The 98,718-nt window shown below is 65.9% G+C and carries 91 protein-coding genes, 2 tRNA genes and 1 pseudogene (1 of these 94 only partly in view); 39 read left to right on the top strand and 55 right to left on the bottom strand.

The window, feature by feature from the left end:
• Positions 1-389: 389 nt before the first annotated feature.
• The 4 genes from ASF09_RS15905 to ASF09_RS15890 all read right to left on the bottom strand — a co-directional run bounded on the left by ASF09_RS15905 (position 390) and on the right by ASF09_RS15890 (position 5,242).
• Positions 390-779 carry a reverse transcriptase-like protein gene (locus ASF09_RS15905; RefSeq protein WP_060527077.1) on the bottom strand — a complete coding sequence of 130 codons (390 nt, stop codon included), beginning with the start codon at positions 777-779 and terminating at the stop codon, positions 390-392.
• On the bottom strand, positions 779-1,924 hold the full coding sequence (locus ASF09_RS15900) for a YihY/virulence factor BrkB family protein (RefSeq protein ID WP_082444334.1): 1,146 nt from the start codon (positions 1,922-1,924) through the stop codon (positions 779-781). The genes ASF09_RS15905 and ASF09_RS15900 overlap by 1 nt, the downstream gene beginning before the upstream one ends.
• Positions 1,925-2,072: 148 nt before the next feature.
• Positions 2,073-4,571 (bottom strand): ABC transporter permease, encoded by a 2,499-nt coding sequence (locus tag ASF09_RS15895; protein ID WP_060527076.1) that lies wholly within the window; start codon positions 4,569-4,571, stop codon positions 2,073-2,075.
• On the bottom strand, positions 4,568-5,242 hold the full coding sequence (locus ASF09_RS15890) for an ABC transporter ATP-binding protein (RefSeq protein ID WP_060527115.1): 675 nt from the start codon (positions 5,240-5,242) through the stop codon (positions 4,568-4,570). The genes ASF09_RS15895 and ASF09_RS15890 overlap by 4 nt, the downstream gene beginning before the upstream one ends.
• Positions 5,243-5,497: 255 nt before the next feature.
• On the opposite strand from ASF09_RS15890, the gene ASF09_RS15885 reads away from it, so the two are divergent.
• Complete coding sequence (locus tag ASF09_RS15885) at positions 5,498-6,055, top strand: arylesterase (RefSeq protein WP_235529852.1); 558 nt, start codon at positions 5,498-5,500, stop codon at positions 6,053-6,055.
• On the opposite strand, the gene ASF09_RS15880 is transcribed toward ASF09_RS15885, so the two are convergent.
• From ASF09_RS15880 to ASF09_RS15860, 5 genes are all read right to left on the bottom strand, one after another.
• Positions 6,052-6,501 carry a MaoC family dehydratase gene (locus ASF09_RS15880; RefSeq protein WP_060527074.1) on the bottom strand — a complete coding sequence of 150 codons (450 nt, stop codon included), beginning with the start codon at positions 6,499-6,501 and terminating at the stop codon, positions 6,052-6,054. The genes ASF09_RS15885 and ASF09_RS15880 overlap by 4 nt on opposite strands.
• Positions 6,501-8,339, bottom strand: coding sequence for an acetyl/propionyl/methylcrotonyl-CoA carboxylase subunit alpha (locus ASF09_RS15875; RefSeq protein ID WP_060527073.1), 1,839 nt, complete (start codon positions 8,337-8,339; stop codon positions 6,501-6,503). Before ASF09_RS15875 ends, ASF09_RS15880 begins: the two co-directional genes overlap by 1 nt.
• 159 nt (positions 8,340-8,498) lie before the next feature.
• Complete coding sequence (locus tag ASF09_RS15870) at positions 8,499-8,981, bottom strand: DUF4440 domain-containing protein (RefSeq protein WP_060527072.1); 483 nt, start codon at positions 8,979-8,981, stop codon at positions 8,499-8,501.
• Positions 8,982-8,985: 4 nt separating this feature from the next.
• The gene (locus ASF09_RS15865; RefSeq protein ID WP_060527071.1) at positions 8,986-10,587 is read right to left on the bottom strand and encodes a carboxyl transferase domain-containing protein; all 1,602 of its coding nucleotides are present in this window, start codon (positions 10,585-10,587) and stop codon (positions 8,986-8,988) included.
• A 148-nt stretch (positions 10,588-10,735) separates the two neighbouring features.
• Positions 10,736-11,902 carry an isovaleryl-CoA dehydrogenase gene (locus ASF09_RS15860; RefSeq protein WP_060527070.1) on the bottom strand — a complete coding sequence of 389 codons (1,167 nt, stop codon included), beginning with the start codon at positions 11,900-11,902 and terminating at the stop codon, positions 10,736-10,738.
• 165 nt (positions 11,903-12,067) lie between these two features.
• Here ASF09_RS15860 and ASF09_RS15855 point away from each other — a divergent pair, with 165 nt between their 5' ends.
• Positions 12,068-12,796 carry a Crp/Fnr family transcriptional regulator gene (locus ASF09_RS15855; protein ID WP_162237258.1) on the top strand — a complete coding sequence of 243 codons (729 nt, stop codon included), beginning with the start codon at positions 12,068-12,070 and terminating at the stop codon, positions 12,794-12,796.
• A gap of 3 nt (positions 12,797-12,799) precedes the next feature.
• Here the strand turns inward: ASF09_RS15855 and ASF09_RS15850 are convergent, their stop codons facing one another.
• The 3 genes from ASF09_RS15850 to ASF09_RS15840 form a co-directional block, all read right to left on the bottom strand.
• Positions 12,800-13,135: a hypothetical protein gene (locus ASF09_RS15850; RefSeq protein ID WP_056052732.1), complete on the bottom strand. Its 336-nt coding sequence runs from the start codon at positions 13,133-13,135 to the stop codon at positions 12,800-12,802.
• 90 nt (positions 13,136-13,225) lie between these two features.
• Positions 13,226-14,041: a transglutaminase-like domain-containing protein gene (locus ASF09_RS15845; RefSeq protein ID WP_060527069.1), complete on the bottom strand. Its 816-nt coding sequence runs from the start codon at positions 14,039-14,041 to the stop codon at positions 13,226-13,228.
• 26 nt (positions 14,042-14,067) lie between these two features.
• Entirely contained in the window at positions 14,068-14,985 is a 918-nt protein-coding gene (locus tag ASF09_RS15840; protein ID WP_060527068.1) for a transglutaminase family protein, read from the bottom strand.
• 16 nt (positions 14,986-15,001) lie between these two features.
• On the opposite strand from ASF09_RS15840, the gene ASF09_RS15835 reads away from it, so the two are divergent.
• Together ASF09_RS15835 and ASF09_RS15830 are read left to right on the top strand one after the other, a co-directional pair.
• Positions 15,002-15,829: an N-formylglutamate amidohydrolase gene (locus ASF09_RS15835; RefSeq protein ID WP_060527067.1), complete on the top strand. Its 828-nt coding sequence runs from the start codon at positions 15,002-15,004 to the stop codon at positions 15,827-15,829.
• Between the two features lie 272 nt (positions 15,830-16,101).
• On the top strand, positions 16,102-18,252 hold the full coding sequence (locus tag ASF09_RS15830; RefSeq protein WP_060527066.1) for a TonB-dependent receptor: 2,151 nt from the start codon (positions 16,102-16,104) through the stop codon (positions 18,250-18,252).
• Between the two features lie 58 nt (positions 18,253-18,310).
• On the opposite strand, the gene treY is transcribed toward ASF09_RS15830, so the two are convergent.
• From treY to glgX, 4 genes are read right to left on the bottom strand one after another with little or no spacing between them, the layout of a single operon-like run.
• Complete coding sequence (gene treY / locus ASF09_RS15825) at positions 18,311-20,752, bottom strand: malto-oligosyltrehalose synthase (protein ID WP_060527065.1); 2,442 nt, start codon at positions 20,750-20,752, stop codon at positions 18,311-18,313.
• A complete protein-coding gene (malQ, locus tag ASF09_RS15820; RefSeq protein ID WP_060527064.1) occupies positions 20,749-22,725 on the bottom strand; it encodes a 4-alpha-glucanotransferase in 1,977 nt (658 codons plus the stop codon). Before malQ ends, treY begins: the two co-directional genes overlap by 4 nt.
• Entirely contained in the window at positions 22,722-24,428 is a 1,707-nt protein-coding gene (gene treZ, locus ASF09_RS15815; RefSeq protein ID WP_060527063.1) for a malto-oligosyltrehalose trehalohydrolase, read from the bottom strand. The genes malQ and treZ overlap by 4 nt, the downstream gene beginning before the upstream one ends.
• Positions 24,425-26,527: a glycogen debranching protein GlgX gene (gene glgX / locus ASF09_RS15810; RefSeq protein WP_156359399.1), complete on the bottom strand. Its 2,103-nt coding sequence runs from the start codon at positions 26,525-26,527 to the stop codon at positions 24,425-24,427. Before glgX ends, treZ begins: the two co-directional genes overlap by 4 nt.
• A gap of 184 nt (positions 26,528-26,711) precedes the next feature.
• Between glgX and ASF09_RS15805 the strand changes: the two genes are divergently transcribed.
• Positions 26,712-27,815 (top strand): NADH:flavin oxidoreductase/NADH oxidase, encoded by a 1,104-nt coding sequence (locus tag ASF09_RS15805; protein WP_060527061.1) that lies wholly within the window; start codon positions 26,712-26,714, stop codon positions 27,813-27,815.
• Between the two features lie 96 nt (positions 27,816-27,911).
• Here the strand turns inward: ASF09_RS15805 and ASF09_RS15800 are convergent, their stop codons facing one another.
• Positions 27,912-29,816, bottom strand: coding sequence for a glycoside hydrolase family 15 protein (locus ASF09_RS15800; protein WP_156359398.1), 1,905 nt, complete (start codon positions 29,814-29,816; stop codon positions 27,912-27,914).
• Positions 29,809-30,600 (bottom strand): SDR family oxidoreductase, encoded by a 792-nt coding sequence (locus ASF09_RS15795; RefSeq protein WP_060527060.1) that lies wholly within the window; start codon positions 30,598-30,600, stop codon positions 29,809-29,811. The genes ASF09_RS15800 and ASF09_RS15795 overlap by 8 nt, the downstream gene beginning before the upstream one ends.
• Positions 30,601-30,863: 263 nt before the next feature.
• On the opposite strand from ASF09_RS15795, the pseudogene ASF09_RS20990 reads away from it, so the two are divergent.
• Positions 30,864-31,295 (top strand): annotated as a pseudogene (locus tag ASF09_RS20990) (glycosyltransferase); the annotation flags it as partial.
• A 498-nt stretch (positions 31,296-31,793) separates the two neighbouring features.
• Here ASF09_RS20990 and ASF09_RS19855 read toward each other — a convergent pair.
• Genes ASF09_RS19855 through ASF09_RS15775 form a run of 3 tightly spaced genes read right to left on the bottom strand, consistent with a single transcriptional unit; the run spans position 31,794 to position 34,055 of the window.
• On the bottom strand, positions 31,794-32,384 hold the full coding sequence (locus tag ASF09_RS19855) for an SAM-dependent methyltransferase (RefSeq protein WP_082444332.1): 591 nt from the start codon (positions 32,382-32,384) through the stop codon (positions 31,794-31,796).
• Positions 32,374-33,090, bottom strand: coding sequence for a PIG-L deacetylase family protein (locus tag ASF09_RS15780; RefSeq protein ID WP_235529851.1), 717 nt, complete (start codon positions 33,088-33,090; stop codon positions 32,374-32,376). The genes ASF09_RS19855 and ASF09_RS15780 overlap by 11 nt, the downstream gene beginning before the upstream one ends.
• 26 nt (positions 33,091-33,116) lie before the next feature.
• Entirely contained in the window at positions 33,117-34,055 is a 939-nt protein-coding gene (locus tag ASF09_RS15775; RefSeq protein ID WP_060527056.1) for a hypothetical protein, read from the bottom strand.
• Positions 34,056-34,386: 331 nt separating this feature from the next.
• Here ASF09_RS15775 and ASF09_RS20440 point away from each other — a divergent pair, with 331 nt between their 5' ends.
• Entirely contained in the window at positions 34,387-34,542 is a 156-nt protein-coding gene (locus ASF09_RS20440) for a hypothetical protein (protein WP_156359396.1), read from the top strand.
• Between the two features lie 7 nt (positions 34,543-34,549).
• Here the strand turns inward: ASF09_RS20440 and ASF09_RS15770 are convergent, their stop codons facing one another.
• Positions 34,550-34,813: a hypothetical protein gene (locus ASF09_RS15770; protein WP_060527055.1), complete on the bottom strand. Its 264-nt coding sequence runs from the start codon at positions 34,811-34,813 to the stop codon at positions 34,550-34,552.
• 120 nt (positions 34,814-34,933) lie between these two features.
• Between ASF09_RS15770 and ASF09_RS15765 the strand changes: the two genes are divergently transcribed.
• Positions 34,934-35,023: transfer RNA gene (locus ASF09_RS15765), tRNA-Ser, on the top strand.
• 22 nt (positions 35,024-35,045) lie between these two features.
• On the opposite strand, the gene ASF09_RS15760 is transcribed toward ASF09_RS15765, so the two are convergent.
• From ASF09_RS15760 to ASF09_RS15745, 4 genes are all read right to left on the bottom strand, one after another.
• Entirely contained in the window at positions 35,046-35,477 is a 432-nt protein-coding gene (locus ASF09_RS15760; protein WP_060527054.1) for a DUF1178 family protein, read from the bottom strand.
• Positions 35,474-36,301: a carbon-nitrogen hydrolase family protein gene (locus ASF09_RS15755; protein WP_060527053.1), complete on the bottom strand. Its 828-nt coding sequence runs from the start codon at positions 36,299-36,301 to the stop codon at positions 35,474-35,476. The genes ASF09_RS15760 and ASF09_RS15755 overlap by 4 nt, the downstream gene beginning before the upstream one ends.
• Complete coding sequence (gene grxC, locus ASF09_RS15750) at positions 36,301-36,555, bottom strand: glutaredoxin 3 (protein ID WP_060527052.1); 255 nt, start codon at positions 36,553-36,555, stop codon at positions 36,301-36,303. Before grxC ends, ASF09_RS15755 begins: the two co-directional genes overlap by 1 nt.
• Positions 36,556-36,628: 73 nt before the next feature.
• On the bottom strand, positions 36,629-37,348 hold the full coding sequence (locus ASF09_RS15745; RefSeq protein WP_060527051.1) for a ComF family protein: 720 nt from the start codon (positions 37,346-37,348) through the stop codon (positions 36,629-36,631).
• Positions 37,349-37,437: 89 nt separating this feature from the next.
• On the opposite strand from ASF09_RS15745, the gene ASF09_RS15740 reads away from it, so the two are divergent.
• The gene (locus ASF09_RS15740) at positions 37,438-38,274 is read left to right on the top strand and encodes a class I SAM-dependent methyltransferase (protein ID WP_082444346.1); all 837 of its coding nucleotides are present in this window, start codon (positions 37,438-37,440) and stop codon (positions 38,272-38,274) included.
• Here ASF09_RS15740 and ASF09_RS15735 read toward each other — a convergent pair.
• The 9 genes from ASF09_RS15735 to ASF09_RS15695 form a co-directional block, all read right to left on the bottom strand.
• Complete coding sequence (locus ASF09_RS15735; protein WP_056050637.1) at positions 38,271-38,663, bottom strand: response regulator; 393 nt, start codon at positions 38,661-38,663, stop codon at positions 38,271-38,273. The two genes, ASF09_RS15740 and ASF09_RS15735, sit on opposite strands and share 4 nt — an antisense overlap.
• 64 nt (positions 38,664-38,727) lie before the next feature.
• Positions 38,728-41,172, bottom strand: a complete 2,445-nt coding sequence (locus ASF09_RS15730; protein ID WP_156359395.1) for a tetratricopeptide repeat-containing sensor histidine kinase — start codon at positions 41,170-41,172, stop codon at positions 38,728-38,730.
• Between the two features lie 32 nt (positions 41,173-41,204).
• A complete protein-coding gene (locus ASF09_RS15725) occupies positions 41,205-42,557 on the bottom strand; it encodes an EAL domain-containing protein (RefSeq protein ID WP_082444330.1) in 1,353 nt (450 codons plus the stop codon).
• Between the two features lie 457 nt (positions 42,558-43,014).
• Positions 43,015-44,490: a flavin-containing monooxygenase gene (locus ASF09_RS15720; protein WP_060527048.1), complete on the bottom strand. Its 1,476-nt coding sequence runs from the start codon at positions 44,488-44,490 to the stop codon at positions 43,015-43,017.
• A gap of 69 nt (positions 44,491-44,559) precedes the next feature.
• Entirely contained in the window at positions 44,560-48,828 is a 4,269-nt protein-coding gene (locus tag ASF09_RS15715) for a translocation/assembly module TamB domain-containing protein (RefSeq protein ID WP_060527047.1), read from the bottom strand.
• Positions 48,828-51,062 (bottom strand): autotransporter assembly complex protein TamA, encoded by a 2,235-nt coding sequence (locus ASF09_RS15710; RefSeq protein ID WP_060527046.1) that lies wholly within the window; start codon positions 51,060-51,062, stop codon positions 48,828-48,830. Before ASF09_RS15710 ends, ASF09_RS15715 begins: the two co-directional genes overlap by 1 nt.
• Positions 51,063-51,156: 94 nt before the next feature.
• Positions 51,157-51,603 (bottom strand): hypothetical protein, encoded by a 447-nt coding sequence (locus ASF09_RS15705; protein WP_060527045.1) that lies wholly within the window; start codon positions 51,601-51,603, stop codon positions 51,157-51,159.
• Positions 51,600-52,355 (bottom strand): prepilin peptidase, encoded by a 756-nt coding sequence (locus ASF09_RS15700; RefSeq protein ID WP_060527044.1) that lies wholly within the window; start codon positions 52,353-52,355, stop codon positions 51,600-51,602. The genes ASF09_RS15705 and ASF09_RS15700 overlap by 4 nt, the downstream gene beginning before the upstream one ends.
• Positions 52,348-52,599 (bottom strand): hypothetical protein, encoded by a 252-nt coding sequence (locus ASF09_RS15695; protein WP_165886453.1) that lies wholly within the window; start codon positions 52,597-52,599, stop codon positions 52,348-52,350. Before ASF09_RS15695 ends, ASF09_RS15700 begins: the two co-directional genes overlap by 8 nt.
• An 88-nt stretch (positions 52,600-52,687) precedes the next feature.
• Here ASF09_RS15695 and ASF09_RS15690 point away from each other — a divergent pair, with 88 nt between their 5' ends.
• Together ASF09_RS15690 and ASF09_RS15685 are read left to right on the top strand one after the other, a co-directional pair.
• Positions 52,688-53,881 carry an acetyl-CoA C-acyltransferase gene (locus tag ASF09_RS15690; protein ID WP_443025029.1) on the top strand — a complete coding sequence of 398 codons (1,194 nt, stop codon included), beginning with the start codon at positions 52,688-52,690 and terminating at the stop codon, positions 53,879-53,881.
• Between the two features lie 80 nt (positions 53,882-53,961).
• On the top strand, positions 53,962-54,345 hold the full coding sequence (locus tag ASF09_RS15685; protein ID WP_060527042.1) for an endonuclease domain-containing protein: 384 nt from the start codon (positions 53,962-53,964) through the stop codon (positions 54,343-54,345).
• 105 nt (positions 54,346-54,450) lie between these two features.
• On the opposite strand, the gene ASF09_RS15680 is transcribed toward ASF09_RS15685, so the two are convergent.
• Entirely contained in the window at positions 54,451-54,945 is a 495-nt protein-coding gene (locus ASF09_RS15680) for an SH3 domain-containing protein (RefSeq protein WP_060527112.1), read from the bottom strand.
• Between the two features lie 124 nt (positions 54,946-55,069).
• Between ASF09_RS15680 and ASF09_RS15675 the strand changes: the two genes are divergently transcribed.
• A complete protein-coding gene (locus ASF09_RS15675; protein ID WP_060527041.1) occupies positions 55,070-56,068 on the top strand; it encodes a 2-hydroxyacid dehydrogenase in 999 nt (332 codons plus the stop codon).
• A 143-nt stretch (positions 56,069-56,211) separates the two neighbouring features.
• Here ASF09_RS15675 and ASF09_RS15670 read toward each other — a convergent pair whose 3' ends face one another.
• The 4 genes from ASF09_RS15670 to ASF09_RS15655 all read right to left on the bottom strand — a co-directional run bounded on the left by ASF09_RS15670 (position 56,212) and on the right by ASF09_RS15655 (position 60,126).
• Positions 56,212-56,457, bottom strand: coding sequence for a hypothetical protein (locus ASF09_RS15670; protein ID WP_235529850.1), 246 nt, complete (start codon positions 56,455-56,457; stop codon positions 56,212-56,214).
• Between the two features lie 167 nt (positions 56,458-56,624).
• Complete coding sequence (locus tag ASF09_RS15665; protein WP_060527040.1) at positions 56,625-57,263, bottom strand: LysE family translocator; 639 nt, start codon at positions 57,261-57,263, stop codon at positions 56,625-56,627.
• A gap of 241 nt (positions 57,264-57,504) precedes the next feature.
• Complete coding sequence (locus ASF09_RS15660; protein ID WP_060527039.1) at positions 57,505-58,908, bottom strand: NAD(P)H-dependent flavin oxidoreductase; 1,404 nt, start codon at positions 58,906-58,908, stop codon at positions 57,505-57,507.
• Positions 58,909-58,977: 69 nt separating this feature from the next.
• The gene (locus tag ASF09_RS15655) at positions 58,978-60,126 is read right to left on the bottom strand and encodes a glycosyltransferase (RefSeq protein WP_060527038.1); all 1,149 of its coding nucleotides are present in this window, start codon (positions 60,124-60,126) and stop codon (positions 58,978-58,980) included.
• Positions 60,127-60,463: 337 nt separating this feature from the next.
• Between ASF09_RS15655 and mqo the strand changes: the two genes are divergently transcribed.
• A complete protein-coding gene (mqo, locus tag ASF09_RS15650; RefSeq protein ID WP_060527111.1) occupies positions 60,464-62,173 on the top strand; it encodes a malate dehydrogenase (quinone) in 1,710 nt (569 codons plus the stop codon).
• Positions 62,174-62,299: 126 nt separating this feature from the next.
• Here the strand turns inward: mqo and ASF09_RS15645 are convergent, their stop codons facing one another.
• The 3 genes from ASF09_RS15645 to ASF09_RS15635 form a co-directional block, all read right to left on the bottom strand.
• Positions 62,300-63,409 carry a glycosidase gene (locus tag ASF09_RS15645; RefSeq protein ID WP_060527037.1) on the bottom strand — a complete coding sequence of 370 codons (1,110 nt, stop codon included), beginning with the start codon at positions 63,407-63,409 and terminating at the stop codon, positions 62,300-62,302.
• Positions 63,410-63,577: 168 nt separating this feature from the next.
• On the bottom strand, positions 63,578-64,336 hold the full coding sequence (locus ASF09_RS15640; RefSeq protein WP_056050664.1) for an SDR family oxidoreductase: 759 nt from the start codon (positions 64,334-64,336) through the stop codon (positions 63,578-63,580).
• 67 nt (positions 64,337-64,403) lie between these two features.
• Positions 64,404-65,285, bottom strand: a complete 882-nt coding sequence (locus tag ASF09_RS15635) for an alpha/beta fold hydrolase (RefSeq protein ID WP_060527110.1) — start codon at positions 65,283-65,285, stop codon at positions 64,404-64,406.
• 37 nt (positions 65,286-65,322) lie between these two features.
• On the opposite strand from ASF09_RS15635, the gene ASF09_RS15630 reads away from it, so the two are divergent.
• The 7 genes from ASF09_RS15630 to ASF09_RS15600 all read left to right on the top strand — a co-directional run bounded on the left by ASF09_RS15630 (position 65,323) and on the right by ASF09_RS15600 (position 72,520).
• Positions 65,323-66,681 carry a protein adenylyltransferase SelO family protein gene (locus ASF09_RS15630; protein WP_060527036.1) on the top strand — a complete coding sequence of 453 codons (1,359 nt, stop codon included), beginning with the start codon at positions 65,323-65,325 and terminating at the stop codon, positions 66,679-66,681.
• A 195-nt stretch (positions 66,682-66,876) separates the two neighbouring features.
• On the top strand, positions 66,877-68,289 hold the full coding sequence (astD, locus tag ASF09_RS15625; protein ID WP_060527035.1) for a succinylglutamate-semialdehyde dehydrogenase: 1,413 nt from the start codon (positions 66,877-66,879) through the stop codon (positions 68,287-68,289).
• 90 nt (positions 68,290-68,379) lie between these two features.
• Complete coding sequence (gene cobA, locus ASF09_RS15620; protein WP_060527034.1) at positions 68,380-69,171, top strand: uroporphyrinogen-III C-methyltransferase; 792 nt, start codon at positions 68,380-68,382, stop codon at positions 69,169-69,171.
• Complete coding sequence (locus ASF09_RS15615; RefSeq protein WP_060527033.1) at positions 69,168-69,464, top strand: DUF2849 domain-containing protein; 297 nt, start codon at positions 69,168-69,170, stop codon at positions 69,462-69,464. The genes cobA and ASF09_RS15615 overlap by 4 nt, the downstream gene beginning before the upstream one ends.
• Positions 69,465-69,710: 246 nt before the next feature.
• Complete coding sequence (locus ASF09_RS15610; protein WP_060527032.1) at positions 69,711-71,342, top strand: nitrite/sulfite reductase; 1,632 nt, start codon at positions 69,711-69,713, stop codon at positions 71,340-71,342.
• Positions 71,335-71,775, top strand: a complete 441-nt coding sequence (locus ASF09_RS15605) for a DUF934 domain-containing protein (RefSeq protein ID WP_056050673.1) — start codon at positions 71,335-71,337, stop codon at positions 71,773-71,775. Before ASF09_RS15610 ends, ASF09_RS15605 begins: the two co-directional genes overlap by 8 nt.
• Positions 71,768-72,520 (top strand): phosphoadenylyl-sulfate reductase, encoded by a 753-nt coding sequence (locus tag ASF09_RS15600; protein WP_060527031.1) that lies wholly within the window; start codon positions 71,768-71,770, stop codon positions 72,518-72,520. The genes ASF09_RS15605 and ASF09_RS15600 overlap by 8 nt, the downstream gene beginning before the upstream one ends.
• A 166-nt stretch (positions 72,521-72,686) precedes the next feature.
• Here ASF09_RS15600 and ASF09_RS15595 read toward each other — a convergent pair whose 3' ends face one another.
• A complete protein-coding gene (locus tag ASF09_RS15595; protein WP_056050676.1) occupies positions 72,687-74,177 on the bottom strand; it encodes a replicative DNA helicase in 1,491 nt (496 codons plus the stop codon).
• 259 nt (positions 74,178-74,436) lie between these two features.
• Between ASF09_RS15595 and ASF09_RS15590 the strand changes: the two genes are divergently transcribed.
• From ASF09_RS15590 to cdd, 3 genes are read left to right on the top strand one after another with little or no spacing between them, the layout of a single operon-like run.
• Positions 74,437-74,919, top strand: coding sequence for a UPF0262 family protein (locus ASF09_RS15590; RefSeq protein WP_056050677.1), 483 nt, complete (start codon positions 74,437-74,439; stop codon positions 74,917-74,919).
• A gap of 7 nt (positions 74,920-74,926) precedes the next feature.
• Positions 74,927-75,604 (top strand): glycoside hydrolase family 25 protein, encoded by a 678-nt coding sequence (locus ASF09_RS15585; RefSeq protein WP_060527030.1) that lies wholly within the window; start codon positions 74,927-74,929, stop codon positions 75,602-75,604.
• Positions 75,601-76,050, top strand: a complete 450-nt coding sequence (gene cdd / locus ASF09_RS15580; RefSeq protein ID WP_060527029.1) for a cytidine deaminase — start codon at positions 75,601-75,603, stop codon at positions 76,048-76,050. Before ASF09_RS15585 ends, cdd begins: the two co-directional genes overlap by 4 nt.
• Before the next feature lie 4 nt (positions 76,051-76,054).
• Here the strand turns inward: cdd and ASF09_RS15575 are convergent, their stop codons facing one another.
• Positions 76,055-76,753 (bottom strand): HPP family protein, encoded by a 699-nt coding sequence (locus ASF09_RS15575; protein WP_060527028.1) that lies wholly within the window; start codon positions 76,751-76,753, stop codon positions 76,055-76,057.
• A 161-nt stretch (positions 76,754-76,914) separates the two neighbouring features.
• On the opposite strand from ASF09_RS15575, the gene dcd reads away from it, so the two are divergent.
• Positions 76,915-77,469: a dCTP deaminase gene (gene dcd / locus ASF09_RS15570; RefSeq protein WP_060527027.1), complete on the top strand. Its 555-nt coding sequence runs from the start codon at positions 76,915-76,917 to the stop codon at positions 77,467-77,469.
• A 507-nt stretch (positions 77,470-77,976) separates the two neighbouring features.
• Here the strand turns inward: dcd and ASF09_RS15565 are convergent.
• The 5 genes from ASF09_RS15565 to ASF09_RS15545 form a co-directional block, all read right to left on the bottom strand.
• Positions 77,977-78,339 carry a tetratricopeptide repeat protein gene (locus ASF09_RS15565; RefSeq protein ID WP_235529849.1) on the bottom strand — a complete coding sequence of 121 codons (363 nt, stop codon included), beginning with the start codon at positions 78,337-78,339 and terminating at the stop codon, positions 77,977-77,979.
• A gap of 192 nt (positions 78,340-78,531) precedes the next feature.
• Complete coding sequence (locus ASF09_RS15560) at positions 78,532-78,960, bottom strand: ExbD/TolR family protein (protein ID WP_056050684.1); 429 nt, start codon at positions 78,958-78,960, stop codon at positions 78,532-78,534.
• 59 nt (positions 78,961-79,019) lie between these two features.
• On the bottom strand, positions 79,020-79,496 hold the full coding sequence (locus tag ASF09_RS15555; RefSeq protein ID WP_056050686.1) for an ExbD/TolR family protein: 477 nt from the start codon (positions 79,494-79,496) through the stop codon (positions 79,020-79,022).
• 97 nt (positions 79,497-79,593) lie between these two features.
• On the bottom strand, positions 79,594-80,379 hold the full coding sequence (locus tag ASF09_RS15550; RefSeq protein WP_056050688.1) for a MotA/TolQ/ExbB proton channel family protein: 786 nt from the start codon (positions 80,377-80,379) through the stop codon (positions 79,594-79,596).
• A gap of 107 nt (positions 80,380-80,486) precedes the next feature.
• Entirely contained in the window at positions 80,487-81,143 is a 657-nt protein-coding gene (locus ASF09_RS15545; RefSeq protein ID WP_443025028.1) for an energy transducer TonB, read from the bottom strand.
• 245 nt (positions 81,144-81,388) lie between these two features.
• Here ASF09_RS15545 and ASF09_RS15540 point away from each other — a divergent pair, with 245 nt between their 5' ends.
• The gene (locus ASF09_RS15540) at positions 81,389-82,273 is read left to right on the top strand and encodes a hypothetical protein (RefSeq protein WP_060527025.1); all 885 of its coding nucleotides are present in this window, start codon (positions 81,389-81,391) and stop codon (positions 82,271-82,273) included.
• Here ASF09_RS15540 and ASF09_RS15535 read toward each other — a convergent pair.
• Positions 82,270-82,563, bottom strand: a complete 294-nt coding sequence (locus tag ASF09_RS15535) for a Rossmann fold domain-containing protein (protein WP_060527024.1) — start codon at positions 82,561-82,563, stop codon at positions 82,270-82,272. The genes ASF09_RS15540 and ASF09_RS15535 overlap by 4 nt on opposite strands.
• 13 nt (positions 82,564-82,576) lie before the next feature.
• Positions 82,577-82,948, bottom strand: coding sequence for a dihydroneopterin aldolase (locus ASF09_RS15530; protein ID WP_060527023.1), 372 nt, complete (start codon positions 82,946-82,948; stop codon positions 82,577-82,579).
• 176 nt (positions 82,949-83,124) lie between these two features.
• Here ASF09_RS15530 and ASF09_RS15525 point away from each other — a divergent pair, with 176 nt between their 5' ends.
• Genes ASF09_RS15525 through ASF09_RS15510 form a run of 4 tightly spaced genes read left to right on the top strand, consistent with a single transcriptional unit; the run spans position 83,125 to position 86,012 of the window.
• Complete coding sequence (locus ASF09_RS15525) at positions 83,125-83,640, top strand: GNAT family N-acetyltransferase (protein WP_060527108.1); 516 nt, start codon at positions 83,125-83,127, stop codon at positions 83,638-83,640.
• 43 nt (positions 83,641-83,683) lie between these two features.
• On the top strand, positions 83,684-84,250 hold the full coding sequence (locus tag ASF09_RS15520) for a DUF1285 domain-containing protein (protein WP_060527022.1): 567 nt from the start codon (positions 83,684-83,686) through the stop codon (positions 84,248-84,250).
• Complete coding sequence (locus ASF09_RS15515; RefSeq protein ID WP_060527021.1) at positions 84,247-84,843, top strand: CoA pyrophosphatase; 597 nt, start codon at positions 84,247-84,249, stop codon at positions 84,841-84,843. The genes ASF09_RS15520 and ASF09_RS15515 overlap by 4 nt, the downstream gene beginning before the upstream one ends.
• On the top strand, positions 84,834-86,012 hold the full coding sequence (locus tag ASF09_RS15510) for a CCA tRNA nucleotidyltransferase (RefSeq protein WP_060527020.1): 1,179 nt from the start codon (positions 84,834-84,836) through the stop codon (positions 86,010-86,012). Before ASF09_RS15515 ends, ASF09_RS15510 begins: the two co-directional genes overlap by 10 nt.
• Before the next feature lie 73 nt (positions 86,013-86,085).
• On the opposite strand, the gene ASF09_RS15505 is transcribed toward ASF09_RS15510, so the two are convergent.
• Together ASF09_RS15505 and parC are read right to left on the bottom strand one after the other, a co-directional pair.
• Positions 86,086-87,756: a putative bifunctional diguanylate cyclase/phosphodiesterase gene (locus tag ASF09_RS15505; RefSeq protein WP_060527107.1), complete on the bottom strand. Its 1,671-nt coding sequence runs from the start codon at positions 87,754-87,756 to the stop codon at positions 86,086-86,088.
• A gap of 93 nt (positions 87,757-87,849) precedes the next feature.
• A complete protein-coding gene (gene parC / locus ASF09_RS15500) occupies positions 87,850-90,099 on the bottom strand; it encodes a DNA topoisomerase IV subunit A (protein WP_060527019.1) in 2,250 nt (749 codons plus the stop codon).
• 40 nt (positions 90,100-90,139) lie between these two features.
• Between parC and ASF09_RS15495 the strand changes: the two genes are divergently transcribed.
• The 6 genes from ASF09_RS15495 (at position 90,140) to purQ (ending at position 95,100) form a co-directional block, all read left to right on the top strand.
• The gene (locus ASF09_RS15495; RefSeq protein ID WP_327196592.1) at positions 90,140-91,138 is read left to right on the top strand and encodes an alpha/beta hydrolase family protein; all 999 of its coding nucleotides are present in this window, start codon (positions 90,140-90,142) and stop codon (positions 91,136-91,138) included.
• Positions 91,135-92,349 carry a kynureninase gene (kynU, locus tag ASF09_RS15490; protein ID WP_060527018.1) on the top strand — a complete coding sequence of 405 codons (1,215 nt, stop codon included), beginning with the start codon at positions 91,135-91,137 and terminating at the stop codon, positions 92,347-92,349. Before ASF09_RS15495 ends, kynU begins: the two co-directional genes overlap by 4 nt.
• A gap of 288 nt (positions 92,350-92,637) precedes the next feature.
• Positions 92,638-93,270, top strand: a complete 633-nt coding sequence (locus ASF09_RS15485; RefSeq protein WP_060527017.1) for a hypothetical protein — start codon at positions 92,638-92,640, stop codon at positions 93,268-93,270.
• A gap of 154 nt (positions 93,271-93,424) precedes the next feature.
• Positions 93,425-94,204, top strand: a complete 780-nt coding sequence (purC, locus tag ASF09_RS15480; RefSeq protein ID WP_056050712.1) for a phosphoribosylaminoimidazolesuccinocarboxamide synthase — start codon at positions 93,425-93,427, stop codon at positions 94,202-94,204.
• Positions 94,205-94,435, top strand: coding sequence for a phosphoribosylformylglycinamidine synthase subunit PurS (gene purS, locus ASF09_RS15475; protein ID WP_060527016.1), 231 nt, complete (start codon positions 94,205-94,207; stop codon positions 94,433-94,435). It begins immediately after the preceding gene.
• Positions 94,432-95,100 carry a phosphoribosylformylglycinamidine synthase subunit PurQ gene (purQ, locus tag ASF09_RS15470; RefSeq protein ID WP_060527015.1) on the top strand — a complete coding sequence of 223 codons (669 nt, stop codon included), beginning with the start codon at positions 94,432-94,434 and terminating at the stop codon, positions 95,098-95,100. The genes purS and purQ overlap by 4 nt, the downstream gene beginning before the upstream one ends.
• A gap of 96 nt (positions 95,101-95,196) precedes the next feature.
• Here purQ and ASF09_RS15465 read toward each other — a convergent pair whose 3' ends face one another.
• Positions 95,197-95,958 (bottom strand): queuosine precursor transporter, encoded by a 762-nt coding sequence (locus ASF09_RS15465; protein WP_060527014.1) that lies wholly within the window; start codon positions 95,956-95,958, stop codon positions 95,197-95,199.
• A gap of 60 nt (positions 95,959-96,018) precedes the next feature.
• On the opposite strand from ASF09_RS15465, the gene ASF09_RS15460 reads away from it, so the two are divergent.
• The 4 genes from ASF09_RS15460 to ASF09_RS15445 all read left to right on the top strand — a co-directional run.
• Positions 96,019-96,095 (top strand) — tRNA-Arg (locus ASF09_RS15460).
• Between the two features lie 313 nt (positions 96,096-96,408).
• Positions 96,409-97,575: a fumarylacetoacetate hydrolase family protein gene (locus tag ASF09_RS15455; RefSeq protein WP_235529848.1), complete on the top strand. Its 1,167-nt coding sequence runs from the start codon at positions 96,409-96,411 to the stop codon at positions 97,573-97,575.
• Positions 97,576-97,579: 4 nt separating this feature from the next.
• Positions 97,580-98,365 (top strand): SDR family NAD(P)-dependent oxidoreductase, encoded by a 786-nt coding sequence (locus tag ASF09_RS15450; RefSeq protein WP_060527012.1) that lies wholly within the window; start codon positions 97,580-97,582, stop codon positions 98,363-98,365.
• Positions 98,349-98,718, top strand: the 5' end (the start) of a protein-coding gene (locus ASF09_RS15445) for an SMP-30/gluconolactonase/LRE family protein (RefSeq protein WP_060527011.1). The gene runs 530 nt beyond the window's last position; only the first 370 of its 900 coding nucleotides appear in the window; the start codon lies at positions 98,349-98,351; its stop codon lies beyond the right edge, outside the window. The genes ASF09_RS15450 and ASF09_RS15445 overlap by 17 nt, the downstream gene beginning before the upstream one ends.

Below are 98,718 nucleotides of genomic sequence, written 5' to 3'. Positions count from 1 at the left end.
CTTGAGGAGCCCGGAAACCGCAAGCCGCCGCCCACATGTCCCTTCATCTTAACCTACAATGTCAAAGAGCCGACAAAAATACCGACACTCGCATAACCTCTTCCTTAGAAGAAGCTTGGAGCATCTGGTTTTTTGCGACCGCTTCAGAAGCCGGTGAGGCACTCCGCTGCGGTGACACCCCTCTAGGCCCACCTCCCCACCCCGTCAAACACTATTTTACAGTTTTTGGTCGGTNCGACCGCTTCAGAAGCCGGTGAGGCACTCCGCTGCGGTGACACCCCTCTAGGCCCACCTCCCCACCCCGTCAAACACTATTTTACAGTTTTTGGTCGGTTTCCGGGAAAATGAAGCCTGCGGCCCCTGTGACGCTGGGCGGGACGGTATCAGCCTCACCGGGGGTGCAGCTTGGCCAACGCTATGCCTGCAAGGTTCTGGGCTCGACCGATATGCCGGATGCGTAGGCGCTCGAACCCAACGGCTAGCTTCATGAACATGGCCTGGTGTGCTTCGAGTTCGGTCGAGCGACATCGCGCCGTTCGATTGGCTTGGGTCACGACCAGCATGGAGTCGCCGAGCAGCGTGATATCGCGGTCGCCGTTTCGTGCCGCGATCTCCAATGCCTGGATCGCAGCCAGCCATTCGGCGTCGCTGTTACTCCCGTTACCGAGATCGTGCTGGTAGTGTGCGACCCCCTTCCGGACTACGGCGCATTCGATTGGGCCGGGGTTTGGCCGACAGCCGCCATCGAAGAACAGCTTGATCGACCGCCCATATGTCATCAGTCCGTGGCTCGCGTTTTCGCTGCCACCTCGTCAGACACGCACCGCTTCCGGTGTGCCAGTGCTGCGCCGGCGGCGATCAGACAAAGACCCGCAACCGGTGAGCCGCGACGGATCGACCTCAGACCGCCGAGCGCCAGAAGCGATGCTGGTAACCCTGCCTGCATGCCGCTGAAATGGACTGCGGCCAAGACCCCTACCCTGTCCCGCTCCTCGGGCTGAACAACTGGCTTCGGGTCAATGTCTGTCGCAACCGTATCTGCGACGGTCGCACCGCGCGTTCCCATCGGTGTGGCCGCGCCGGTCGTCGTGTCACTTTTCGTCTGATGCTCCAGTTCCGAATTCAGCTCTGCGCCGAGCAGGAAAACGTAAGCCGAGAGCCACAGCCACGTGAGGAGCACGACGACCGCGCTCAGCGAGCCATAGGTCGCGCCGTAATTTCCAAAGCGCGATACATAGACGCCGAACCCGATCGTCGCGCCCAGCCAGATAACCGTTGCAGCCAGAGATCCGGGCGTCAGCCACGCCCATTTGGCTTTGTGACGATTGGGGCCAAACCGATACAGGCACGCCGCTGCCGTAACGCCCAGCGAGGCCAGCACGCCGTAACTGACGAGGCGGATCGCCAGAAGCATGATTTCCGGCGCGCCAGGTATCAGGCTGTCGAGTAGCGCAAACGCCGCGGTCGACAGGGCGGCAACCAATGCCAGCATCACCGCCCCACCAGTGATCGCGAAGGCCAGCAGGTTCAACACGATGAACCCCCGCGTCTCCTTCTCTTCATAGGCGATGTTGAGCGCGGTGACGATCGACGAGGCACCCTTGGTGCCGCCGTACAAGGCGATCCCCAGCGCGATGACGAGGCCGAACCCCTTCTTGCCTTCCGATGTGCCGACGACGGTCGCCAACTGATCGCCGATCACGCGGGCCGCATCATCGGGGAGGACGTTGAAAAGAGCACGGATGTTGGCGACGACGGTCGCGGTATCGGCAACCAGACCATAGATCAGGACGACCGACGCCAGCAACGGGACGATCGCCGCGAACCCGTAGAACGCGGTCCCCGCGGCGATAAGCCCGATATTATCGTCCGCTGCCTCGGTCCAAGTCCGTTTCAGGACCTTCCACCATTCGCCTGCAGACATGGACCAAGGGCTAGTGGCAGTGTTCGGCAAAGCGGTCGTATCGGCCAGAATCTTGGTCCTCGGAAACGGTGGTGACGCGAGGATCGCCCCGCATCAGCCCAACGCCGCGGGTCGGGAAACGTGCCGCATGTTCGTACGCATTCCTAGTCTAAAGCTCACGAAGCGCGCGTGCGGGGCGCGCGCCGAGAATTGGCCACGCGCCAATCAGTCCGATCGCCATCGTCAGCCCGGCGCCTCCGACCAGCGTCGCGAAGACCGCTGCGTAATCCGGCAGCCATTCGAACGTGAAGAGCTGGGTCACCACATACCACGCGCCGCCGAGCCCCAGCAGCAAGGCAAGCAGCGACAGCACGATGCTCAAAAACGCGTATTCGAGCGCCTGGACCGCGAGCACCTGCCGCCGCGTGGCGCCAAGCGTTCGCAGGATCACGCCGTCATAGGTGCGCGCCTCGCGTGCGGCGGCGATCGCACCGATCAGCACGGCGATACCGGCCAGGATCGCGACCGATGCCGCCGCGGTGATCGCCGTCGCCATCTGCGAGACGATCGCGCGAACCTGCCCCAGCACACCGCGCACCTCGATCACCGAGACCGACGGGAAGCGGGGCAGCAGCGCACGCATCACCCTCGCCTCCTGCCCGGGCGCGAGATCGATCGTCGCCGCGAGATTGTGCGGAGCGTCTTCGATCGCGTTTGGCGAGAAGACCATCACGAAGTTGAAGCCAAGCGTATCCCAGCTGATCCGCCGGAACGATGCGATCGTCGCGGTTCGCTCCACCCCGAGCAACGTGTAGCTGAGCGGATCGCCAATCTTCAGATCGAGCACCTTCGCCAGCCGCTCGTCGATCGAGACGAGCGGCGGCCCATGATAGCTTTGCGGCCACCACCGACCCGCGGTCAGTACGCTCCCTTCGGGAAGCGTCTCGGAATAGGTCAGACCGCGCTCGCCACGCAGTGCCCAGGCGCCCTCGGGCAACGTCTTGAGATCGGCAACCCGCGTCGTGCCATAGCCGGTGATCGTGCCGCGCATTGCCGGCACCGTTCGGATCACCGGGTGGATGGCGACGGCTTCGACGACCCGGCGAAACTCGGCCTCGCGATCGGGTGGGACGTCGAGCGCGAACAACGCAGGCGCACGCTGCGGCACGGTCCGCTCGATGTTCGCGTCGATGCTGGTGCGGATGCCGGCCAGCAGGACGAACAGCGTCAAGCCCAGACCGAGCGCGACGACCAACGTCCCGGTCCTCGCACCGGGGCGGTGCAGACCGGCGACCGCCAAGCGGAGTAACGGGCGCCGCGATCGAGGCAGCAGCGCCGCCCCGCGACGGATGCTCCATCCGAACAGCGCCAGGATCGCGAGCACGCTCGCCACCGCGGCGAGGAAGCCGGCACTCAGACCGGGCTGTTCGGCGGTCAGCAGCGCAAGCGCGACGATCGCCGCACCGGCACCGATCACCCAGGGAAGCGTCCGGCGGAGCGGTACACGGCGCTCGCCGGGCAGCCCGCGCAGCAACCCGGCGGCAGGGATACGCCCTGCCTCGATCAAGGGCGGTGCGGTAAAGGCCAGCGCGATCAGCATGCCGTACCCGGCGGCAAGCGCGAGCGGTGCGACCTGAACGGCGAACCGCGGCGCGACGGGCAGGACGTCGCCGGCAAGCCAGACTATCAGCGGCACGGTCACGATACCCGCGACCAGCCCCGCGGCGATCCCCATCGCCGCGACCACCGCGACCTGCAGGATATAGATCCGCGCGATGATCCCCGAGGTGGCGCCCAGCACTTTCAGCGCGGCGATGCTGCTGCGGCGCGCGGTCAGGTAGGACGACACGCCGTTGCCGACGCCGATCCCGGCGATGACCAGCGCGGAGAGACCGACGAGCAGGAGGAACTGGCCCATCCGGTCGACGAAGCGCTCGGCACCGGGTGCGGCGCGATCTCGCGTCTTGGTTTCCCAGCCGGCGGTCGCGAACGCGGTCTTGAAGCGGTCGGTGGCGGTTTGCGGCGACGCGCCTTCGGGCAACCGGACGCGGTACTTGTTTTCGTACAGACTGCCGGGCTGGACGAGGCCGGTCCGTGTGATCCCCGCGAGCGAGACGATCGCGACCGGGCCGAGCGTAAAGCCCTCACCCAGCCGGTCCGGCTCGCTCGTTACGATCCCGCCGACGGTGAACGCTGCGGTGCCGAGCCTGACCTTGGCGCCGGGCGCTATCCCGAGGCGCTCCGCCAGCGCGGGCACCACGAGTACGGTCGTCGCGTCGAGCGGTTTTGCCGATCGGCCACCGCGCAAAGCCAGCGTACCATAGAGCGGATAGGCGGCATCGACACCTTTCAGCTCGATCGGCACGCTGTTGGTGCCGCGCACGGCCATCGCCTGCATCCGCACCGTCTCCGACACGGTCCCGAGCCGCGCCATCGCCGCACGTTCGGCCGGCGTGGCGGCGCGCTGCGAGGCCGCGAATTCCACGTCGCCGCCGAGGATCGCGCTTCCGCGGGAGGCGAGTTCGGTGTCGATCGCCTGGGTCAGGCTGCCGATTGCGGCGAGCGCCCCGACGCCGAGGAACAGGCACGCGAGCAACAGCCGCAGCCCGCGAAACCGCAGGTCGAGTTCGCGCCGCGCAAGCCGCCACGCCAGCGTCCAGTCGTTCACCGCAAGCGGTCCGCGACGATACGCCCGTCGCCGAGTTCGACGATCCGGTCGCAGCGCGCCGCGAGCGCGGGATCGTGCGTGATGACGATCAGCGTCGCGCCGGTCGCGGCGCGACGATCGAACAACAGGTCCATGATCGACGCCCCGGTCGCCGTGTCGAGATTGCCGGTCGGTTCGTCGGCGAACACGATATCGGGCCTTGGCCCCAGTGCGCGGGCGATCGCGACGCGCTGCTGCTCGCCGCCCGACAATTGGGTCGGGTAATGGCCGATACGGTGCGACAGTCCGACCGCGGCCAGTTCGGCCTCCGCGCGCGCGAACGCGTCGGGCATCCCGGCTAGCTCCATGGGCACCGCGACGTTCTCCAGTGCGGTCATCGTCGGCAACAGATGGAAGGCCTGGAGGACGATGCCGATCCGCCCACGCCTTGCCCGCGACAAAGCGTCCTCGTCGAGCGCGCTAAAATCGAGCCCCGCGACCCGCACGCTGCCGCCGCTCGCCTGTTCGAGTCCGGACAGGATCGCCATCAGCGACGACTTACCCGATCCCGACGGCCCGAGCAGAGCGATGCTGGTGCCGCGCGCGATATCGAGGTCGATGCCTTTCAAGATCGTCGTTGCCGCGCTTGCTGCGCCGAGCGTCAGGGTGACATCGCGAATGGTGATCACCATGTCGTCTGCGGCGTCGTCCGCGGCATGATCGGGCACGGCGTCGTGCGCACTGTGAGTCATGGGTGGTTGGAGATCTTCAAATTGGAGCGAAATCGAAAAAGCAGGCGTCGGACACTGTATGGGGTCGGCGCGGTCCTTCTCCAAGCCGGGCCGCTCATCGGATGCGATCGAAGCACCACGACACCCGCCCCCTCACCTCCCACCAATGCCGTCGCGCCGGCAGTTGCAACGCCAGCGCCGAAAGGTCCGCAGAAGTTGATCCTCGCATTCGGGGACAGCCTGTACGCGGGGTACGGGCTCGATCGCGGGCAGAGCCTGCCGGATGCGCTGCAGGCACGGCTGCGGCGTGACGGGGTCAATGCGACGATCGTCAACGCGGGCGTATCGGGGGATACGAGCGCGGCGGGGCGCCAGCGGTTCGCGTTCGCGCTCGACAACATGACGCGCAAACCCGATCTCGTGTTGATCGGGCTTGGCGGGAACGACGTGCTGCGCCAGATTTCGCCTGCCGAGACGCGGGCGAACATGACGGCGATGCTCGACGAGGCCAAGCGTCGCGGTATCCCGGTTATGCTCACCGGAATGATGGCGCCGCCCAATTTGGGGCCGGACTTCGCCAATCAGTTCAACGCGATCTGGCCGGACTTGGCCAAGCGGTACGACGTTGCACTCTATCCGTTCATTCTGGACGGGGTGATCGGCAATGCGCAGTTGATGCAGGCCGATCATGTTCATCCCAATCCCGGTGGGGTCGCCAAGATCGCGGCAAAGGTAACGCCGGTGATCGAGACTGCGCTTGGAAAAACCGATTAACCCCTTCGCTTGAGCAGCGCGGTTCGCAGGCATTGGCAGACGACCTCGTCGCGCTGGTTGATCAGGCGGTGGGTGAAGGTGACGATGCCGGCCTCGGGACGCGACTTGCTCGGCTTAAGCTCTGTAACCTCCGTCTCGGCACGCATCGTGTCGCCGATGAAGACGGGTTTCGGATGTATTAGCTTGTCGTAGCCGAGGTTCGCGACGAGCGTGCCGAGCGTCGTCTCACCGACCGACAGCCCGACCATCAGCGCGAAAGTGAAGGTGCCGTTGACGAGGATTTGGCCGAACTCGCTCGCCTTGGCTGCCTCGATATCGAGGTGGAGCGGCTGCGGGTTGTGCGTCATCGTCGAGAACAGGAGGTTGTCCGTCTCGGTCACCGTGCGGCGGATCTCGTGCTCGATCCGGTCGCCGATGCTCCAGTCGTCAAAATAGCGGCCGGCCATTAGCTATCCTTCTCGATGCGAACGAGCATGGTGCCTTCGGTCACCTGCCCGCCCTCGATTGCGTTGAGGTCCGCGACGATGCCGTCGAACGGCGCCGTCAGCGAATGCTCCATCTTCATCGCCTCGAGCGTGACGAGCTTTTGGCCCTTGGTGACGGTATCGCCAGTCGAAACATCGACTGCGATGATGCGGCCCGGCATCGGCGACAGGATCGCGCCGTCTGCTGCTCCGCCGGCAGCGACACCCGACGCACGCCACGGTTTGAGCTGCCAGGTCTGGCCGGCTTCGGAGATCAGGACGTCTTCGAACACCGACGCCGCTCCGGCGTGTCCGTCGAGTTCGACCTCGACCGGTTCGCCGTCCAGCAGGAACGTCGCGCTACGACGCGGCGCGGCGTTGAGACGGAAGCCAGCGATCGGATCGGCGGATACGAGCGCGCCGGCGGCGTCGGCCAACGCCTCTTCGGTCGGGTGCGTCGGCGGCATGAGCGCGTCGCCTTCGCGGGCGATCAGCCCGGTGTCGAGCGTGCCCGCCACGAAGTCGGAATGGTCGAGCGCCTCGACGAGGAACCCCGCGTTCGAGCGGACCGGCCAGACGACCGCGCCGTCGAGCGCATACGCCAAGGCTTCGCGCGCAGTCTCGCGGTCTTCGCCCCAGGCGATGACCTTGGCGATCATCGGATCGTAGAAGGGCGAGATTTCAGCGCCCTGCTCTACCCCGGTATCGACGCGGGCGGTGGTGCCGAGGTCGAAGCGTTCGAGCGTTCCGATCGACGGCAGGAACCCCTTGGCGGGATCTTCCGCATATAAACGCGCTTCCATCGCCCAGCCGTCGATCACCAGTTCATCCTGACGCATGGGCAAAGGCTCGCCCGACGCGACGCGGAGTTGCCATTCGACGAGGTCCTGGCCGGTGATCTCTTCGGTGACCGGATGCTCGACCTGCAGCCGCGTGTTCATTTCCATGAACCAGATGCGGTCGGCGCGGAGGCCTTCGCTGGCGTCGGCGATGAACTCGATCGTGCCGGCGCCGACGTAATCAACCGCCTTGGCGGCCTTTACGGCGGCGGCGCAGATCGCTTCGCGGGTTGCGGCGTCCATGCCGGGTGCGGGGGCTTCCTCGATCACCTTCTGGTGGCGGCGCTGGAGCGAGCAGTCGCGTTCGAAGAGATGGACGACGTTGCCGTGGCTGTCGCCGAAGACCTGCACCTCGATATGACGCGGCGAGAGGATGTATTTCTCGATCAGGACGTCGGTATTGCCGAACGACGAGGCCGCCTCGCGCTGGCACGAGACAAGCGCGTCGGCGAACTCGGCGGCCGTATCGACGCGGCGCATGCCCTTGCCGCCGCCGCCAGCGACCGCCTTGATGAGGACGGGGTAGCCGATCGCGTCGGCTTCCGTCTTCAGACGTTCGAGGGACTGGTCCTCGCCGAGATAGCCGGGCGTGACGGGGACGCCAGCAGCGATCATGCGCTGTTTGGCGGCGTCCTTCAGACCCATCGCGCGGATGCTGTCGGGGTTGGGACCGACCCAGACCAGCCCGGCGTCGAGCACGGCTTGGGCGAAGTCCGCGTTCTCCGAGAGAAAACCGTAGCCGGGATGGATCGCCTGCGCGCCTGTATCCTTCGCAGCGGCAATGATGCGGTCGCCGACGAGGTAGCTTTCGCGCGCCGGGGAGGCGCCGATGTGGACGGCTTCGTCGGCCTGGCGGACGTGGAGTGCGTTCGCGTCGGCGTCCGAATAGACCGCGATCGTGCGGATGCCGAGCGCCCTTGCGGTGCGGATGATGCGGCAGGCGATCTCGCCGCGATTGGCGATCAGGAGGGACTCGATCATCGATTCGCGCCGCGGAAGTGCACAAAGTGCAGACGCTCCAGCGATGTGCACATCGGGCTCGAAAGCCCCTCGACGGCAGGAAGATCGGCGGAAAGGATCGACTGTTTCGTCATGGTCATCCCGGCATAAGCCGATGCGGGCGGTGTAGGACAGGCCATGTCAGTTCGCGCAGCCGGTGGTGCGTTTGGACCAAGTGAGGTTGGCGATCTTCCAGCGGCCGGCTTCGCGGACCATGTCGAAATGGTCGATGCCGCAATGCGAGACCTTGCCGTCGATCGTGAAGACGTAGGGCGACCAGACCATCGCGATGTCGCCATCGATGTCGACCGCGGGATCGGTGAGGCGTTCGGCGTAGCGCTCGGGGCCGGGCTTCAGCGCGGCGGCGAAGTCGGTCCAGCTCGTACGGCGGATGCTCCGCGCGCCGTCCGGCTTTTCCTCGGCGACGGTGGCGCCGCCGTCGGCGCGAACCTGCGCGAGGATCGCCTGTCCGTCGCGCGCGGCGAGCGCGGCGAAGAGCGCGTCGATCGGGACCATGACGCCGGCCTCTTCGGTCATTGCCGCGGGTGGCAGGCCGGTGCCCTTGACGATCGGCTGGACCGGTGTGACCTGCCCCGTGGCGAGCAGAAGTGACAAGAGGATCATCGGGTTACATCCGGAACACGCCGAACGCGGGGCGTTCGGGGATGGGAGCGTTGAGCGTTGCAGCGAAGGCCAAGCCTAGCACATCGCGGGTCTGCGCGGGGTCGATGATGCCGTCGTCCCAGAGGCGCGCGGTGGCGTACCAGGGGTTGCCCTCGTCCTCGTATTTCTGACGAACGGGGGCCTTGAAGGCCTCGGCCTGTTCGAGCGTCCAGCTTTCCGCATCGCGGTGAACGGTCGCCAGCACCGAGGCCGCCTGCTCGCCGCCCATCACGCTGATCCGGCTGTTGGGCCAGGTGAACAGGAAGCGGGGCGAATAGGCGCGGCCGCACATGCCGTAATTCCCAGCGCCAAAGCTGCCGCCGATCAGCACGGTGATCTTCGGGACGGTCGCGGTGGCGACGGCCGTGACGAGCTTTGCGCCGTGTTTCGCAATGCCTTCCGCCTCGTACTTGCCACCGACCATGAAGCCGGAGATGTTCTGGAGGAACAGCAGCGGGATGCGGCGCTGGCAGGCGAGTTCGATGAAGTGCGCGCCTTTCTGTGCGCTTTCGCTGAACAGCACGCCGTTGTTGGCGAGGATTGCGACGGGGATGCCCCAGATGTGCGCGAACCCGCAGACGAGCGAGGTGCCGTAGAGCGCCTTGAACTCGTGAAACTCGCTGCCGTCGACGAGGCGCGCGATGACTTCGTGGACGTCGTAGGGCGCGCGTACGTCGCTCGGGACGATGCCGTACAGTTCTTCGGGGGCGAACTTGGGCGGCCTGGGCTGCTGGAGGTTCACCGCGGTCTGCGCCTGCGGTTGCAGCGTCGAGACGATGTCGCGGACGATCGTCAGCGCGTGCTCGTCGTTCTCGGCGACGTGATCGACGACGCCCGAGCGGCGGCCATGCGTGTCGGCGCCGCCCAGTTCCTCGGCGGAGATGACTTCGCCGGTCGCGGCCTTTACGAGGGGTGGGCCGGCGAGGAAGATCGTCCCCTGCCCGCGGACGATGATCGTCTCGTCGGACATCGCGGGAACGTACGCGCCGCCCGCGGTGCAGCTGCCCATGACGCAGGCGATCTGCGGGATGCCGAGCGCGGACATGGTCGCCTGGTTGAAGAAGATGCGGCCGAAGTGATCGCGGTCGGGGAAAACCTCGGCCTGATGCGGCAGGTTGGCGCCGCCGCTGTCGACGAGGTAGATGCAGGGGAGCCGGTTTTCCTGCGCGATCTCCTGCGCGCGGAGGTGCTTCTTGACGGTGAGCTGGTAGTAGGTGCCGCCCTTCACGGTCGCGTCGTTGCAGACGATCATGCACTGGCGGCCGGAGACGCGGCCGATGCCGATGATCAGGCCGGCGCCGGGGACTTCATCGTCGTACAGGCCGTTCGCGACGAGCTGGCCGATTTCGAGGAAGGGCGAGCCGGGGTCGAGGAGGCGTTCGACACGGTCCCTCGGGAGGAGCTTGCCGCGCGAGGTGTGGCGCTCGCGGGACTTGGCGTTGCCGCCCAGCGCGGTGCGAGCGACGTCCTCCCGGAGGGTTTCGGCGAGCGCGCGGTTGTGGGTCGCGTTGGCGCGGAAGGTTTCGCTGTCTGGGGACAGCGCGGAGGTCAGGACGGGGGCGGTCATGCAAATCCTCCCCGGCACGGGGAGGGGGACCGTTCGTCCGCTTGGGCGAAGGGTGGAGGGGGGCTTCCGCCGGCGTTACGTGCGGGGTGAGCCCCCTCCACCGCTACGCGGTCCCCCTCCCCGTTTCGGGGAGGATTTGCGGTGGCCATTACTGTACCACCTTCGGGGCGGCACCGATGAGCTCGCGGCCGATCAGCATGCGGCGAATCTCGTTCGTGCCGGCGCCGATGTCGAGCAGCTTCGCATCCCGCATGAACCGCTCGACCGGCCAGTCCTTGGTGTACCCTGCCCCGCCCAGCGCCTGGATCGACTCCAGCGACACCTTCACCGCGCTCTCGCTCGCGAGGAGGATTGCGCCCGCCGCGTCGAACCGCGTCGTCTTGCCCGCATCGCACGACTTGGCGACCGCATAAACGTACGCGCGCGCCGAACTTAGCGCGACGTACATGTCGGCGACCTTCGCCTGGATCAGCTGGAACTGGCCGATCGGCGTGCCGAACTGCTTCCGCTCACGGACGTAGGGGATCACCACGTCGAGGCACGCCTGCATGATGCCGAGCTGGATCCCCGCCAGTACGGCGCGCTCGTAGTCGAGGCCCGACATCAAGACGCCGACGCCGCCATTCTCGGGGCCCATGACGTTCTCGGCCGGAACCAAACAATCGTTGAACACGAGTTCGGCGGTCGGCGACCCGCGCATCCCCATCTTGTCGATCTTCTGGCCGATCGAGAAGCCCGGCATATCCTTCTCGATCAGGAACGCGGTGATTCCGCGCGAGCCTTCGCCGGTCTTCCCATAGACTACGAGGGTATCGGCGTAAGTCGCGTTGGTGATCCAGAATTTCGTGCCGTTGAGGATGTACCCCGCGTCGGTCTTCACCGCCTTGAGCTTCATCGAGACGACATCCGAGCCGGCGCCCGCCTCGGACATGGCAAGACTGCCGACATGCTCGCCCGACACGAGCTTCGGCAGGTACTTCGCCTTTTGCTCGGGATTTCCCCAGCGGCGGATCTGGTTGACGCACAGGTTCGAATGCGCGCCGTAGCTGAGCCCGATCGAGGCGGACGCGCGCGAGACTTCCTCGACCGCGACGACATGCTCGAGATAGCCGAGGCCGAGACCGCCATATTCCTCCTCGACGGTGATCCCGTGCAGGCCGAGTTCGCCCATCGCCGGCCAGAGTTCGCGCGGGAACCAGTCGTCGGCATCGATCTTCGCCGCCAGCGGCGCGATCTTGTCCGCGGCGAACCGCTGCGTGGACTCGCGGATCATGTCCGCAGATTCGCCCAGCGCGAAATCGAAATCGTTCAGCATGCCATCTCCGTGTCGCCTCGCTTGCCGAGGCTGTTGCGCGGCGACTAGCACAGCGCTTCCTCGTGCGAAACCAGCGGTGAAACCGTCATCCCCCCTTCCCGCTGGGCGACGTTCGTGCGAACGATATTTGCTCATGGGGCGTGGACGTAAGGCACGAAGATGCAATTGAGCGGTTTGATCGCGCGGCTGGGTCGACATCTCGACCTGACCGAGGCGGAGCGGGACGCGATCCTGCAGGCGGAAAAGGGCGAGCGACGCCTGAAAGCGGGCGACGTGCTGATGGCGGAGGGTGGTGAAAGCCATGCGCTGTACGTCGTACGTCAGGGCTGGCTGCATTCGTCGACCAAGCTGATCACCGGCGGGCGGCAGATCCTGCGATTTCATTATGCGGGCGACCTGATCGGTACGTCGAGCATGGCGTGGTCGCAGGCGGCGGCGACGCTGACCGCGATCTCCGATTGTATCGTCATCGAAATGCCAAAGAATGCCCTGGGGCAGCTGTTCCGTGCGCAACCGCGGATCGCCGGGCTGCTCTATGCGATCGCTGCCGCCGAGAACGTCGCGATGAGCGACCGACTGACGACGATCGGCCGGATGGGGGCGAGCGAGCGCCTGTCGACGCTGCTGTTGGACATCATGGCGCGGCTGCGGGTGACCGCGGGTGGGATCGTCGACTCGTTCGACCTGCCGCTGACGCAGACCGATATCGGCGATGCGCTCGGGCTGACCAAGGTTCACGTCAACCGCACGATCCGCGCGCTGGAGAAGTCCGGCGTGATCGAGCGGACCGGGCGGCGGGTCAAGATCGTCGACGAGAAGGCGCTCGTCGCGGCGACTGGATTCGTCGATCGCTACGGCGAGATCGAGACGGCGTGGCTGCCCGCCGCGGCGTAAAATTCAGGTGCGATCGACCACGAACAGCGTGACTCGGTCGTACTTGATATCGCCGGGATTGAAGATCGCATCGGGGACGAACGGGCGATCGATGACCTCGATATCCTTCAACCCGGCGAGCTTGAACGTGCCGAGCTTGATCTCTTTCGGCGGCTGACCGTCACGCTCGAGCGTGATCGCATCGACGAACACGTCGTCATGCTTGGTGTAGAGGATGTGCGGGGCGAGCGTGCAGACCATCCGGTTATACGTCGCGGTGATGCACTGGCGCAGCGCGATCGCCTGCAACAGCAGGGCGTTCGCGTTGGCGGGCGAGGATAAGTCTGGCGTCGAGGTCATGTTGTGCATCGCAGCATAAGTTTGGGGGATCGGAGCCGTTAGGCCGAACGCGGCGCTCGCGACAAGACCTAACTTGCCGCAAGCGCCCGTTTAGCCCGCGGCGTCGACCTCGTCGGTGTGGACATCGAAGCCGACCAGACGCGCCGGACCGAAGCTGGTGGTGAGCGCGGTATCGGTCGCGTCCCTCCCCCGCGCCATCAGGATCCGGCCGATCCGCGGACGATTGTGGCGCGCGTCGAGCGTGTGCCAGGTGCCGCCGAGATACACGTCGAACCACGCCGAGAAATCCATCGGCGCATCGACCGGCGGGATACCGATATCGCCAAGGTAGCCAGTGCAATAGCGCGCGGGGATGTTCATGCAGCGGCACAGCGTGATCGCGAGGTGGGCGAAGTCGCGGCACACGCCCTGGCGCTCCTGATAGACGTCCCACGCGGTCTTGGTCGAGCGCGCGAAATGATAGCCGAACTCGACATGGTCGTGCACGAAGTCGACGATCGCCTGGACGCGCTGCCAGCCCGCAGGGACGTGGCCGAACAGCGACCACGCGGTCTCGGAGAGCCGGTCGGTCTCGCAGTATCGGCTGCCGAGCAGGTAGATGAGGACCTCGTCGGGCAGATCCTCGACCGCATGCTGGACCGCGTCGGGGGAGACGGGGTCCGGCAAGCCGCTGTCCTCGATCGAGAAGTCGCACGATAGCGTCAGCCCCCCCTTGGGGACGGTGAAGCGTGAGCAGACGTTGCCGAACGCATCGAGATAATCATAGGTCGGCACGTCGGGATCGGCGGCCAGCCGGTGCGGCGTCACCAGATCCTTGTTGCGCGACGGATGCAGGCTCAGCATCGCCATCATCGGCGTCGCCACGTCGGTTTCGAAACGAATGTCGTAGCCGGCCCTGATCAGCATCGATGTCCCCCTTGGATGCCCTGGTGTCATGCGGATTGCGATGATGGATGCTGGTGACGCGCGACCTCCGCGTCCTCGTCGACGGTGATGTCGACCGACACGCTCATGTCGAGAAAGCTGCCGGGGAAGCCGCTCCAGGTCCCCGAGACCGGAACCGCCTGATAGATGTCGCGCGCGATCGCGACGCGGACGAGCCCGCGATTGCCGACGATGCCGTTGGTCGGATCGAACTCGACCCAGCCCGAGCCCGGCAGGTACACGCGGACCCAGGCATGCGTGTTGCCGCCGCCGGTGCGATGCTCCCGACGTGTCGGGTTGTAGACATAGCCTGACACGAACCGGGCGGCGAAACCGAGCGCGCGGACCGCCTCGATCATCAGCATCGCATAATCGCGACACGTGCCCTTGCGCGTCGTCAGCGTCTCGATCGGCGACTGCGTGCCCTTCTCCGGGCGCTGGACATAGGTGAACTCGCGTTTGATCGCGGCGGTCATCTCCGACAGCATCGCCAGCGTATCGGTCTTCCCGCCGGTGCCGACGAAACGCCGCGCCCAGCTGTCGATCTGGCGTTGCGGGTCATGATGCTGGCGCTCGATCGAGCGCAGCAGGTCGGGCATTTCCTCGGACGAATAGGTGAACGGATACTGCCGCGCATAGCGTTCGATATCCACGCGTTGCAGCTCCGCCGGGCTGTGGTCGAGGCGAACGGTGCTGTCGATCACGAGATCCTTCGCACGCTTCGCAAAGGTGGCGATCGCGACCGAATTGCCGAACACGTCGTGCAGCCAGCGGATGTCGGACGGCTCTGGGCTGATCGTCAGCGTCGCGTCGATCAGGTGCTGGTCGTAGCTTTCGCGCGGTCGGACCATGATCCGGTGCTCGCCGAACGCAACCGGTTGGCGATACGAGTATTTGGTTACATGAGAGAGCGTTAGAGATGGCATCGAGGATCCACGTCGCATGAACAGCACTGCCAGCCAAACGCTGCTTGGGACCGAAGATGCCGCACCGGTCATGGTGGTCAACCCCAAAGGTGCGTCATCGTTCCTGTTGATCGGCGATCACGCCGGAAATGCAGTGCCGAAGCGATTGAACGCGCTGGGCCTGAACGATGTTGATCTGGCGCGGCATATCGGCTGGGATATCGGCATCGGTGAACTCGGCGCGATGTTGGCGGAAAAGCTCGACGCGGTGTTCGTCCGCCAGACCTATTCGCGGCTGGTGATCGACTGCAACCGCAGCGAAACCCAGCCGGATCTGATCGCGGACATCAGCGATGCGACGATCGTTCCGGGCAATGCCGGCTTGCGTGCCGCGGACCGTGCGGCACGTCTGGCGGAGATCCATGCGCCCTATCAGGCGGCAATCGCGGCCGAGCTGGCGCGGCGCGATGCGGCGGGGATTCGGACGATACTGGTCGCGCTCCACAGCTTCACGCCCGCGATGCGCGGTGTGTTGCGGGACCAGGAACGACCCTGGCAGATCGGTATACTCCATGACGGTGGCGACACGGATTTTGCACACGCGCTGCTCAATGTGTTGCGGGCCGAGCCCGACCTGACAGTCGGCGACAACGAGCCGTACCGGATGGACCTGATCGACTACACCATCCCGCGCCATGCTTATCCGGCACGACGGCCTTATGCGGAGATCGAGATCCGGCAGGACCTGCTCGGCTCGACCGAAGGCTGCGCGGCATGGGCGGATCGGCTGGCGCGGTTGCTCCCGGTCGCCGCCGACGCGCGTGTGGGGACTCGACATCCCGCTGGCGTGACTGGCGTTCGCTGAGCGAACGAGTGGCGAAGCAGAAACGCCCCCCACCCCGTCATCCTGACGAAAGTCAGGACCCAGGGTCACGCGAGATCCGCTGCTTGATACTGGATCCTGACGTTCATCAGCATGACATCGAGGCGAGCGCTCCCCCGCTTCTAAGGCCGATCCGTGTTGCATTGCGGTAACAGCCAGTCACCGATGTACCAGCCTTTCCAAATTCAAACTTGATATGATGTATCATATAGTTTTAATCGTCGGTTCATTCAGGGACGACACGGGGAAATTTAATGAAGACGATGCTGTTCGGCGCCACCGCCGTGGCCGCCCTCCTAGCCGCACAGGCGCATGCGCAGACGACTGCCCCGGATCCGGCCGCTCGACCCGCGGCCCCGACCAACCAGCGCGACATCATCGTCACCGCGCCGATCCAGACCAGCGAGCGCGACGTATTGCAGGGCACCACCGTCCTGACAGGCCAGGAACTCACCCGCCAGCTGCGCCCGTCGATCGGCGAGACTCTCGCGCGCCAGCCCGGCGTGTCGGCCTCTTCGTTCGGCCCGAGCGCCTCACGGCCGATCCTGCGTGGCTTCCAGGGTGACCGGATCCGCGTGCTGACCGACGGGATCGGCTCGATCGACGTCTCGAACACCTCGGTCGATCACGCGGTCATCATCGACCCGCTGCTCGCCGAGCGCATCGAGATTCTCCGCGGCCCCAGCGCGCTGCTGTACGGCACGTCGGCGGTCGGCGGCGTCGTCAATGTCATCGACACGCGCATCCCGCGGTCGGTGCCCGAGAACGGCTACCGCGTGAACGGCATCGCCAATTATGGTTCGGCGGCCAACGAGCGCTCCGGCGGGATGGCGGGCGACGTCGCGGTCGGCCAGCATCTCGTGCTGCACGCGGACGGCTCGTACCTGAAGTCGGGCGACCTGCGGACCGGCGGCTACATCCTGTCGCGCGACGCCCGCGCACAAGCCTTGGCGACGGCGGCCACCACACCCGTTGATCCCAACGACGCTGAGTCGATCGACTATGCCGCATCGGCACGGTTGAAGGGCAAGCTGCCCAACACGCAGGCCGAGACGTGGACGGCGGGCGCCGGCGCGTCGATCATCACCGACAACGGCAATCTCGGCATTTCGTACAGCCACTATGACAGCCTGTACGGCGTGCCGGTCCGCTACGCCACGCAACCCGGCCAGGAACAGGAGGCGCCCCGCCTCGACGTCGTCCAGAACCGCGTCGACCTGCGCGGCGAGATCGATACAGGCGGCGACGTGATCAGCAAGATCCGCATCCGCGCCGGGCAGGCGAGCTATCGCCATTTCGAGCTCGAGGAGGACAACTCCGTCGGCACAGCCTTCTACAACAAGGGCCTCGAAGGACGCCTGGAGGTCATTCAGGCGAACCGTGGCGGCTGGCAGGGCGCATCTGGCGTGCAGTTCTACAACCGCATCTTCAACGTGGTCGGCGACGAAGCCTTCCTGCCGAAGAACGAGACCAACCAGACCGGCCTCTTCACGCTGCAACAATATGAGGCCGGCAAGTTCCGCGCCGAGGGCGGCGTACGCTATGAGATCACTGATCTCGCTGCGCGCACGCCCGAGGACGATCTGCGCTTCTTCCGTGGCAGCCAGAGCTATCATTCGGTCTCGGGTTCGCTCGGTGCCTCCTATGCGCTGACCGACACCATCCGCGTCGGCCTGAACGGCTCGCGGACCGAGCGTGCGCCATCTGCCGAAGAGCTGTTCGCGAACGGTGCGCATGCCGGGACGCAGGCGTACGAACTGGGCAATCCGAACTTCCGGCTTGAGAAGTCATGGGGCCTCGAAGGCACGCTGCACGCGCATGGCGACGGCTTCAGCTTCGACGCGTCGGCCTATTACAACTGGTTCTCGAACTACATCTCGGAGAACCAGGTCGCGTCGACGGTCTGCCAGGCTGCGGCCGATCCCTCGGGCCGCACCGTCGACCTGCCCTGCTTCCAGTATCAGCAGGCCGACGCGCGCTATTACGGGTTCGAGGCGGATGCATCGGTGAAGGTCGCACAGATCGGTGGCTATGCCGTCAACGCCGACCTGCTCGGCGATTACGTCCACGCCAACATCGTTGACCAGGGTCCGGTCCCACGCATCCCGCCGATGCGTGTGCTGGGCGGAATCGAGGCGCAGGGCGACCGGATCAACGGCCGCTTCGAGGTCGAGCATGTGTTCGACCAGAACCGCATCGCCGCGTTCGAGACGAAGACCAACGCGTACACGATGGTCAACGCCTCGATCGGCCTCAGCCCGTTCAGCAAGGAGTCGAAGACGACGTTGCTGCTCAGTGCGAACAATCTGTTCGACGTGAACGCCCGCCGCGCGACGAGCTTCCTCAAGGACTTCGCACCGCTCGCAGGCCGCGATTTCCGGGCTACGCTGCGCTTCGGGCTCTAAGCGCGGTCAAGGGAGGTTGGCGTCGCTCGATCCCAACCTCCCAGTCTCGCGATCGGCGCTAACGCTGCTGCAAAGACAGCATCTCGACCGATAGCGCGTGTTCGCCGAGCAGATCGGCGAGCAGTTCGCCGGATGCGAGCGCGGTGTCGCCCCACCAATCGCGCCCGTCGATCCCTTCCAGATGACGCTCGGCGCAACGCAACGGGACGACGCAGCGCAGGCTTGCCTCCTTACCTACCCGCCGGAACGCGATGGCTCGATCCGCGCGAACGCCGGTCAAGCCTACAGACTCGTAGGCGCCTTCCGAGAACACATCTGGATGCTCTCGGCGCAGCGCGAGAAGCCGCTTGATCAGCGCCATCTTCGCCGGAGTCTTCGCGGCCGACCGATCGCGAAGGCGCGCATAGTCGACCGGACGGCGATTGTCGGGATCGACCAGGCTCAGATCGGCCATTTCGGTACCCTGATACAGGTCGGGGACGCCGGGCATGGCGTAGCGCAGCGCAACCTGCGCAAGGCTGTTGGCAGCCGCGGCGGACGCGATCCGGACTACGAACGCAACGATATTGTCGAGAAACGCGCGAGACCGTGCGGGATCAAGCAACGCCCGCGCTAGGTCATGGCACCGAGTTTCGTACGCCTCGTCCGGTGCTTCCCAAGAGGATCGGAGCTTGGCCTCGCGCAACGCCTTTTCCTGCCACGCTACGATCCGCGCGGCATAGTCGGACAGGCCGTCGGTATCCGATGCGGCAAGGCCTTCCGGCCATGCGCCGAACAGCGTCTGGAGCAGCATATAGGTGTCGGCGGGATCAACGCCGCCCGCATACGGTGCAGCCAGTTCGAACCAATGCTCTACACGCGAACGCCAGAGATCGGGTATCTCGCTGAGCACCGCGAGCCGGGCGCGGACGTCCTCGCCGCGCTTGTGATCGTGCGTCGCGGTTGCGAGCATGGCGGACGGCCAGTCTCGCGCCCGCTCGATCATCGCGGCGTGGAACGCATCGATATCGAGCGACATCCGCGCTGCGTCGAAACCGACGTCGTTGCGCGAAAGCAGGCGGCCGTAGCGATAGAATGCGGTGTCCTCGACCGCCTTCGCCGCGATCGGCGCAGAGAGTTGCTGGAATTTGCGCACCGCCGCGGCGGCGAGTGCAGCGTCGCCAGAGCCTTCGCCTGCCAGCCAGGACAGGATTTGGTCGACTACGGAGCCTTCACCGGGGGGGACGAACGCGGCGACGCGCTCGCGGACGGTGTCGCGAATCTCGATGTCTGCTGCCGGTGCGGCAGCGCCCGTGCCGTAGGTGCGGTAGACCGGGAAGACCCAGAGCAACCGCTCGATCGCGCGGTGCAGCATGCCCGTTGTCAGACCATCACACTCGACGGCGGTGCGGGCGAGCGCGGCGAACGCCTCGACGCACCTTCGGTGCTGCGCATCGAACTGCCAGGCTAGCAATTCCTGACGCGCGCGCAGTTCCTCGGGTGCGAAGTCGGCGGAGCGACCGCTTATGTCTGCCCAGAGTTTGCCGAGCGGGTCAGCGCTGGCGGGGGCATGGAGCAATGCCGTGACCTGCTCCATGAAGTCGTACCCGCTGGTGCCGTCGACGCCCCAGTCGGTGCTGAGCGGTTCGCCGTCGGCGAGGATCTTCTCAATGACGATATACGCCGGACCGCTTGGTGCACCGGCGGGGCGATCGATCGCATCCAGTCGCGCCCGGAGCTGGCGGCAATAGCCGGCGGGGTCGGTCAGGCCATCGACGTGATCGACGCGGACGCCGTCGATCAGGCCCTCGGCGTAGAGGCGGAAATAGAGCGCGTGCGTGGCCTCGAACACGATGGGGTCCTCGGCGCGAAGACCGGCGAGGTCGTTGATCGTGAAGAACCGCCGCCAGTTGAGTTCGTCGTTCGCGACGCGCCACGAGGCCAAGCGGTAATGCTGGCGGTCGATCAGCACGGCGATGTCATCGGTCGCTGCGGTCGCCTGGTCCTCGTCGCGGATAGGCAGGCGATGTTCGCCGTACGCCTCGAGGACGTAGCGGCCGTCGTTCTGCCGGACCTTCAGCGCGCCGCTCGCGAGCGTTTCGGCGAGCGGATCGCCGAGGATCGGGAGGACGAGCTTCTCGTGCCAGTCGATGTCGAAGTAGCGCGCAAATTCGCTGCCTTCACCGTGTTTTAGGACGTCGTTCCACCACACGTTCTCACCACCGGCGACGCCCATGTGGTTGGGAACGATATCGATGATGACGCCCATCTCGCGCCCACGCAGCGCTCCGACGAGGCTGCGGAAAGCGTCCTCGCCGCCGAGTTCGGGATTGATCCGGGTCGGATCGACCACGTCGTAGCCGTGCATGGACCCGCTTCGCGCGGTGGTGATCGGCGAGGCGTAGAGGTGGCTGATCCCGAGGTCGTCGAGATACGGGACCAGCGTTTCGGCGTCGGCGAACGTGAAGCCCTTGTGGAACTGGAAGCGGTAGTTTGCGCGCGGCGTTGTAGGCGGGATCATGCGGGTCTCGTGGCGTTGAGCGTGTCGATGCGGGCGGCGACTTCGGGGCGGGCGAGCAGCGCCTCGATCGTGTCGGGCATGCGGCGGCGCCAGTTGGGGTGTTCGTCGATCGTGCCGGGGAGGTTGGGTTGCTCGACCAGTCCGGCGAGATCCTCGATCGGGATGATGGCGAGCGCGCAGGGCGTGCTGGCGACATGGGCAACGGCGGCGTCGACGACCGGATCGGTGTCTTCGGGGGTTGGCTGTTCGGTGCCGGTGTGGAATGCAGACCAGAGCGCGACGCGGTCCTCGGCGCGGGCGGCGAGGTCCGTGGGTTTGTCGGCAGCGTCGGACTTGCGTCCGAGGTTCCACGTCCAGTCGATATCGCGGCCGCTCCACCAGCCAGCGACGGTGGCAAGGTCGTGCGTACCGGTCATCGCTACCGCGTCGGTCGACCATCTGGCGGGGGGGACGAAGCCGTCCGCGTCGCGCTCGAACCAGAGGACGCGCATGCCGAGCATGGCACGGGCGTCCATCGCCTCGCGGAACCCGTCGGGTACGGTACCGAGGTCTTCGCCGATCACGATCGCCTCGGCACGCTGCGATTCCATCGCGACGATCCGCATCAAGTCTTCGAACGGCATGTCGAGGTATGCGCCCTCCGCGGCAGACGCACCTTCGGGGACGACCCAGAGGCGGCGGAGGCCGAACGCGTGGTCGATGCGGATGCCACCGGCGTGTGCGAGCGCCGAACGGATCGTCGCGATGAAGGGGGCAAAGCCGGTGTCGCGCAGGGCTTGTGGGTCGAACCCGGTGATGCCCCAGCTTTGTCCGTCGGGGCCGAGCGGATCGGGCGGCGCGCCGATCGAGAGGCCGGTGAGCAAGTCGCTGCGTCGGCTCCAGCCGTGGCTGCCGCCGGGGTCCATGCCGACGGCGAGATCTGCGATGAGGCCGATCGCCATGCCGGCGTCCTTGGCGGCCGTCTGCGCGGCGTCGAGGTCGCGGCGCGCTAACCACTGGAGGAAGATGTAGAACGTGACGTCGTCCGCATGCTCCGTGACGAAGCGGCGGACGGTAGGGCTGGCAGGATCGTGATACTCGGTCGGCCATTGCTGCCAGCCGCGTGCACCGGTGGTCGCGAAGAAGTGCGCGTGGAGGGCGTCGAACTCGGCATGGCGTTCGAGGTCGTCGCCACCTTGTCGCCTGAACGTTGTCAGGGTTTCTTCAATCTGTGAAAGCGTTTGGTCGAAGCTCTTGCGTAGTTGCGCGAGCTTTTCCGGGATCGCGGCGTGCCAATCGATCAGTTCGGGAAAGTCGCGGATGTCGGACTGTGTACCGAATGCGACCGGGTCACCGTACAGGCCGTTGAGGAATTGTCGGCTCGAGGGTGCGTAGGGGCTATACCGGCTGGCGTCGGCGGGGAACAGCGCGTGGGTGGGGCTGATCGCGAGGGCATCGGCGCCGCAATGGCCGAAGGCTCGGGCGGCATCGGCTAGCGAAACGAAGTCACCTAACGCCTTCGGTGCGTCGGTGCGGAGGCTCGGGATCTGGACGGCGGGCGCCCAGAGTTTGCGGCCCGATAGGGCGTCGGCGATCGTGTAACAGCGGCGCGGCGCGACGAGAATGTCGATGACTTCGCCATTGATTTCAAGCGTGTGGTAGCCGCTCTTGCTTATCGGACTCAACTCGCCGTTATCGACCGTGACCGCGTGCGTCGTACCGTCCTCGAACGTAAGTTCGGCTTTGCCTGATACATTTGATACCAGCCGGATCGGGGCTCCCACATCGACGGACAGGAAACGGACACCCTGCTCGTTTCGAGCTTCGATCGCGGCGAGGCTTTCGGCGATCTGCTTTTTACTTCCGGACGGATGGACGAGACGATCCAGGATTGCCTGTAACGCGTGGTCGGCGACGGTCTGGCGACGACCGGCTGCGTCCTGCCATTCGGGTTGCAGGCCGGCCGCGACCGCGAGTGTTCGGAGGCTGCTCATCGATCCAGCCAGACTGCCACGCTGGCAGCCTCCCCCGGTTCGCCCTCGGCGAAGATTGGCGAAGCCTCTATTGCAGGAAAATCAACGACATCGTCGCCGAGGTTGAGCGCAATTGTCAGGATTGCGCCGTCACCCATTTTCCAGCGCGCAACAACGGCCCCCTCCCCGATCGCTTCGGCGCCGATCGCGGTCGTGTCGCGCAGGCGGGGAATGATTTGCTCGTGTCGGATCTTGAGCAGGGTGCGGTACAGGTCCTGCCACTCGGCCGCGTCGGCACCGGGCCGTGCTCGCGATTGGAGGAAGGTTTCATGCGCGTTTGGGTCGGGGATTGCCTCGCGCGCTTCGGGATCGGCGAAGGCGGCGAACTTGGCGAATTCCTTGCGCCGACCTTCGCGCACCGCGTCCGCTAACTCGTCGTGGAAGTCGGTGAAGAACAGGAACGGGCTTTCGCTCCCGTGCTCGTCGCCGATGAAGAGCAAGGGTATCTGCGGGCCGAGCAGCAGCAATGCGGTGGCGGCGCGGAGCTTCTGGTGGTCGGCGAGCAGCGTCAGGCGTTCGCCCAGCGCGCGGTTGCCGATCTGGTCGTGGTTCTGGAGGAACGCGACGAACGCGGTCGGTGACAGGTGCGCACTGGGTTTACCGCGCGGCTTGCCATCATGGTTCGGGGAGCCTTCGCCCTGGTAGATGAAGCCTTCGCCGAGGCAGCGCGCGAGGCGTTCGGCGGGGCGGTCGGCGAAGTCGGCGTAATAGGCGCTGGTCTCGCCGGTAAGCAGGACGTGGAGGACGTTGTGGAAGTCGTCGTTCCACTGCGCGTCGAACGCGGCGGGGTGAAGCCGGTCGGCGTCGTTGCCTTCGTTTTCGAGAACGAGGTGGACGTAGCGGCCGGCGGTCTTCTCGCGGAGTTCGGCGGCCATTGCGTCGAGGAAGGCGTCGTTCTCGATCGCGTGGACCGCGTCGAAACGGAGGCCGTCGAACTTGTACTCGTTCAGCCACATCAGCGCGTTGTCGACGAAATAGCGGTGGACCGGCGCCTGGTCGACCGCGACCGCACCACCCCAGGGGGTGTCGACCTCGGGGTGGAAGAAGCCCTTTGCATAGGCGCCGAGGTAGTTTCCGTCGGGGCCGAAGTGGTTGTAGACCACGTCGAGAAACACGGCAAAACCGAGTTCGTGCGCGCGGTCGACCAGCGCCTTCAATTCATCGGGCGTCCCGTAGCTTTCGGCGGGGGCGTAGGGGAGCACGCCGTCATAGCCCCAGTTGCGGGTGCCGCCGAACGCATTGACGGGCATGAGTTCGACTCCCGTGATGCCGAGTTCGGCGATCGCCGGGAGGTGGTCCACGACGCCGGCGAAGCCGCCGAGCGTGCCGACATGGACCTCCTGGATGACCATCTCTTCCCACGGTCGGCCGCGCCAGTCCGGGGTGCGCCACGCGTAGGCGTCACGGTCGACGACCACGCTCCAGCCGTGGACGCCACCGTCTTGTGCCCGTGCGGCGGGGTCTGGGACGGTCAGGTCGTCCGCGAGCCGGAACCGATACCGAGCACCGGCGCCGACCGGAGCTCTAGCGCTGAACCAACCCTCCGGTGCGGGGGTCATCGGGACCGCGTCGCCGTCGGCGATCTCGAGCGTCACCGCATCGCGGTCAGGTGCCCAGAGACGGAAGACCGTCCCGTCATCGGCGAGCGTCGGTCCCCAGGTCATGCCGCTGCGATCGTCCAGGAGAGTAGCGCCGCGCCCTGTTGCGGCAGTTCGTAGCTGTCCTTGATTAAAGTCGCACCCTGCTCCGGCTTGCTGCTGTCGATCAGCACGGTGCGCTCGACCTCTGCAGGCGGCGGCATATGGAAAGTGAGCGGGCCTTCCGACGCGTTGAGCAGCAATGAGATAACCTGCACCTCACCCGACTCCTGCTCGCACGCGCGGCGCATCACCAGTGCGCGGCCGTTGGTGTTTTCCCAGTCCTCCGGCGTCAGTTGCAGACCGCGCTCGTCCCACCATTCTATGTCCTTGAGGCCTTCCGCGGGCGTATCCTCACCGTAGAGGAAGTTGCCGGCGCGGAGCATCGGGTAGTCGCGGCGGAGGGCGATCAGGCGCGCGGTGAAGTCGATCAGCCCGTCGCCCTCCGGCGACTTCGCCTTGTTCCAGTCGAGCCAGCTGATCTCGTTGTCCTGGCAATACGCGTTATTGTTGCCGTTCTGCGTACGGCCGAACTCGTCGCCCGCCACCAGCATCGGCGTGCCGAGCGAGGCGAACAAGGTGGTCAGCATCGACCGCATCACGCGCGACCGGGTCTCGAGGATCGCGGGGTCTTCGGTCGGGCCTTCGACGCCCCAGTTGCGCGAGCAGTTGTTCGAGTGGCCGTCGTTATTGTCTTCGCCGTTCGCCTCGTTGTGGCGCTCCTCGTAGGCGACGGTGTCGGCGAGCGTGTAGCCATCGTGCGCACCGAGCAGGTTGACGCTCGCCCAAGGGCGGCGCGCCCGGCGGTCGAACAGGTCGGCCGAGCCGGTCAGGCGGGCGGCAAGATCGGCGCGCTGCGCGTGGTCACCGCGCCAGAACTTCCGCACGGTATCGCGGTACTTGTCGTTCCACTCGGCAAAACCGGGGGGGAAGTTGCCGAGCTGGTAGCCGCCGGGGCCGATGTCCCAGGGCTCGGTGATGAGCTTCAGCCTGCCGAGCACGGGATCCTGGCGGAGCACGTCGAAAAAGCCTGCGCCGGGATCGAAGCCGGTGTCCGTCCGGCCCAGCGTCAGGCCGAGATCGAAGCGGAAGCCGTCGATGCCGAAGCTGGTCGCCCAGTAGCGGAGCGAGTCCGCGACCATCTGGATGACGCGCGCCTTGGTGAGGTTCAGCGTGTTGCCGGTGCCGGTGTCGTTGATGGAATAGCGGGGGTCGTCCTTGACGAGGCGGTAGTAGCTCGCGTTGTCGAGACCGCGCCAGGAGAGCGTCGGGCCCTGTTCGGAGCCTTCGCAGGTGTGGTTGTAGACGACGTCGAGGATCACCTCGATCCCGGCGGCGTGCAGGCGGCGGATCGAACGGCGGAGTTCGTCGTGGCTGTCGGTCGCGAAGAACGAGCGCTCGGGCGTGAAGAAATTGAGGGTGTTGTAGCCCCAATAGTTGCGCAGGCCCTTTTCCTGGAGGAAGCGGTCCTGAATGTAGGTGTGGATCGGCAGCAGCTCGAGCGCGGTGACGCCGAGGCGCTTGAGGTGATCGATGACCTTGGGGTTGCCAAGCGCAGCGAAGGTGCCGCGTTCGGAGGGCTGGACCTCCTCGAACAGCTTGGTCAGGCCCTTGGTATGCGCCTCGTAGATCACCGTCTCGGACCAGGGCGTATTGGGCCGTACGTCGCGCGACCAATCGAAATGGCTGTCGGTCACGACGCCCTTGGGCATCGTCAGCGCGCTGTCGCGCTTGTCGAAGCTCAGGTCCGCGCGGGGCGACTTGACCTGGTATCCGTACATCGCGTCGGTCCAGCGGAGTTCGCCGATCATCTGCTTGGCGTAGGGATCGAGCAGCAGCTTGTTCGGGTTGAAGCGGTGGCCTTCCTCGGGCGCGTACCGGCCATGCGCGCGATAGCCGTAGACGAGGCCGGGCTGCGCGTCGGGGAGGTAGCCGTGCCAGACTTCGTCCGTCCATTCTGGCAGCGGATAGCGCTTCAGCTCGCGGCGGCCGGTCTCGTCATAGACGCAGAGTTCGATCTTCTCGGCATTAGCGGAATAGACCGCGAAGTTGACGCCGAGGCCGTCGAAGGTCGCGCCGAGGGGATAGGCCGAGCCGGCGTCGAGCGTGTCGGGCAGTAGATGCAATGCGAGGACCCTTTTCGTGTCGTAATCGTCGTGCTGCGGGACCAACTTTATCGCGGTGCAGCATTCCTTGCCGTGAAACCCGCCCGCCCGTTCCTATGTTCCGCAGGCAGCAGCGAGTTTTCGCCGCACCTTCTCACAGATCAAGGGACATGCGCATGCCTTCCACCATCCGATCGATCGCCGCATGAGCGGGCCCAAACTGTTCGAGCCGCTCCAGGTCGGCAATCTCACGCTCGCGAACCGAATCGTGATCGCGCCGATGTGCCAGTATTCGGCGACCAACGGCTGCATGAACGACTGGCACCAGATCCATCTGGGGCAGCTCGCGCTGTCGGGCGCGGCGCTGCTGACGATCGAGGCGAGCGCGGTGCTGCCCGAGGGTCGGATCACGCATGGCGACGTCGGGCTGTACGACGATGCGACCGAGGCGGCGATGGCGGGGGTGATCGAGAGCGTGCGGCGCTGGTCGGACATGCCGATCGCGATCCAGTTGTCGCATGCGGGGCGCAAGGCGTCGTGCGAGGTGCCCTGGAAGGGCGGACTCCAGATCGCACCGGGCGAGCCGAACGGGTGGCAGACCGAGGGACCTTCGACGGTGCCGTTCCTGCCGGAGGAGAATGCGCCGGTCGCGCTCGACGCTGAGGGGCTGGCGCAAATCCGCGATGCGTTCGTGGCGGCGACGGTGCGTGCGGCGCGGCTCGGGATCGACGCGGTGCAGTTGCATGCAGCGCATGGGTATCTGTTGCACGAGTTCCTGTCGCCGTTGTCGAACCGGCGCGAGGACGAGTATGGCGGCAGTCTGGAGAACCGGATGCGGTTCCCGCTTGAGGTGTTCGATGCTGTTCGGGCTGCGTTTCCGGCGGAGCGCGCGGTGACGATGCGCGTGTCGGGGACCGACTGGGCCGAGGGCGGTTGGGGTTTGGAGCAGACGGTGGCGTTCGCGAAGGCTCTGGAGGCGCGCGGTTGCAGTGCGATCCACGTATCGAGCGGTGGGATCACGCCCGCGCAGCAGATCCCGGTCGGACCGAGCTATCAGGTGCCGCTCGCGCGGGCGGTGAAGCAGGCGGTGTCGATCCCGGTCGTCGCAGTCGGGCTGATCACCGATTTCGAACAGGCCGAGGCGATCGTCGGGACGGGCGATGCAGACATGATCGCGCTGGCTAGGACGATCCTGTACGATCCGCGCTGGCCTTGGCATGCGGCGGCGCATCTTGGGGGTAAAGTGAAGGCGCCGAAGCAGTATCTGCGGTCGCAGCCTCGGCAGTATAAGGATCTGTTCGAGGGGTAGGCGGACCCACCGTCCAGCGGCGCCGTTCCCTTACCGACTGAGGGAACGGCGCCAACGCGCTGCATCAGCACGATTACTGTCGGCCAAGCTCAGCGCTCAACCCCAGGCGCGGGGGCCGCCATCGTCGAGCGCACGATCGAGATAGAAGGCGGCGCTGATCAGCGCGAGGTGGCTGAACCCTTGCGGGAAATTGCCGAGGAACGTGCCGTCCTGCGCGATCTCCTCGGCGAACAGGCCGAGGTGATTGCCGTGAGCGAGCAGCTTTTCGAAGTTGAACCGCGCCTCGTCGAGACGACCGGCACGCGCAAGGCATTCGACATACCAGAACGAGCAGGCGACGAAGGTCCCCTCCTGCCCCGGCAGCCCGTCGTCGATCTTGTAGCGATAGACTTGCCCATCGTCGGACAGATCCGCGCCGATCGCGTCGAGCGTCGCGAGCCATTTCGGGTCGGTGGGGCCGACGAAGCGGACCAGCGGCATCATCAACAGCGCGCCGTCGACCGCCTTGTCCGCGGGCGTATTCCCCGTCGCGCGGACGAATCGCCCCAGCGTCTCGTCCCAGAAATTGGCCCAGATATCGTCGTGGATCGCGGTCCGCGTTTCCGCCCAGCGTACCAGCGGCGCGGGGAGCGAACGCTTCTGCGCCAGCCGCACCGCGCGATCGACCGCGACCCAGCTCATCAGTCGCGAGTGGAGATAATGCTTGGTTGGCCCGCGCACCTCCCAGATCCCGGAATCGGGGGTCTGCCACGTCTCGCAGACCTGATCGACGACCCGGATGATGTTTTGCCAGCTGTCATGCGAGGGCGGCTCTCCGTATTTGCTGCCGAGATAGACGGCGTCAAGCAGCGCGCCGTAGATGTCGTGCTGGACCTGAATATTGGCATCGTTGCCAACTACGATCGGGCCGGCGCCTTCGAAGCCGCCGAGCTCGAGCTTGCGTTCGGATGCCACCGGGCCGCCGTCGAGCGCGAACATGACGCCGATGCTGCCGTCCGTGCACTCAGACGTGCGGTCCATCGCCCAGTGGAGGAAGTCGACCGCCTCGCCCTGATAGCCGAGCCGGAGCAGCGCGTAGACGGTGAACGAAGAGTCGCGGATCCACGTCGCGCGATAATCCCAGTTGCGGACGCCGCCCGGTGCCTCGGGCAGGCCGAACGTCGCCGCCGCCGCGATCGATCCGTGCTTGCGCGAGGTCAGCAGCTTCAACAGCATCGCCGACCGCTCGACCGTCTCGCGCCAGCGGCCGCGGTACATCGATTGCCGGCTCCAGTTCCGCCAATAGCCGATATCCTTCTCGACGACCGCATCGAGCGCGGACGCGCCCAGCGACACGTCGTCGGGGTTGCTGAGGACCAGCGACACGGTCTCGTCTTCGGCAAGCTCGATCTCGGCGACGAGGTCTTGCCCGTCGGCGACGAGCGTTCCCTTGCCGTGCAACGCCAGCGCGAGCCCGGTTTCATGATCGAACCGGCCGCGTGAAACGCCGGGTGCGCTCCCGTTCTCGTCGGCGGTGAACGACGCGGTGACGGAGGCGGCGCGGCCTATCGCGCCGTAATCGAACCGCGGTGCGCAGCGGATACGGACCGTCGCGCGGCCCCGCGTGCACGTGATCCGACGAACCAGTCGCGGCGGGACCTCGTTCCGATTGTCACCGACCGGCATCAGGTCGACGAGATCGACGCTTGCCTGCGTCCCCATCCAGCGGGTCATCAGGATGTTGGTTTCCGGCACGTACATCTGGACGACCCGGGCGCCATCGAGATCGGGCTCGATCGAGAAATGGCCCCCCTTTTCGGCATCGAGCAGGCGCGCGAACACCGACGGACTATCGAGGCACGGCCAGCACAGATAGTCGATCGTGCCCGCGGTATCGACAAGCGCGATCGTCTCCAGATTGCCGATCGCGCCGTGGTCGGCGATCTGCGAGGACTCTGGTGAGCCCGACACGTTTCGATCCGACGCACGGCCGCCCGTGACCGGCTTGGCGGCATCAGCCATTATCGCGGAAGCCTGGGTACAGCGACATCGCGCCGTCGATCGTGAGCGTCGATCCGACGATATAGTCGGCAGCGTCAGACACCAGGAACAGCGCGGCGCGCGCGACATCGTCGGGATCTCCGACCCGACCATAGGGGATCAGTTCGAGCAGCTTGTCCTGATCGGCCGTCGCATCCGCGTTGATCGCGGTGGCGATCGCGCCGGGGGCGATGCCGTTCACGCGGATGCTATCGCCCGCCACTTCCTGCGCGAGCGTCCGCATCAGCATGCCGCTGCCCCCCTTCGACGCGGCATAGTTGGCATGACCCGCCCACGGAATGACCTCGTGCACCGAACTCATGAAGAGGATCTTGCCGATCGCCCGGCTGACGCCGCGGTCGCCCTGTTGGCGAAACCGGCGTACGGCCTCGCGAGTCACCAGGAACTGCCCGGTCAGGTTGACGTCGATGACCTGCTTCCAGTCCGCGATCGTCATCTCGGCATAGGCCGCGTCCTTCTGCATGCCCGCATTGGCGAAGACGATGTCGACGCCGCCGAACCGCTTGGCGGTCTCGTCGAACATCCGGATCACCGCCCCCTCGTCCGACGTGTCCGCCGCGCACGCGAAGGCCTTGCCGCCGGCCTGGACGATCGTGTCGACGACCTCGCGCGCCTTGTCCTCGCTGCTGTTGTAGTTGACCGCGACGGCTGCACCGGCGGCGGCGAAGGCGATCGCGGCCGCGCGCCCCAGTCCCGAGCTCGCGCCGGTGATGATCGCGGCCTGGCCGGTCAGGTCGATGTGCATGATGGGTCTTTCGTAGGAAACAGTCCTCGCCCAACGCACCGGGTGGCAACTCTTTCCAATCGCAGACAATCTACCTGATCCTGATCAATCGCGCTGAAACGGACGCAACTCAAACGTATCGCCATGCTTTATGACATCGACACAATGGTGGGGCAGCGTGTGACCAAGACTTTAGGTTCAGGGATGCGCGACTGCCGCAGTATCGGTTTAACGGCTGACCAACGAGGTCAAGGCTGGCCGCTTGCGATAACGGCCGCATCATTTTGAAAACTGTCTCTTTACCGTTATTTACGGGGTCAGTTGCGCGACAGCGTCGTATCGCGATCGCTATCCCGATTAAAAACGAAGAGGAGCATCTGCCCGCCTGCCTCGCTGCAATCGATCGCGCAGCCGAGGGGTTCGGCGGCCGGGTCACGATCGTCGCGCTGTTGAACGACTGTACGGACGGTACGCTGCAACTCCTCACGCAGTGGCGACCACGATTTGCCGAGGTTTCCTGGCATGCCGTGTCGCTACTTGCCGGCTTTCGTCACGCGGGTTGGGCGCGACGGCTGGCCTGGGATGCCGCGGCCGGTCTGCTGGACACCGACGACGACCTGTTGCTGTCGACGGACGCCGATACCAACGTCGCGCCGGACTGGATCGTTCGCACGGTGGCGCATATCGACGGTGGCTATGATGCGGTCGCCGGGCGTGCGCTGACGCTGCGTGGCGACCGTGAGCATCTCGGCACCACGGCGCGGCGACGGCTGGACATGATCGGCCGCTATTATACCGCGCTCGATTACCTGCGCGCCGACGCGGAAGCCTCGCCGCACGATCCCTGGCCTCGGCACTTCTACGAAGGCGGCGCGAGCATCGCCCTGTCACGGCGGCTGTATCGAAGGATCGGCGGGGCCCCCACCCCGCCGGTCGCCGAAGATCGCGCGCTGTTCGAGCGTATCAGGCAGTACGGCGGTCGCATTCGCCACGCACTCGACGTGAGGGTGTTCACCTCATGCCGCACCGCAGGCCGCGCGCCCGGTGGCATGGCGGACGCGGTCGCCCGCTGGATCGATCAGCCGGAACACGCGCCGCTCCACGAAACCTACGCGGTGGCCGCCGCGCTCGCCCCTGATCGTGCGACCCGCCGCGACCAACTCAGCTTTGCGACCCTGCCTGCCGCGATCGCCGAAGCGCAGCGCCTGATCCGGCTAGCCCGCCGCGCCAAACCGCCAAAGGTCGAGCCGATACGCGTCGTACCGATCGCTGCGGACGACGGTGACCGCTTCGCCGAGCGCGACCTGGAGTTCGGCGACCGCGTCGTCCCCGCTTTTGGGATAATCGGTTTCGCCGATCCAGTGCACCAGCAGAACGTGCCCGCCAGCTAAGACGGCAGTCCGCAGATAGCCCGCCAACCGGCTGATATCGGCGCTGTCCCAGTAATAGACGACCTCCGAGAGCAGCACGAGATCGAAGGCGCCGTCGGGGGCTTCGGCGGGCAGGCGAAGACGTTCGACGCGGACGTTCGACTGGTCCCCACACCGTGCGCGCGCGGCGGTGAGGGCAGTGTCGGACACGTCGACCGCCAGGAGAGAGTCGCAGCGCTGCGCCAGGCGCGTCGTCAGGACGCCGTTCGCACACCCGACTTCCAGCGCGCTGGCGAACCGATCGCTGGGCAACGCGGCGAGAGTCGCGTCATATTTCGCGGCTTCGTAGGCGCTGGTCTCGAAGTGCCAGGGATCGCCCCGGTCCTTGTAGAGCGCCTCGAAATAAGCGGGTTCAATCGAGTGTTCACGACGCAAGGCGGGTCTCCAGGAGCACGGTATTGGGGCGATCGATCAAGCGCAGCATCGCTCGAGGGAGGCGGAAATTCTCCCGCGCGCCGACGATGCGGCCGCCGCGCTGGCTCCGGTGGCACGCCATCGCGCGGCGTTGATTGGGCCGGCCAGCCTTGCTGTCGATCGCCAAGACACGAACCCCGCGCAGGCGCTGGGTCAGCGCATCCACCGTCCAGCCCCAGACCAGATAGTCGTAGAGCCGGCAGCGAAGCCGCGCTGCGACCGCCAACGCCAGCGCCGCCGCGGCCTGGTGATCGCAGTGCGGGTCGCCCGACCACGTCACCGCGATCTGCCGGATGCCGCGTCGCCTGCACCACACCACCAGTCGGTCGACGCTGCGGGCGAACACCGGGTCGCCCGGTTTGGCGGGCGTCGCATCGGGCCAGTCGAGATGCAGCAGGTCGGCCACGCCGCCGAGGATGCGTACCGCGGCCTGCGCTTCGCGGCGGCGCAACCCGGCGATCCGCTGCGCGCTCCAGCCGGGTGCATCGGGGTGCGATCCCGACCCGTCGGTCAGAAACGCGGTGTGCACTCGGCCCCCGGCGGCGCTGACCGCGGCGATCAGCGCGCCACAGCCCAGCGTCTCGTCGTCGGGATGCGGTGCGAGCACGAGCCAGGGCCCCTGTCGCGCCGCGTCCTTCGCCGAGATCCGCCGGGCACGCCGCTTCAACGCACGCCATGCGTCCCCGCCGGGCGCTACCACCACCGATCGTCGCCCCAGCAATCCTCCTCGAGCCACGCCGCCGCCGCCCGGTCGCGCGCCTGATCGGGCACTGGCTGACGCAGGTATAGCCCGAGATCGCGCGTGATCCGGTCGATCCGGCTTTTGGCGAAGAACGACGCGGTGCCGACCGACCGTGCCGCCGCCTCCATCGTCCGCAGCCCCGCCTCCTCGACGATTCCGCGAGTCATGAGCACGAACGGGATCGCTTCCGCCGCCTGCGTTTCGGCGAGATGCGCGGCGCGCCGAACCCAGAGCCCTGCGCTGCGCGTCTCGGTGAGACAGGTAGCGAACCGCGCACGCTGGATCGAATCGGTGGCCTTGCCGGTCGCGACGAGGTGATCGCGCAGATGCCGCACCAAAGCCTCGACCGCACCGAGCTGCACCGCGGTGAAGCGCCAAGCGCCGGCACTGAACCTCGGCTCGCGCTCGTACTCGTTCGCCGCACCGATCACGCCCTCGCGACCGATCGTCATATTGGAGAAGTCGAACGCTCCGCTGCACGTCCCCCGCATCCCGCGAACCTGCCAACCGGCGTTGTCGGCGCGGGCGGTTTGGCCGGCGATCGGCACGAGGACCAATTGCTTGCCGCCCGTCTCGTCGCGCGCGGTGACGAGGATACGATCGAGATGCCCTGCCCCGGTCGCAAAGCTCTTCGCGCCATCGAGAGACCACCGATCGTCGCCAACCTTGCGGATCGCCAGACCGGGCGCTGGTTCGGTGTTCCAGACGCCGAACGTCCGTCCCGCCTCGAGATCGGTGTCCAGCGTCGCGCGTTGCTCCGCATCGCCATAGGTCGCGATCAACTGGACCGCGTTGACATGCCCCTCGTACACCCGTCCGAGACTGAGGTCCGCGCCGCCGATCGCGCGCAGCACATCGAGCAGCGCATCGGTCGAGCCCCCCGGCGTCACAGCTTTAAACGCTTCCAGCGCTCCCGCCTCGAACAGCGCATGGAGCCGTTCTGCGGGGAAATCTTCGTGCGTATTCTGCTGATCCCACGACGCCGCGAGGTGGCGGACGGCTTCGAGGACGGACCAGCCTGATGGATATTGCGTCAGTGGATTGATCCCGGATCATCCGGCTGCAGAAGCGCACCGGTCACGAACAGAGAACGTCGCACACGCGCGAGTGTTGCGCGCCGCCGTCCGCCGCAGTTCAAACAGTTACGCAATCGTAAAACGCATCCCAACCATCGGTTAACGCTTGGCCGGTATGATCGCATGATCGGATAGGACGAGATCGATGGCAAGCAAACAGGACGTCTTCACGCTGGTCGGCAAGCGCATGCGCGGCACTCTCGGTGAGCAAGGTCATCGGAGTCGTCCCGTCGACATGCCCCCAATCGCCGAACTCATCTGCCGGATCGATCGCGCATTGCAGGATCGCCGCGCCGCCTGACCCGGATCTAGTCGTATCGGTCCGCGACGGCGATCGCGGACGCGTACATCGCGGCCGCGCGTCGCTCGCGCAGATCCTCGAACGCATCGCGCGGGTCCGGCGCATCGCCGGTCGAACGCAACACCGCCCACAAGGCGAAGCGCCTGCCGGGTTCGCGCTCGGTTCCGAACGCGATGGCGACCTTCTCCCGCCCCTGGTCGATCGCAGCCGGGTCCAGCGTGTCGATATCGGCCGTACCGAAGAAATGTCGTAAAACCGCGTCGAGATCCATGATCGGCTCCTGTAGCCTGAACGGCCGAAACGCAATCCGGCACCGATGCCCTGCCTCGACTCGAAATGGTTGCGAACCGGCGCCCCACCGCTTAGACGCCCGCCGATACACGCGTATCCCGGACGGGTGGCCGAGTGGTTTAAGGCAACGGTCTTGAAAACCGTCGTAGGGGCAACTCTACCGTGGGTTCGAATCCCACCCCGTCCGCCAGTCCAGGGTCACCGACGAACGATCAGTTGGTGCGGTCCGGCGGAACGATCGGCAACGGCAGCGCGGCGATCAGAACACCCTCCTCGGCAAGAGCCTTGGCTTCGGCAATGCTGGCTTGGCCGTGGATAGTGACGTGTTTCTCCTCGCCCAGATGCATTGCGCGGGCACGATCGGCAAAGGCGGTACCGACCCATTGCGACGATTCCAGCGCCTTGGCTTGATGTTTCGCCAGCATAGCCAAGGCGGACTTGATCGCGGCGGGGCCGGGTGCATCGGCCTTGCTGTTGCCCTTTGCAGAAATTGCAGGCGCCATCAGCGCCTTGGTCACCGTGCCATCGTCGCAGATCGGACAGCGGACCTGCCCAGCCTCGCGTTGCGCTTCATACGTACCGCTCGAGCCGAACCACGCCTCGAACACATGCCCGCCGCCGCACTTCAGATCGAAGACGATCACCGCACGACCATGACGGGCGGGATGGCACGACGGTGCGCGATCGCCGGGATGCGCGATCGGACGTCGCGCAGTCGGTCGACATCGATCTCGGCAAAACCCAATCCAGCCGCGTCACCCATGTCGAGCAGGACATCGCCCCAAGGATCGATGACCAGCGATTGGCCGTAGGTCGTGCGTCCGTCGGCATGCTCGCCGGTCTGCGCCGCAGCAACGACGAACGCCCCCGCCTCGATCGCGCGGGCGCACAGCAGGATGTGCCAGTGCGCCGCGCCAGTCGGCCGCGTGAAGGCGGCGGGGACGGACAATATAGTAGCACCGGCGTCGCTCAAAGCGCGGTACAGATCGGCGAACCGAAGATCGTAGCAGATCGATGGACCGACCATCCCGACGGGCGTGTCGATCACGGTCGCGGTGTCGCCCGCGACATAGGCGGCGGATTCGCGCCAGCTCTCACCTGTCGGCAGATCGACGTCGAACATATGCAGCTTGTCGTAACGCACTCGGATCGCGCCGGTATGGTCGATCACGAACCCGCGATTGGCGAGCCTGCCATCGGAGCGGCGAACCGCCAACGAGCCCAGATGCACCCAGATACCCGCATCGGCAGCAGCGGCGCAAACCGCTGCGAGCACAGGGTCCTCGGCCTCGCTCACGATCGAAGCGCCCGCCCGGACCCGATCGCGGTCGATCAGGCCGGACATTTCGGGCGTGAACAGCATCGCGGCGCCCTCGGCCGCCGCCCTATCGATCGCATCGACCAGCGTCGCCGCATTGACGACCGGATCGATACCGCTCGTCATCTGCAGAACGCCGATCCTGGCCATCAGGCCAGCAGAGCGTCGAGACCGCCCTTTGCGTCGAGCGCCGCGAGATCGTCCGATCCGCCGATATGCTTGCCGTCGATAAAGACCTGCGGCATCGTGTTGCGACCGCCCGAGCGCTCGACCATCTCGGCTTTCTTCGGGCCGCCCATCGTCACGTCGAACTGCTCGGGTTCGACGTCCTTCGAGGCGAGAAGTTTCAGCGCGCGCGTGCAGTACGGGCAGAACGCCTTGGTATAGATTTCTACTTTTGCCATGCGCCCGAGATGTGGTTTCCGCCGGGCGCTGTCAACTCGGCGCCGGTAAATTGGACGGTCAATTCGGCGTGGATCAATCGCTTGCCGTCGGAGACAGCACGCGCGCCCAGCACAATATCGTGACGGATCGCGCGCCCGCCTTGAGCAAGACGCGCGTGCAGCCGTCCGTGGTCGCGCCGCTGGTATACACGTCGTCGACGAGCACGACCGACCGTCCCCGAACCCGCTCGGGCGTACAAACAGCGAATGCACCCGCGACCGCCTTCACGCGCGCTTTCCCTCCCAGTCCCCGCAGTACGAGCGTCCGCCGCGCCCGAACGAGTACGTCGAGATCGTGGGTGACGCCGGATAATGCCGCCACCGATCGGGCGATCAGCGCCGCCTGATTGAACCCGCGCGACCAGATCCGCCATCGATGCAGCGGCACCGGCACCAGCAGGTCGGCATCATCGGGCATCAGGCGATGCATATGCCGCGCCATCGTCTCGGCAAAGGCGATCCGGCCGCCATATTTGAGCCGCAGCACGAGGCTGCTCGCGATGGGTCCGTAGGCGACCGCGGCGCGGACACCGGCATGCCGAGGCGGCTCGGCGAGGCATGGCGCGCAGACGACGTCCTCGCCGCGATCGAAGGCAAACGGGCGGTTGCACGCCACGCACCAGGGCGGCCCGAGAAACCGCAGGCTGCTCCAGCAGGTCGCGCAGAACCGGTGATCCTCGGCGACGGGCGTCCCGCAGCCGCCACAGCGCGGCGGTAACGCGAGGCCGATGATCCGGCGAAACGGTCCGGTCATGCCGTATCTTCCCCGCCTTGAAGCCCGCTCCTGTCTGGCTCCCCTGGCAGACCTTGTCGTGGAAGCCCGACCACGGCACAAGCGCGGTCGTGTCAGACAGCCCTCCCGAAATCTTCGACCGCGCCGCGCGTCGCCTGCGTCGCGACCGCGCCGCACCCGATTATGCCGATCATGCATTTCTTCGCGAGACGATGCTCGACGGAATCGCCGAGCGGCTTGACGCGGTCACCCGCCCGTTTACCGACATCCTCGACCTAGGGTGTTTCGATGGCGCATTCTCGCCGCCGCCGGGCGCCCGCGTGGTGCGGTGCGACGCGGGCTTCGCGTTTGCCGCACGGACCGGCGGGGTACAGGCCGACGAGGATCGCCTGCCGTTCGCCGACGCGTCGTTCGATCTGGTGGTCAGCGCCGGCGTGCTCGACCAGGTCAACGACCTGCCCGGCGCGCTTGCTCTCATCCGACGCGTGCTGCGTCCCGACGGGCTGTTTCTCGGCGCGTTCGTCGGCGCGGGCAGCCTGCACGCCTTGCGCGCGGCACTGCGGACCGGCGAGAGCGAACGCCCCGCCGCGCGCCTCCATCCGCAGATCGACGTGCGGTCGGCAGGGGACCTGCTGATGCGCGCCGGCTTCGCGTTGCCGGTCGCCGACGTCGAGACGCTCGATGTTCGCTATGCCGATCTGAGCCGCGTGTTCGCCGACCTGCGTGGCATGGCGGCGAACAATATGCTCGCGCAACGCCAGCCCCTGACACGCGACGTGCTCGCCCGGACGTTCGCAGCATTTGCAAATGCTGCCGACGATACGGGAAGAACGCGGGAGACGTTCCAGATCGTCTTCCTGACCGGCTGGTCGCCCGATCCCTCGCAACCCAAGCCCGCGAAACGCGGCAGCGCGACGGCATCGCTGGGCGACGCGCTCAAACGCTAGGCGATCAGCCCGTCGCCCTCCGCGGCGCGCGCTAGGATGCGTCCCATCGCCTCGAACAGCGCATCCATCGCGACCGGCTTGAAGATCACGTCGTCCGCTCCCGCGGCAAGGCATCGCTGGCGCAGGTCGGGCGCGATATCCGCGGTGACGACGATGATCGGCACGACCGCCTTCGCATCACCTCGGGCGCGGATATGCCGAATCGCGGTTATCCCATCCATGCCGGGCATTCGCAGATCGACCAGCACGATCGCGAACTCGTCGTCATCGAGGATCTTCAAGCCGATTTCGGCGCTTTCCGCTTCGACCATCGTCGCCCCGGCGACGTCGAGCATGTCTTTGACAACACGCCGGTTCATCCGGTCGTCTTCGATGAAAAGGACGTTCACGAGGTAGGTCGCGAGGGGCGTTTGAAAGGAGGCGAAAGGACCGTCATGCCGCTACGTCTACGCGTCATGCAGCGTGAGATACAAGGTCAGGAATTGAGTGGTTTTTCAAAACTGATCCATGTAAAACTGCCGCGATAAGATCGGCCCCGCTGACCGGCTTTGCCACGACGCGCGTGATCCCTGTCGCGAGCAATTCCTCGCGTTCCCGATCAGCCGAAACGGGCCAGAGCAGCGTCGTTTCGACACATGCCGATGCGGCTGCGTAGGCGATCCGGGTCAGTGCTGAAATATGATCGCCCTGCCCTCGTAGCGTCGCGTCATCGATGAGCACGCGCGCGACATTGCCCAGATCAAGTCGTGCGATGGCTTCGTCGACCGACGTCGCGCACCCGACCAGACCACAACGCGGCGCGAGCAACGTCGTGAACATGCTGCGGGTGATCGGGTTGCGATCGAGTACCAGCGTTACCGTTCCCTCCACAGCGCCGCGTTCGGTGATCGCGATAGGTTCGGCGCGGATCAACGGGAGCGTCAACGTGAACGTCGCGCCACGACCGATCGCGCTGCCGACCGACACATCGCCGCCCATCGCACGCGCCAGGCTGCGGCAGATCGAGAGACCAAGCCCGGTCCCGCCGAATTGCCGCGTCGTGCCCGCATCGGCCTGTTTGAACGACTCGAATATCTCCTCGAACTTGCCCGGCGAGATGCCGATACCCGAATCCGTGACGGCAATGCGGAGACGGTCATCCGTAGCGACGTCGATCGTCAGCACCACTGCGCCCGACGTCGTGAACTTGAGCGCGTTCGACAACAGGTTGAACACGATCTGTCGGACGCGCGCGGCATCGCCCACGATCATGTCCGGGCAGTCGTCCAGGTCGACCACGAACGACAATCCCTTGGCACGGGCCTGCTCGTCCCACATCCGGGTCGCGTCGATCACCGTGGCTCGAAGATCGAACGGCGCGGACTCGATCGTCAAATTGCCCGTCTCCATCTTGGCCACGTCGAGAATGTCGTCGACTAAGGCGCGCATCCTGACACCCGCGCCGTGGACGATGTCGAGGCGGTCTCGGATCCCGGACCCGAGCGCCCGATCCGCGAGCATCACCTGCGTCATGCCGAGGATACCGTTGAGCGGCGTCCGTATCTCGTGGCTCGTGGTCGCCAGGAACTCGGTCTTGGCGGCAAGCGCTTTGCCGAGCGCATCATTGGTCACGGCGAGGTCGTCGTTCGCCGCCCGCACGCGGTCGCGGCTGCGGCGGATCGTGACCAGCCCGACCGCCAGCATCGCGATCAGCACCGCCACCGCGGCCGATGTCCCCAGAAACACGTAGCGCTGAGTCTGCGCGCGCGCGCGCTCGAACGCGATGCTGCGTTTAAGCTCTCTGGCCTTGAGTTGACTGATCTTCAGTTCCTGATTCGCGAAGTCGAACCGTGCCGCCATCAAAGCGGTCTTGGTGCTGGTTGCCAGTTTGGTGGCATCATCATCCAGTCGCTTGATCGCCTGAAGCTGAACCAAGGCGCTCGACGCGTCGCCGCTTTTTCTGCTGACGTCATAGGCCGTCTGATGGACATCCCTGTATGACATATCGGTGGTCTTCGAATCGATCCCGGACAATGCCGCAGCGATCAACTCATGTGCCGAAGCGATATCGCCGTGCTGCAATGCAGCCTGTGCTTCGGTAGCGAACAGCCGGCTGCGTAGCCCCGCGTCGAGCGAATCAGCGGCCTTGCGCGCCATTCTTAGCGCTTGGTCCGCCCGCGCGAAATTTCCAATCTCCAGTTGGATGCGCGCGGTATTGATATAGATCTCTTCGATGAGATTGCGGCTTCCAAGCTTTTTGGCCATCGCCAGTGCCTGCGCCAGCTCGTCGCGTGCTTGCGGATAACGGCGCATCTGAGCCAGGGAGAGCGCCCGGTTATTATGAATGGCGAGTGAAAGACTGATATCGATCCCGTAGATATCCAATGCCTGCTGATAATATTTGAGCGCCGTCTGCTGCTCTTGGGCTTGGTCGTAGAGCGATGCGATAAACACCAGAGCGCGCGACTGCCCCCGCAGATCGTCGAGATACCGATATAGTTCGAACGCCCGCTGATAGTCCCGCAACGCGTTGCCCGCCTGACCTCGATTGCTGTCTACCCACCCAAGCGAGAGAAGAAGGTCAGCATGCAACTTCGACCTCGGTTCGCGCCGCACTACCTCGGCGATAGCACTCCTTACGGCGGCCTCCGCCAAATCTGTTTTGTTTGTCCGTAAATATGCTTCCCCCTGCAGCCACAGCGCAGTTGCCAGCGCGATGTCGCGGCGATCGGCTTGCGGGATGCGTGCGCCGAGACGTTCGGCGTCGATTGCCTTGGTCAGCGCCTCCGTCGGATCGGTCAGCATCGCCTCCTTCGCTGCCGCGACCGCCGTTTCGTAATTTTTGCTGCTCGTCGTCACGCGCGCAAGCGGTGACGCCGTCGCGGATGCGGCGTTCATCAGCAACACCAGCGGCGCCACGAACGTAGCGAAAAATCGGACTAGAGCGTGGGTCAGGCGCGCTTCCACACGGTTGCCAGTCGATTGAATGGCGCCCGGACGTCGGTCGCCAGCGCCAGCGCCTTACCATCGTCGAGAAAGTGGATCAGCGCATCGATATTGATCGGACGACTGATCAGGAATCCCTGGATCATGTCGCACCCCATCACTGACAGGAGCGCCATCGCCGCAGGCGTCTCGACGCCTTCCGCGACGACTTCCATTTCCAGCGCATGCGCGAGATCGATGGTCGAGCGAACGATCAGCGGGTCGCGGTTCGAACTTGTCAATTGCGTCACGAAAAGCTTGTCGATCTTCAGTTCTCGGGCCGGCAACTGCTTGAGATACGCCAGTGAAGACAACCCCGCCCCGTAATCGTCGATCGCGATGACGATGCCGATCTCGGCAAAGACCTTGAGGTTCGCGATCGCGCTTTCGGGATCGCGAATGACCGACGTTTCGGTGATCTCGAACCCGAGTTCAGCACCGCTCTGCTCGACCAACGCGCACGCCTGCCTGACGAACCACGCGTCTGCCAGAAGCACACCGGAGATATTGATGAACACCCGCAGATCGTGCCCGGCCCGCGACAATATCTTCTGATCCTCGATCGATCGACGGATCGTCCACAGGGTCAGCGCGACGATATCGTGGGTTTCTTCAGCCAATGGAATGAAGTCGCTCGGCAACACCAGTCCGCGGGTCGGATGGTTCCAACGGACAAGGGCTTCCACGCTCGTAATCTGCTGCCGCCGGAGGTGCACCTTCGGTTGATACTGGAGAAAAAGCTCTTCGTTTTCGATCGCGACGGGCAAGTCCCGGACGAGTTGAGCCCGATCGATCGCCTCCGTGCTTCCGGCCACGTCGAGCGCGACCGGGGTGCGCTCGATACGCGCCTCCGCCAAAGCCTGTTCCGCTGCCTCGATCAGGTGAACCTCGTCGCGATGCGGCGCGGCCGCGGCACCACCGAGGCGTGCCTGGATATCGTGGGTCTCGCCATCGATATCGAATGGACGTTCGAACGCGCCTTCCAGCGCGGCGATCGCGACATCGAGCGCAAGCCGCGCCCCGCTCTCGAACGCGATTTCCAGGATTTCGCGACCGACCGCAACGATGCGGGCGTCCGGAAGAGCTTCGCGCACCCGCGCGCCGAAATCGACGATCAATGTCTCCGAACGGGCTTTGCCGAGGTGGCGCCGCAGCGTCGCAAAGTTCGCGATTTCTGCCAGGATCAGGAAACGCCAACCGTTCAGCGCCCGATCGCAGATCCCGTCCTGCCGAAGTTCGCCGAGCAAAACCGAATCGACCAGCCGCGCATCTGTTTGCGTCGGGCTGCACTCGATCTGCGAGTACGGATGTTCGCTCATCCCGTCGTGCTATCGGCGAGCCCTAAACATACCCTTAACCGCAAACGACACACACGCATAATGTATGGTTAACAGACTATAAAGATGATTGTTTAACGTCGCATTAGTGATATGTTGTGCGAGCACCGGTAACGGTGCCCATAAGGGAGCATAAACATGCTGAATTTCATTGTCTTTCTACTCGGTAACACCATCAAGCCTTGGTGAATAACGTTCGTCGGTCCGGATACAGATTCGCTACCAGTTGGCGCGTTAGGTTTCCGGACCGACATTTAACCGTTATTAGTCAATGACTAACGAGTTTTGATCAGGGGTGTCCAAACGCGCTTTTGATCAAAGCTTCTAACGTTACTTCAAATAAAACCTCATTGGCTGCAAGTTGCACCAATTCCGGTTTCTAATCCCTACATTGCAGAACGGCGCTCGTTCACCAGCCGAATCGACGGTTAGGCCGGAGTCACGTAACATGTAGCGGATGAAGCGTCGCCGGGTTCGAGAACCTCATCGAATCGTCGACCGAGCCGAACTTCAACGCCAGCAGATCCAGCGCGTAATTCTGGTTCAGCTTCCACGGCTTGCGTGCGCCTTGAACCGGCAGAGCCGCAGCAGCGCGCTGCACATAGCCCGAGGTGAAATCCAGGAACGCCTCCTGCTTCATGCTGGGATCGTCGTTGCTCGGCGTCGCTTGCCGCAACCCACGTTTCTTCATCGTGTTGAGCAAGCGGCAGACGTACACCGCGGTCAGATCGGCCTTCAGCGTCCACGACGCGTTGGTGTAGCCGAAGGTCGAGGACAGGTTCGGTACGCCATCGAACATCATCCCCTTATATTGCAGCCGTCCGGCGAGTTCGATCGGCTTGCCGTCGAGGCTGAACGCGACCCCGCTCATCAATTGAAGTTCGAGGCCCGTCGCAGTTACGATCACGTCGGCGGGCAGGTCCTTCCCCGAATCGAGGTGGATACCCTCGGGCGTGATCCGCGCGATCGTGTCGGTGACGATCGAGGCTGTGCCGGCGTTGATCGCGGTGAACAGGTCGCCGTCGGGCACCAGGCAGACGCGCTGGTCCCACGGGTTGTAGCGCGGGGTGAAATGTGTCGCGACGTCGTAGTCGGGGCCGAGCTGATCGCGGACCATGCCGATCATCCGCTCCTTCACCTTGTCCGGCTTCTTCCGCGCGAGGCGATAGAAGACCATCCCCATCAGCACGTTCTTCCACCGCGTGATGCCGTACGCAGCCTTGGACGGCAGTTTCCCGCGCAGCCAGTTCGCCACGCCATCCTCGCCCGGCCGCGCGACGATGTAGGTCGGCGAGCGCTGGAGCATCGTCACGTGCGCCGTAGTCTTCGCCATCGTCGGCACCAAGGTCACAGCAGTCGCGCCGCTGCCGATCACGACGACTCGCTTGCCGCTATAGTCGAGGTCCTCGGGCCAGAATTGCGGGTGGACGATCTGCCCGGCAAAGCTGTCCGCGCCCTCGAACTCTGGCGAATAGGCCTTGTCGTAATTGTAATAGCCCGCGCACATCGAGAGGAAGTTGCAGGTCAGATGCACACGCGCACCGTCGGGGCCGGTCGCCTCGACGGTCCAGCGGGCGTCCTCGGTCGACCACGCCGCCGACTTGACGTGATGGCCGTAACGGATCTTGCGGTCGATGCCGTATTCCCGCGCCGTGTCCTCGACATAGGCGCGGATCGACGGGCCGTCGGCGATCGACTTGGCCGCGGTCCAGGGGTGGAAGGCGAACCCCAGCGTGTGCATGTCCGAGTCGGAGCGGATGCCGGGATAGCGGAACAGGTCCCACGTCCCGCCCATCGACTGCCGGCCCTCGAGGATAACGTAGCTGCGATCGGGACAACGCGTCTGCAGGTGGTAGCCGGTGCCGATCCCCGAAATGCCGGCGCCCACCACGATCACGTCGACATGTTCGGTCATACTGCATCCTCCCGCCCCGGCGTTACGCCGTAGGTTTCAGAACCGAACCTATCCTGTTGTGATCTTTACTCAATAGTCCTTCGTATATTTGACGCTCGCACTCTGCCCGCCGCTCGATCCCGCGGCCGACAAGAGGCTCAGCGCCTTGGTCAGCGCAATCTCGAGCTGCGTCGATGTGAAGCCCTTCGCGTCGGTCACGATCTCCACATAAATGTTCTTCGTGATGTACTTGCCCGCCGCGAGGCTGGTGCCACGCCCGGTCGCCTGATCGGCGCCGAGCACGCGCAACCGGTCGAACCCGGTCGCCGAGCGGAGCTTGCCGAGCGGGTTCAGGCCACCGCCGCCCGACCCGCGCAGCGAGTTCAGTGCGGACGCCAGCTGGATCGCCTCGGTCGCCGACAGATTGGCCGGGCTCGACCCGAACAGCAGGCGGCTGAGCACTTCGTCCTGCGGCAGGACCGGGGTCGACGTGAACGCGATCTGCGGCTTCTGGCCGGTCCCGGTGACGTTGATGACGACGGTGATGTCGCTGGTCGTAGTGGTCGCCTGGATGTTGATATCCGGGTCGGTCAGCGCACCGCCGCGGAAGCGGATCTGGCCCTTGTTCACCTCGAACCGCTTGCCCGAGAACGAATACGTGCCGCGGACCACGTCCATGCCGCCGGTGACGATCGGCGCGGCGGACGTGCCGCCGATGTGCATGTCCATCTCCCATTCGGATTCGAGGCCCATGCCCGAGACGAACAGCTGGTTCGGCGCACGGACGCGAAGGTCGAGCTTGAACTTGCCGATCGCAGGCACGTCCGAGCGATCGGTCGAGACCGCCGTACGGATGTCGCTCTTGCGACGCACACCGGTCAGTTCCGGAACTTCGGCCTGACCCTGGCGGATGATCTGGTAGCGCGCCTCGGGGATCTGGAGATCGCCCTGGATCAGGCCGCCATCGCGTCCGTTGGTGAGGTGAACCGTACCCGTAGTCGTAGCGCTGATCGCATCGCTCTTGGCGAGCTGCGCATTGTTCAGCGTCGCGCGGATGTCGATCGGGAAACCGCTATCCGCAGCGAACCCGATTTTGCCCTGCGCCTGCACGGTACCGTCGCCGGCCTTTGCGGTCAGCTGCGTCAGTTGCAGGTCGGTGTTCGAGAACCGCCCGGCGATCCGCATCTGCGACAGACGCGTGCCATAGGTCTCGTTGTCGTAGGTCAGGTTGTCGGCCCGGACGACGCCGTTGAGCTGCGGTGCGGACAGGCGCCCGGAGAAGTCGGCAGCGACCGCGATCGGCCCCGACAATTGCTGGTTCGGGATCGCCGCAAAGCTGAACAGCACCGCGGACGGGCCATTATAACGGATCCCGCCCGACAGCGGCGCGGCCATCAGGCGCGTGCTCCAGGAGCCATTGCCCGCCGGAAGCGGCCGAAGGTTGGCGACCATGCGGCCGATCACCGACGTCCCGCGACGGACCAGCGCGCGGCCAGTCGCACCCTCGCCGCCGAGTGTCCCGGCAAACACGATGTCGACGGGTTCGGAGACGGCGGCGAGACCCGAGCGGGTGAAGTTGGTGACCGTCACGCGCGCGTCCGTGGTTGGCAGTGCGGCCGAGTTTGTTTGAGCGAAGTCGAGGCTGCCGGTCGCCTTGCCGCCGATGCCGAGGTTCGGGACCAGAGCGGAGAGCGTCGACAGGTCGAGGCGATCGAGCCGGACCTGCGCGTTCGTGCCGCGGCCATAGCTGCCGGCGAGACGCGCCGAGCCACCGCCTGCGCCACCGAAGTCGATCCGGGTCGGCGACAGGCGATACTCGCCCTTCACCGCCTGGATGCGCGCCGGATTGACGGTGCGGAAGTCGATGCCGTTCGCCTGGCCTTGGGCGGCTACGAGGTAGGTGTTCGGGGTGAGTTTGGCGTTGACCGCTAGGCGGAAGGGGACGCCGTTGGAGCCGGTCAGCAGCGCTTGCGCGGTGCCGTTGCCGCCGACGTAGTTCACCTTCGCGCGTGCCGCCGAGAGCACGATTGCGCCGTAGCGCATGTCGGCGATCTGCGCGTCGGCGACGATCTGAGGGGTCGGCGTCATGACCGCGGTCGCGTTGACGATCGCGCGGCCGATGGTGAAGTCGACCATGCCGGGGATCTTCGCGCCGTTGGCACGGGCCGCGACGTCGGCGCGCTGATAGCCGCCCTGGTTGGCGAGGCGGACATTGCCCGACAGGCCTTGCCCAGCGAACTGGAGCGCGCCCGCGAACGGGCCTGCGGCGGTCTGGACGATCCGACCGCTGCCGACGATCCCGGCGAACACCACGCGGCGCACGTCGACCGCGAGTTGCGCGCCCGGCTTGACCAGCACGTCGGCGGTGAACGGCCCGTAATTGGTACCGCCGCTCGCGGTGACGGCATAGGCGCCGCCACGCCCGACGATCCGCGCGTTGAGGTTGACGAGGCCGACGCCGACGCCCGGACGCGGTGCGCGCAGGACGACGACAGGAGCCGTCGCGCTGCCCGTGACGCGAGCAGACAAGGGGCCGTAGGCGGTCGAATACGCATCGGCGTTCACCAGCACGGCGCCGGTGGCCGGATCGAACCGGCCTTCGCCACGCGTGACGCGGAACTGTGGCGCGTTCATCCGGAGATTGCGGAAGGTGACGATGCCTTCTGGGCTGTAGCCGATGTCCGAGCGGACGATCGCATTGCCGCCGAGGAAACTGCGCGCGCCTTCGTTGAAGATCTGCGAGGTCTGCGCGACGACGCGGCCGGTGATCCCGAAGCCGCCCTTGGGTCCCGGCACCAGCTTCGCATCGGTCGTCAGGTTGACGATGCCGATCCCGTCGACGCGGTAATTGTTGATCCGCCCCTTCAGCGCGCCGGTGTAGCGCCCGGTCGCCATGTTCGCGACGACCACCGCCGTCGCATCGATCTTGTCCGAGCGGATCTTGAGGTTGTCGGACAGGACGTTCACGCCCGAGATCGCGAAGTCGCCGTCGATCGCGACGTTGGTCGCGAGCCCGCCGACCGCGGCATTGAGCCCCGTCACGCGACGTGCACGCGCCTTGACCGGCACCAGGATACGGTCGGAGTTCACGCGTGCGAGCCCCTCGGCGTAGAGGTTCTCGACGCCCATGTCTCCGAACGCGATCGTGGCCGCGCGGACCTTGTAGTCGACCGTTGGCGTCGCGAACGCACCGTCGAGCACGACGCGTGCCGTGACGTCACGACCACGCAGGTTCGGAAGGATCGCACCGGGCGTCAGCAGCTTCGCGTTGACCGCGAAATTGCCGAAACGGCTGTTGGCGAGATCGATCAGGCCACCGGCGTCGACCGCCAGCGCGTCCGACTTCAGCGTCATCCGCGTGTCGGCCTTGCGGTCGTTGAGCGTGGTATCGATCGCCACGTCGAGCTGTGGGGACGTCAGGCGCTCGACCGGACCTTCGAGATACAGGCCGGGACGCGTCGAACCGCGCACTTCGATATGACCGTTCTTGGCGCTCAGCCCGAGGTTCGCCAACTGTCCGCCGCCCAAAGTCGCGACCGCGCGACCCTGCCACGAGGCCCAGCTACCGCGGCCGTCGACGCTTGCCGTCAACGGCGCCTTGAACGACCCCATCGTCGAGACGACACCGCCGACCGGCGCGGTCAGCTTCACGTTGACGTCGAGCTTGTTCTGCTCGGGCACCGCGTCGAGCTTGAGCACGAGGCGATCGCCACCGGCGATGCCGGGGCCGGTCAAGGCAGCCGCGTTGGTGGTCAGCTGCGCGCGCTTGTCGGCAATGTGCACGGCGCCGTCGATCTTGACGATATGCGTCTGGCCGGTGACCGGCTTGGCGATCAGGAAGCGATCGATCACCAGGCGGTTCACGTCGATGTCGAGATCGGGCAGCAGCGGCGCGTTGGGATCGGTCGGCGTCGCGTTGAGTATCGGGCGGCGCTGCAGCGTGACCAGCGGCGTGGTCAGCGAACGCACATCGACATGGTTCTTGGCGAACGCGAACGGACGCCAGTCGACGGCGAGCTTCGGGCTGGTCAGGAAGACGCCCTTGGGGTCGGACACGCGCACGTCGCTGAGCGTCATCGCGCCGTAGATCGAGCCATCGATCCGGCCGACCTTGATGTTGAGGCCGGACGCGGTGGTGTAGCCGCCGATCTGGTCCGCGACGAGACGCCGGCCAGGATCGGTGTTGATCCCGAACAGCACGATCAGGACGAGCGCGACGAGGCCGACAGCCAGGATCGCGAGCCATTTCAAGATGCGCTGCCATAGCGGGCGACGTTCGACGATGACCGTCTCGGTCTGCTCGAACTGGTCCCGCTCAGCAGGGCCCTGTTCAACAGGTGGGGTGCCGTTTTCGGCCATCAGAATGCCTGCCCGATCGAGATGTAGAGGGCGACCTTGCCGTCACCCTTGCGGGGGTTCAGCGGGGTCGCGACGTCGAACCGCATCGGGCCGAAGCTGGTGTAGAAGCGCCCGCCGATACCCGCGCCGTAGCGCAGGGACGACAGGTTCGGCGTGCTGCTCTCATAGCTGTTGCCCGCGTCGATGAACGGCACGATGCCGTAATCGCCGAACCGGTAGCGAGCCTCCAACGCGAATTCGTTGAGCGAGCGGCCGCCGACCGGGTTGCCGTTGGGATCGAACGGCCCGAGCCGCTGATACCCGTAGCCGCGCACCGAACCGCCGCCGCCGCCGTAATAGCGCCGCGAGGGGGCGAGATCGTCGCGATCGACGCCTTGGATCGAGCCCGCCTTGGCACGGCCCGCGATGACGATGCTGCTGGAGACGGGATAGTAGAACGTCCCCTCAATCATCGTGCGGACGTACGGCTTGACCGACCCCTGCACCGAGGTCTCGGGGCTGAGGTTGAGCGTGAGGCGATAGCCCTTGGTCGGGTTGAGCAGACTGTCCGAGCGATCGAACTTCACCTGACCGGGCAGCGCGACGATGCCGTAGGTGCGGCGGACGTCCTTGCCTTGCGTAAAGTCGTAGACGCTCTCGTTCGTGCCGACGAGTTCGCCACCGTAATAATATGTCAGCGGCTTCTGCCAGATCGGCGTGGAATCGTAGCTCCAGCGAACGCCGACGCTGGTCGTGAACGCGTCATAGGCGTCGTAATTCGAATGGTTCGCGCCCGCGGTCAGGCTGAACGTCTTGTCGCGCTTGCCCGCGTTGGCGCGGCGGAACGTGCCCGCCAGACCCTGCTCCTGCGTACCGGCAATCACCGACGCGATCAGCGCGCCTTCATACGGGAACAGGTTGCGGTGCTGCCACGTGCCTTCCGCGCGGAAGCCCTGCCCCGTCGAGAACCCGACATTGCCGCCGAGCGACCGCGGCTTGCCCTCGCTCTGGCGCACCAGCAGGTCGACCTGCTCGGTGCCGTCGGGGTTGATCGTGCCGGTGCGGACCGGCTCGACCGACACCGTCGAGAACAGCGACGTCGCGACCAGCGCATCGCGCAGGTCGTCGGTCATCCGGTTGTCGTAGAGTTCCCCCGACTTGAACCGCGGGAACAGGTTCAGATGCTCGAGGTTGAAGACCGGATCGCCTTCGGTGCGAAGCTGCCCGAACGACGAACGCGGGCCGGTATCGACGGGCAGCGTGTACGCGCCGGTCGGGGTCTGGTCGTCGAGCAGGATGTCGCGCTCGCCGATCTTGACGAACGGATAGCCCTGCTGCGGCAGCGTCAGGCTGACATTCGCCTCCGCGCCCTGAATCCGTGCCGCCTCGATCGGATCGCCGACCTTCAGCGGCAATTGCGTACGGACGAGATCGGGCGGGGTCGTCGCGTCCGCCTTCACGGTGATCGACGACAGCGAATAGAGCCGGCCGGGTTGCGCGCTGACCGTCGCCTTCAGCCGCGCGGGCTTGGTCTTGTCGGCGTCGGGGATCGTTTCGATCGTCGAGATCGCGGTCGCATCATAATAGCCGAGCGACTTCAGCAGCCGCACGGCCAGCGCCTCGTCCTCACGCGCGCGCGCTGCGACCTGCGTGGCGTTCGCCGCCTTGCCCTTGCCCTCGGCGAGCGCGGACAGTGCCTTGTATTCGCCTTCGAGCCCGTCGCCCGCCTTGTCGAGCCCCTTGGTCGCGGTCTCGTAGCGGATCTCGGGCGCGTCCTTGTCCTTTATATCCGCCGCGGTCTGGAGCGGGGTCGTGTCAAAGCTCGACAGCGGCGTCAGCGGTTGCGCGAGTTGCGGATCGCTGGGGCCGGTCGGGGGCAGCACGTCGCCGGCCAGCGTGGTCGCGGGGGTCGTTGCGGTGGCGGGCGTCGCAGGTGCCTGGGCGCGTGTCTGGGCGGGGGCCTGGGTTGTCGGAGCGGGCAGCGGCGCCATCGCTTCCAACGGCGCGTTCAGGTCACCGCTCAACGGCGGCAGCGCGCTGTCGAACTCGGCGTCGGGCACAATCGGCGCGTCGGAACGCGGGTCGTTCGATTGCGGCTGATCGCTCGGCTTGGGCGCGTCGGGGCCCTTGGCCGGAGCGGTGCCCGGCTTGGCAAGCTGTGCGGAAGCGAGACCCGCAAATCCCCCGGTAAAACCTGTAGTCGACGCTACCAACGCCAGAGCGAGCCAATGATGCCGGCGATTAGAAGCTGTCACACGATCCCCTTTGCAGGCAGCGATCGTGCTCGATTCACCCCCATCTTCGTCCACGTAACGCACATAGGACGGCTTGGTTTCACAAAAATTAACCTCAGACACAGCCGATTAGGCCACCGACCGGCATGACGATCGTATCGCGTCCGGGGCGGTCGATCCGTAGCGTCGCTGACGTCACGGTCGCCCCCGCCGAGATGTCGGCGCGGACGGCGACCGCCATGTCGAGCGTCGCGGTCACATCGCCGCCGCGATACTGAGTCACGCCGCCAAAGCCGAAGCCGATCGCGGGCGACTGCGTCGTCATCGCGTAGTCAGTGGTCTTGCCGTCGATCGCCAGGCGGATCTGCGCGGGGTCGGCGGTCGCCATCGCGACGAGCTGCCGGCCGGTGTCCATGCTCCAGAGATACGCGGCGCATCCTTTGGCGGGGAGCTTCTGCGTGCCGATCGCACCGAGGGGACCCGGACCAGGATTCGCCCCCGGATTGGCCGCAGCAGACGGGGCCGCGGCCTGCAGCGCGAGCATGAGAGCGAGCGAGATCATGACGTCAGGCCTATCATGAACAGCCACGCGGGATAAGCCGCGATCGCCAGCAACGCGCCGAACGGGAGCGCGGTGTCCGCCGCCATGCTACGCCCCTTGAGGTGTGCGGCGAGGACGACGCCGAGCCCGATCATGCTCGCGATAAGCAGGACGGCGGGCAACATCTGCCACCCGAGCCAAAGCCCGATCGCGCCGAACAGCTTGGGGTCGCCGCCGCCCATGCCGTCGCGGCCACGTATGCGTCGATAGCCGAACGCGACCAACCACAGCGTGCCGAACCCGGTGAGACCGCCGATCAGCCTCTCAATGAGCGGCGGGTCGATACCGAGCGCGGCGCCGACGAGCCCGGTCGCAGCCAGCAGGATCGTCAGCCGATCAGGCAGCCAGAACGCGACGAGGTCGAGGCTTGCCAGCGCGAGCAACAGCCATCCGAACACCGCGCTGGCGATGCCGACCGTCCCCGGCGCAACGATCCCCGCAGCTAGGCCTATCGCCAACCCTGCCAGCTCGATCCGCCAATGCACCGGACTGATCGCGACGCCGCACCCTTTGCACCGGCCGCGCAGGACGAGCGCGCTCAGCAGCGGTACCAGTTCGATCGCGCGAAGAGTCCGCTCGCAGCCATCGCACACCGATCGCCCCTGCATCACCGATCGCCCGTCGGGCCAGCGCGTCACCAGTGCCGCGACGAAGCTGCCGATGATCGCGCCGAGCACCCCCAGCAACACCGCCCAGAACGCAGCCTCAGACACCCGTTTTCCGCACGAGGTAGCGATACACGCCGAGGAGGTTGATCCCGAACAACACGATGTTCTGCGTGCCCAGCGCCCAGTCCCCGGTCAAGGCCGCACCGCTCAGCCACGCGATCGAAGAGCCGACGAACAGCACGAAACCCCACCCCGTCACGCGCCGCCCGAAGTCGAGCGATACCATGAAGGCGGCGATCACCCCCGACCCTGCTGCACACCATTTGAGCGTCGCGATGAGTGTTTCCATGACGGGAGGTCTAGGCGCATCCCGCGGTGCTTTGTATTGCCGCACATCAACCCCAGATACGGGGGCAGAAGAATATATGGAGAGTGCAGTGGCCGCCGATCGAGATCCCATCGTCATCCTGTCCTACGCGCGCACGCCGATGGGATCGTTCCAGGGCGCGCTCGCCGGCGCGACCGCGACGCAGCTTGGCGCCGACGCGGTGCGCGGTGCGGTCGAGCGCTCGGGCGTGTCGGCCGCGGAGATCGAGCGGATCTACATGGGCTGCGTGCTTCCCGCCGGGCTTGGCCAGGCGCCGGCACGACAGGCGGCGATCAACGCCGGGCTTGGCGATCACGTCGAGGCGACGACGGTCAACAAGATGTGCGGATCGGGGATGCAGGCGGCGATCCTTGCCGCGGATGCACTGGCGGCGGGCTCGGTCGACCTCCTCGTCGCGGGCGGCATGGAGAGCATGACCAACGCGCCGTATCTCTCGAAAAGCCACCGCGGCGGCGCGCGGATCGGCCATGACCGGATGTACGACCACATGTATCTCGACGGGCTCGAGGACGCGTACGAACCTGGCAAGCTGATGGGCAATTTCGCCGAGGACACCGCGCACGAATACCAGTTCACGCGCAAGCAGATGGACGACTACGCGATCGAGTCGCTGCACCGGGCGCAAGCCGCGCAGAAGTCCGGCGCGTTCGACCGCGAGATCGTTTCGGTTGATATTGCCGGTCGCAAAGGCACCACGACGGTCTCGCTCGACGAACAGCCGGCCAAGGGCGACGTCGCCAAGATTCCGACGCTGAAGCCCGCCTTCTCGAAGGACGGCACGATCACCGCCGCCAACGCCTCGTCGATCTCCGACGGCGCTGCGGCCTTGGTGATGACCCGCGCAAGCGTTGCGGAGCGGCTCGGCATCACGCCGATCGCGCGCGTCGTGGCGCACGCCGCACATGCCCATGCTCCGGCCCTGTTCACGACCGCGCCGGTGTTCGCGATGCGCAAGGCGATGGAGAAGGCCGGCTGGTCGGCGTCGGACATCGACCTGTTCGAGGTCAACGAAGCCTTCGCCGTCGTCGCGATGATCGCGATGCGCGACCTTGGCCTGCCGCACGACAAGGTGAACATCCACGGCGGCGCGTGTGCGCTCGGTCACCCGATCGGGGCGAGCGGTGCGCGGATCGTGGCGACGTTGCTGTCGGCGCTGGAGACGACCGGGCAGAAGCGCGGGCTAGCGTCGCTCTGCATCGGCGGCGGCGAGGCTACCGCGATGGCGGTGGAATTGATGAACTGATCCGCTGACTTCCCCCCTCCCTGAAAGGGAGGGGCCGGGGGTGGGTTGCCCTCCGCATCTCTCTAGCGCAGTCTGGAAAGATGGCCCGCATCCCTCCCGAGATGACGCGGCGTGCTCGAGAGCTTCGCAACCATCCTACCGACGCAGAGATCGCGATCTGGCATAGGGTCGCGTATTTCCGCCCGCGGTTTACACGGCAGTTGGTGGTGGAGCGGTTTATCATCGATCTGGCGTGCCGGGAGGTGCGGCTTGCGGTGGAGTTCGACGGGAGCCAGCACATCGGCTCGGTTCGTGATTCGGCGAGAACGCGGCGGTTGGAAGTGCTGGGGTGGACGGTGATCCGGTTCTGGAACTCCGATGTCGCCCGCAATCCAGACGGCGTAGCCGAGACGATCCTGGCAAGCGTTATGCAACTTCAGCGGCTAACCCACCCCCAACCCCTCCCTTCCAGGGAGGGGAGCTAGAAGGTTGGTCGGCTAAAGGGGACGCTACCCTTCTTAACCCCCCTCCCTGGAAGGGGGGGCTAGGGGTGGGTCGGCCTCCGCATCAAGAAACGCCCTCCCAAAGCCTCAAGGCAAAACCTCACCAGCCTCGACACCCCAAAGCCCGCCAACGGCAACAAACCCCGCCTGCCCCTTCACATCCAACCGGCACCAGCCATTGCCGCACCGGCTCAGCCGCCCGACCACGCCCGGCGCCGCGCGCCACAGCAATCGGCTCCCCGCATCGGGCTTCTCGCGCAGGTCCACCGGGCCCGCGCCATGCACGATCGCGGTGCGCGTGCCGCTCAGCAGGTTCGCCTGCATCCACCCTTCGGTCCCGTCGGGATCGGCGATCTTGCGCCATTCCTTGAAGATCGCGACAACCTTGATGGGGAGATCCTGGCGTTGATACAGCCAGCTCGCCGGATACGTCCGTGCCGGCCCGGTCCGCATCCGTGCGCGCGACGCCGAGATCGAGGCGTAATAGGGCACGCTCTTCTTCGTCGCGTCGGCCGCGGTCACCGGGTCGGGCACCAGCGCGGTGGCAACAAGAGCGGAAAGCGCGGCGGCGAGAATGCGCATGATCATGTCCTAACTGGCGAACCGAACTCCTATCGCGACGAACCGCTTTCCTCAACCGGAGTTGCGGCCCCGAAGTTGCGGGCTCGACGTTGACGGGCACGAGCACCTTCGCCAAGCCGGTCGCATGATCGACACACGCCGCTGTTCGAACCCCAAGGTCGTCGTCACCCGCGAGCTGGCCGATACGCTGATGGACCGGATGGAGGCGCTGTTCGACACGCAGAACAACCGCGCCGACACCAAGCTCGACCGCGAGCAGCTCGCTGCGGCGATGGCCGATTGCGACGTGTTCGTGCCGACCGTGACCGACGACATCGACGCCGACCTGATCGCGGGCGCGGGCGACCGCCTGAAGCTGATCGCGAACTACGGCGCGGGCGTGAACCATATCGACCTGAAGGCGGCGCGCGCACGCGGCATCATCGTCACCAACACGCCAGGGGTGCTCACCGAAGACACCGCCGACATGACGATGGCGCTGATCCTGTCGGTCCCGCGCCGCCTGGCCGAGGGCGAGAAGCTGGTGCGCTCGGGGCAGTGGAAGGGCTGGAGCCCGGGCGGGATGCTCGGCCACCGGATCGGCGGCAAGGCACTCGGGATCGTCGGGATGGGGCGGATCGGCCAGGCGGTCGCGCTCAGAGCGCGCGCGTTCGGGCTGACGATCCATTATCACAATCGCACCCGTCTGCCCGCGGTCCGCGAGGCGCAGCTGGCGGCTACCTTCCACGCGTCACTCGACGACATGCTCGCTGCCGTCGACATCGTCACGATCCACACGCCCCTGAACGCCGACAGCCGCGACCTGATCGACGCCCGCCGGATCGGCCTGATGCAGCCGCATGTGTATTTGATCAATGCGGCGCGCGGCGGGATCGTCGACGAGGGTGCACTGGTCGAGGCGCTAGAGGCGGGCAAGCTCGCCGGCGCGGGGCTCGACGTCTGGGCACATGAGCCGGCGATCGATCCGCGGCTGCTCGCGTTGCCCAACGTTGTGATGCTGCCGCACATGGGCTCGGCGACGCTCGAAGGGCGTATGGCGTCAGGCGAGCGCGTCATCCAGAATATCCGGATGTGGGCCGATGGCCATCGCCCGCCGGATCAGGTGCTCGACGGCTGGGTCTGAGCTTCAGCGATCGATCCTCCCCCGCGAGGGTGAGGTGGCGCTGAAGGTGACGGAGGGGAAACGGAACCCACGTCTCGCTTTCCTCCCCCTCCGTCTGGCAAGTGCCAGCCACCTCCCCCTGACGGGGGAGGATTACAATACCCTCAGACCGCGCGCATCCAGTGGGTTCGAGCTACCGTCCCGGTCAGGACCTTGGAGCCGAACGCCTTGATGATCTTCGCGGCGTCCGCACTGTTCATCAGCACGACGCGCGTGCCGCCCGATGGCAGCGTCTCGATCGCGCTGATGGTCGCGTCGTGCTTCTTGCACATCGCGACGACCTGAGGCTGTTCGACGCTGACGTTGACCGCGCGCGAGATCGGCACGACCGTGTCGGTGCCCGTCGTCACGATGCGATCCCTGTAGATGCGATGGCTGAAGTGATCGTCATGCGGCATTCCCGGCTCGGAGCGGGAGCGCAAAGCATCTCTCAGTCGCAGCCTGCCCGTACGAAGCGCCGCGATGGCTCGGCTATGCGCGCTATCGCCCCGAACGGCAATGGCGCGGCCCGCTTTCGCTATGCTCGCACCCGCAGCAAAGCGAGACCGAACCCGACGAAGATCGCCCCCGTCACGCGGTCGAACGCGCGCCGCAATGCCGGGCGTGTCAGATAGCGTGCGAGCGTCCGCCCACCGGCAGCGTACACGCCGTACCAGAAGCTCTCGACCACCGCGAAGGTCGCCACGAGGATCGCGAACTGCGGTGCCTGCGGTAAGGCGCGGTCGACGAACTGCGGCAGGAACGCGGCGGCGAACAGCAGTAGCTTGGGATTGCTGATCCCGATCACGAACCCGCCGCGAAACAGGCGCCACGCCGACACGGTCGGGGGGAGCGCCACCGGCGTCGTATCGTCGCCGACGTCGATCGGAGACCCCGCCCCGCGCCATGCCTTGATCCCGAGGAATATGAGGTATGCTACGCCGGCATAGCGTAGTGCGTCGAACACCCTCGGCCACGCCGCGAGCAAGGCGGATACGCCCGCCGCGGACGCCGCCAGCACGAGCACCAGCGCGGTCAGGCACCCCGCCATCGCCGCGACGCTGCGCCGCGCGCCGAAGGCGATGCTGCGCGTCATGACGTGTAGCATGTTGGGTCCGGGCGTTCCGCATAGGAGGAACACCGCGACTACGAACAACCACCAGGCGTGTAGCGTCATGTTTACCCCCCTGCCCTTCATGCCGCGGCAGAAGAACTGGCTGCCTACTGGCGCCCGCAGCCTGCTCGAAGCCCTGCCAAAACATTCCGTCACCCCGGACCTGTTCCGGGGTCCACGGTGCGGCAAACTCACACCCGAGAGAGTGCGGCACCGTGGATGCCGGAACAAGCCCGGCATGACGGAGAAAGTGGCGTGTTGGAATGCAGTACCGCCGCTAAACTGCGGTTCACTTCCTCCAGCCTCAATCCCCCGTCAAAATCCGGTCGACCAGTTGCCCAACGCTCGGCACGAAACCGTTCGAGTAGAATGGATCCTTCTTGAAATTATACGCCGCATGCCCTGCGAACATCAGGTTCTGGTCGATGTCGCCGCCGTGCGCGATGTCCTGCAGCGTCTTCTGGATGCAGAAGCTGCGCGGGTCAGCGAGGCGACCGGTCGAGTTGGTCTCCGTATCCGCCCAGCTCGAGAACGAGCATTGCGACAGGCAGCCCATGCAATCCGACTGGTCCTTGCGGATCATGCCCTTCTCGGTCGGGCTGACGAACACCAGCGTGTTGTCCGGCGTCTTGAGCGCGTCGGTATAGCCCTCGCCGAACCACTGACGCGCGCGCAGCAGGTCGTTGCGCGTGACCCAGAAGTTCTTGCCCTTCACGCCGACGTCAAGCTGGAAGATGTGGTCGCCCGCCTCCTGCGTCGAGAAGGCTATCTGGCGCTCGGAACGTGCCTCCAAAGAGCGCAGGAACGGATTGCGCACCGCGGACGAATAGAAGCCCGTCGGCGAGAATTTGTGCAGCAGCACGTCGCCGGGCTCGATCTGCGTCAGCGCGTTCTTCCAACCCTCAGGGATCGGGCTTTCGCGCGTGAGAAGCGGCCGCGTACCGAACTGGAACGCGATCGTGCCGAGTTCCGGATTGTCGATCCAGTCGTTCCAGTCGCGTAAGTACCAGACGCCGCCCGCCATCACGATCGGCACATCGTCCGAGATGCCGCCTTCGCGCATCACGTCGCGCAGTTCCTTCACGCGCGGATACGGGTCCTGCGGCTTCAACGGATCCTCGGCATTCGACAGGCCGTTATGCCCGCCTGCGAGCCAGGGATCCTCGTACACCACCGCGGCAAGCCATTCGGCGGCCTTCGAATACGCCCGCTTCCACAGCGCGCGGAAGGCGCGACCTGAGCTGACGATCGGCAGGTAGCTGACGCCGTAGGACGCGGTGATCTCGGACAGCTTGTACGGCATGCCCGCGCCGCAGGTGACGCCGGCGACCTTGCCGCGCGTGCGCTCGAGCACCCCGTGCAGGATTCGCTGCGCGCCGCCCATTTCCCACAGGACGTTGATGTTGATCGCGCCCTTGCCGTCGGCGATCTCGTATGCGCGCTCGACCTGCTGGACCGCGCCTTCGATCGCGTATTCGACCAGTTCCTCGTGCCGGTCGCGCCGCGTGAGTGCCGCATAGACCTGCGGGATGATCTTGCCGTCGGGATCGTAGCTGTCGGCGTTGACCGCCGACACCGTGCCGATACCCCCGGCCGCAGCCCAGGCGCCGGCCGACGCGTGGTTGGTCGCGGCGACACCCTTGCCGCCCTCAACCAGAGGCCAGACTTCCCGACCGTTATAGACGATAGGCTTCAGGCCCTTGAACACGACGTCACCTCTCCCGGAAAATACGGCCCCCTATATCGCAAGGACGCAGCGCGCGAGCAATATTAAGACCTAGGTTAGTAGATCGCCCAGTGCACCCGGCCGCCCGAGCGCATCCTCGTACAGCGCGCGATAGCGAGCGATCATAACCGCTTCGTCGAATTCCGCCCGCGCCTTGGCCTGGTTCGCGGCCCCGACCGAGGCGCGCAAGGCGGGATCGCCGACCAGCGCCTGCAACGCATCACGCAACCGAACCTCGTTTGCGATCTCGGTCACGAACGGCAGATTCTCGGGCGCGACCATCCGCGTGATATCGCCGACCGGATAGCTCGCGATCGGCAGCCCCGCCGCCATCGCCTCGACCACCGCGATCGGAAACTGCTCGCTGCGCGACGACACCGCGAGCATGTCGAAATGGCCGATATAGCGATACGGCCGATCGAGAAATCCAGGCAGCACCAGCTTGTCCGCCATCCCCATCGCGGCGGCGGCTTGCAGGATGTTCGCGCGCTCCGGGCCCTCCCCGATGATAACCAGCCGCACGCGTCCGGATACACCGCCGACCGCACGGACCAGCGCGGTGAGGTCCTTCACCTCGCGCAGGCCGGCGAGCGCACCGATCACGGTTTCCTTGGCGTTGCGCGTGAACCCGGGGATCGCCTTGGGCTCGGGCTTCTGCGCGTAATAGGCGGTGCCGATTCCGTTGACGATCCGGTGGACGCGCTCGCGCGGCTGTTTCCAGGTCTTGAGCGCGATGCCTTCGAGCACCTCGGACGGCACCGCCAGCGCATGCGCCGCGCCCAGCGCGAGCCGCCGATAGATGTTGCGCTCGATCTTGAGCCCGTTCGCCTCGTCGGCGTTGAACCCGTCTTCGTGATGGACGAGCGGCGGCGCGCCCTTGGCGAACGCGCGGCGCGCCATCGCCCCATCGATCGCGCCCCAGTTGTAGGTCAGTACCAGGTCGAACCGCCGCATATACTGCGCGATCGCCTCGTAGCGCTTGACCGAAGGCTTGCCCGTCAACGGCGGTGGATTCTGTGCGATCTCGTAGCGGATGCCCTTCGCGATCGAGTCCCGCGCGCTGAGCGCATCCGGCATCCCCGATACGATGGTGTGTTTCGCCCGATCGCCGAACGCATTCATCAGCCGAACCGCGCGCGCTTCCTTGCCGCCGAGGTCGAACGACGAGTGGAGATGAAGGATGTTGACGGGTGCGGCCATTCGCGACCGATGCCGATTTTCGCGGCAGCTTTCAAGGTGGCGCAAAGCCGCTTCGGCCGGTGCGGTCTTGCACGATCGATACCGCGATGCCATTATATGACAACAACGTCATGCGCAGCAAGCAGCGTGACGACACCCGAAGACTGACAGAGAGTTGGACGAGGATTTCGAGCAGCGGTCGCGCTCGATCGATGGTTTTGCCTATATGCGGCAAGGTCTTCGCGCGGCCCGAACGACAATCCGGTCCTTCGGTCCCGCCCCCGCTGTCGAAGCGCTGGAGGCCGGACCAGACCGCCAACGACGAGGCACGACGATGCGGCTCCCTTCCAACGACGACATGACCACGCCCCAGCTGAACGGCGACTCCGACCGCGCGGCGGCGATCGACACGCGCGTAACGCGGCGCGGGCTGCTGGGGTCGGCGATCACCGCGGGCGGCGCGGCGATGCTGCCGCTGGCATCCGCCGACGCCGCCCCCACCGAGCGTAACGTCGACGTGCTGCTGGTCGGCGGCGGCATCATGAGCGCGACGCTCGCGGTGCTGCTCCACCAGCTCGAGCCGACCTGGACGATCGAACTGGTCGAACGGCTCGACAAGGTCGCGGAGGAAAGCTCGAACGGCTGGAACAACGCGGGCACCGGCCACTCGGCGCTGTGCGAACTGAACTACACGCCGGTCAACGCGGCGGACGGGCTGGTCGAGATCAAGAAGGCGATCGAGATCAACGAGCAGTTCCAGGTCACCCGCCAGTTCCTCAGCCATCAGGTCGATGCCGGGATGCTCGCCAACCCGCGCTCGTTCATCAACTCGACCCCGCACATGAATCTGGTGTGGGGCGATGCGAACGTCGCGTTCCTGCGCAAGCGGCATGCCGCGTTGCAGGCGAGCCCGCTGTTCTCGGGCATGGAATTCTCGACCGATCCCAAGCAGATCGCGCAGTGGGTGCCGGTCATGATGCAGGGTCGCGATCCCACCATGAAGCTCGCCGCGACGCGCTCGCCGCTCGGCACCGACTGCAACTGGGGCGAGGTCACGCGGCAATATGTCGACGCGATGCGCAAGCAGCCGGGCTTCACGCTGACCACCGGCCACGAGGTGCGCTCGCTGGAGCGGAGCGCGGACAAAAGCTGGCGGGTGACCGCGCGCGACATGAAGAGCGACGAGAAGCGGATCATCAACGCGCGCTTCGTGTTCGCCGGCGCGGGCGGTGGCGCGCTGCCGATCCTGCAGAAGTCGGGCATCCCCGAGGCGGACGATTATGCCGGCTTCCCGGTCGGCGGCTCGTTCCTCGTGACCGACAAGCCCGAGGTGGCGCAGCGTCACCTCGCCAAGGTCTACGGCAAGGCCGCGGTCGGCTCGCCGCCGATGTCGGTGCCGCATCTCGACACGCGCTATCTCGACGGCAAGCAGGCGCTGCTGTTCGGGCCGTTCGCGACCTTCTCGACCAAGTTCCTCAAGGAAGGCTCGTATTTCGATCTGCCGGCGTCGGTGACGCTCGACAATTTCCGGCCGATGATCGCGGTCGGCTGGGACGATTTCGATCTCGTCGAATATCTCGCTGGGCAGCTGATCATGTCGGACGCCGACCGGATGACCGCGCTGCGCGAGTATTTCCCGGGCGCGAAGGACGGCGACTGGCGGCTGTGGCAAGCCGGCCAGCGCGTCCAGATCATCAAGCGCGATCCGAACAAGGGGGGCGTGCTGAAGCTCGGCACCGAGATCGTCGCGTCTAAGGACGGCTCGATCGCGGCGCTGCTGGGGGCGTCGCCGGGTGCCTCGACCGCGCCGTCGATCATGCTCGATTTGTTGAAGAAGGTGTTCCCCAACCATCTCGCGACGGCGGCGTGGCAGGGCAAGATTCGCGAGATCGTCCCGAGCTACGGCGTCACGCTCAACGACAAGCCCGAGCTGATCGCCAAGACCTGGGCCGCGACGGCGCAGACGCTGCAACTGACGGTGCCGTCGCCCGCGGTGTTCGTGTCGACCCAGCCCAAGCCGGCGGCAACACGCGTCAAGGTCGACCGCAGCCCCGACCTGGCGCTCTGACGTATCCTCCCCCGCCAGGGGGAGGTGGCAGGCGCTTGCCTGACGGAGGGGGCGGACACGGAACCGGTGTTTCGCCGTCCTCCCCCTCCGTCGCCTTCGGCGCCACCTCCCCCTGGCGGGGGAGGATCAGGCGGCGAACACATCCTTCGGGATATGCGTGATCCGGCACGCCAGGTCCGCCTCGCCGCTTGCCACAACATAGAAGTCCCCTGCATCGGCGATGCCCGTCGTGAAGACGACGTTGTCGAGGTACATCTGGTCCTTCAGCGGCTCGGTCAGTTCGGGCTTGGGCTCGAGCAGCGCGGTATGTTCGGTCGCCACGGTGATCGAGGGATCGTCCTTGTCGAGGATCGACCAGTACGTCCGGTAGATGCCGACCACGCCCGACGGCTCGACACCGTGCCACAAGGTCAGCCATCCGCGATCGGTCAGGATCGGGGGCGCGCCGCCGCCCATCCGCGCGGTCGAGACGGTGGCCGAATGCGGGCGGATGCCGGGCTTGTCGTGCGGTTTCCAGTGCAACGCATCGGGCGATCGCGACAAGTTGATCGACGGCCCGCTGCGCCATTCGCTGCCCGGGGGATAGGCGAAATACAGGTCGCCGAGCGGTCGCGTCTGCGCCCAATACTGTCCGTCGATCAGCCCCTCGAAGATCAGCATGTCCTTGTTCTGGTGATCGAGCACGATACCCTCGAGCTGCCAGTCGAGCGCGTCGGCGGACGTATACAGCGTCGTCGAATGCCGCTCCGGGCTGACCGAGCAGGTCGTCATCAGATAGCGATCGCCGACCTTCGAGATCCGTGCATCCTCGACGCCGTAGCATTGGTACGACGTGCGCGGCGCGATCGCCTTGTCGTAATGCACCGTGACGACCGAGCGACCCTCGGCATCGAGTTCGACCGGCAACAGCCACGACAACGACGTCAGCGCCATCACCTTCCATCCGCCGCCGGGGATCAGGAATTTGCGCGGGTCCTTGGTATCCACCATCTGCAATGGCCACGCATCGAGCAGGTATGCGCCGTCCTGCCAGCGGATCGCGTGGACGTTGCCGTTCTTGACCGGCTGCTTGAGCGCCTCGGCGACGCGTACCATCAGCAGCAGGTTGCCGTTCGCCAGCCGCGTCATCCCGGGATTGAACGCGCCGAGCACATAGGTCTCGGCACCGACCTTCCCCGCCAGCGGCGAGCGCGACAGGTCGATGTCGGCGGGGGTGAAGACGAGCTGGTCGAACATGCTATTCTCCTTTGATTTACGTCGGGCGACTTCCACCTGCTCCGTCATCCTGACGAAAGTCAGGATCCAGGGTCATGAAGGACGCCGCTCCGTTACGCTGGATCCTGACTTTCGTCAGGATGACGGGAAGGGCGTGGCGCTCGACGAAATACCGCCGAGCCGTCTTGCCTACTCCCCCTCAAGCGCCCGCGGGACGATGACGATCTGCTGGATCACGGTCCGTGTCGGCTGCGTCAGGACAAACTCCACCCCGACCGCGATGTCCTCCGCGCGCAGCATCTGCTCCGCCTCGATCATCTGGCGCTGCTTGTCGTCGGGGACGTCGGGATACTGCATGTTCGAGCCGACCTTGCCCGGCTCGACCAGCGAGACCTTGATCCCCTTCGGCCCCAGCTCGCGCCGCAAGGCCTCCGAGAAGCCGGCGATCCCCGACTTCACCCCGGCATACACCGTCGAGCTCGGCCCGAGGATATGCGCGCTCAGCGAGCCGATGATGACGATGTCGCTGATCGGCTTCATCCGGTGCGCCGCGTGATGCGCGCTGAGCAGGTACGCGGTGAAGTCGACCGCGATCGCATAACGCAGTTCGTCCTCGCTCATCTGCGTCAGGCCGCCGGCCGCGACGGCCGCGTTGACGACGGTGATGTCGAAGCCCCCGAGATACGCCTCGCCCGCATCGAAGAACGCGCGGACCTTGTCGGGATCGGCGAGTTCGGTGATCATCCCGTCGCCCTCGCCGACTTCGCGAATGCGGGCGAGCGCATCCTGCAGATAGCGTTCGTCGCGGCCGCAGATATAGACCTTGGCGCCCTCCGATGCGAGCAGCACCGCGATCGCCCGGCCGATCCCGGTGGTCCCCCCGGTGATGATCGCGCGGCGGCCCTTCAGCGGGCGGACGGTGGTGTGGGCGTCGGAGAGTTCGGTCATCAAGTATCCCGGCTTGTCAGCAGATTGGCGGCGAAATGCACGTTGAAACACTGCGCGCCGCCCTCCCCTAAGCGCGGATCGCCGCCCCCTCAAGCGCGCGCGCCAGCAACCGGTCGATCGGCTCCTGCAGCATCGTCTCGCTCAGCGTCGGCGCGTGGCCGACGCCCGGCACCGTCACCACTTCGGCCAAGTCGAGCGACGCCGCCATCCGCTCCGCGGTCGCCGCCGACAGCAGGTCCGAGCGCCCGCCACGGACGATCAGCGTCGGCACGTCGCGCAGCGAGCCCAGCGCCTGCCACATGTCCGGCCCGGCTTCGTTACCCGGCACGCGGAACGGCTCGGCAATCTTCAGATCGTAATCGAGCACGATCCGCCCCGAACTGTTGAGCCGGTACAGCCGCTTGGCCATCGCCAGCCAATCCTCGATCTGCCAGTCGGGATACACATCGCCGTTATTCTCCGCGACGCAGCGCGCGGCGTGCATCCAGGTCGGGAAGACGCTGGACTTGCCGACATAGCCGCGGATCCGCGCCAACCCCTGCGCGTCGATCTCCGGCCCGACATCGTTGAGCAACGCCGCCGTCATCCGCCCCCGCGACGGCCCCGCCATCAGCATCGTGACGATTCCGCCCAGCGATGTGCCGAACGCGATGTACCGATTGATCCCCTGCTCCGTCAGCAGCGCCTCGACGTCCTGCACATAGGTCAGCGGGACATACGACATCGGGTCCTTCGCATACGCGCTCTCGCCACGCCCGCGAAAGTCCACTGCGATCAGGCGCCAGCGCCCGGCCAGCCTTGCCGCGAGCGCATCGAAATCGCGCGCATTGCGGGTGAGCCCGGCCATGCACAGGATCGGCGGTTGGCCTTCTTCGCCCCCCGGATAGTCCCTCGCATGGAGTCTGAGCCCGTCGTTGGACCACCAATAGAGGTTTTCGTATGCGGCCATGGTTGCGTCCTTCGGGTAGCGGCCACCATATCGCCGCATGGCCATCGACCCGCAAGTGTATCGCCCCAAAGCTGAACTTCTAACGCTGGGGGACGGCTTCTTCGATCCCGTCGCGCCCGCCGACTTCCCCGAGACGCGGCTTTGTTTCCGCAACGACCGCGCCGCCGCACAGATCGGTCTCGACACGCTGACGGATGACGAATGGACGCGCCATTTCGGCCGGTTCTCACCGCTCCCCGACACGCTCCCCCAGCCCTTAGCCCTCCGCTATCACGGCCATCAGTTCCGCAATTACAATCCGGATCTCGGCGACGGCCGCGGTTTCACCTTCGCGCAGATGCGGGACGAGGGCGGTCGCCTGATGGACCTCGGCACCAAGGGGTCGGGTCAGACTCCGTGGAGCCGCGCGGGCGACGGCCGCCTGACACTCAAGGGCGGGATGCGCGAGATTCTCGCGACCGAGATGCTCGAAGCGCTCAACGTCCCCACCTCTCGCACGCTGTCGCTGATCGAAACGGGCGAAGAACTCCAGCGCGGCGACGAACCCAGCCCGACTCGCTCGGCCGTCCTCGTCCGCCTCAACCACAGCCACGTTCGCATCGGCAGCTTCCAGCGCCTCGCCTACGAACGCGACGAAGCGGGTTTGCGCAAACTCGTCGGCTACGTACTCCGCAACCTCTACGACGAGGACGGCGACGATCCGGTCCGCCTGCTCGACCTCGTCGTCGGTCGCACCGCGCGTCTCGCGGCGCGCTACATGGCGGCAGGCTTCGTCCACGGCGTGCTCAATTCGGACAACATCAACGTCACCGGCGAGAGCTTCGACTATGGCCCGTGGCGGTTTGCCCCGACCTGGGACCCGGCCTTCACCGCTGCCTATTTCGACCACCAGGGGCTCTACGCGTTCGGCCGCCAGCCCGAGGCGATCCACTGGGACGTGATGCAGTTGGCCGTCGCGCTCCGCCAGATCGCCGACAGCGACCCGCTGGTGGCTGCGCTCGACCAGTTCGGTCCGCGCTACCAACCCGAAGTCACACAGGCGATCCTCTGGCGCTTGGGCGTGCGCCCGCGCGATCCGGATGCCGACCGCGACCTCGTCCAGGCCACCGAACGCGCGCTCCGCACCTCCGGCGTCGGGATCGACCGGTTCTTCTTCGACGCGTTCGGTGGGGATCTGCCCGACACCTACGCCGAACCCTGGGTCGAAGTCCGTGCCGCGCTCGCTGCCTACGAACCCCGGAAGGACCGCTCGCACCCCTATTGGGCGGGCGAGCCGTGCAGCATGCTGATCGACGAGGTGGAGGCGATCTGGGCGCCGATCGCCGAGCATGACGACTGGAGTGCGCTGAACGCCAAGGTCGCCGCGATCCGCGAAATGGGCGAAGCACTCGCCTAAATAACCTCGTCCGTATAACCCCGTCCGTCACCCCGGACCTGTTCCGGGGCCCACCGTTCCGCACATTATATGCCATCGGCTGTGCGGTGCCGTGGATGCCGGAACAAGCCCGGCATGACGGATCGTGTGTAGCGCGCGTTGCAGCGGTCACATCCGCCAGTGGAAACTCGCCGCGAATCAAGGCAAGAGCGGCGCATGTCCGACGAGATCATCTCCTACGAGCCGGCCACCGGCGCGATTCTCTGGCGTCAACCGATCGGCGACGTCGATGCCGAAGTCGCCTGCGCGCGCGCCGGCTGGTCGAGCTGGGCGTCGAAGCCGCTGGCCTTCCGGATCGAGACGATGCGGCGCTTTGCCAACATCGTCCGGCAGCGCAACGACGCCTTCACCGACCTGATCTCCCGCGAAACCGGCAAGCCGATCTGGGAAGCGCGCGGCGAGGTCGAGACGGTGATCGCCAAGGTCGACATCTCGGTCAGTGCCTATGCCGATCGCACCGCGCAACGCCGCCTCGAAGCGACGATGGGCTCGCGCATCGCCGTCCGCCACAAGCCGCATGGCGTGCTCGCGGTGCTCGGACCGTATAATTTTCCCGCGCATCTGCCCAACGGCCACATCGTTCCCGCGCTGATCGCCGGCAACGCGGTCGTCTTCAAACCGTCGGAAAAGACCCCCGCGGTCGGCGCGTTCCTCGTCGAATGCTTCCGCGCCGCGGGCGTGCCGCCCGAGTGCATCCGCCTCGTGATCGGCGGCCCGAACGAAGGCAAGGCGCTCGCCGCGCACCCCGATATCGACGGGCTGTTGTTCACCGGCTCGGCGCGCACCGGCCTGGCGCTCAACCGCGCGTTCGCCGACAAGCCCGAGAAGATTCTCGCGCTCGAGATGGGCGGCAACAACCCGATCGTCGTGTGGGACACGCCCGACCTGCACACCGCAGCGATCCTGATCATCCAGTCGGCCTTCACCACCGCCGGCCAGCGCTGCACCGCCGCACGACGGCTGATCGTCGACACCAAGCTCTACGACCCGCTAATCGCGACCGTCGACAAGATGGTTGGACGGATCATCGTCGGCGAACCGCACGCCAACCCTGCCCCGTTCATGGGCCCGGTGATCGACAATGAAGCCGCCGAGCAGCTGACCGAAAGCTTCCTCGAACTGCTCACGCGCGGTGGCCGCCCGATCCGCCATCTCGAACGCCCGGTCGCGGACCTGCCGTTCCTGAAACCCGCGCTGATCGACGTCACCGATATCGCCGACCGCCCCGATATCGAGCTGTTCGGCCCGATCCTGCAGGTCGTCCGCGTCGACGATTTCGACGCTGCGATCGCCGAGGCGAATAACACGCGCTACGGCCTGTCCGCCTCATTGATCAGCCAGACGCCCGCGCTCTACGACCGGTTCTGGGCGAACATCCGCGCCGGCATCGTCAACTGGAACAAGCCCACCAACGGCGCCTCGTCAGGCGCCCCGTTCGGCGGCATCGGCTGGTCGGGCAACCACCGCCCGAGCGCCTATTACGCCGCTGATTACTGCGCCTACCCGGTCGTCAGCAGTGAATCCGAGAGCGCGCGCGCGTCGATCGGCATCGGCCTCGCCGACGGCTGACCGCGTTTCGGCGCGTTCGAAAGCAATCCTACCTCCCGCCAAAGCATCATTCGGTTGCGGTGCAGCGGGTTGCCGTCCATCTCTTATCCTATGGCAAGCCTCCTAGATCCCACCGCCCGCGGGCGCGTCATCCTCGTCGGGGCGGGACCGGGCGATCCCGGCCTCCTCACCGTCCGCGCGGTCGAGGCGCTGAAGACCGCCGACGTCGTCGTCCATGACGGGCTGATCGACCCGCGCGTGCTCGATATCGCGCCGCCGGGAGCGCAGCGCATCTCGGTCGCCAAGCAGCGCGCGCGGCATACGCTGCCGCAGGAGGCGATCAACGCGCTGATCATCGCGCATGTGAAGACCGGCGCGATCGTGATTCGCCTGAAGGGTGGCGATCCGTTCGTGTTCGGCCGCGGCGGCGAGGAGGTCGAAGCAGTTCGCGCCGCGGGCCTTCCGGTCGAGGTCATCCCGGGTGTCTCGGCCGCGCTCGGCTGTGCCGCCGAAGCGATGCTGCCGCTCACCCACCGTGATCACTCCAGCGCGGTCAGCTTCGTCGCGGGCCAGTGCAAGGGGCTGAGCGAGCAGAACTGGGCCGGGCTCGCCGGACAGGGTCGGACACTGGTGATCTACATGGGTATCGCGAGCGCGACCGACATCGCCGACAAGCTGATGACCGATGGCGTCGCCCCCGACATGCCCGTCGCGGTGCTCGAACGCGGCACGCTCGAGGGCTCGCGGGCGATCCGGACGTTGCTTGCCGATCTCGGCGCGATGGTGACGCGCGAGGCGGTGAAAAGCCCCGCGATCATCGTCGTCGGCGAGGTCGTCGAACTGTCCGACGCGCAAGACAAACTCGCCCGCTGGGCCCGCGTAGCAGAGGACGCCGCCGCATGAAGCTGTTGACCGGAAACGACCTTCCCACCGGCGACGTCGTCTGGTGGACCGGCAACGGCTGGTCGCGCCACATCGAGGACGCGGCCGACGTCGGCGTGGCAGGCGAAGCGATCCTCCAAGCCGAGGAAGGCGCACGCCGCGTCAACGTCCCCTATCTGATCGAGGCAACACTGACCGACGACGGCCCCCGCCCCGCCCATATTAAGGACCGCATCCGCGCTTTGGGCCCGACGATGCGACCCGACCTGACTCTCAAACCCGCCGACCCGACCGCCGGCAGCTGGGTGATATGATTCACGCGAAGGCGCAAAGGCGCGAAGGGGTTAGTGAGAAGGTGTTTCACGCGGAGACGCGGAGACGCGGAGGTGTTGCGCTTGCCGCGCAGCGGCCTTCACGCTCGCTGGCCGCTTCAGCTTTGTTGCCCGCTAGCGCGGGTGCTTTCTCCTCCGCGTCTCCGCGTCTCCGCGCGAACAAAATTCTTCTGAATCTCTTCGCGCCATCGCGCCTTCGCGTGAACCAATCCTTCTCCGGGACTTCGCATGTATAAATACGACGAATACGATCAGGCGATCGTCGACCAGCGCGTCGACGAGTTCCGCGACCAGGTCCGCCGCCGCCTTTCGGGCGAGCTGACCGAGGATCAGTTCAAGCCGCTACGGCTGATGAACGGGCTGTATCTCCAGCTGCACGCGTACATGCTGCGCGTCGCGGTGCCGTACGGGACCCTCGACGGGCGCCAGATGCGGATGCTTGGGCACATCGCGCGGAAGTACGATCGCGGCTACGGCCACTTCACCACGCGGCAGAACATCCAGTTCAACTGGATCCAGCTCGACCAGACCCCGGACATTCTCCAGGAGTTGGCGACGGTCGAGATGCACGCCATCCAGACCAGCGGCAACTGCATCCGCAACATCAGCTCGGACCAGTTCGCCGGCGCCGCCGCCGACGAGGTCGCCGACCCGCGCCCCTGGGCCGAGCTGATCCGTCAGTGGTCGACGTTCCACCCGGAATTCACCTACCTCCCGCGCAAATTCAAGATCTGCGTGATCGCGGCGGACGAGGATCGCGCGGCGATGCGCCTGCACGATATCGGCATCGGGCTGCACGTCCGCGACGGCGAACTGGGCGCCAAGATCTACGTCGGTGGCGGCATGGGCCGTACGCCGATGATCAGCCACGAGATCCGCGACTTCGTCCCCGCCGACGACCTGATGAGCTATCTCGAGGCGTGCCTGCGCGTCTACAATCGCTACGGCCGGCGCGACAACATCTACAAGGCGCGGATCAAGATCCTGCTCCACGAGATCGGCCCCGACGAATATCGCCGCCAGGTCGAGGAGGAATTCGCGGCAGTGAAGGGCCTTGGGCTCGATCCGCCGCGGGCCGAGCTGGAGCGCATCACGAGCCACTTCGGCGCGCCCGACTTCGACGCCAGTGCCTCGGCCGACATCGACCGCAGCGATCCCGACTTCGCGGTCTGGCTCGACCAGAACGTGAAGGCGCACAAGCAGCCGGGCTATGCGATCGTCAACATCAGCCTGAAGCCGATCGGCGGCATCCCCGGCGACGCGTCGGCGGACCAGATCGACCTCATGGCCGATCTCGGCACACGCTACAGCTTTGACGAACTGCGCGTCACGCATGCGCAGAACATCGTCCTGCCGCACGTCCGGATCGCCGACTTGCACGCGGTGTGGTCGGCGCTCAACGACGCCGGGCTCGCCGAAGCCAATCTCGACCTGATCAGTGACATCATCGCCTGCCCCGGTCTCGATTATTGCAGCTTGGCCAATGCGCGCTCGATCCCGCTCGCGCAGAAGATCGCGACGCGCTTCGGCAGTCTCGACCGCCAGCGTGATCTCGGCGAACTGAAGCTGAAGATCAGCGGCTGCATCAATGCGTGCGGGCATCATCACGCGGGCCACATCGGCATCCTCGGCGTCGACAAGAAGGGCACCGAGAATTACCAGCTCTCGCTCGGTGGCTCGGGCGCGGAGGACGTGAGCCTCGCGAAGATCACCGGCCCCGGTTTCTCCGAGGACGGCGTGGTCGACGCGATCGAGCGCGTCACCGACCGGTACCTGCAGGTCCGCGATCCCGGCGAACGCTTTCTCGACACGTACCGCCGCGTCGGCTTCGAGACGTTCAAGGAGGCGATCTATGGTTGAGTATCCGGATCAGACGCTGCTCCGCTTCCGCGACGACGAGCCGCATGACGAGCCCGCGGTGACGCTCGATTCGTTCATCGGGCAGAGCAACGCCGCAGCGGTTCGCCTGGAAGCGGGCGACGATGCGCGTGCGCTGTTGCCGCAGATCGACCAGCTTGCGCTGATCGAGGTCAGCTTCCCCGGCTACCGCGACGGGCGCGGCTATTCGTCCGCGCGGATCCTGCGCGAGGCGGGCTATACCGGGGAACTGCGTGCGCAGGGCGATGTGCTGGTTGACCAGATCCCGTTGATGCGGCGCTGCGGGTTCGACAGCTTCGCACCCCAGGCGCCGATCGATATCGACGTGCTGCGCGCGAGCCTGGAGCGGTACGACACGCCGTACCAGAAGGCGGCGGACGGCGCGGTGCCGGTGTGGAAGCTGCGCCATGGGTGAGCCCGCGCGCCAACTCGACATGATCGACGTCACGCCGGCGTTCACGCGCGCCGATGCGATGGCGATGCAGGAGCGGTTCGAGGGCGTCTCTGCGCAGGAGATGCTGTTCGAACTGCTCGTCGGCGAGTTGCGCGGGCGGATCGCGGCGGTGTCGTCGTTCGGCGCGGAGTCGGCGGTGCTGCTGCACATGGTCGCGCAGGTAGATGTCGACGTGCCGGTGGTGTTCACGAATACGCAGAAGATGTTCGGCGAGACCTTGGCGTACCGTGACGAGCTCGCGGAGAAATTGGGGTTCACGGACCTACGCGTGTTCCGTCCCGATCCGCGGTTGCTGGCGATAAAGGACAAGACGGGATTGCGGTGGTCGTACGATCCGGACGGATGTTGCGACCTACGGAAAGTCGAGCCGTTGCGGCGGGCGCTGGCGCCGTTCGATGCTTGGATTTCGGGGCGGAAGGGGTTCCAGTCCGGCACCCGTACCGCTCTCCCCCGCTTCGAAGAGGACGAGGGCCGCCTCAAGATCAACCCGCTGGCGGATTGGGACAAGGCCAAGCTTGACGCCTATTTCGCCGAGCATGAATTGCCGCGGCACCCGCTGGAGGCACAAGGCTATCTCTCGATCGGCTGCGCGCCGTGCACCACCAAGGTTGCACCGGGCGAAGACCCGCGTGCGGGACGGTGGCGGAGTTTCGACAAGGTCGAATGCGGCATCCACGCCCCCACCGACTACGATCCGATGATCTGACCACTTTCCCTCGCCCCTACGGGGAGAGGGAGGGAGGAGCCACTTGGCGACGGAAGGGAGAGGGGCGTTGGGATGGACCGTCCCGAGCCTCACGCCCCTCTCCCTCCCCACCGCAAGCGCGGCGGGCCCCTTCCCTCTCCCCGGAGGGGAGAGGGACCTCGTAAGATCAATACTCGGCGAGATCCGAGAACTTGGTGATCGTCGGATCGAACTTCATCCGGACCTTGCCCGTCGCACCATGACGCTGCTTCGCGATAATCAGTTCCGCCAGGCCGTAAACCCGCTCCATCTCCGCCGCCCAAGACGCATGGTCCTCGAAGATCTTCGAGCTGTCCCCTTCCGCCGGCCGCTTGGGCTCCTTCGACGCGACGTAATAATCCTCGCGGTACACGAACCAGACCATGTCGGCGTCCTGCTCGATCGACCCCGACTCGCGCAGATCCGAGAGCATCGGCGTCTTGTCCTCGCGCGATTCCACCGCACGCGAAAGCTGCGACAGCGCCAGCACCGGGACGTTGAGGTCCTTCGCAAGCGTCTTCAACCCGCGCGAAATCTCGGAGATTTCCTGGACGCGGTTGCCGTCCTTGCTCTTGCCCGAGCCCGACAGCAGCTGGAGGTAATCGACCACCACCAGCCCGATCTCGTTGTTATGCCGACGCTGCAACCGGCGCACGCGCGTATGCAGCGCGCCGATCGAGAGGCCGCCGGTATCGTCGATGAACAACGGCAAATTCTCCAGCTCGGCAGCGGCGGCAGCGAGTTGTGCAAACTCCGTGCGGCTGATCTTACCCATTCGGAGCGATTCGGAACTGATCTGCGACTGCTCGGCGAGAATACGCGTCGCGAGCTGATCCGCGGACATTTCCAGCGAGAAGAACGCGACCTTCGCGCCGACCGAATCCTTCGGCGCGATTCCGTCGGCCATGTCGCGCATCCAGCGCCGCGCGGCGTTGAACGCGATGTTGGTGGCGAGCGACGTCTTGCCCATGCCCGGACGGCCGGCGAGGATCATGAGATCGCTGTGATGCATGCCGCCGATCTTCGCGTTGATCGAATCGATGCCGGTGGTGACGCCCGACAGGTTGCCGCCCGAGTTCAGCGCGCGCTCGGCCATCTTGACCGCGGCGGTGGTCGCCTGCGCGAACGACTTCACCGTATTCTCGGAGCCGCCGTCGGCCGCAACCTTGAACAGCTCCTCCTCGGCCAGTTCGATCTGCGCGCGCGGATTGACCTCCTCGGAGGTGTCCATCGCGCGATCGACCAGCGTGCGGCCGACCGACACGAGCGCGCGGAGCATCGCGAGGTCGTAGATCTGCTGCGCGAACTGGCGCGCGCCGATCAGGCCGGCGCCGCTACCCGTCAGCCCCGCCAGATACGCCGGTCCGCCAAGCTCGCGCATGCCCTCGTCCGCGTCGAACATCGGCCGCAGCGTCACCGGCGTCACGAGCATGTCGTTGCCGCGCAGCGTCTTGATCGCCGCGAAGATCCGCCCGTGGACGGGTTCGAAGAAATGCCCCGGTTCGAGCTTGTCGACCAGATCGTCCGCCAAGCGATTGTCGATCATCATCGCGCCGAGCATCGCGGCCTCGGCTTCGACGTTGCGGGGAAGTTGCTGCGGTTCGGGGACCGCGGGAACGGGGAATGCGAGAGTTGCCATCCCCTGCACCTACGCGAAGCGCGCGCGCGCGTCCAAGTAACGTGCGGTGGAATGATGGGGATAAGTCGTTCGCACTACTCCCCTCCCTGGAAGGGAGGGGTCGGGGGTGGGTCGGTCTCAGGATCGTGGAACGGTTGCGGCCAGAGCTGGCCTACCCACCCCCAGCCCCTCCCTTTCAGGGAGGGGAGCGCGTTGTGCTGTTGGCGTGGGTGGCGTTCGGATCAGTGACAGGGCGAATGCACGCCGCTATCGAACCTGGATGGCCGACCCGCGGATCATCGACGTGCAACTCGACGAGACCAGTCTCGGCTGGCGCTCGCCCGACGTCGAGCAGGAGCGGCGGATCGCGATCTTCGACCTGATCGAGGGCAATCACTTCGCCCCGCAGCGGGCCTATGCCGATGGCTATGCCGGCCCGTACAAGATCAAGCTCCAGTCGGAGGAAGGACGCCTCGGCATCCATATCCACCGCGAGGACGACACGCATCTCGAAACGCTGGTGCTCGCGCTCGGGCGCTTCCGCCGGCCGATCCGCGATTATTTCGCGATCTGCGACAGCTATTACCAGGCGATCCGGCAATCCTCCCCGGCGCAGATCGAGACGGTCGACATGGCGCGCCGCGGCGTCCACAACGAGGCCGCCGAGCTGCTCAAGGAGCGTCTTGACGGCAAGATCGAGGTCGATTTCGACACTGCGCGACGGCTGTTCACGCTGATCTGCGTCCTCCACATCCGCAACTAGAAGACCCATGGCTCACGCACTTTTGAAATTCGCGGCCGCGCTGGCCGCGACCGGCTTCGTCGGTATCTGCGGCTGGACCGCTGCGACCGGATGGCACCCCGACGTCAAACACTACCCGCTGCAGGGCATCGACCTCGCCGAGAACCCCGGCCCCGTCGAATGGGGCACGGTGCGCGCGAGCGGTGCCGACTTCGCCTACATCGTCGCGACGTCGGGGACCGACCGGCGCGATCCGGCGTTCGAGGCGAACTGGGCGGCGTTGCCCGACGCCGGCCTGCGACGCGGTGCGGTTCATGTCTATTCCTTGTGCCAGCGCGCGGACGAGCAGGCGAACGCGTTCAACACCTTCGTGCCGCGTACGTCAGACGCATTGCCGACCGCGGTCGACATCGCGTTCCACGACGACTGCACAGCACGGCCGGATCGCGCGACGCTGATCGCCGACATCGCGCAGTTCGTGACGATGGTCGAGACGCACACCCGGCAACCGGTGATGCTGCGGATCAGCAAGGCGGTGGATTCTAAATATACGCTGTCGGACGCCGTCCCGCGGCCGCTATGGGCGGTGGAGAATATCCTCAAGCCCGACTACACCGCGCGACCGTGGCGGATGTGGCGGGCGAGCGATTTCCGCCGCATCGACGGAATCGAGGGACCGGTGAACTGGGACGTGGTGGCATCATGAACGAACAAGCAACGCAACTCGTGGCCGCAGCACGCGACGCAGCGCGCAACGCTCACGCGCCCTATTCGCGGTTCGCGGTCGGTGCCGCGGTGCTGCTTGACGACGGTACGGTGATCACCGGTGCGAACTTCGAGAATGCCAGCTACGGCCTGTCGCTGTGTGCCGAAACGGTCGCGATCGCCACCGCGAGTGCGGCGGGCCGCCTGCGCGATATCGTCGCGATCGGCGTGATCGGCGGCGCGATGGATGCCGATGGCCGCCCGACCGGCACGTCCCCCGTCAGCCCGTGCGGCCGCTGCCGCCAGGTCATCAACGAAGCCGCGCAGATGGGGAAACGCGATCTCCCGGTGTACTGCGGCGCCGCGGAAGGCGATGCGATCCGCACCTATACCGTTTCGGAACTGCTGCCCGACGCGTTCGGGCCCGCGGATCTCGGGATCGGCTGACCGATCAGCGTCGCGCGACTGGCCCTGCCAGCGCGCGGCGGCGGATCGCGTGATGCTCGACACGACGGAGCAATTCGTCGAGGTCCTCCCGACCGACGTCGAGCGTCTCGCCCAGGTCGATCAGCGCAAGATCGAGATCCTCAGCGGTCAGCATCGTTGCTTCGGGCACGCGCGCGGGGTCGCTGGTCGGCACCGGCCGGTGCGGATAGCGCTGCCCGGTCATCCGATGAAACGCCACGCCCAATCCGACCAACGCGACCGAGTTGACGGCGATAGGCACCAGCGCGAACCCGAACCCCGCGTCCCATACCGCCGGCCCGCCGAGCACCGCTGTCAGTGCCACCGCACCCGCCGGCGGATGCAACGACCGCGTCAGCGACATTGCGAGGATCGCGCCGCCCACCGCGAGTCCGGCGGCAACGACCGGAATTGGCACGAGCTTCAGAGCAGCGACGCCGACCAGCGCTGAGATCACATTGCCGCCGATTACCGACCAGGGTTGCGAGAGCGGACTGGCAGGCACCACGAACACCAGCACGGCCGCGGCACCCATCGGCGCGACCAGCAGCAACAAGGATCCGTGCGGGTGGATGATCGTCGCGCTGATGACGCTGGTCAGCGCTATGCCGAGGCACGCACCCAGACATGCGAGCAGCCGACTGCGTAAAGTGACACCGGCGAGTATCGGAACGAACGCGCGCATCTTGACCCCTGCAATTGATCCGCGTGCGTAGGGCCTCGCGGACGGCAAGTCATCCGCGCGACGCGAGTCCCCGTGCGTTTGCGATCTGCGTGACGTCGCGAGCGTGCCCCCTTGCCGTGACGCCGCATCCGGGCGAAAGCGCACCTCGAAGAGGAGCTACCATGTCCGTGATGTCCGACCGCTGGATCCGCGAGCGCGCGCTCGGCGACGCGATGATCGAACCGTTCCATGAGGCGCAGCGCCGCGATGGCTGCATCTCGTACGGGCTGTCCTCCTACGGGTACGACGCGCGCGTTGCCGACGAGTTCAAGATCTTCACCAACGTCGACAGCGCGATCGTCGATCCGAAGGACTTCGCGGCCAACAGCTTCGTCGACCGCAAGACCGACGTGTGCATCATCCCGCCCAACAGCTTCGCACTCGCCCGCACGGTCGAGTATTTCCGCGTGCCGCGCGACGTGCTGGTGATCTGCCTCGGCAAGTCGACCTATGCGCGGTGCGGGATCATCGTCAACGTGACCCCGCTCGAGCCCGAATGGGAGGGTCATGTGACGCTCGAATTCTCGAACACCACGCCGCTGCCGGCCAAGATCTACGCCAACGAGGGCGCGTGCCAGTTCCTGTTCCTCAAGGGGAACGAGCCTTGCGAAGTGAGCTACGCCGACCGCGCAGGCAAATACATGCGCCAGCGCGGTGTGACGTTGCCGCGGCTTTAGGGCTTAGGGCAACTGGTCGGGTGACGATGGATGATTTAGGACCCGATCCACCTTTGCTCCAGGTCTGCGGATTGCCCGCTTCCGCCGCAAATTGGTTGCCCGGCACGCTATTGCATCGGGGCAGCGGGTAACCCGTATTTCCCCGCACCCTCCCCGGAAAAGGCAGGGGCCAACGTGACAAGGTCTCACTAATGACCCTCGCCGGGCGGTCGACAAGATCGGACACGGATCGTCCCAGCTCTAGGGATGCCGCCCAATCGCGGACGATCGCCAAGCTACACGCTCGAGCACCTTCGTGCTCGGCTGCTCCTTGCCCGCTCCATACCCTCTCAACTGCCGCCCAACTTGTTTCCCCGCGAAGGCGGGGATCCAGACTGGGCTCCCGCCTTCGCGGGAGAACAGGGAGGGCGCGCACCTTTAACCAGCGTGGTCCCCGCCATCGGGGCCGCGCTGGAAACATTCGCGCTCGCGCACCAACGGCCTCCACTCACGGCCGCGAGGTCCCGCTTAGCGAGTCGCGATCTGCTGCGTCTGGCGGGCGAGCGCCCGGCTCGCGAGATCGTGCGACGACGCCACTGCGCCCGACGGCAGGTCCATCGCGACCGCTGGCCGTTCCAGCACCGCCGCATACAGCGCGCGGGCCTCCGAGTCGCGACCGGTCCGGTGATAGACCGACGCCAGATTGATCATCAGCTCGGGACGCTGCGGGAAGATCTTTCGCTCGGCGACGATGCGCTGTTCCGCCGCAGAGAGGTCGCCCGCCGCGATCGCCGTATAGCCGGTACGATCCACGGTTGCGGACGATCCCGCCAGCGCCGGCGTTGCCGTGCCAAGGATTGCGAGAGCGAACAGGACTGTCTTGCGCATCATCCATCTCCACTGACCTCCGCCGATCCGAAGGTTTCATTTTTGTGACAACAGTGTGTCACTTTGAAGACTGTCATACAAGTACATCGATCAACTTCTCGTGAGGCCCCTGCGCCCGCCCGTCCGGTGGCAAACAACAAAAAAAAGGGCGGTCCCGAAGGACCGCCCTTTGGACGTTCGATGCTGTACGCTGACTTAGAAGTCGTTGCGGTACTGCTCGTTGCCGATGAAGCCGAGCTTCGTGATCGCGGACCGCTTGATCACCGCAAGCGTGCGATCGACCACTTCATACTTCGCCTGCGGATCAGGCTGGAAGTGGAGTTCGGGCTCCGGCGTCATGCCAGCGCTCTGATCCAGATACTGGCGCAGCGTGACCTCATCGACCGGCGCTCCGTTCCACGCCACGACACCCGCCGGATCGATCGAGATCTTGTTCTTCTCGGGATTGACCGGGTTCTGCGGCTGGTTCGGGCTGTTGACCGGAAGGTCGACCTTGACCGCATGCGTCTGGATCGGGATCGTGATGATGAACATGATGAGGAGAACGAGCAGGACGTCGATCAACGGCGTCATGTTCATTTCCATCATCGGCGCGCCGTCTTCTTTGCCGCCGCTCATTGCCATTTTATACTACTCCTAAATACGTCCGAGCCACCGTCAGCGGTTGGCATCAGCGTTCCGCATCAACGTTCGGTGGTGACGCCGGGAGGCGGTTCGGAGATGAAGCCGACGCGGGCGAACCCGGCCTGCTGCATCGTGTAGATCGTGGCGCCGATGCAGCGATACGGTGCGTTCACGTCGCCGCGGATATGCGCCTCGGGCAATTCGAGACCAGCGGCATTGGCACCGCCCTGACGCGCGATCTCCGCCTTCAGCTTATCGACGCCCCGCTGCAACAACTCTTCGTGAGTCACCGGGGAAAGACCCCAATATACCTGGCACTGTCCGTTGGCCGACGTCACCGAGAGCGAGACGTTCTCGGGCTTGGTCATCGTCGGATCGAAGCGAACATCCGGCAGCTTCAGCTGCACCGCCTGGACCGCGACCGTGGTCGTCACCAGGAAGATGATCAGGAGCACGAGCATGACGTCGACCAGCGGCGTCGTATTGATGTCCGATATCGAACTCTCGGTGGAATCGCCACCAACACTCATCGCCATGTGCGAACTATCCTATCCATTTGATCGCCACCGGAACGGCCGGCGGCAATGAAGCGGAGCCGCTGCGGACAGCAGCCCCGCCTTTTGCGCATCTTGATTAGCGCGGTACGCCACCGGTCTGGCCGGCAGTCGTGGTCGTCGTGGCAGGCTTAGTGACCGGCTTTGCAGGACCGGCGATCGCCGGGCGAACCGCACCGTTCGACGCCAGGAAGCCGAGCACGTCGTTCGAGAAGGCCGACAGGTCCTCTGCGATCGACTTGTTGCGGCGCTGCAGCCAGTTGTACGACAGAACGGCAGGAACCGCGACGACCAGACCGAGGGCGGTCATGATCAGTGCTTCACCGACCGGCCCTGCGACCTTGTCGATCGATGCCTGACCCGATGCGCCGATCTTAACCAGTGCGCGGTAGATGCCGATAACCGTACCGAACAGACCGATGAACGGCGAAACCGAACCGACCGTTGCGAGGAAGGCGAGACCGCCACCCAGCTTCGAGTTGATCGCGGCTTCCGAACGCGCCAGCGAGCCGTGCAGCCAGTCATGCGCCTCGACCGGATCGGTCAGCTTCGAATGCTGCTCCTGAGCGGCCAGACCGTCGTCGACGATCTGCTTGTAGGCCGAGTTCTTCTCGAGCTTGGCCGAACCCTCGCGGAGGCTGTTCGACGACCAGAAGGCCTGACGGACGCGCTTGCCCTGGCCGATGATCTTCTGCTGCTCGAACAGCTTCGAGAACAGGATGTAGAACGACACGACCGACATCAGCACGAGGATGCCGAACACGGTCTGCGAAATCAGGCCGCCCTCGCGGAGTGCGGCTTGCAGGCCGTACGGGTTGGCGTCGGCTGCGGCGGGCGCTGCCGCTGCAAGAATGGTGGTGATCATGTTCGGTTAGTCCTCTGACTATAGTCTATGTCTGAAACGAAAGGTGCAGCGTAAACTGACCAGAGTATCGGGCCCAAATCATCAGGCCCGATAATCCCTGGCCCAAATCACTGAGGCGGGATCTTCCACGTCACGCGACGCGAAGAGCTCGACTTGATCGGGTTGCCCGCCGTGTCCATCGCCGGCGAATACCGCCCACGCCTGGTTATCGCCGCGCAAGCGGCACGATCCAGCGCAGACGATCCGCTCGACGAGGTGACGCGGCAGTTCTCGACGCGACCCTGGGTGTTGATGTCCCAGGCGATCCCGACGGTGCCTTCTTCCTCGGCACGCAGCGAACTCGGCGGATAATCGTCCGTCGAAACCCACTGCGCAGGATCACCCTTCGCACCGGCCGCCTTGCTGACCACCGGAGCGGGCGGCGCTGGTGCCACCGCCGGCGACGGCGGAGCCGGCGGAGCCGTCGGCTGGAACTTCGGGATGATGCTCGACGTCGTCAGCGCGGGCGCTGGCTGCGGCGTTACAACGACCGGCGGCGGCGTCACGACCGTGGTCGGTGGCGGCGGCAGGTTGGGCTGGTCAGGCGGCGGCGGCGGGGGCTCGTCGGGCGGAGGCGGAGGCGGTGGCGGCTCCACGTCGAACGTCGTCATCTTTTCTTGGGCCTTTTTCACGTACTGATACGCGAGGCCCGTGACGAAAGCGTAGCCCAAGGCCGCATGAATCAGCGCGACGATCACGATCGCGACGATTTTGCCTCCGGACATCTTCTGGTCAGTATAGGCCATTCAGAAACGACACTCCCTTAATCTGCCTGCTCCGTACGCACGTGTTCGCACCAAGTGCGCGACGCATACGTCTGCCGTTGGCCGGAATAACCACGGGGCAGTACCCGAGTCCTATCGCCACGTTCCGCGACACGCAAACGCTTTGTCGGACGCAACAAACGTACAACCTCGGGATGGCAGAATTATTTCTGTATCGTTCAGCTCCGATGGCGTAGCGCAAAGCGATGAAAATCTCCTTTCACGTTACGGCTTGCGTCGGCATCATCGCTTTGGCGGCGGGACCGATTTCTGCGTCCCAGACCGCCGTTTCCCCCGGTTATCCGACAAATGCGCCATCATCCGCGCCGTCGTCCGCGGCATCGTCCTTCCAATATTCGGACCTTGCCGATCTCGTCCTGTCGGCGCCCGTGATCGCCGACGCGACCGTCCGATCGACCGCCCGGATCAAGCCGTCGGAGGCACCTGGTCTCACTTCGGGACAGGTTAGACTTTATGTCGAGGTCGATGTCGGGACGCTGATCCGGGGCGCAAACGGCCTGCCACCCCGAATCGGCTACCTGCTCGACGTCGCCCCCGACGCGCGCGGCCGCATCCCCAAATTCAAGAAGGCGCGGGTGTTGCTGTTCGCGCGGCCGGTCGCCGGGTCGGTCAACCAGGTCCAGCTCGTCGCGCCGGATGCGCAGATCGATTGGACACCGGCCGCACAGGCCACCGTCCGCCAGATCGCGGAAGCGGCCCTGGCCGCCGATGCGCCGCCGGTCATCACCGGTGTCGGCAATGCCTTCCACGTGGCCGGCGCGCTGCCCGGCGAGGGCGAAACGCAGATCTTCCTGACCACGGCCGATCAACGCCCCGTGTCGCTCTCGATCCTGCGTCGCCCCGGCGAGCAACCGCGTTGGGCGGTGGCGCTGAGCGAGATCGTCGACGAATCGGCCGCCCCGCCGAAGCCCGAGACATTGCTGTGGTATCGCCTGACGTGCGCGCTGCCGTCGACGCTGCCGGATCACAGTACCACGTCGCTCGAAGCCGCCGACGCGGTCGTCGCGCGCGAAGACTATGCCTTCGTGCTGAAGGCGCTCGGCCCCTGCGGTCGAACGCGCAAACTCTAGCCGAGCGCAGGCGGGCGGACGTCGATGATCTGACCGGTGGTCGATCGGGCGTGGTCGAGGAAATCCGCGGCGGCATCGACGTCGCCCGCGCGCGCGCCCTGCTCGGCGAATACCGCGTTGACCCGGCAGCCCGGCGCGCGCTCGATCGCCAGCGGTGGAATCGCAGCGCGCGCCAACGCGGTCCACAGCGCGTTCGCGGACGGCCGCACGACGACGACGATCGACTCAGCCTCGGCACTGCGGATCAGCGAAATGATGTCGCCGTCCGATTCGAGTATCAGCCGCACCATTCGGCTCCGCGGATCAGCGGCGATGGCGGACGAGAGTCACGCCGATCGCTTCGCCCGCCTCGGCGATCGCCAGTTTGACGATCTTCACCTGCACGCGCAGCACCCGCGCATCCTGCAAAAACAGCGTCTCGCAGATGTGATCCGCGACGCCTTCGATCAGCGTGAAATGCACGCCGGGCGGCAGCGCGGTGGTCGCCGCGTTCTTCAGGTCGAGGTAATTCTTCGACGCCGACAGCGGCGTATCCGGCGCGAAGTGCTTCGGGCAGACCATGTCGACGGTCAGCGAGATCCGCAGCGGCTGCGGCAGGTGCGTCTCCTCCGAATAGATGCCGGTCAGGACCTGCACTTCGAGATCGTGGACTTCGAGTTGAAGACTGTCTTCCATCGCCGCGCCTCTAGCAGACGCACGCCGAGATGAAAGTCGGCTCTTCGACGGGGCGATGCGATGCCGATCTCCTACGCGAGTCTCACCCCCGGTTATTCTTGCGTTCAGCCTCGCCAAGGCTAAAGCGCGCTGCCCTCGCCGTTCATGCTCGGACGCCTTCGGGGCAGGAGATGCCGGTGATTACGCTCGTTCCCCTCGACACGATCAATCCGACGGCGGTCGAGATGCTGCTCGATGCCGCCTTCGGTCCCGATCGGTTCACGCGCACCGCCTACAAGATCCGCGGGCTTGGCAGGCCGATCGCCGCGCTGAGCTTCGCCGCAGTCGAGGACGGTGCGCTGGTCGGCTCGATCCAGTGCTGGCCGATCGCGCTGATCGACGACGACCGCGAGAGCCCGCTGGTGATGGTCGGTCCGGTCGCCGTCGCGCCGACCCGGCAGGGCGACGGCATCGGCCGCGGCCTCGTCGCGCAGGTCCTCGACGCCGCGGCTGCGAACGGCCTCGGCAACGCGCTCATGCTGATCGGCGATCCCGACTATTATGGCCGGTTCTTCGGCTTCACCGCAGACCGCACCGCCCGCTGGAACGCGCCCGGCCCGGTCGAGCGCCACCGCCTGCTCGCCCGCGGCGAAGCGGTCCCGGACGGCACCGGAATGCTGGGTCCGCGCCTGCCAGTCACCGCATCCGCATAAGCCGCCGCTTTACCTAGCCCCCCCGCCCGCCTAGTCCGCCGCCATGCCCATGGATCCCATCCCCGATATCGCCTCGCTCAGCCTCGCGGAAATCGCGCGGCTGGTCGAGGAAGCCAAGCTCCCGCCCGTCGAGAAATGGAATCCGACGCATTGCGGCGACAGCGAGATGCGGATCGCGCGCGATGGGACCTGGTATCATCAGGGCTCGCCGATCGGCCGCCCGGCGATGGTCCGGCTGTTCTCGACGATCCTGCGCCGCGAGCCCGACGGCAGCCACGTGCTCGTCACGCCGGTCGAAAAGCTCGATATCGAGGTCGAGGACGCCGCCTTCATCGCGGTCGAGATGAAGGCGGAGGGCAGCGGTCGCGACTCGAAGCTCGCCTTCCGGCTCAACACCGGCGATCTTGTCACCGCAGGCCCCGAGCATCCGCTGCGCTTCGTCGAGGATACCGACGGCCCTCGTCCGTACCTCGCGGTGCGTGGCGGGATGGAGGCGCTGGTCGTGCGCTCGGTCTATTACGAACTCGCCGAGCGCGCGATCGCCGACGACGCGACGCCCGCCGGGCTGTGGAGCGACGGCGCGTTCTTCCCGCTGGAGCCCGCTGCATGAACCTGACGGAACGGCTGACCGCGGCGCTGGCGAAGGGCGCCGGGTCGCACATGATCCTGCTGACCGGCGACCAGCATGACGGCGATCTCACCGCCGCCGACACGCTCCTTCCGGCCGCGGTGCTCATTGCGGTGACCGATCGCGCCGATCCCGGCGTGATCCTGACGCAGCGCACCGACACGATGAGCCGCCACCCCGGCCAGATCGCGTTTCCCGGCGGTCGGATCGATCCCGGCGAGGACGTCGTGACCGCGGCGCTGCGCGAGGCCGAGGAGGAGATCGCCCTCCCGCGCGACAAGGTCCGCGTGATCGGCGAGGCCGACAGCTATCGCACCGTCACCGGATTCCAGGTGACGCCGGTGATCGGCATCATCCCGCCCGACCTGGCCTTCACGCCGAGCGAAGCGGAAGTCGCGAGCGTCTTCGAAGTCCCGCTCGCGTTCCTGCTCGACGAGGCGAACCATGTCGAGGCGACGCTCGAATGGCAGGGCCACGACCGGCATTATTACGAGATCATGTGGAACGAGCGGCGCATCTGGGGCGCGACCGCGGCGATGATCGTCAACCTCGCGCGCCGTCTGAGGTGGTCTTGATACTCCCGGCTGCGCCGTGGCGCGACCGTGACGGCCTCGAAGCACTGACCAAGGTTCTCGGCGCGGCGGAGGGCGAGTCGCGCTTCGTCGGTGGCGCGGTGCGCGATACGCTGCTCGGGATCGACGTCGCCGATGTCGACATCGCCACCCGCCTGCCCCCGCAGGAGGTGATCGAGCGGCTCCAGGATGCGCGGATCAAGGCGGTCCCGACCGGCCTCGCACACGGCACGATCACCGCGGTCACGCCTGCGGGACCGGTCGAAGTGACGACACTGCGCCGCGACGTCTCGACCGACGGCCGCCATGCGATCATCGCCTATACCGACGACTGGCGCGAGGACGCGGCACGCCGCGACTTTACGATGAACGCGCTCTACGCCGATCCGGCGACCGGCGAGATCTTCGATTATTTCGGCGGCCTGGACGATCTGGCGGCACGGCGCGTGCGCTTCATCGGCGACCCGCTGCAGCGGATCGCCGAGGATCACCTTCGCATCCTCCGCTTCTTCCGCTTCCACGCCCGGTTCGGAACCACGATCGACGAAGCCGGGCTCGACGCCTGTACCGCACGCGCCAACGACCTGATGGCGCTCTCGCGCGAACGCGTCGCAAGCGAGGTGCTAAAGTTGCTGGTCGCGGCCAATGCCGTGCCGGTAGTCGCGCTGATGGTCGAGCGCGGCATTTTCCGCGCGGTTTTGCCGGAGATCGATGCGGCCGGTGCCGAGCGCCTCGCCCTCCTCGCCGACCGCGAGACGGACGCAGGCATTGCCCCGGACCCGATCCGCCGCCTCGCCATGACGATCGCGCCCGCCGCGGCCGAAGCCGTCGGCGCGCGTCTGAAGCTCTCGAACACCGACCGCAAACGCCTGATCGCCGCCACTGCCGGGCCGGGCACCGAAGGCCCGCAGGCACTCGCCTACCGCACCGGCATGACCGTCGCGATCGACCGCCTCCTGATCGCCGGCGAAGACGTCTCGGCCATCAAGGACTGGACGCCGCCCGCGTTCCCGTTCTCCGGCGGGGCGCTCGTGGAACGTGGGCTGCGCAGGGGGCCGGAGGTCGCCGCGATGCTTCGCCAGGTCGAGACGCGCTGGATCGCAGAGGGCTTTCCCGATGCAGCGAGGGTCGCGGTCATCGCGGATGGAATGGTCGCAGCAGCGGTACTTTAGGCGCCGCTTCCCCCACCCCGGCTCCAGCCTTCACCCCGGCGAGGCTGAGGTGACGACGATGCATTCGCCGGGTCTAGCCGGCCTCGGCGGGAACGATCATCGCATACGCCGCATCCGCTTCGAGCGGTCGCGCGTAGAAATATCCCTGCCCATAGGTGCACCCGAGCGCGGTCAGCGTCTGCGCCAGGTCGAACGTCTCGACGCCCTCCGCGGTCGTCTTCATGCCCAGCGCCTGCGCCAGGCTCAGGATCGCGCGGACGATCGAGACCTTGTCGCGGTCCGCGAGCATGCCGGTGACGAAGCTGCGGTCGATCTTGAGCACGTCGATCGGCAGCTTCTGGAGGTAGGCGAGGTTCGAATAGCCGGTCCCGAAATCGTCCATCGCGAGCGTCGTGCCGAGCGCCTTCAGCGCGTGCATCGTCTTCGCGATCCGATCCGGATCGGTGACGATCGCGCTCTCGGTCAATTCAAGCGTGAACCGGTCGCCCGCGAGCCCGGTCGACGCGAGCGCGGCCTCCACCACCGGCGCGATCGCGTCGCGCTGGAGCTGGATCGCCGACAGGTTCACCGCCAGCCGGACGCCGCAATCTCCGCCAAACCGCGCATCCCAGGCGGCCAGCGTTCGCGCCGCCTCGTCGATTGCCCAGCGCCCCAGCGGCACGATCAGCCCGGATTCCTCAGCCACCGGGATGAAGGTGGTCGGGCAATGCCGCTGACCGCTCGAATCGGTCCACCGCGCCAGCGCTTCGAACGAGACGATCCGGCCGCTGGAAAGATCGCAGATCGGCTGATACGCGAGCCGCAACTCGCGGTTCTCGATCGCCCGGCGCAGCGCGGTTTCCATGCTGAACTGCGCGCGCGCGATCGCGAAATCCTGTGGCAGATAACTCTCGGCGAGGCCGCTCGCCTTGGCGCGCTTCACCGCGAACTGGGCGTGTCGGATCAGCTCGGCGACATCGCTCGCGTCGTCCCCACCATAGGCGATACCCACCGAACACTCGACGCTGATCTCGTAGTCGGTCAGCCGGAACGGCGTGGTCAGCGTCCGCTGGATCCGTTCGGCGAGCGCGTGGGCTTCCTCGCGATCGTCGTCGATGGTCATCAGGATCCCGAACTGATCGCCGCCGATCCGCGCCAGCATGTCGCGTCCGCGCAACGCACCCTTGATCCGCCGCGCCACGGTGATCAGCAGCTCGTCGCCCGCCAACGATCCCAGGCACGAGTTCAGCCGACCGAACCGATCGATATCGACCGCGAGCACCGCGCTGATGCTACGGTCGGGCACGGTCTCGATCAGTTCCTCGAATCCCTCCCGATTCGGCAGCCCGGTCAGGCTGTCGGTCGTCATTTCGCGTCGGAGGCTGCGCTCGGTCTGGATCTGCGACGTCTGGTCGATGAAGCTCACGGTGCACCGGTCGTGCATCCAGGCGAACGTCCGCGCCATCGTCACGCGGTAATAGCGGCAATCGACCGCATCCCCCAGCGTCCAGTCGGTATCGATCCGCAGCTGCTGACTCTCGAGAAACGCCCGAATACGCGGTCCGAGGTCGACGATCATCGGCGATCGCTCGGCCACCACGCCGAGGCCCGCGAGACGGTAGGCCCGGTTCATCGCGAAGAGCTCGAAAGCCCCGTCGATGAGATGGATATGCACGGCCGGAATCGGAATGAGTTCCAGCGCGCGCGAAACCAGATCGGTCGCGGTCGTCAGGTGCGTCGTCGCATCCGGGGCTGTCGATGCCATACCGATTGCATACACGTCCTTCGTTAAGACGAACTGAAGGAACCGCATCGGTTCATTTCGTCATATCGCGTTAAGTCGTTGGTTTACGGTGCGCTAGCCAAAGCGATTATCGCGCGGAAACCCGGTCGGTGGCATTCTTCCGGCCGCGCCGCGCGCCGCGCGCCACGGTCCAAGGTCCGATTCGGTTCTGGTCCGACCGGTACCGCCGCCCATCGCCCAGCTCAGGCCCTCGGCGAACGTGAACGTGATCGCATCCGCCAGTCCTCCGTCGCGATAGCGTTGCAGCTGGAGCCCCTGCCCGCGCGTCATCTCGACCAGTTCGGCGAGCGGGAACACCAGCATCTTCCGGTTGTCGCCGATCGCAGCGACGTAATCGTCGTTGGGCCCGATCGGACGGACGATCTTCAGCTGCGCACCCGGCCGCGGCGTCATCACCGTCTTGCCCTTGCGGGTCTCGGCGATCACTTCGGCGCTGCTCACGGAAAAGCCGCGGCCGTCGGTCGCCACCACCAGCAGTTTGGGATGCTTGCTCGCGGGCAGCAGTGCGACGATCCCGACGCTGCCGTCGAGATCGATCATCGCGCGCACCGGCTCGCCGAACCCGCGCCCGCCCGGCAGCTTGTCCGCCGCCAGCGTATAGAACCGCCCGTTCTCCGCCGCGAGCAACAGCTTGTCCGTCGTCTGCGCATGGAACGCATAGGCCGGGCCGTCGCCTTCCTTGAACTTCAACGCCTCCGGGCTCGCCAGATCATTGTGCCCCTTCATCGCCCGGATCCAGCCGCGCTGCGACAGGATCACGGTGATCGGCTCGCGCTCGATCATCGCCTCGAGCGGAATGTCGCGTGTCGGCGCGTGCTCCTCGATCGTCGTGCGTCGTTTGCCGAGCACCGTTTCCAGCCCATAGCGATCGCGGATCTTCGCCATGTCGCGCTTCATCCGCGCGCGCTGCTTCTTCGGATCGGCGAGCAACGCCGCCAGCGTCGCCTGCTCCTTGTCGAGCTTGTCGCGCTCGGTCTTGATCTCGAACTCTTCCAGCCGCCGCAGACTGCGCAGCCGCATGTTGAGGATCGCCTCGGCCTGTCGATCGGTCAGCGCGAACTCGGCGATCATCACCTTTTTCGGCTCGTCCTCGGTGCGGATGATCTCGATCACGCGGTCGAGGTTGAGATACGCGATCAGATAGCCGTCGAGCAGTTCGACCCGGTCGGCGATCTTCGCCAGCCGGTGCTCGGTCCGCCGACGCAGCACGACGAACTGGTGATCGACCCACGCCGCCAAAGCCTCGCGCAGCGACATCACGCGCGGCGTGCGATCCTTGTCGAGCACGTTGAGGTTGAGGCTGATCCGCGTCTCGAGGTCGGTCAGCCGGAACAGCCCGTCCATCAGGATCTGCGGATCGACCGTGCGGCTGCGCGGTTCGAGCACGATGCGGATCTCGGTATCCGACTCGTCCCGCACGTCGGCGAGGATCGGCAGCCGCTTGGCGTTGATCAGATCGGCGATCTGCTCGATCAGCTTGCCCTTCTGCACGCCGTACGGGATCTCGGTGACGATCAGCTGCCAGCCGCCGCCCTTCTCGCGCTCGGTCTCCCAGCGCGCACGGACGCGGAACCCGCCCCGTCCGGTCGCATAGGATTCGCGAATGACGGCAGGCGGATCGACGACCAGCCCGCCGGTCGGGAAATCTGGGCCCTTCACGTGGCTCAGAATCGCCGCATCGTCCGCGTCGGGCGCATCGATCAGCACGATCGCCGCCTCCAGCAGTTCGGCGGCATTATGCGGCGGAATGCTCGTCGCCATGCCGACCGCGATCCCGCTCGCGCCGTTCGCCAGCAGGTTCGGGAACAGCCCCGGGAACAGCTCGGGCTCGTGATCCTCGCCGTTGTACGTCGGGCGATACGCGACCGCGTCCTCGTCGAGCCCATCCATCAGGTCGATCGCGACCTGCGTCAGCCGCGCCTCGGTGTAGCGATAGGCGGCGGCATTATCGCCGTCGATGTTGCCGAAATTGCCCTGCCCGTCGACCAGCGGATAGCGCATCGCGAACGACTGCGCCAAGCGGACCATCGCGTCATAGACCGACTGGTCGCCATGCGGATGATACTTACCGATCACATCGCCGACGACGCGCGCGCACTTCTTATAGCCTTGCGCGGGATCGAGCTTGAGCAGCCGCATCGCCCAGAGCAGCCGCCGATGCACCGGCTTCATCCCGTCGCGCACGTCGGGCAACGACCGCGCGGTGATCGTCGAAAGGGCATAGACGAGATACCGCTCGGACAGCGCGCTGTCGAAGGGGGCGTCGACGATGGAGTCGAACGGATCTTTGAAATCGGTGGCCATTGCGCGCAGCGATAGCAGCCGCGAACGAAACGATCAAAGCATGAACGCAACGAACCCTGCGGCATGCCGCGACGCGACGACATGCCCGCATGACGCGGTCGATCGAGCCCGCTACACCAACCCGATGATCCGCCTTGCCTTTCTCGCGATCGCCGCGATGTCCACGTCCGTCGTGGCGCAGACGCCCGCTCCCCCGCCGGCCAAGTTGCTGACCTGGCCCGACCTGACGAAGCGGCCGAAGCCGATGCCCGACGCGACGGTCGACTATGGCACCGACCCAATGCAGAAGGTCGACGTCTGGCTTCCGCGCGGCAAGGGACCGTTACCAGTGGTCGTGATGGTGCATGGCGGCTGCTGGACGACCAGCATCGCCGATCGCAGCCTGATGAACTGGATCGCCGACGACCTGCGGAACACCGGCGTCGCGGTCTGGAACATCGACTATCGCGGCGTCGACCGCACCGGCGGCGGCTATCCCGGCACGTTCGCGGACGCTGCGAAGGCTGCGGACCAACTCAAGGTCAGCGCCAAGACGTTCAACCTGGATACGCGCCACGTTCTCGCGATCGGCCACTCGGCTGGTGGCCACCTCGCGCTCTGGCTCGCTGCCCGCCCCAAGATCCTAGCGTCTAGCCCGCTCCATACCGCGCATCCGCTCCGTATCCGCCACGTCATCAGCCTCGGCGGTCTGCCCGATCTCGAAGCCACCGCGACCAACGCCAACAATGGCTGCGGCACCGAAGTCGTCGCGAAACTGGTCGGCACGCCCACGCCGCAGCATCCGGACGTCTACGCCGACACCTCGGTCCCACGCCTCGTGCCACTCGGCGTGAAGCAGGACCTGATAAACGGCCGCGAAGACCGGATCATCCCCTTCGTCATGGCTACCGACTATATCGCCAAGGCCGACGCGGCCGGCGACACCGCCACGCTCCACACCATCCCGGCGACCGGCCATGTCGAACTGATCGCGCCGGAAACGCCCGCCTGGGCCGAAGCCAAACGCCTGATCCTGTCCTATTTCGGAAAGACCCAGTGACACTCGAAGACGCCCGCGCACTCGACGCGACCGATCCGATCGCCGCATACCGCGACAAGTTCGCGCTCCCCGAGGACGTGATCTACCTCGACGGCAACTCGCTCGGCGCATTACCAAAGGCCACGCCAGCCGCGCTTGCCGACGTCGCCAACCGCCAATGGGGCCACCGCCTGATCCGAAGCTGGAACGAAGGTTGGATCGACGCCCCCCAGCGGATCGGCGCTAAGATTGCGCCCCTGATCGGCGCGGTCGCAGACGAGGTGATCATCGGTGACACCACCTCGACGCACCTTTTCAAGGCGTTGGTTGCCGGACTGCGTAGCAACCCGGAGCGTCACACGGTCTTGAGCGAGGCCGGCAACTTCCCCACCGACCTCCACATCGCTGAGGGTGCAGTCGCCTGCGTCCCCGGCGCGCGGTTGGAGGTCGTCGCCCGCGAGGACCTTGCCGCTTCACTCGACGACGACACCGCGGTGCTGCTGCTCACGCACGTGCACTACAAGACCAGCGACCGCTTCGACATGGCCGCCTGGACCGATCGCGCGCACGACGCCGGGGCGCTCATGCTCTGGGACCTGAGCCACAGCGTCGGCGCGGTCCCGATCGACCTAAACGGCGCGAACGCCGACCTCGCCGTCGGGTGCACGTACAAATACCTCAACGGCGGCCCCGGCGCGCCCGCGTTCCTCTACGTCGCCAAGCGCTGGCAGGAGGCGCTCGCCAGCCCACTCTCCGGCTGGATGGGCCACGCCGCGCCGTTCGCGTTCGAGGATGCCTACCGCCCCGCCCCCGGCATGAAGCGCTGGCTGGCCGGCACCCCCGCGATGCTCTCGACCGCAGCCCTCGAAACCGCACTCGATCTCTGGGCCGACATCGACCAGCACGCCGTCGCCACGAAAAGCGCTCGCCTGTTCGACTTGCTCGCCGTAGCCGGCGACGCGCTAGGCCTAGACTGCGTCAGCTCCCGCGATCCCGCCAAACGCGGCAGCCACATCAGCTTCCGCCACCCGCACGCCTACGAACTGACCCAAGCCCTCATAGCACAAGGCGTAATCGGCGACTTCCGCGACCCCGACATCCTCCGATTGGGCCTGACCCCCTTGTACCTCAGCCATGAAGACGTCTGGCGCGCAGGCGAGATATTGCGGGACACGGTGGAGACCGAAAGCTGGCGCGATCCGGCATATTCGCAACGGCTCGTCGTGACCTGAGCACGCTTGACGGCATATCCTAGTTTAATCGATAGTGTTTGGATAGATCACGGGGGACTGTCCATGAAGTGGGTTGTTAGTAGCGCCATCGCGTTGTCCCTGGCTGGGTGCAGCAAGGCCCCCGAAAGTAGCGCCGGAGAACCCGATATTGCCGGTAATTCCGTTGCCGGGGTTGCATTCGACTATAGCTATGACCTGACGCTTCCCTCGTCGCGGATCTCGGATCTGCAAGAGGAACATGCGCGCGCGTGCGAACGGCTCGGGGCAACACGCTGCCGTATAACGGGATTGCGCTACACGGTTGGGCAACAAGGCGACGTCAGCGCGAACCTGTCGGTCAAGATCGCGGCCCCGTTGGCGCGTGCCTTTGGTCGGGCCGGGGTGAAGCAGGCGGAGAGCGTCGGCGCGACGTTGACGGGGGCCGATATCAGCGGCACCGATGTCGCCACCGCCGCCGCGGCGACCGCCACCGAACGGACCGACGTCGCGGCCGAACGCGCTCGGATCGACCGCGAACTAGCCCGCGTCGATCTGTCCCCGCGCGAACGTGCCGAACTCCGCCAGCAACAGGCGGTCGCGCAGGGCCAAGCCACGGCGGCGGCCGCGACGGCATCCGAACAGCGCGAAAGTCTCGCCAATACGCCGATGTCGTTCAACTATACGACCGGCCGAGGGACCGGCCTGGTCGATCGCCTGCAGGATGCGGGCGACACGGCGCTGGGCTCGATCGGATTGACCGTGACGGCGCTGCTTTGGGTGCTGGCAGCGCTTGGTCCGCCACTGGTAGTGCTCTTGCTCGCCGTGCTGGTTTGGCGGCGTTGGATCCAGCGTTGGTGGACGGAATTGTCAGCACGCGTCGATCGCCGACTCACCGGACCACGCCCGACTGCCCATGACACGTCGTCACCGCCCTTGCGATGACGTCGGGTAGTTTTCCCGGGCAGTCATGCGCCGCGATTGCACCCCCCGCACCCTTCGCCTATAGGCGCGGCCTATTCCGGCCTCGGCTTCGCGAACGATCTCGCGTAGGCTGGGGCCGCTCGATTTTCATCGCTCGATTTCCAGGGGACCGCGCATGGCTCGCCGCCGCCAGATCTACGAAGGCAAGGCCAAGATCCTCTACGAGGGTCCCGAGCCGGGCACGCTGATCCAGTATTTCAAGGACGACGCGACCGCGTTCAATGCCCAGAAAAAGGGCACGATCAACGGCAAGGGTGTGCTCAACAACCGGATTTCCGAGCACATCTTCACGCTGCTCGATCATATCGGCGTGCCGACGCACTTCATTCGCCGCCTCAACATGCGCGAGCAGCTGATCCGCCAGGTCGAGATCGTGCCGATCGAAGTCGTCGTGCGTAACGTCGCCGCGGGCTCGATCTCGACCCGCCTCGGGATCGAGGAGGGCACCAAGCTGCCTCGCACGATCATCGAATATTACTACAAGGACGATGCGCTCGGCGATCCGATGATCTCCGACGAACACATCGCCGCGTTCGGCTGGGCGAGCCAGGAGGAGATGCACGACATCGCCGACCTCGCGATCCGCGTGAACGATTTCCTGTGCGGGCTGTTCGCCGGCGTCGGCATCCGCCTGGTCGACTTCAAGCTCGAATTCGGCCGCATCTTCGACAACGACTTTGGTCGCATCATCCTCGCCGACGAGATCAGCCCCGATGGCTGCCGCCTGTGGGACATGGAAACCAACGAGAAGATGGACAAGGATCGCTTCCGTCGCGATCTCGGTGGTGAAGTCGAGGCGTATCAAGAGGTTGCACGCCGTCTTGGCCTGTTACCCGAGGGTGCGGACAACGCCGTTCTCGACCTCGAAAAGCATCGCAAGAACCGGGGCAAGTAAATGAAACTCAAGGTTTTCGTGACATTGAAGCCCGGCGTGCTCGATCCGCAGGGCCGGGCGATCCATCACGCACTCGGCAGCCTCGGCTTCGAAGGCGTACAGGACGTCCGCCAGGGCAAGCTGATCGAACTGGAGGTCGCCGACGATACCGACGACGCGACGATCGACGGCATGTGCCGCAAGTTGCTCGCCAACACGGTGATCGAGAATTACCGGGTCGAGCGCGCATGAAAACTGCCGTCATCGTCTTTCCGGGCTCCAACTGTGACCGCGACATCGCCGTCGCGCTGGAGGCGGTGACCGGCGTCAAGCCGCTCATGGTCTGGCACGGTGATGCGGACTTGCCGGCGGATGTGGGTCTGGTCGCGGTCCCGGGTGGGTTCTCGTACGGCGACTACCTCCGCTCGGGCGCAATCGCGGCGCGGTCGCCGATCATGCGCGCGGTCGTCGAGCAGGCGGGCAAGGGTCTGCCCGTGCTCGGCATCTGCAACGGCTTCCAGGTGTTGACCGAAGCGGGACTCCTGCCCGGCGCGCTGATGCGCAACGAGGGGCTGAACTTCGTCTGCCGCGATGTTGCGCTGACGGTCGAGACGGCGAGTTCGACCTTCACCTCGGGCTACACCGCCGGCGAGCGTGTCTCCTTCCCGGTCGCACATCACGACGGCAACTACTTCGCCGACACCGAGACGCTCGACCGCCTCGAAGGCGAAGGCCGCGTCGCGTTTCGCTACGCCGAGAGCGTCAACGGTTCCGCACGCAGCATCGCCGGCTTGCTGAACGACAAGGGCAACGTGCTTGGCATGATGCCGCACCCGGAGCGTCGTATCGAGGCGGCGCACGGCGGCACCGACGGACGGCGCTTGTTCGAGGGCTTGCTCGAAGCCGTTAGCGCCTGACCCTTCGTCATCCTGGGCTCGACCCAGGATCCAGAGCCACGAGGGCATCCGCCTTTGGCTCTGGATCCCAGCGTTCGCTGGGATGACGGACGGCCATCAAACCCGAGTCCGGAACGGTGAGAAGTCCGTCCCTCGATCATACACATCGACACCCTCGCGGCGCTTCAGCCACCCCACCGCGACATACGTCAGCGGCGTCAGCAGCACCTCCCACGACACCTTCAGCAGGAACTGGCTGACCATCACCATCAGCATCGCCTCCACGGGCCAGTCCGGCGCGCCGTAGAAGGCGAGCGGGTAGAAGATCAGGCTGTCGAACGCCTGCCCCACGACCGTACTCCCGATCGTCCGCGTCCACAGCATCCGCCCCTGCGTCCAGATCTTCATCCGCGCCAGCACGAAGCTGTTGGCGAACTCGCCGACCCAGAACGCGCAGATCGACGCGAACACGATCCGCGGGACCTGTCCGAACACCGATTCGTATGCCGCCTGCCCGGTCCACCCCTTGTCGGGCGGCAACGCGACGACGACTGCCGACATGAATACCATGAACAGCATCGCGCCGAACCCTGCCCAGATGCAGCGCCGCGCCCGCGCGTAGCCGTAGACTTCGGTCAGCACGTCGCCGATCACATAGCTGACCGGAAAGAACAGGATCCCCGCGCCGAACGGCCATGCGCCGATGAACGGCAGGTCGATCACCGCGCGCTTGCCTGCGCCGATGACGTTCGACAGCAACAGGATCGTTACGAACGCGGCCATGACGAAATCATAATAGCGGAACTGCCCGCCCGACACGTCGCTCGCGGCGACTCCGATGGCGTCCGCCGCGACGCCCCTGCCCTGATCGATATCCATGCGGCGCGTTATGATGACGGTTCCAAGCGCGCGCAATCCACGCTAATCGGACTTCAGCGCGCGCCCGTAGCTCAGTTGGATAGAGCAAGGAGCTTCTACCTCCTCGGTCGGGGGTTCGACTCCCTCCGGGCGCGCCAATTGCCGCCGCCGGTCCCGTATCTCGCACGGATGATATCGTTACCGTGCCATGTGAGATCGCGTTCTGAGGCGACTGATCCTACACCTCGCTGGTACGATACATCTCGGAGGTATGCGCAGCGGACGATCCATTGCCCCCCTGCTATGGCCGTTCAAGCATCGGTCACAATCCAGGTTTACGGCAAAGATCGTATAATCGCGGTTGCGCGGGATGGCCCGGGGATAGCATAGCATCCGCAACGGCCAACCGGGACTTGACGACTCCGCCAAGCAACATACGGTAACGCTAACAATTTCGGAGAGGATGACATCGTGGACATCGCATTCGCATCGGCGCGGGCGTTGCCTGCCGATTGGGAACAGGCGGCCTTGCTCGGTCGGATCGACCTGGGTGACGGACCGACCCCGGTCATCGTCCGCGGGGGACGCGTGTACGACATGTCGTACGTGGCGCCGACCGTCGCGGCGCTGATCGAGACCGGCAGTTTCGATACGGCGGCCGGCACCGATCTCGGCCATCTCGACGACCTGTCGCTGTCGGTCGACGCGGGCGCGACGCCGCGACTGCTGAGCCCGATCGACCTTCACTGCGTCAAGGCGTCCGGCGTGACGTTCGCGGTCTCCGCGCTCGAACGCGTCATCGAAGAACGCGCCCGCGGCGATGCCTCGGCGGCGGCGGCGGTCCGCACGCGTCTCGAAGAACGCGTCGGCGGCAGCATCCGCTCGGTCGTGCCCGGATCGCCCGAAGCGGCCGCGCTGAAAGCGGCGCTGATCGAGGACGGGATGTGGTCGCAATATCTCGAGGTCGCGATCGGCCCGGATGCGGAGATCTTCACCAAGAGCCCGACGCTGTCGACGATCGGCTGGGGCGGCGAAGTCGGTATCCGCTCCGACTCGACCTGGAACAATCCCGAGCCCGAGGTCGTGCTGGTCGTCGACCGCAATGGCAAGACGATCGGTGCGACGCTCGGCAACGACGTCAATCTGCGCGATTTCGAAGGCCGCAGCGCACTTCTGCTCGGCAAGGCGAAGGACAATAACGCGTCCTGCTCGCTCGGGCCGTTCATTCGCCTGTTCGACGACAGCTTCGGGATGGACGACGTCCGCGCATCCGAGATCGCGCTGACGATCGACGGTGCCGACGGCTACCGGCTCGAAGGCAGCAGTTCGATGGACCAGATCAGCCGCGACCCCGAAGACCTCGTTCGCCAGGCGATGAGCGAGCATCAATATCCCGACGGCTTCGTGCTGTTCCTCGGCACGCTGTTCGCGCCGACGCAGGATCGCGACGAGCCCGGCCGCGGCTTCACGCATGCGGTCGGCGATGTCGTCACGATCTCGAACCCTAAGCTCGGCGCGCTGGTCAATCCGGTGACGACGTCGAAGGACGCCGCGCCGTGGAACTACGGGATCGGTGATCTCATGCGCAATCTGGCAGGTCGTGGCCTGCTGGCGCAAACCAAGAACCAGGGAGCGTAACCCCGTGCTGCAGAAGACCCAAGCCGCCGACCAGACGGCGATCTATCCCAGCCTCAAGGGCAAACGCGTCCTGATCACTGGCGGCGCGTCGGGGATCGGTGCCGGGCTGGTCGAGGCGTTCGCGCGGCAAGGTGCGCACGTCGCGTTCGTCGACATGGCCGAGGATGCCGCGCACGATTTGATCGCCACGTTGACGCCTGCGGTCGCGACCGCGCCGATCTTCCTGCCGCTCGACCTACGCGATATCGATGCGCTGAAGACCACGGTGGCGACAATCGAGAGCCAACTCGGTGGGATCGATATCCTGATCAACAATGCCGCCAACGACGATCGCCATACGATCGAGGAGATCACGCCCGAATATTGGGACGAGCGGATGGCGACCAATCTGCGCCACCTGTTCTTCGCAGGCCAGGCTGTGGTGCCGTCGATGAAGCGTGCGGGCGGCGGCGTGATCCTGAACTTCGGATCGATCTCGTGGCATCTCGCGCTGCCCGAACTGATGCTCTATCAAACCGCCAAGGCCGGTATCGAGGGCATGACGCGGGCGATGGCGCGCGATCTGGGCGGCGACGGTATCCGCGTGAACACGATCGTCCCCGGCAATGTCGAGACGCCGCGCCAGCTGAAATGGTACACCCCCGAGGGCGAGGCCGAGATCATCGCCGCGCAGTGCCTCAAGACCCGCGTCCAGCCCGCCGACGTCGCGGCGCTGGTGCTGTTCCTCGCCTCCGACGACGCGCGGATGTGCACCGGTCACGACTATTTCGTCGATGCGGGGTGGCGCTGAGATGCCGAACGACACGGTCGTCGCGACCAGCATCTGCGACGTCGCGGCAACGCTCGGCGAGGGCCCGATCTGGGTCGCTCGCGACAGCGCGCTCTGGTTCGTCGATATCAAGGCGCCCTGCGTCTACCGGTTCGATCCCGACTCGGCATCGCTGAACTCGTGGGAAGCACCCGATCAGGTCGGCTGGGTGATCCCTGAAACCGGTGGTGGTTTTCTCGCCGGTGTCCGCGGCGGGCTGCACCGGTTCGACCCGGCGACGGGGTCGTTCGATCTGCTCGCACCCGTTCACGTCGAGACGCCCGGCAACCGCCTCAACGACGCGGCACGCGCGCCCGATGGCCGGGTCTGGTTCG

This window comes from Sphingomonas sp. Leaf242 (genome assembly GCF_001422045.1).
In the GTDB taxonomy this organism is placed as follows: Bacteria; Pseudomonadota; Alphaproteobacteria; order Sphingomonadales; family Sphingomonadaceae; genus Sphingomonas.
Note: the sequence above shows the minus strand (reverse complement) of the source record. Positions and strands in the feature narration are given on the sequence as shown.

Bases quoted from the DNA above. Each gene is read 5' to 3' on its own strand.
- ASF09_RS15905 (WP_060527077.1), bottom strand. From the start codon at position 779: ATGACATATGGGCGGTCGATCAAGCTGTTCTTCGATGGCGGCTGTCGG.
- ASF09_RS15900 (WP_082444334.1), bottom strand. From the start codon at position 1,924: ATGTCTGCAGGCGAATGGTGGAAGGTCCTGAAACGGACTTGGACCGAG.
- ASF09_RS15890 (WP_060527115.1), bottom strand. From the start codon at position 5,242: ATGGTGATCACCATTCGCGATGTCACCCTGACGCTCGGCGCAGCAAGC.
- ASF09_RS15880 (WP_060527074.1), bottom strand. From the start codon at position 6,501: ATGGCCGGCCGCTATTTTGACGACTGGAGCATCGGCGACCGGATCGAG.
- ASF09_RS15875 (WP_060527073.1), bottom strand. From the start codon at position 8,339: ATGATCGAGTCCCTCCTGATCGCCAATCGCGGCGAGATCGCCTGCCGC.
- ASF09_RS15870 (WP_060527072.1), bottom strand. From the start codon at position 8,981: ATGATCCTCTTGTCACTTCTGCTCGCCACGGGGCAGGTCACACCGGTC.
- ASF09_RS15865 (WP_060527071.1), bottom strand. From the start codon at position 10,587: ATGACCGCCCCCGTCCTGACCTCCGCGCTGTCCCCAGACAGCGAAACC.
- ASF09_RS15860 (WP_060527070.1), bottom strand. From the start codon at position 11,902: ATGCTGAACGATTTCGATTTCGCGCTGGGCGAATCTGCGGACATGATC.
- ASF09_RS15850 (WP_056052732.1), bottom strand. From the start codon at position 13,135: ATGACCTCGACGCCAGACTTATCCTCGCCCGCCAACGCGAACGCCCTG.
- ASF09_RS15845 (WP_060527069.1), bottom strand. From the start codon at position 14,041: ATGCTGATCAGGGCCGGCTACGACATTCGTTTCGAAACCGACGTGGCG.
- ASF09_RS15840 (WP_060527068.1), bottom strand. From the start codon at position 14,985: ATGCCATCTCTAACGCTCTCTCATGTAACCAAATACTCGTATCGCCAA.
- ASF09_RS15835 (WP_060527067.1), top strand. From the start codon at position 15,002: ATGAACAGCACTGCCAGCCAAACGCTGCTTGGGACCGAAGATGCCGCA.
- ASF09_RS15830 (WP_060527066.1), top strand. From the start codon at position 16,102: ATGAAGACGATGCTGTTCGGCGCCACCGCCGTGGCCGCCCTCCTAGCC.
- treY (WP_060527065.1), bottom strand. From the start codon at position 20,752: ATGATCCCGCCTACAACGCCGCGCGCAAACTACCGCTTCCAGTTCCAC.
- malQ (WP_060527064.1), bottom strand. From the start codon at position 22,725: ATGAGCAGCCTCCGAACACTCGCGGTCGCGGCCGGCCTGCAACCCGAA.
- treZ (WP_060527063.1), bottom strand. From the start codon at position 24,428: ATGACCTGGGGACCGACGCTCGCCGATGACGGGACGGTCTTCCGTCTC.
- ASF09_RS15805 (WP_060527061.1), top strand. From the start codon at position 26,712: ATGAGCGGGCCCAAACTGTTCGAGCCGCTCCAGGTCGGCAATCTCACG.
- ASF09_RS15800 (WP_156359398.1), bottom strand. From the start codon at position 29,816: ATGGCTGATGCCGCCAAGCCGGTCACGGGCGGCCGTGCGTCGGATCGA.
- ASF09_RS15795 (WP_060527060.1), bottom strand. From the start codon at position 30,600: ATGCACATCGACCTGACCGGCCAGGCCGCGATCATCACCGGCGCGAGC.
- ASF09_RS20440 (WP_156359396.1), top strand. From the start codon at position 34,387: ATGGCAAGCAAACAGGACGTCTTCACGCTGGTCGGCAAGCGCATGCGC.
- ASF09_RS15770 (WP_060527055.1), bottom strand. From the start codon at position 34,813: ATGGATCTCGACGCGGTTTTACGACATTTCTTCGGTACGGCCGATATC.
- ASF09_RS15755 (WP_060527053.1), bottom strand. From the start codon at position 36,301: ATGGCCAGGATCGGCGTTCTGCAGATGACGAGCGGTATCGATCCGGTC.
- grxC (WP_060527052.1), bottom strand. From the start codon at position 36,555: ATGGCAAAAGTAGAAATCTATACCAAGGCGTTCTGCCCGTACTGCACG.
- ASF09_RS15745 (WP_060527051.1), bottom strand. From the start codon at position 37,348: ATGACCGGACCGTTTCGCCGGATCATCGGCCTCGCGTTACCGCCGCGC.
- ASF09_RS15725 (WP_082444330.1), bottom strand. From the start codon at position 42,557: ATGAGCGAACATCCGTACTCGCAGATCGAGTGCAGCCCGACGCAAACA.
- ASF09_RS15720 (WP_060527048.1), bottom strand. From the start codon at position 44,490: ATGACCGAACATGTCGACGTGATCGTGGTGGGCGCCGGCATTTCGGGG.
- ASF09_RS15715 (WP_060527047.1), bottom strand. From the start codon at position 48,828: ATGGCCGAAAACGGCACCCCACCTGTTGAACAGGGCCCTGCTGAGCGG.
- ASF09_RS15705 (WP_060527045.1), bottom strand. From the start codon at position 51,603: ATGATCTCGCTCGCTCTCATGCTCGCGCTGCAGGCCGCGGCCCCGTCT.
- ASF09_RS15695 (WP_165886453.1), bottom strand. From the start codon at position 52,599: ATGGAAACACTCATCGCGACGCTCAAATGGTGTGCAGCAGGGTCGGGG.
- ASF09_RS15685 (WP_060527042.1), top strand. From the start codon at position 53,962: ATGGCCCGCATCCCTCCCGAGATGACGCGGCGTGCTCGAGAGCTTCGC.
- ASF09_RS15680 (WP_060527112.1), bottom strand. From the start codon at position 54,945: ATGCGCATTCTCGCCGCCGCGCTTTCCGCTCTTGTTGCCACCGCGCTG.
- ASF09_RS15675 (WP_060527041.1), top strand. From the start codon at position 55,070: ATGATCGACACACGCCGCTGTTCGAACCCCAAGGTCGTCGTCACCCGC.
- ASF09_RS15665 (WP_060527040.1), bottom strand. From the start codon at position 57,263: ATGACGCTACACGCCTGGTGGTTGTTCGTAGTCGCGGTGTTCCTCCTA.
- ASF09_RS15655 (WP_060527038.1), bottom strand. From the start codon at position 60,126: ATGGCCGCACCCGTCAACATCCTTCATCTCCACTCGTCGTTCGACCTC.
- mqo (WP_060527111.1), top strand. From the start codon at position 60,464: ATGACCACGCCCCAGCTGAACGGCGACTCCGACCGCGCGGCGGCGATC.
- ASF09_RS15645 (WP_060527037.1), bottom strand. From the start codon at position 63,409: ATGTTCGACCAGCTCGTCTTCACCCCCGCCGACATCGACCTGTCGCGC.
- ASF09_RS15640 (WP_056050664.1), bottom strand. From the start codon at position 64,336: ATGACCGAACTCTCCGACGCCCACACCACCGTCCGCCCGCTGAAGGGC.
- ASF09_RS15635 (WP_060527110.1), bottom strand. From the start codon at position 65,285: ATGGCCGCATACGAAAACCTCTATTGGTGGTCCAACGACGGGCTCAGA.
- ASF09_RS15630 (WP_060527036.1), top strand. From the start codon at position 65,323: ATGGCCATCGACCCGCAAGTGTATCGCCCCAAAGCTGAACTTCTAACG.
- astD (WP_060527035.1), top strand. From the start codon at position 66,877: ATGTCCGACGAGATCATCTCCTACGAGCCGGCCACCGGCGCGATTCTC.
- cobA (WP_060527034.1), top strand. From the start codon at position 68,380: ATGGCAAGCCTCCTAGATCCCACCGCCCGCGGGCGCGTCATCCTCGTC.
- ASF09_RS15615 (WP_060527033.1), top strand. From the start codon at position 69,168: ATGAAGCTGTTGACCGGAAACGACCTTCCCACCGGCGACGTCGTCTGG.
- ASF09_RS15610 (WP_060527032.1), top strand. From the start codon at position 69,711: ATGTATAAATACGACGAATACGATCAGGCGATCGTCGACCAGCGCGTC.
- ASF09_RS15605 (WP_056050673.1), top strand. From the start codon at position 71,335: ATGGTTGAGTATCCGGATCAGACGCTGCTCCGCTTCCGCGACGACGAG.
- ASF09_RS15600 (WP_060527031.1), top strand. From the start codon at position 71,768: ATGGGTGAGCCCGCGCGCCAACTCGACATGATCGACGTCACGCCGGCG.
- ASF09_RS15595 (WP_056050676.1), bottom strand. From the start codon at position 74,177: ATGGCAACTCTCGCATTCCCCGTTCCCGCGGTCCCCGAACCGCAGCAA.
- ASF09_RS15590 (WP_056050677.1), top strand. From the start codon at position 74,437: ATGGCCGACCCGCGGATCATCGACGTGCAACTCGACGAGACCAGTCTC.
- ASF09_RS15585 (WP_060527030.1), top strand. From the start codon at position 74,927: ATGGCTCACGCACTTTTGAAATTCGCGGCCGCGCTGGCCGCGACCGGC.
- cdd (WP_060527029.1), top strand. From the start codon at position 75,601: ATGAACGAACAAGCAACGCAACTCGTGGCCGCAGCACGCGACGCAGCG.
- ASF09_RS15575 (WP_060527028.1), bottom strand. From the start codon at position 76,753: ATGCGCGCGTTCGTTCCGATACTCGCCGGTGTCACTTTACGCAGTCGG.
- dcd (WP_060527027.1), top strand. From the start codon at position 76,915: ATGTCCGTGATGTCCGACCGCTGGATCCGCGAGCGCGCGCTCGGCGAC.
- ASF09_RS15565 (WP_235529849.1), bottom strand. From the start codon at position 78,339: ATGATGCGCAAGACAGTCCTGTTCGCTCTCGCAATCCTTGGCACGGCA.
- ASF09_RS15560 (WP_056050684.1), bottom strand. From the start codon at position 78,960: ATGGCAATGAGCGGCGGCAAAGAAGACGGCGCGCCGATGATGGAAATG.
- ASF09_RS15555 (WP_056050686.1), bottom strand. From the start codon at position 79,496: ATGGCGATGAGTGTTGGTGGCGATTCCACCGAGAGTTCGATATCGGAC.
- ASF09_RS15550 (WP_056050688.1), bottom strand. From the start codon at position 80,379: ATGATCACCACCATTCTTGCAGCGGCAGCGCCCGCCGCAGCCGACGCC.
- ASF09_RS15545 (WP_443025028.1), bottom strand. From the start codon at position 81,143: ATGTCCGGAGGCAAAATCGTCGCGATCGTGATCGTCGCGCTGATTCAT.
- ASF09_RS15540 (WP_060527025.1), top strand. From the start codon at position 81,389: ATGAAAATCTCCTTTCACGTTACGGCTTGCGTCGGCATCATCGCTTTG.
- ASF09_RS15535 (WP_060527024.1), bottom strand. From the start codon at position 82,563: ATGGTGCGGCTGATACTCGAATCGGACGGCGACATCATTTCGCTGATC.
- ASF09_RS15530 (WP_060527023.1), bottom strand. From the start codon at position 82,948: ATGGAAGACAGTCTTCAACTCGAAGTCCACGATCTCGAAGTGCAGGTC.
- ASF09_RS15520 (WP_060527022.1), top strand. From the start codon at position 83,684: ATGCCCATGGATCCCATCCCCGATATCGCCTCGCTCAGCCTCGCGGAA.
- ASF09_RS15515 (WP_060527021.1), top strand. From the start codon at position 84,247: ATGAACCTGACGGAACGGCTGACCGCGGCGCTGGCGAAGGGCGCCGGG.
- ASF09_RS15505 (WP_060527107.1), bottom strand. From the start codon at position 87,756: ATGGCATCGACAGCCCCGGATGCGACGACGCACCTGACGACCGCGACC.
- parC (WP_060527019.1), bottom strand. From the start codon at position 90,099: ATGGCCACCGATTTCAAAGATCCGTTCGACTCCATCGTCGACGCCCCC.
- ASF09_RS15495 (WP_327196592.1), top strand. From the start codon at position 90,140: ATGAACGCAACGAACCCTGCGGCATGCCGCGACGCGACGACATGCCCG.
- purC (WP_056050712.1), top strand. From the start codon at position 93,425: ATGGCTCGCCGCCGCCAGATCTACGAAGGCAAGGCCAAGATCCTCTAC.
- purS (WP_060527016.1), top strand. From the start codon at position 94,205: ATGAAACTCAAGGTTTTCGTGACATTGAAGCCCGGCGTGCTCGATCCG.
- purQ (WP_060527015.1), top strand. From the start codon at position 94,432: ATGAAAACTGCCGTCATCGTCTTTCCGGGCTCCAACTGTGACCGCGAC.
- ASF09_RS15465 (WP_060527014.1), bottom strand. From the start codon at position 95,958: ATGGATATCGATCAGGGCAGGGGCGTCGCGGCGGACGCCATCGGAGTC.